Here is a 113,913-nt window from a genome sequence, read left to right as displayed (position 1 = left end):
GGACTCGGCATGGTGGAAGTCGGAGTGCGCGCCGGTCAGGGAGAGCCGCCGCGCCCGCCCGCCGCGGTAGCGCCACCCCGCGTCGACGTTGACGATGCGATGGTCGAGTACGTCCAGTGCGTACGGCTCGTCGACCGTCAGCAAAGGGGTGGAGTGCTGCGGCACAGGCGCGCTGCCCACACCGGAGTGACCGATACCGGGGGCCGCCTCCGCCCGCAGGTGCCAGAACCCGGTGGCGCGGTCCCACCGGGAGTGGGTCAGGGTGAGCGGCCCGCGCAGGGGAGCGGCGGGCCGCCCGGCGCGCGGGAACAGCGCGGGGAACATCTCGTCGAAGCTGTCGCGCGGCGCCGCCATCTGGAAGACGAGGGCACTGTCCACCGTGAAGGGCCGCAGCGGATCCACCGCGGTGCTCCAGCTGAGCACCCGCGGCCCGCGGGGCGGGTCGGCGGCCCACTGCACCGCCTCGCAGAGGAACCGCCCGCCGAAGGAGTGCCCGACCAGATGCAGGTACTGGCCGTGGCGGTTGGCCAGCACGGCGGGGTCACGGGGGTCGGCCCGCTTCTTGTCCAGATAGCCGAGAAGATGCCCGATGACGTGCGCGGCGTGCCCGGTTCCCGGCGCGCTCATCGCGTGGGCGCGGTCGCGGATGCGGCGGTAACCGGCCAGGGACGGCAGGCTGGAGGAAGGCCAGCAGACGACGACGCACCAGGGCCGGTAGCCGCCGGACAGACCGGCGTACGCCTCGGGCCGGGCCGCGGCCAGCTCCCTGGCCTGCCGCAGCAGCCGGCCCGCGCTGCGGACGGCGCTGTCGGGCTCGGTCTGCCAGCCGTGCACGTAGACGTAGATGTCGGTCGCCCGGTCGGGGACGCGGAGCACGCGACCGAGGTGTTCGGAGAGCCGGTCGGGACGGACGGGGGCGTCGGAACCGGGTGCGCAGAGCCGTCCCTGTTCGTCGAGCCGGACGACGGTCGTGGAGACGGGTGCGCTGTCGCGGACCTTCCCGGACGACGTGCGCCGCTTCAACGGCTTCGCCGTCACAGGGAGATCTCCAGCCTGCTGTCGATGCCGCAGTACAGCGAGTAGGCCAGCGCCAGCGGATTGTGGAAGCGGTCGGTGTACTCGCGGGCGAGCGCCATCGCGATCTCACCGGCCGTACTGTCGCCGCCGAGATAGTGGTCCAGGAAGGCGAAGGCGTACTCGGAGGCGAAGAGTTGAGGTATCTCGATCTGCGGCCCGAGGACCCCGTCCGCCCCCAGGTTCACCAGCACCCCGCCGAGGTGCTTGAGCCCCGGCCCCGGCGCGGTCTGACCGGTGTGGCAGGCGTTGAGCAGGACGAAGGGGTGGAAGACCGCGTCGGCGGAGCCCCGGTGCCGACGGCGTTTGCGCATGACCAGGTCGGCGTCAATGGGCCGGTCGTCGGAGAGCCGGACCGCGAGGTGCGGGTGGGGCGACCCGTTGTCGACGAAGGCGCCGTGGCACCAGAAGTACATGACGTCGTCGTTGAGCAGAGGAGCGGCGAGATCTTCGAGAAGGGTCTCGGACTCGGTGCGTATGACCAGGTGGGACCGCTCCTCCAGCAGCTTGCGGACGTCGGCGGCCCGGCCGACGTTGTCGAGCGTGGAGTCCGTGTTGAGACTCGTCGCGGGAAGCTGCCGACCGAGGGCGGCTGCCGGGGCGGCGGCCGGATAGGCCGACGCGCCCGTCTGCTCGATCTGATGCCGGTAGCCGAGGAAGCCGTGCCGCGGATCGGCGCCGGCGGGCAGCTCCACGGCGAGCATCGGCCAGGGCAGGTGCAGGTCCGAGTCGAAGGTGATGCGCAGCCCTTCCTCACCGGCGAGCACGCCGAGCAGGAAGGCCCGGAAGGTGGACATCTGCTCGTCCGTGCCCGAGAGCAACGCTTCGAGGAGATGCTGTCCTTCGTCGGCGAGATCGTCCGTCAGCTGCTGCGAGGGTTTGGCGTGGGCGGACAGGTCGACCGTGTCGCTGAACGGATGGCCGCCCAGCGGCATCCCGTCGGCGTCGCACGGCTGGTGGTGCACCAGCCGGTCGCGCCAGACCGTGCGCAGCCGCGCCGCCTTCTGCAGGATGTCGTCGGCGGTGACGGTGAGATAGGCGTGCGCTGTTCCGTTCTTCGGGGTGCGCTGCCCGGGGATGATGGCGGATATGTGCAGCAGCGCGCCGTGCTGACGGAGCATCACGACCAGGTCGAGCGGTTCCTTCGTACGGGCCGGGCTCTCCGGACGACGCTGACGCGGCGGAAGCGCAGTGAAGTCGAGCGAGGGATTCTGGATCACGTCCGCCACGAGCTCTTTGGACACCTGCTCAGTTCCTCCTGGGTCCGGGGGCCTCACCGACAAGAGAAGGGGTGCCGGCCACGACGTCGATGCTGGTCTCCAAGTCCTGGAGGACGACGCCGACATCGCGGTCGTACACGGTGAACCGCAGGCGGTGCGCGCCCGGTTCCGGCGCCGTGAACTCGAAGACGGCGGGCTCTACTCCGGTGACGTACTCGGCGAGGGGCGGCTCGACGGTGGCGGCGGAGCGGGTCGCGGCGACGAGGAGGAGTGGGGGGAGCTGCGGGGCCTCGGACGCGGGAGACGTGTCGTGCTGCCCGGACCGCTCGATGCGGACCTCGACGCGTACGGTCTCTCCCGCCCGCACCTCGTCGTCGAGGAGCCGCAGCCGCAGCGCCCAAGTGGGCAGCAGCGCGGTCATCCGCCGACGGAGGTCGTGGGCCCGGGGGTGGTCGGGGCCGAGCAGCCGCTCCACGTCGTCGAGCAGATCATCCCCGGCGGCGGAGGCGCCCTGTACGTCACCCGCGGCGGCCCGCGCGAAGACCGCGCCGGTGCGGCTGTCGAGGGTGGCTGGGTGCCCCTCGCCGAGGATCTGCTCCCGGCCGGAGGCGACCGCTTCGAACAGCGCGATGGCGCGTTCGTGGTCGCCCGCGTCGCTGTACGCCTGTGCGAGGGCGTCGATGGCGGTGGGATGAGTACGGTCCTGCAGCCGGTTCCAGTACGTCACCACGGTCGGCAAGGCGTCCTGGCCTTGCCGGTGGGCGGCCGCGACGCCGGCCGACGTGTCCGGATGGCCCGGGCCCGGGTTGCGGGAGCGGTCGGCGATGACGGCTTCGAAGAGGTTGATCGCACGATGGCTGTCGCCGGCCCGCAGCCAGGCGTAGGCCAGGCGTTCGCGGCAGGCGAGGGTCTTCGCGTGGTCGGCTCCGAACACCCGGACGTGATCGGCGAGGAGTGCCTCGCTCAGGGCGATCACGTGCTCGGCGGAGCGGACGGGGAGGGAGGCGAGGGCCAGGGCGCCGCGGCTGTACAGGGTGTCACTGTGATCCGGCCCCAGCACGCGGGACCGGTCGGCGACGAGCTCCCGGTAGAGCTGAACGGCGCGGGTGTGTTCGCCCGCGTAGCGGCAGGCGTACGCCAGGTCGTCCCGGCCGGCCAGGGTTGTGGGGTGGTCGGGGCCCTGGACGCGGATGCGGTCGGCGACCAGCGCCTCCACCTCCCGCAGTGCGGTCGTGGGGTGACCGGCCGCTTGCCACGCGAAGACAAGGCCGTTGCGACAGGACAGGGTGTCGATGTGCTCCGGTCCCTGCACGCGCCTCAGGTCTGAGAGCGCCGCCTCGAACAGGGAGATGGCGCGCGGGTAATCCCCAGCCCCTTTGACTGCCCAGGCGAGCCACCGCCTGGTGTTGAGGGTGTCCGGATGATCGGCGCCGAGCACCCTTGCCCGATCCGCGGCCAACGCCTCGTACAGTGCGACCGCGGAGCCGTGAGCACCGGAATAGCCGTGGACGTCGGCGAGGTTCTCGCGCCTGCCGAAGGTGAGGGGATGGTCCGGGCCGTGCACCCGGACGCTGTCGGCGACGAGCTCTCCGTAGAGCTGTACGGCGCGGGCGTGTTCGCCCGCGCCGTGGCAGGCGTAGGCGAGGCCGGCCCGACTGGCGAGGGTCGCGGGGTGGTCGGCGCCCTGGATGCGGGTGCGGTCGGCGACCAGCGCTTCCGCGTCCCGCAGTGCCGCCGTGTGCTGTTCCGCCAGTTGGCGTGCGAAGCCGAGAGCACGGCGGCAGGCCAGGGTATCGAGGTGCTCCGGGCCGCAGATGCGTACGTAGTCCGCCAAGAGCTGCTCGTACAGGGCGATCGCACGTCGATGGCCCCCGGCCGCCCGGACAGCACCGGCGAAGTCATCGCGGGCGGCGAGCACCTGCGGGTGCTCCGGACCTTGCACCCGGACGCGGTCGGCGACGAGCTGTTCGTAGAGGGACATGGCGCGTTGGTGGTCCCCGGCACGCAGGCAGCTGTGAGCGGCGTAGGACCGGCCGGCCAGCGTTGCCCTGTGGTGAGGGCCCTGAATCCGGGTGCGGTCGGCGACGAGCGCGTCGAACTCCTCCTGGGCTTCGCGGAACCGCCGTTCGGCCAGTCGGGCGCCTGCCAGAAGCTCCCGATTGAGCAGCGTGCTCCAGTGTTCCGGGCCCTGCACGCGTTGCTGGTCGTGCCGTAGTTGTTCGTAGAGCTGCACGCCACGGGTGTACTGCCTGGCCGCGCAGACCGCACGCCCCAATTCACGGCGCCGCGCGAAGCTGGCGGGGTGTTCCGGGCCGCGCAGCCGCACCGTGTCGACGACGAGTTCTTCGCAGAGGCGGATGTCACGTGCGTGCTCGCCCGCGTCGCGGCAGGCGTAGGCCAGGTTGACCCGGCTGATCAGGGTGGCGGGGTGGTCGGCGCCTTGGATGCGGGTGCGGTCGGCGACGACTTCTTCCATGTCCCGGACCGCGGCCGCGTATTCGCCCGCCCGTTGCCGTGTGAAGCCGAGCTCGTTGCGACAGGCCAAGGTGGAGAGGTGGGTCGGCCCGCAGACACGTACGTAGTCGTCGAGCAGTTGCTGGTAGAGGGCGGTGGCGTGCCGGTACTCCCCGGCGCTCCGGACGGCGTCGGCCAGACTCCTGCGGGTGGCGAGTACGTCCGGGTGGTCCGGGCCCAGCACCGCGGCGCGCTCCGCGGCAACCTCTCTGAGCAGGGCCGCGGCCCGGCGGTAGTCGCCCTCGACATTCCAGGCGAGAGCGAGGAAGTACCGGGTCGCGAGGACCTCCGGGTGGCGCGGGCCGTGGATGCGGGCGCGGTCCAGGACGAGTTGCTCGTACATCTCGATCGCCCGTCGGTACGACCCCGCGTGGCGGCACGTCAGGGCCAGCCAGGACCGGATGTTCAGCACGTCGAGGTGGTCGGGGCCGTACAGCCGGATGTGGTCGGCGAGCAGGTCCTCGAAGTCGCGCACAGCCTCTGCCGGACCACCGGCGTGGTTGCGGGCGGACGCGACGCTGATGCGGGCGCCGAGGGTGTCGGGATGATCCGGCCCCTGGATGCGGGTGCGGTCCTCGACGAGGGCGGCGAACTCCGCGACCGCGACGGTGTACTGCTGTGCCAGACGCCGGATGACCGCCAGTTGCTCCCGGCTGTCGAGGGTGGCGGGGTGCTCGGGGCCCAGCTGCTCGATGGAGTCCGCGACGACGGGCTCGCACCAGGCGAGCGCCCGCGCGTGATCACCGGCGGCACGGTAGGCGTACGCCACGTTGTCGCGGGCCTTGAGCGTGGCCGGGTGCCGACGGCCCCGGGTCCGGGTGTGCCGCGACACCAAGGCCGTGAAGAGCCGGACCGCGCGGGCGTGCTCGCCGGCCGCGGAACAGGCGAAGGCGAGGTTCTCCCGGCAGTCCAGGGTCGCCGGATGGGACGGACCCTGGACGCGGACCCGGTCCGCCAGCGCGGACTCGTAGAGGCTGATGGCGCGCCGGTGGTCACCCATGGCCCGGCAAGCCCCCGCCAGGCCCTCGCGGGCGTCGAGCGTCGCGGGGTGGTCGGCGCCCTGGACGCGCGAGCGGTCCGTGACGAGGTCACTCAGCTCCCGTACGGCGGCAGCCGGGTCCCCGGCGCTCTGGTGTGCGTACGCGAGATCGGCCCGGCTGTCGAAGGTGTCGGGGTGATCACCCCCCTGGATCCGGGTGCGGTCCGCCACGATGGCCGCGAAGCCGTCCACGGCCGCGCGGCGGTCCCGGGCCACCCGCTGGGCGTGCGCCAGCCAGCCCCGGCTGGTGAGCGTGTCCGGATGATCGGCTCCGAGGACTCGCGTGCGGTCCGCGATCGCCGCCTCGTACAACGCTATGGCGCGTGCGTAGTCGCCCGCGGTACGACGGGCGTAGGCGAGGCTGTTGCGGCTGGTGAGCGTCGACGGATCATCGGCCCCGAAGAGCCGCGTCCGGTCGGTGACGACGGCCTCGTACTCCTGGACAGCGGCTTGGTGGGCACCGGCCATCTGGCGCGCGTAGGCGAGACCGTCGCGGCTGTCGAGCGTGTCGCGGTGCTCCGGTCCGAGGGCACGGGCCCGGTCCGCCGCGACGGCCTCGAACTCCCGGACCGCCGTCTGATGCTCGCCCGCCTTCCGCAGCGCGTGCGCGTACGTGTGACGACTGGCCAGCGTGGTCGGATGGTCGGGCCCGAACACCCGCCCGCGATCGGCGATCAGCGCGCGGCACAACTCCACGGCCCGGTGCGGGTCACCGTCCCTGCTCTGCGCGTCGGCGAGGGCGTCGCGGCTGTCGAGGGTGGCCGGATGGTCGTTCCCGTGGAGCAGGACGTGCCCGTCGACGACGGCTTCCAGCAGGGGGACGGCGAGCACTTTCTGGTCGCGCGCGACGAGTTCTTCCGCCGCCCGCGCGTACAGCCGCACGGAGGCTTCCTCCGGCCGTACGCCGACGGGGCGGGTGGCGGCCAACGCCTGGATGTGGGGCAGCAGTTCCTGCCAGCGGGCCTGCACCTCGCGCTCGGCGCGCGGTCCGTCCGGCAGGGCCCGGACCATGACGGCCTCGGCCCAGGCGCGGCCCGCGCGGCCTGCTGTCCGCGGAGAGGAACCGTCCGCCAGGGCGGGCGTACGCAGCACGGTCTGTACGAGCCTGTGCACCGTGACGGTCTGCCCGGTGAGCGTGATCATGTTGTAGTCGGCGAGCAGACGCAGGGCGGCGTCGATGCGGGGGGAGCCACCGGGCGGCGCCACTCCCAGGTCACCCAGCGCATCACTAAGCGCATCGCCGAGCACATCGCTGAGCGCGGAGAGCGCGTCGCGCGGCACCGCCTCGGGCGCGTACCAGGCCAGGGTGTGCAGCAGGGTGACCGCCGACGGATCGGTCCGGTCGACGGCGCGCAGGGTGGTCCGCCAGATGCGGGCGATCGTACGAGTGGCGTCGCCGGTCGCCGCGGTGGCGTCGAGCACCGTAGCGGGAGATTCCCGCAGCAGGGCGCGGTAGGCGGCGAACGACGTACCGGTCTGCCGCAGATAGGCGCCGGCCTGCGCCAAGGCCAGGGGTAAGTGCCCTAACTCACCCGCGAGTTCGGCGGCCTGCCGCCGCTCCTCCTGCGTCGGATCGACCGGTACCTGACCGTGCGCCCGGTGGGCCAGCGCGAGGCCGCACAGCAGGTTCACCGACGACTCGGAGGCCAGGACGTCGAGGGGCAGCGGCTGCGCGCTGGTGTGCCAGCCGTCGGCGCGGCGACTGGTGACGAGCTGGTGCCCGTGCCCGTGCAGCCGGCCGAGGTAGGGGTTGAGATCGGCGGGCGCCTCGGCGTTGTCGAAGATCAGGAGCCAGCCGCTGTGCGCCTGCAGCCACAGCAGCGCCCACTCCGTCTGCTGCTTGGGCAGGGCGGTGAGCGCCCAGCCCGGATGCAGGAAGACGGCGAGGTCGGCGAGGGCGGCATCGACCTGTTCGCGGCTGTCGGCGCCGATCCACCAGATGACGTTGTAGCCGTGCCGATGCGTCAGCGCGTAACGCAGCGCGAGAGCGGTCTTCCCGACGCCGCCGAGACCGTGCAGGGTCTGCGGCTGGGTGATGACGCCTTCACCCATGCCGAGGGACCGCCGGATGCTCACCAGGTCGTCGGACCGGCCGACGAACACGTCGGTCGTGCTCTGCGGCAGATTGTCCATCCCCGCCGGGGGAGCGATGGAGAGGGCGGCGGCCACGGCGTGGGGCGGAACGCCTGTGCGCTCCTCGGTGTGCGGGTTGCCGCTGACGTCGGCGGGCGCGTGCGCACGGCGCAGTTCCAGGGCATCCGGTTCGGACTGCTCGGTGGCTTCCGAACGGTGCAGCCGCTCCGCCGCGATCACCTCGGCCTCCCACCCGCCTTCACGTGGGAGGCGGATCCTGGGAGCCCCCCAACTTCCCTGGTAGGCATCGTAGTTCAGGTCGAGAGGCACTGTCATGCGGACGGCTCGGCGACTGCGCCGTCGTAGTGCCGTCACATGCGCCGTGACGGCCACCGGAGTCAGTGGAACTCCGCCCTCCAGGTGCCGTCGGCGGTGGCGGGCGGGGTGAGGTCCATCTCGCCGTCGACACCGTCGTAGGCGCCGGTGCCGCCGGTGACGAGACCCGTGACGAGGGCGTGGTCATCCGTGGGGTCGCCTGACACCGCACGAGACGCCTGAAAGCCGATCTTCCCCTTGCCCTCGATCTCGATGATCCCGGAGCAGTACGCGGTGACCGCACGCCCCCCGGCCATTTCCTTGGCGCAGGTCTCAAAAGCCCCACCGACGGTCGCACCGGCACGGTCCTTGACGGTGAACCGAGAGGCGATGACGGCGCGCGCGTCGTCGTCGGCGTCAGAGGAAGGGATCTGGGCGTCGTGTGGTTCCTGCGTGAGAAAGAGAGTAGGAATCGGCTCTCTCTCGTCCCCCTGCCCTTGCGCAACCCCGGCGGGCCCCAGGGCGACGTAGGTGCACGTGGCGGCGACAAGAGCGAGCCCGCCGCCCGCCGCCCAGACTCGAACCAAGGACTCCTCCAAAGCTTTCGCACAGACGCACAGACGCACAGACGCGCTGATCCGCTGATGCAGGGGGAGTCAAATTAACAAGAGCCGGGCCGATGACCGTAATCAACACCGCTTCCCTGGCGGCGAATTGAGAAAGCAAGATTATAAGACTGCGGCCAATGCGCGATGGGCGATGCGCGATACGCGATACGTGCGGGCTAATCAACCGGCGAGCTGCTCCACCAGCAGGAACCCGCCGATGACGATCATCATGGCACCGGAGGCCCGGGTCACCACCCGCGCGGCGGACGGCCGGGCCTTCAGCACGGTCCGCGCCAGCACGCCGACACCGAGGTAGACGACGGCGCAGGCGGTCATGTGGAGCGTGCCGAGCAGCCCGGTCTGCGCGGCGACGGGCCAATCGCCGGCGGAGTCGATGAACTGCGGGAACAGCGCGAAGTACAGCAGTAGGGCCTTCGGGTTGAGTCCGCTGGTCCCGGCCCCCTTGAGGGCGACCTGCCACGCCGAGGACGCGCCCTCACCAGGGGCCGCCCCCGCACCCGCCCCCGCGCCCGTATCCGCCGCCGGAGCGACGGGCGCCCTGACGACCCCCCACCCCAGCCACACCAGATACCCGGCCCCGGCGACGGTGAGCGCGGTGAGGACGGTAGCCGAACTGGCCACGATCACCACGAGCCCGGCGACGGCGAGGAGGGTGTACCCCGCGTATCCGGCTATGAGCCCGGCGACCGCGGGAACGACGGACCGGTCCCGAAGCCCCGCGGTGATGGCGTACGCCCAGTCCGCGCCCGGCGTGAAGATCAGCAGCAGATCCACCGCGAGAAAGGCCGCCACCGTCGCCGTATCCATATACCTGTGTCCCGTTCCCTCAAAGCTTCTGACTCCAAGAGGGAGATTAGGCGCGAAGCCCCCAAAAGTGTTCCCGCATTTACCCGGTATGCGGCCGTTCCGGGGGAGAATCTCCCCATGGACGCCATGGACAGGAAAATTCTTACCGAGCTACAGCTGGACGGCCGCCTCACGGTCACGGAGCTGGCGGCGCGGGTGAAACTGAGCGTCTCGCCCTGCCACCGCCGCCTGCGGGACCTCGAACGCGCGGGCGCGATCCGCGGTTACCGCGCGGTGGTCGACCCCGCGGCCGTCGGCCTGGACTTCGAGGCCCTGGTCTTCGCCACGCTGCGCTGGGAGGACCGGGACACGGTGGAGACGTTCGAGGAGGCGGTGGCTGCGGTCCCGCACGTGATCCAGGCGCAACGCCTGTTCGGCGAACCGGACTACCTCCTACGCGTGGCCACGGCTGACCTCACGACGTACCAACAGCTCTACGACCAGCAACTCGCGAAACTCCCAGGAGTCCAACGCCTGACCTCGACCCTGGTCATGAAGAACGTGGTCCACGACCGGCCTCTGCCCGAACAGCCGACCCCAGGCCCGGCCCGGGGGAGGGAGGGGCGTCGCCGCTAGCGGCGGCAGACGAGGATGTCACCGAGACAGTGGATCTCGAACGCTCCATGCCGGGCGATGTGTGCGCCCAGGATGGCCCGGGCCCGCTCGATCGTGGCTGCGAAGGGTACGTCGTGCTGGTCCGCCCATGCCTGGTAGGAGGCCATGTGAGCGACCACGGGGTCGGGGTTCCGGACGGTGACGGTGCCGGGCAGGTCGATCGCCTCGACACGGCTGAATCGGAGCCGTTCACTCGCCGGATGGTGTGCGTGTCTGCGAGGACGACGGGGCGGGCCCGCCGCCACGTCGGAGCCCTTCGAAGAGGCCGAGCACGGCCTGACTGTCAGAGGTGCGCAGTACCGTCCTGGCATGACAGCCAGAATCGATCTGACCCTTGATTGCACGGACGCACTGCTCCTTGCCGAGTTCTGGAAGACAGCCCTGGGGTATGTCGACGAGCCGCCGCCCGCCCCCTTCAACTCCCGCGAGGAGTGGCTCGCGCAGTTCGACCTCCCGGATGGCGAGACCGTGGACGACGCCGCGTGGCTGTGCGATCCCGATGGCGTCGGCCCCCGGCTCTCCATTCTCAAGGTCCCTGAACCGAAAGCCGCGAAGAACCGTCTGCACATCGACATCCGGGTTCAGGGGCATGGCAGTTCCGATGAGCGGTGGGCACGGATCAAGGCGGAGGCCGAGCGCCTGCTGAAGGCGGGCGGCCACGTCCTCAGTGAGTCCGCCGGGCACCACATCGTGATGGCCGACCCGGAGGGCAACGAGTTCTGCGTCGCTGCGGCCGCGGCCTGAGGACTGAGCGGCAGACGCCGCCGTGGGGTTGGACGGAGGAGGAGCTCGCCGACCCGCGGACTACCTGTACTCGACCGTCACCTACCCCTGAGCCGGAATCAGGCCTATGCACACGACGAAGCCCCGCCGCTCTCGCCGTGGAGAGTGACGGGGCTTCGCTGCGCGATTTACGCGATTTAGATGTCGAAGTAGAGCTCGAACTCGTGCGGGTGCGGCCGCAGCTGGATCGGGGCGATCTCGTTCGTGCGCTTGTAGTCGATCCACGTCTCGATCAGGTCGGACGTGAAGACGCCGCCGGCCTGGAGGTACTCGTTGTCCGCCTCGAGGGCGTCGAGGACCGCGGGGAGGGAGGTCGGGACCTGGGCGACGCCCGCGTGCTCCTCGGGGGCGAGCTCGTAGAGGTCCTTGTCGATCGGCTCCGGGGGCTCGATCTTGTTCTTGACGCCGTCGAGGCCCGCGAGGAGCAGCGCCGAGAAGGCGAGGTACGGGTTCGAGGACGGGTCCGGCGCGCGGAACTCGACGCGCTTGGCCTTCGGGTTCGAGCCCGTGATCGGGATACGCATGGCCGCGGAGCGGTTGCGCTGCGAGTAGACCATGTTGACCGGGGCCTCGAAGCCCGGGACCAGGCGGTGGTACGAGTTCACCGTGGGGTTGGTGAACGCCAACAGCGACGGGGCGTGCTTGAGGATGCCGCCGATGTAGTAGCGCGCGGTGTCCGACAGGCCCGCGTAGCCCTGCTCGTCGTAGAAGAGCGGGTCGCCACCGGCCCACAGGGACTGGTGGACGTGCATGCCCGAGCCGTTGTCGCCGAAGATCGGCTTCGGCATGAACGTCGCGGTCTTCTCGTTGCGCCAGGCGACGTTCTTCACGATGTACTTGAAGAGCATCAGATCGTCGGCCGCGGCGAGCAGCGTGTTGAACTTGTAGTTGATCTCCGCCTGGCCGGCCGTGCCGACCTCGTGGTGCTGGCGCTCGACCTGGAGGCCGTTCTTGTCCAGCTCGAGGGAGATCTCCGCGCGGAGGTCCGCGAAGTGGTCGACCGGCGGGGCCGGGAAGTAACCACCCTTGTAGCGGACCTTGTAGCCGCGGTTGTTCTCGACGGCGCCCGTGTTCCAGGCACCCGCCTCGGAGTCGATGTGGTAGAAGCTCTCGTTCGCCGACGTCTGGAAGCGGACGTTGTCGAAGACGTAGAACTCGGCCTCCGGGCCGAAGTACGCCGTGTCGGCGATGCCGGTCGAGGCCAGGTACGCCTCGGCCTTCTTCGCGACGTTGCGCGGGTCACGGCTGTACTGCTCGCCCGTGATCGGGTCGTGGATGAAGAAGTTGATGTTGACGGTCTTGTCGCGGCGGAACGGGTCCACGCGAGCCGTCGACAGGTCGGCGCGGAGCGCCATGTCGGACTCGTGGATGGCCTGGAAGCCGCGGATCGACGAACCGTCGAAGGCCAGCTCCTCGTCCGGGTCGAACGCCGCCGCCGGGATCGTGAAGTGCTGCATCACACCGGGCAGGTCGCAGAATCGGACATCGACGAACTTCACGTCCTCGTCCGCGATGTACTTCTTTGCGTCGTCGGCGTTCTGGAACAACATCCAACTCCTCCTACTCCCGCCCGAGGCGGGACGGGGTTGCAGCTCGTTGTGCGGCCGGTGCGGTGGCACACGCTGGGACCCGACCATAAGGACGGGGGATTTCTCAAGCGTGACCCATTTGTTTCGTCGAAGTTAACCGAGCCGGGTGTGGCATGCACCCGTTGCCGCCCCTTGTCCCACCCCGGCCGCCCCTGGGGGACAAGCCGCGCAGTACCTTGGACGGGTGGACAAGAGGCAAGCAATCGGATCGTGGCTGTCCGGCCCCCGCGCCGCCGCCGAGGACGCCGGAGTCGACTTCGGATACCGGGGCCAGCAGTTGGGGCTTCCCGAGGAAGGGCCGGGATCGATCGCACGCCCCGGGCGCCGGATGGGCGGCATCGCCGTGGACTGGGGCCTGTGCATGGTGATCGCATACGGTCTGTTCGCGGGCGGTGACCAGCAGGCCATGGGCAACTGGGCCCTCGGGATCTTCTTCGTCATGAGCGTGCTGACCATCGGTACGGTCGGCTGCACCCCGGGCAAGGCCCTCTTCCGGCTCCGCGTCATCTCGGAGAGCGGCGGCCGCCTCGCCCCCGGCTGGGTCCTGGTCCGCAGCATCCTGCTGTGCCTCGTCATCCCCGCCCTGATCTGGGACCGCGACGGCCGCGGCCTCCACGACCGCCTCTCCCGCTCCGTGCAGGTGCGGGTTTAGAAGTAATTCCGCTACGACGGTGAGGGCCCCGGAACCGACCGGTTCCGGGGCCCTCACCGTGACCCGGTTCATCGCGCGCCATGTCCGGGTGCAACAGGAGTCAGCATCGGAGCTCCACGGATTTGCGAGCAGCGACGTAATAGCGCTCCTGCTCGAAGCTGTACGACCAGTAGAGGACGTCGAATTTGCCTCCGCTGATGCCGTCCGCCCTCCACTCCTTCGCCTTGCTCGCCCACTGCCACATCCAGTGGTAGCCGCCATAGTCGCCCCTGACGGCCACCATGCCGCGGTACGGCTCCCTCGGGGTCGGTTGCGCGCCTGCCCAGTAGAGGCCGTACCAGTCATTGCCTGTGCTCTGTACGCCTTCGTAGCCGAAGGCCACGGTGTGGCCGCGACACGTGGCGTAGGGGAACTGGTTCTGCTCCTTCGTCGCCGCCGGACCGGTGGCCGCGGGCCGCGTGGCGGTCGAATCCGCCGCCGCGGCAATTACGGCGGGCGCCTGCACGCTCCCCAGCAGGATCAGCGTCGCGACCGCAGTGAGTGCGGCTCTGCGCATTTTCCCTCCTTCCGGTCAGAGTGAATTCCTGCGTACCGTCGCCATCAGTACCGACGGTACGAGAATTGCAATTCACCCCGACTCTTGTCGTCCTCCCTCCTTTTCCCGCCGTCTGTACGGCCAATGGTGAAGCGCGGCAATGGCACTCGATTCAGCGAGCGCGGGAATGATTCAACGAACTCGGCCGACGTCGAACGTCCTCCGGCGCACAACCGGGTACTGGAGGTGGCTGCGGAGGCGACCCGGACGCGCAGCAACGGCGAGGCCCCGCCTTCTCCCGTCCGTAGAGATGACGGGAGAAGGCGGGGCCTGGGGCCCAGAGGCCTGGGTCCGGAGTTTTCAGCGCGACGACTTGGGCGGGCGAACGCCCTTCATACCTTTCGGCATCGGACCCTTTGGCAGCGGCATGTTCGACATGAGGTCGCCCATCGCGCGCAGGCGGTCGTTCGTCGCCGTCACCTGCGGGCCCGTGAGGACGCGGGGGAGCTTCAGGAGCGTCGTGCGGAGCTTCTTGAGGGAGACCGTGCCCTCCGTCGTGCCGACGATGACGTCGTGGACCGGGACGTCCGCCACGATGCGGGCCATCTTCCGCTTCTCGGCGGCCAGCAGGCCCTTCACGCGGTTCGGGTTGCCCTCGGCGACCAGGACGATGCCGGCCTTGCCGACGGTGCGGTGCACCACGTCCTGGCTGCGGTTCATCGCGATCGCGGGGGTCGTCGTCCAGCCGCGGCCGATCTTGTCGAGCACCGCGGCCGCCGCGCCGGGCTGGCCCTCCATCTGACCGAAGGCGGCCCGCTCGGCCCTGCGTCCGAAGACGATCGCCATCGCGAGGAAGGCGAGCAGGAAGCCGAGGATGCCCAGGTAGATCGGGTGCCCGACCCAGAAGCCGATTGCGAGGAAGACACCAAAGGTGACGATTCCCACAGCCGCGATGATGAGGCCGATTTTGGAGTCGGCCCGCCGGGTCATCTTGTAGGTCAGAGCGATCTGCTTGAGTCGCCCTGGCTCCGCGGCCGCATCCGCCGCGGTGGATTCCTTCCTCGCCATGCGATGAGTCTACGTGGCCCCGGCGGCGGCTACGACGTGCGGGTTGCCGTCCCGGCCTCTTCGAGCACCCGCAGCGCCTCGACCCGGTCCTTCGCACGGCGCCGATCCTCCAGGACGGACGTCCAGGCGTTGCGCCGTGCCGTGCGCTGGCCGCCGCTCATCAGCAGTGACTCGACGGCCCGCAGGGCGTCGGCGACGGACGGAATCGGGGTGGCGCGGACGGGCGTGGCGGTCGTGCGGACCTGCGTGGCGCGGACGGGCGCGGCCTGCATGATGGGGCCCTCCTGGAGAGCGGCTCGAGACGGGGGGAGCGGCTATGGGTCAGGCAGTGCGTACGGCTAGGGGTCAGGCAGTGCGTACGGCTATGGGTAGGGCTGTACGTGCGGTAGTACCAGGGTCACTGATTGGTGTTACCAGGGCGTGACCGGGCGGTCAAACGCCGATGAAACGTTGACGCGCGGCCCCAAAACGCTGACGCGGCCCATACGGTCCCCTTCACCTGCGGGGATCGTACGGGCCGCGTCATTACGGCCACTACTGGGTGGTAGGAGCTTGTGCGCCGATTCACACAGTGGGCGGCTGCGCGGCATGTGCCCGCGTCACGGCGCCGACGGCGCCGACCGTCACACCGCCTGCGACGCCACGTACGCACCGCGCTTCTCGATCGCCATCTGGTACAGGCGTCCGGCGCGGTACGAGGAGCGGACGAGCGGGCCCGACATGACACCGGAGAAGCCGATCTGCTCGGCCTCCTCCTTCAGCTCCACGAACTCGGCGGGCTTCACCCAGCGCTCGACGGGGTGGTGCCGCGGGGTGGGGCGCAGGTACTGGGTGATCGTGACGAGCTCCGTGCCCGCCTCGTGCAGCTGGCGCAGCGCCTCGCTGACCTCTTCGCGGGTCTCGCCCATGCCGAGGATCAGGTTGGACTTGGTGACCAGACCGGCCTCGCGGGCCTTGGTGATCACCTCGAGGGAGCGCTCGTACCGGAAGCCGGGGCGGATCCGCTTGAAGATGCGCGGCACCGTCTCGACGTTGTGCCCGAGGACCTCGGGCTCGGACGAGAAGACCTCGGCCAGCTGGTCGGGGTCGGCGTTGAAGTCCGGGATGAGCAGCTCGACCTTGGTGTAGCCCTCGGCGCGCTCCGCCGTCATCGCGTGGATCTGGCGGACCGTCTCCGCGTAGAGCCAGGCCCCGCCGTCCTCCAGGTCGTCGCGGGCGACGCCGGTGATCGTGGCGTAGTTCAGGTCCATCGTGACGACGGACTCGCCGACGCGGCGCGGCTCGTCGCGGTCGAGGGCCTGCGGCTTGCCGGTGTCGATCTGGCAGAAGTCGCAGCGCCGGGTGCACTGGTCACCACCGATGAGGAACGTGGCCTCGCGGTCTTCCCAGCACTCGTAGATGTTCGGACAGCCTGCCTCCTGGCAGACCGTGTGCAGGCCCTCGGTCTTCACGAGCTTCTGCAGGGCGTTGTACTCGGGGCCCATTTTCGCCCGGGTCTTGATCCACTCGGGCTTGCGCTCGATGGGGGTCTGGGCGTTCCGGACCTCCAGGCGCAGCATCTTGCGTCCGTCGGGTGCGACTGCGGACACATCGGCTCCCTGTAGCTTCGATTCTTCGGCGCACACCAGGGTACGCCCGTGATGTCGTTGGGCTTACTTCTGGCCAACCTCTGGCCAAGGGGGTGCATTCCCCAAGGCCGGTATCGACCTGTGCCGACCTAGGCGGAGGCGGGCTCCGCGGCGGACGCCACGGCGGGCTCCACCGCTCGCTCCACCTCACGCGGCTTCAGCTCCGCGTTCTCCAGTACGTCGCGCAGCTGCCGCTCCGCGACGGGCAGCACATCGGCGATGGTGATCTCGCGGTCCAGCTCGTACGAGAGGGACGTCACGCCCGCGTCGCGGATGCCGCACGGGATGATCCGGTCGAACCAGGTGTTGTCCGGGTTCACGTTCAGGGCGAAGCCGTGCATCGTCACGCCCTTGGCGACGCGGATGCCGATCGCGGCGATCTTGCGGTCCTCGCGGCGCTGGCCCGCGTTCGAGGGGGCGTACTCGGGACCGTTGAACCGCGCGTCGAACTCGTCGTCCCGCAGCCGCGGGTCGAAGTCGAGGGAGAGACCGCCGAGCGCGGGGCGCTGCTCCACCGGGTCGCCGAGGACCCAGACGCCGCTGCGGCCCTCGATGCGCGTGGTCTCCAGGCCGAACTCCGCGCAGGTGCGGATGAGCGCCTCCTCCAGGCGGCGTACGTGCGCCACGACGTCCACCGGGCGCGGCAGCTTCTGGATCGGGTAGCCCACCAGCTGGCCGGGGCCGTGCCAGGTGATCTTGCCGCCGCGGTCCACGTCGACGACGGGGGTGCCGTCGAGGGGGCGCTCGCTGTCCGCGGTGCGGCGGCCCGCCGTGTAGACCGGCGGGTGCTCCAGGAGGAGACAGGTGTCGGGGACCTCGTCGGCGAAGCGGGCGGCGTGCACGCGGCGCTGCTCGTCCCAGGCCTCTTGGTACTCCACGGAGTCCGGGCCGAAGCCCAGCCGGACGAACCGAAACTCACTCACGGCAGGTGCCTCCCTGAACGTTCACCGTGCACATATCGCGCCCCTGCCACTGTACGGGCCCCCTCCGGCGGCAACCTCGGCCCGGGTTCCTCACACGATCGGATGAAAGGCCCCGCAAGGTGCGTACACGGGCTGCCACGGCCGCTACATTCACGCCGTTCACGAGGCCATAAGGGCTGCTCAAGGCAGGCCCGAAAGGCAGGAGACCGCACAGCCGATGACGGAACGACCCCCGCAGCGCACCCCGAACCGCCAGCTAGCCGCGCTCATCTCGGAAGCCGGATTCTCCAATGCGGGCCTCGCCCGCCGCGTCGACCAGCTGGGCCTCGAGCACGGCCTGGACCTGCGCTACGACAAGACGTCCGTGACCCGCTGGCTCCGCGGCCAGCAGCCCAGAGGCACCACACCGGCCCTGATCGCCGAGGTCTTCACCAGGAGGCTGGGGCGCCGGCTCTCCGCCCAGGACCTCGGGCTCGACGCGTGTGCCCCGGTCTACGCGGGACTGGAATTCGCCGCGACCCCCGAGGAGGCCGTCGACATCGTCGGCGGGCTGTGGCGCAAGGACTCCGGGAGCCACGCGGAGCTGCGGAAGATCGCGTTCACCCCGGCCGGACTCGTGGTGCCGAGCCGGGACTGGCTGATCGGCCGCGCCGACGAACGCGTCGGCCACGGCGACGCCGTCCACCCGCCCCACACCCGCGTCCCCGTGCAGGGCCGCCCCGTCGTGCCCCGGCAGCGGCAGGGTTCCGAGCGCGGCCCCGGCCTGCGGGTCAGCAACGGGGACATCGCGGCGCTGCGCTCCGTGGGCGAGCTGTTCCGCGCCCTCGACCACGCGTACGGCGGCGGGCACGCCCGGCAGGCCCTCGTCCGCTATCTGGAGCACGAGGCCGAGCCGATGCTCCGCGGGGTCTACGGAGAGCAGGCCGGACGCAGGCTCTTCGGAGCCGCCGCCGACCTCACCCGCCTCGCGGGCTGGACCTCGTACGACATCGCGGCCCACGGCCTCGCCCAGCGGTACTACGTCCAGGCGCTCCGCCTCGCGCAGGCGGCGGGCGACCGGGCGTACGGCTCGTACGTCCTGGTCACGATGAGCCGACAGGCCGTCTACCTCGGCCATGGGCGCGAGGCCGTGCAGCTCGCGCGGGTGGCCCAGCAGGGCGTCGGCTCCGCGGCGCCGCACGTCGTGCAGTCGCTGCTGTACGCCGCGGAGGCGCGGGGCCACGGAGTGCTCGGCGAGGTGCGGGCCTGCACGGCAGCGCTCGTGCGGGCCGAACGGTCCCTGGAGGCGGCGCGGCCCGGCGACGACGTGCCGCACTGGGCGCGCTTCTTCGACGAGGCGCAGCTCGCGGACGACTTCGGGCACAGCTACCGCGACCTCCAGCAGTACCGCGCCGCGGCCCAGCACGCCGAGCGCTCGCTCCAGCTGCGCGCCCCCGCCTTCGCGCGCAGCAGGCTCTTCTGCCGGGTGGTGCTCGCCACCGCGCGGCTCGGCCTCGGCGAGCTGGAGACGGCCTGTCAGCTGGGCTCCGAGGCGGCGCAGGCGGCGGGCGAGATGCGGTCCGCGCGGGCGTACGAATACGTGCGCGAGTTCGAGCGCCGCCTGGAGCCGTACCGGGACGCGGCGCCCGTGCGCGGGTACCGCGACAGGGTCGCGGCACTCGGCTGAGGGCGCGCCCCGCCGAGGTCGCTCACTCCAGGCGCGCGACCTCGGCGGGGCTCACCGCCTCGTCCCACGTGACCAGGTCGTCCAGGTCGCCCCGCAGGCTCGCCTGCTCCGTGCCGATGGAGCGCAGGGGGAGGGGGATCGAGGCCGCGACGGACCCCACCCGCTCCCCGTCGGCGTACAGCGGTCCAGCGGCAGCGTGTGGTCGAAGCTGTGATCCGCGTCGCGGTACGGCGCGCCGTCCCGCGCGCCGACCTGAATGCAGCGGCGTACCGCCCAAGTGGGAATCGGTGGTGGGATCGATGCCGGATCAGGCGGCCGCGGGCAAGGTCTCCGCGGTGTACGACGGTGTGATGCCGAAGTCCGTGAGCACGGCGTGGGCCGCGCGCCGTCCCGAGTGCAGGGCGCCCTGGACCGTGCTGGTGCCGCGGTGGTCCCCGCAGACGTAGAGGCCGGAGAGCAGCCGTACGGGACGCCGGATGTCGTGCGGCGGCGACATCGCGGGCACGGCCTCACGGGTGTGGTGGACGGCGAGGCGTTCCCAGCGGTCGGTCGGCGTGCCGTACAGCGCGGCGAGGTGGGTGCGGACGGCGGACTCCTCCGGCGGCGGGCCGAGGACGGTCGAGGAGACCAGGACGCGGCCGACGGGTGCGCGCGACGGGTCGACCTGGCTGATGACCGCGGTGTGCGCGACCGGGCCCGCGCGGTCCGCGTCCAGGAGCAGCGCGGGCCCGTCGAGCGGCGGTTCGGGCGCGGCGTGGTGGACGACGGACACCTCGTGGAAGGGCGGTACGCGCAGGCCGGGAAGGAGTTCGGCGGCAGCGCGCGCGTCGGTGGCGAGGAGGACGGCGCGGCACGTGAACTCGCCGTGCTCCGCGGTCCCCACGGAGCTCGTGGAGACCGAGGTGACACGGACGCCGGTGCGGACGACGCCGGGCGGCAGGGCGGCCGCGAGGTGTTCGGGCAGGGCTTCGGCGCCGCCCTCGGGCAGGCAGAGGCGGCCGCGTGCGAAGGCGTGCAGGGCCAGGTCCGCGCACCGGCTCGACGTGGTCAGGCCGGGGTCGCAGAGGAGCGCGGAGAGGAGGGGGCGCAGGAAACCCTCGATGGTGCGGGAGGGCAGCCCGCGGGCCGAGAGCGCGTCGGCCGCGGGGAGTTCGGGGCGGGCGAGGAGGCGGTCGACGGGCGTCGCGGCGATCCGGGCCAGGGCGGAGCCGAGCCGTGCCTGGTCGAGCGGCGTGCCGAGGGGGGTGGAGCGGGTGGAACGCGGGGAGGAGCGAGGGGTGGAGCCCGGGGGCGTGCCGGAGGCGCTCCGCGTGGGAGTGCGGGCGGCCAGCGGCGCGAGGGGGGCGCTCGCCAGGGCGCGCGCCGTGGTGAGTGCGCCCCTCGCGCTCCGTGCGGGCAGGCGCTCGGCCGCCCGGTGGTGGCGGCCGTCGCTGTGCACGAGGATGCCCGGCGCGAAGGGGCGCAGCACGAGCGAGTCGAGCCCCGGGGTGCGGCGCAGTTCCGGATACGAGGTGGTGAGGAGCTGCCCGATTCTGTCGAGCCGGAACCCGTCGACCTTCTCCGTCGACATCCGGCCGCCGACGCACGGGGCGGCCTCCAGGACGACGGTCGTCACACCGGCGCTGGTCAGCCGGTGCGCTGCCGAGAGGCCCGCGGCCCCGGCTCCCACGATGACGACGTCCGCATGGTGCGCATGCTCTGGCACGTGCCCCTCCCGAGGTCGCGCGGCTGATGGGGTGCTGATGCCCCCAACAGGGCTCCGGAATACCCGCGTCGGTCACGAGGGTAGGAGCGGTTCCGGTCAGCGGCAGTCGCGCATGCACCGGGCACGGTCGCACGCAGGTCGCACGATTCTCAGGCTCTCACCTCACCGCAGGGCCGCCCTGATCGCCTCGTCGATGCCGGGGTACGCGAACGAGAAGCCCGAGCCCAGGAGCTGGGTCGGCAGCACGCGCTGGCTGCCGAGGACGTCCCCCGCCATCTCGCCGAGCACCAGGCGCAGTGCGGGCGCGGGCGCGGGCAGGAGTGCGGGACGGCGCAGCACGCGTCCCATCGCGGCCGTGATCTCGCGGTTGGTGCGCGGATCGGGCGCCGTCAGGTTGAAGGGCCCGGACAGCGTCTCCGTGTCGATGAGGTGCCGCAGCGCGGCCACCTCGTCGTGCAGCGAGATGTAGCTCCAGTACTGCCTGCCGTTGCCCAGGCGGCCGCCGAGCCCCGCCTTGAAGAGCGGGAACATACGGCCCCAGGCGCCGCCCTCGCGGCCGATCACCAGGCCGTTGCGGGCCAGGACCGTACGGATGCCGGCGTCCCGCGCGGCGGCCGCCGAGTCCTCCCACTCCACGCACAGCTCGGGCAGGAACCCGTGCCCCGCGGGGGCGCTCTCGTCGACCGCGCGCGGGCCGGTGTCTCCGTAGTAGCCGATGGCGCTGGAGTTCACGAACACCCGCGGCGGCTCGTCGAGCGACGCCACGGCGGCGGCGAGCGCCTTGGTGCCGAGCACCCTGCTGTCCCGCAGCTCCCGCTTGTAGGCGTCCGTCCAGCGGTGGTCGCCGATGCCCGCACCGGCGAGATTGACCACGGCGGTGCACCCCGCGAGCCCAGCCGTGTCGACGTACCCCTTCTTGGGGTCCCAGCGCACCTCGTCCTTGCCGCGTGGCGCCCTGCGCACCAGGCGCACCACCTCGTGCCCGTCGGCGGCGAGGGAGCGGGTGAGCGCCGTACCGATGAGCCCGGAGGCGCCGGCCACGGCGACGCGCGACTGTGTGGTGTCCATGACTCCCATCCTGCCCCGTGGAACGGGGAACGCGCCTGCGCCGCCGAGACGGGCCGGGCGCGCACCCCGCCCGCCGTACAGTGGCGCCATGCCGGACATGCACATACGTACCGCACGGCCCGAGGACGACGACGCGCTCGCCCGTCTCGACCGCGCCACCTGGTCCACGCTCCACGCGGTCCAGCCCCGTCCCCAGCCGCCCTACGACCCCTTCTTCAACGACCGGTTCGGCCCCCGCGACCACCTGGTCGCCGAGGTGGACGGGCGCATCGTCGGCTATGTGAAGCTCGGCTACCCCACCCCCCTGCTCGCCAACGCGCACGTGCGCCAGATCCAGGGCTTCCTCGTCGCCGAGGAGGTCCGCGGCCACGGCGTCGGCAGGCGGCTGATCCGGGCGGCCATGGACGAGGCCCGCCGCCAGGGCGCGGTCCGCATCACCCTGCGCGTGCTCGGCCACAACACTCCGGCCCGCAAGCTGTACGAGGCGGAGGGCTTCGTCATCGAGGGCGTACTGCCCGGCGAGTTCCTCCTCGACGGCGCGTACGTCGACGACGTCCTCATGGGGCGACCCCTCTGAACTGCCACGGGTAGGCACGGCCCACAGGGGGTACGGCACCCGACGGACCGGCCCGGCGTGCGGGGGTGCCGTACGCGTAGGAGCGTGAAGAAATGATCAGGGCCGAGGCCAGACGGCGCGAGGCGGACCAGCGCGACTGGCTGTTGCGCGGTACGCCACCCCCGCCCTGGGTGCGCTGGCCCCCACCGCTGCTCCTGCTGGCGATCACCCTCGTCCAGCTGCTCACCCCGAGGACCCTGGACCTCAGCTTCCTGATCGCGGCCGTCCCGCCGCTCGCCGCCCTGTCGTACGGGCCCGCCCTGACCGCCCTCGTCGGCGCCGTCGTCCTCGCGCTGCTCTCCCTGCCGGTCTTCGACCTCGGCCACCCGGGCAACAGCGACCAGCTGACCATCAGCTTCATCGCGCTGCTCAGCGTGCTCTTCGCCTGGGTGCGCAGCCGCCGCGAGGCACAGCTCGTCACGGTCCGCACGGTCGCGGAGGCGGCCCAGCTCGCGGTCCTGCCGCCGCTGGCGGAGCAGATCGGCAGGGTGCGGTGCGCGGGCCTCTACGAGGCGGCGCAGCACGAGACGCTGGTCGGCGGCGACTTCTTCGACGTACGCAGAGGACCTTCCGGAGTGCGTGCCCTCATCGGTGACGTGCAGGGGCACGGGCTCGCGGCGGTCGGCACGGTCGCCGCGTTGCTCGGGGCGTTCCGCGAGGCGGTCCTCGACCGGGCGGACCTGGAGGGGGTCGCCGCCCAGCTGGACCGCAGGCTCGTCGTCGACTCGGCGGGGCAGGAGCACACGGAGCTGTTCGCCACGGCGGTGCTGCTGGAGTTCCCCGACGACGCCTCCGTGGTCCGTGTCGTGTCCTGCGGGCACCCGCAGCCCCTGCTGCTGCGCGGCACCGAGGTCACCGAGCTGGACGTGCCGTCCGGGGCGCCGCTCGGCCTCGGCATCGCCGGGCTCGCCCCGCCCGAGGGCCTCACGGTGCCGCTGCTCGACGGTGACCTGCTGCTCGGCCTGACCGACGGGGTGTGTGAGGCGCGGGACGCGTCCGGCACGTTCTATCCGCTGGTCGAGCGCCTGACCGGGATGCTCGAGGCGGACACGGACCCCCGGGAGCCGGGAGGGCTCGCGGAGCGCGTGTGGGCGGACGTGCTCGACTACGCGGGGCGGGTCCGGGACGACGTGACGCTGATGGTGTTCGCACCGGGGCCGCTCGCGAAGGCGGATCCGGGGCCGGACCGCTCGTAGTCGAGCCCCGCCTCAGCCCGCCTCAGCCCGCTCCGCCCGCTCAGCCCGCTCCGCCCGCTCCGCCCGTGAGTCCCCGCAGGCACCGCACCGCGAGGTCCGCGGGGGAGTCCGGGCCCGTGACGTCCGCGTCCGTCTCCGCCCAGGTCTCCAGGGCGATGCGGATCGCGTCCGTCGCCGCCGCGGCGGCCAGGCGGACGTCGAGGGGCCGCGCGCCCGCGCCCATGAGCTCCGCCACGACCGGACGCAGTCTGTCCTCGGACTCCTGGTTGACGCGGTACCAGACCGCCCGCAGCGCCGGGTCGCCCGCGGCCGCGCGGAGCAGCCCGCGGGCCTGTCGCAGCCCGTCGGCCGCCGCCTCGTCCGGCACGGCGAGCGCTTCGGAGATCGCGCCTCGCAGGGCGTCGGGGAGCGGCGCGTCAGGATCGGCCCCGGCGAGGAGCGCGCGCCAGCGGTCACCGCCGACGGCGAGCAGCGGGCCCACCGCGTCCTGTTTGGTGCGGAAGTAGCGGTAGAACGTGCGCAGCGCGACCCCGGCCCGGACCGCGATGGCCTCGGCCGTGGTGGCGTCGGTCCCGTGCGTGGTGAAGAGCTCGGCCGCGGCGCGGGCGATCTCCAGCTGGGTCGCCAGCCTGCGGCGCTCCGTGAGGGAGAGGGGTGGGGTGCGGTTCACCCGGGAAGCCTACGTCGAGTACGCCAGGCCTGCACGTCACGACAATGTGGCACAACGTGCCATCCGGGCGTACGGTGAACGCCGGACAGCGCGACACGCCGCGCATCACCCCCTGAGAGACTCGGAGACCGCCATGACCGCCATGACCACCACCGCCACGCAGACCCTGAACCGCTACGAAGGCCGCCGCGCCCTGGTCACCGGCGGCGGCTCCGGCATCGGCCAGGCGACCGTGCTGCGCATGCTCGCCGAGGGCGGCCGCGTCGTCGCCGCCGACGTCAGCGAGGACGGGCTGCGGGACACCGTGGCCAAGGCGGGCGCCGACGCGGAGCGCCTCACCACCCTCGTCGTGAACATCGCGGACGAGGCCTCGGTCCGCGCGGGCGTCGCCGCGGCCACCGACGCGCTCGGCGGCCTCGACGTCCTCGTGAACGCCGCGGGCATCCTGCGCTCCTCGCACACCCACGAGACCACCCTCGACGCCTTCAGCCAGGTCATAGCCGTCAACCTCACCGGCACGTTCCTGATGATCCGCGAGGCGATCCCGGCGCTCCTGGGCGGCAACGGCCCCGCCGTCGTCAACTTCAGCTCGACGTCCGCGGTGTTCGCCCACCCGTACATGGCGGCGTACGCGGCGAGCAAGGGCGGCATCCAGTCCATGACGCACGCCCTCGCCGCCGAGTACGGCAAGCAGGGCATCCGGTTCACCGCCGTGCAGCCCGGCTCCATCTCCTCCGGAATGACCGACGGCTCCGGCGCCAGCAGGCAGAGCGTCGGCCCCGGCCTGCCCGCCGACGCCGACATGAGCCTGTTCGTGAAGCTCGCGCCCGCCCTCGGTCAGGGCTTCGCGGGCCCCGAAACCGTCGCCTCCGTCGTCGCCATGCTCGCCTCGGACGACGGCCGCTTCATCACCGGCACCGAGGTCCGCGTCGACGGCGGCACCCACTTCTGAACCACCGGCCGTCAGGGGGCCCGCAGCAGCCTGTTGATGGTCGGCGCGATGTCCGCGAGGTCGAGCACGAAGTCCGCGAAGCCCGTATCCACGGCGGCCTTGGGCATGCCGCGGAACTCGGCGGACGCCGGGTCCTGCACGATGACCGTGCCGCCCCCGGCCTTGACCTCCGCCACGCCCAGGGCTCCGTCGCTGTCGGCTCCGGTGAGCACGCAGGCGATGACCCGCGGCCCGTACGCCCGCACCGCCGACTCGAAGAGCGGGTCGGCCGCCGGACGCGCGAAGTTGACCGGGCCCGCCTTGCTCAGGGAGAGCTCCTTCGGGTTCCGCACACAGAGATGGTGGTCGGGCGGCGCGATGTACACCGTCCCGGCCCGCAGGCTCTCCCCGTCCTCCGCCAGTTTGACGTCGAGCGGGGTCGCGCGGGACAGGATCGAGGCGATCGGGCTCTCGCGGGACCGCCGCAGGTGCTGGGCCGCGAGGACGGGCACCGGAAGGGTCCCCCTCAGCCCGCCCAGAACGGCCTTGAGGGCACCGATGCCTCCGGCCGACGCGGCGACGAGCACGACTTCTGCCCGCTCAGGGGCCTGACTCTGTGGGCTTCCGGACACCCCGGCAGCCTATCCCCGTCAGTCCTCCATGAAGCGGTCCCAGAGCTTCGGATAGCGCTGCGCCATCACCGACTCGTTCTCGAAGTCGATCGGCGTCCCCTCCGGTTCGGCCGGGGCGGGGGCGACGCCGAGCTCCGGCGCGACGACGCCGGTGAGCTGTTCATAGGCCTCGTCCGCCGCGTAGCCGAGCTCCTCGCCGTCGCCGTCGAGCTCCTCGTCGAAGTCGTCGAGGAGGTCGGCGAGCGCGTCCGGGTCGTGCACCGCCCCCTCGAAGACCTCCCGCCCCTGGCCGATCAGCCAGCACCGGAAGTAGTCGAAGGCGTCGTCGCTCGCGCCGCCGAGCAGCACCCAGGCCGCGCCCCACAGGTCCCAGCGGTACGCGCGGTTGTAGCGGGCCTCGAAGTGACGGGCGAAGTCGAGGACCGAGTCCGGGTCGGACTGCAGCAGTCTCTCGACGAGCAGCTCGGCGTGGTCCTCGGGGTCGCCGCCGGCGGCCTCGCGGGTGCTGTCCACGATCTCCCAGAACTCCGTCTCGTCCATCACGGGTCCAGCATCGGTCCTGCGGGGTGGGGGCGCACGCGGAGTGCGCCGGAATGCGGCTGTCTCGTTATGCGTGCACATGCCCGTGGAAAAGGCGACAGGGGTTGTCGGCTTTCGGTGGAAGCCTCAAGGACATGGAGACCACGCAGAACCTGACCGGAAAGATCGCCCTCGTCGCGGGCGCCACCCGTGGCGCGGGCCGCGCCATGGCGGTGGAGCTCGGCCGCGCCGGAGCCACCGTCTACGTCACGGGCCGCACCACCCGCGCGCACACCAGCGAGACCGGCCGCAGCACCGAGACCATCGAGGAGACCGCCGAACTCGTCGCCGCCGCGGGCGGCCACGGCATCGCCGTCCCCACCGACCACCTGGAGGCGGACCAGGTGGCCGCCCTGGTCGAACGGATCGACCGGGAGCAGGGCCGCCTGGACATCCTCGTCAACGACATCTGGGGCGGTGACGTCCACGTCGAGTGGGACAAGAAGATGTGGGAGCACGACCTCGACAAGGGGCTGCGCATCCTGCGCCTCGGCATCGAGACCCACATCATCACCAGTCACCACGCGCTGCCGCTGCTCACCAGGAACCCCGGCGGCCTCCTCGTCGAGGTCACCGACGGCACCGCCGAGTACAACGGTCCCAACTACCGCAAGCCCTTCTTCTACGACCTCGCCAAGGCGGCCCCGCTGCGCATGGCCCGGGACCTCGCCGAGGAGCTGACGGAGTACGGCTGCACCGCGCTCTGCCTCACCCCGGGCTGGCTGCGCTCCGAGGCGATGCTCGACACCTACTTCAAGGTGACCGAGGACGACTGGCTGGCGGGCACCGAGCAGAACCCGCACTTCGCGATCTCCGAGACCCCGACGTTCGTGGGCCGCGCGCTCGTCGCCCTCGCCGGTGACCCGGACGTGGCCCGCCACAACGGGACGTCGCTCTCCAGCGGCGGCCTCGCCGAGGAGTACGGCTTCACGGACGTGGACGGCTCGGCGCCGGACGCCTGGCGCTACCTCACGGAGGTCGACCAGGAGAGCAGGACCGCGGACGTCACCGGCTACCGGTAGAGCGCGGCCGCCCGCGCGGCGGCCTCCGCGAAGCGTGCGCGCAGACCCGGCGGCCCGAGGACCTCCGCCTCCGGGCCGAGCGACAGGAGCTGCGCGTACGCCACGTCCTCGTTCTCGACGGGCAGCGTGACCGTCACCCGACCCGCCGCGTCCGGCTCGCCCGCCGTCCCCATCGCCTCCCGTGCGACGGCGCGGTCGGTGGCGTAAGGCAGCTGACGTACGCCCGCCTCCGAGAGCCGCACCACGGCCTCGGAGCGCAGGATCGCCCGCGCGAACTGCTCGGCCCGCTCCTCCCAGAACCCCGGCAGGTCGAACTCCTCGTCCCGCGCGAACCGCTCCTCGCCCGCCACGACCGCGGTGAACCGGTCGATGCGGTACACGCGGTACACCCCCGATTCGGGCACCCGCGCACACAAATACCAGACACCGGCCTTCAGGACGAGCCCGTACGGCTCCAACTCCCGCTCCACCTCGGTGTCCTGGCGGCAGTAGCGGGCGGTCACGCGCCGGTCGTCCCACACCGCGTCCGCCACGGCGGGCAGCAGCTCGGGGGCGGGCGTCTCCCTGAACCAGCCGGGCGCGTCCAGATGGAACCGCTGCGACGCGTTCTGCGAGGCGTCCCGCAGCGACGGCATCAGCGCCGCCGACACCTTCAGACGGGCCGCCGACGCCGCGTCCGCGAGTCCCATCTCCCGCAGCGCGCCCGGCACCCCGGACAGGAACAGCGCCTCCGCCTCGCTGCGGCCGAGCCCCGTGAGACGGGTGCGGTAGCCGCCGATCAGCCGGTAGCCGCCGGTGCGGCCCCGGTCGGCGTAGACGGGAACGCCCGCCTCCGACAGCGCCTGCGCGTCGCGCGTGATCGTCCGCTCGGAGACCTCCAGCTCGGCGGCCAGTTCGGCGGCGGTCATGGAGGGCCTGGCCTGGAGCAGCAGGACCATCTTGATGAGACGGGCGGCGCGCATGGCTCCATGATGCCGCCGCCGCGCGCATACGGGTGCGGCCCCCACCGTCAGGCAGGGGCCGCACCCGTATGTCGAGCCGGAGGGCTACAGGCCGTACTTGGCCCGCGCCTCCTTCACCGCGGAGGCAGGCACCTCGCCGCGGCGGGCGAGCTGCGCCAGCGCGGCGACGACGATCGACTCCGCGTCGATGCCGAAGTGACGGCGGGCGGCGTCACGCGTGTCGGACAGGCCGAAGCCGTCCGCACCGAGCGACGAGTAGTCCTGCTCGACCCACTGCGCGATCTGGTCGGGGACCTGACGCATGTAGTCGGAGACGGCGAGGACCGGGCCCTGGGCGCCCTCGAGCACCGTACGGATGTACGGGACGCGCTCCTCGCCGCGCAGGATGGCCTCGTCGGCCTCCAGCGCGTCGCGGCGCAGCTCCGTCCACGAGGTCGCGGACCACACGTCGGCGGCCACGCCCCACTCCTCGGCGAGCATCTTCTGCGCGGCGAGGGTCCAGTGGATGGCCGTACCCGAACCGAGCAGCTGGATGCGCGAGGCGTTGGCCGCGGGGGAGAGCCCCGCGGACTCCGCCGTGTTGAAGCGGTACAGGCCCTTGACGATGCCCTCGTCGACACCCGCGGGCTTCGCGGGCTGCGGCATGGGCTCGTTGTAGACGGTGAGGTAGTAGAAGACGTTCTGGTCTTCGCCCTCGTGGGCCTCGCCGTACATGCGGCGCAGACCCTCCTTGACGATCGCGGCGATCTCGTACGCGAACGCCGGGTCGTACGACAGGGCGGCCGGGTTGGTCGCGGCGATCACCGGCGAGTGACCGTCCGCGTGCTGGAGACCCTCACCCGTCAGCGTCGTGCGGCCCGCGGTGGCGCCGACGAGGAAGCCGCGGCCGAGCTGGTCGCCGAGCTGCCACATCTGGTCGGCCGTGCGCTGCCAGCCGAACATCGAGTAGAAGATGTAGAACGGGATCATCGCTTCGCCGTGCGTGGCGTACGCGGTGGACGCGGCGATGAAGTCCGCCATCGAACCGGCCTCGGTGATCCCCTCGTTGAGGATCTGGCCGTCCTTGGCTTCCTTGTAGTACATCAGCTGGTCGCGGTCGACCGGCTCGTACGTCTGGCCCTTCGGCGAGTAGATGCCGAGCGACGGGAAGAGCGACTCCATGCCGAAGGTGCGCGCCTCGTCGGGGACGATCGGCACCCAGCGCTTGCCGGTCTGCTTGTCGCGTACGAGGTCCTTGACCAGGCGTACGAACGCCATGGTCGTCGCCACCGACTGCGAGCCCGAGCCCTTGTCGAAGGAGGCGAAGGTCTTGTCCGCGGCGGCGGGCAGCGGGGCGAGCGGCTGCGTGCGGCGGGCCGGGGCCGGACCGCCGAGCGCGGCACGGCGCTCCTGGAGGTAGCGGACCTCGGGGGAGTCGGCGCCGGGGTGGCCGTAGGGCACCTGGCCGTCGACGAAGTCGCTGTCCGGGATCGGCAGACCGAGCAGGTCGCGCATGTCCTTGAACTCGTCCACCGTCAGCTTCTTCATCTGGTGGTTGGCGTTCTTGGACTCGAAGCCCTTGCCGAGGGTGAAGCCCTTGACCGTCTGCGCGAGGATCACGGTCGGCGCGCCCTTGTGGGTGAGCGCCGCGCGGTAGGCCGCGTAGACCTTGCGGGCCTCGTGGCCGCCGCGCGAGAGGTGGAAGCACTCGCTGATCTTGTCGTCGCTGAGCAGCTTCGCCATCTCGGCGAGCGCGGGCTCGGCACCGAAGAAGTGCTCACGGATGTAGGCGGCGTCGCGCGTCGCGTACGTCTGGAACTGCGCGTCCGGCACCTCGCGGAGGCGGCGGACCAGGGCGCCGGTGGTGTCGAGCTGGAAGAGCTCGTCCCAGGCGTTGCCCCACATGATCTTGATGACGTTCCAGCCGGCGCCGCGGAACTGGGCCTCCAGCTCCTGGACCACGCGGAAGTTGGCGCGGACCGGGCCGTCGAGGCGCTGCAGGTTGCAGTTGATGACGTACGTGAGGTTGTCGAGACCCTCACGCGCGGCCAGTGCGAGGGCCGCCGTCGACTCGGGCTCGTCCATCTCGCCGTCACCGAGGAACGCCCACACGTGCGAGGCGGAGACGTCCTTGATGCCGCGGTTGGTGAGGTACCGGTTGAAGCGCGCCTGGTAGATGGCGGAGAGCGGGCCCAGACCCATGGAGACGGTCGGGAACTCCCACAGCCAGGGCAGACGGCGCGGGTGCGGGTAGGAGGGCAGGCCGTTGCCGCCCGCCTCCTGCCGGAAGTTGTCGAGCTGCGCCTCGTTCAGGCGGCCGTCGAGGAAGGCGCGGGCGTAGATGCCGGGGGAGGCGTGGCCCTGGATGTACAGCTGGTCGCCGGAACCGTCCCCCTCCTTGCCCTTGAAGAAGTGGTTGAAGCCGGTCTCGTACAGCCAGGCCGCGGACGCGAAGGTCGCGATGTGGCCGCCGACACCGTGCTTGGAGCCGCGCGTGACCATGGCGGCCGCGTTCCAGCGGTTCCACGCAGTGATCTTGCGCTCCATCTCCTCGTCGCCGTCGACTGCCGGCTCGGCGGAGGTGGGGATGGTGTTGACGTAGTCGGTCTCAAGCAGCTTGGGCAGCGCCAGGCCCGCGCCCTCGGCGCGCTCCAGCGTGCGGCGCATGAGGTATGCGGCACGATGCGGCCCGGCCGCCTCGGTGACGGCGTCCAGGGAGGCCTGCCATTCGGCGGTCTCCTCGGGGTCGCGGTCCGGGAGCTGGTCGAGCTCGCTCGGCTGGATTGCGGAGGGGTCGGTCATGTCGCCGCCTTCCTGAGTCGGAGGGGGTCCCCTGTTCGGTAAGGGGTGGGGGTGCCCGGTTCTTGGCAGGACAGGGCGTGAAGCTCTGGTGAGAGCCCGTCGGAGACTGTAACTCCGTGATCGATGATCGATCAAAGGGTTGAAGCGGAAAACCTCTCCACACCGAGAAAGTAGGCATCCGGTGCCAGCAAAGCGGGCACGCGGTGCCTTCGATTTGAAGGGTTTACGCAGGTGAGAGCACGTTTGCAGTCAAGGCGCCACGGATGAGCGTGGGTGTCACGGACGCGGTGCGCACCCGAGGACGTGGGACTTGACCAGGTCCGCGATGGCCGGGTCACGGCGCCGGAAGGCGGAGACCAGGGCCTCGTGCTCCTCCGCGTACGACTGCTGGACCGTGCCGAGCCAGCGGATGGAGAGCGCCGTGAAGACCTCGATGCCGAGGCCCTCCCAGGTGTGCAGCAGCACGGAGTTGTCCGCGGCGCGCACCAGCTCGCGGTGGAAACCCACGGTGTGCCGCACCTGGGCGGTGCCGTCGGAGGCCCTGTCCGCTTCGTACAGGGCCGCGACATGGGGCTCCAGGGCCGAGCAGTCCTCGGCGAGCCGTCCGGCCGCCAGCTCGGCGGCGATGGCTTCCAGGCCCGCACGGACCGGGTAGCTCTCCTCCAGGTCGGCGGCGGTCAAGTTGCGTACGCGTACACCCTTGTTGGGCGCCGACTCGATGAGCCGGAGCGTCTCCAGCTCGCGCAGCGCCTCACGGACGGGGGTCTGGGAGACCTCGAGCTCCACCGCGATCCGGCGCTCCACGATGCGCTCGCCCGGCTTCCAGCGCCCGCTGACGATCCCCTCCACGATGTGCTCGCGGATCTGTTCGCGCAGCGAGTGAACAACGGGCGCGGTCATGTGGGCTCCTCCGGCGGGGCAGCGCCCCAGGGCGTTGTGACCCCTAGACAATACGGCGACGCCCCCGTCCGGAAACCTCCGAACGGGGGCGTACGCGCTGATGAGACGAGTCTTACAGCCGCGGGGGCCGCAGGACTACAGGCCGAGCTCGACCTCGAACTCGCCGGCCTCCAGGATCGCCTTGACCGCGGTCAGGTAGCGGGCGGCGTCCGCGCCGTCCACCAGACGGTGGTCGTAGGAGAGCGACAGGTACGTCATGTCCCGCACCGCGATGGTCTCGCCCAGGTCGGGGTGGTTGATGACGACCGGGCGCTTGACCGTGGCACCGATGCCGAGGATGGCGGCCTGGTTCGGCGGCACGATGACCGTGTCGAACAGGGCGCCGCGCGAACCGGTGTTGGAGATCGTGAAGGTGGCGCCGGACATGTCGTCCGGGGTGAGGCCACCGCCACGGGCCTTGCCGGCCAGCTCCGCGGTCTTCTTCGAGATACCGGCGATGTTGAGGTCGCCCGCACCCTTGATGACCGGGGTCATCAGACCCTTCTCGGCGTCCACGGCGATGCCGATGTTCTCCGAGTCGAAGTACGTGATCGTGCCTTCGTCCTCGTTGATCCGGGCGTTGATGACCGGGTGGGCCTTCAGCGCCTGGGCGGCGGCCTTGACGAAGAACGGCATCGGCGAGAGCTTGACGCCCTCGCGGGCCGCGAAGGAGTCCTTCGCCTTGGCGCGCAGCTTCATCAGCTTGGTGATGTCGACCTCGACGACCGAGGTCAGCTGGGCCTGCGAGTGCAGGGCCTTCATCATGTTGTCGCCGATGACCTTGCGCATGCGGGTCATCTTGACCGTCTGGCCGCGGAGCGGCGAGACCTCGAGGGCCGGGGCCTTCGAAGCGGCGGCCGGGGCGGCGGCGGCCGGGGCCGGGGCCGACTTCTTGGCCTCGGCGGCGGCGATGACGTCCTGCTTGCGGATGCGGCCGCCGACACCGGAACCGGTGACCTCGGAGAGGTTCACACCGTTCTCGGTGGCGAGCTTGCGCACCAGCGGCGTCACGTACGCACCGTCGTCGGCCGGGGTGGCCTGCGCCGGGGCGGCGGGCGCGGCCGGAGCCGACTGGGCCGGGGCGGCGGGCTGAGCCGGCGCCGGGGCGGCAGCGGCGGGCTTGGCCGGAGCCGCGGGGGCGGCGGCCGGGGCGGCCGGGGCGGCCGGAGCCGCGGGCTGCGCGGGGGCGGCCGGGGCCGGAGCCGGGGCCTCCTCCTTGGCCGGGGCGGCCGGGGCCGGGGCCTCGGCCTGCGCCGGAGCGGCACCGGGCGCACCGATGACGGCGAGCTTGGCGCCGACCTCGGCGGTCTCGTCCTCACCGACGACGATCTCGAGCAGCACGCCCGCGACCGGCGAGGGGATCTCGGTGTCGACCTTGTCCGTCGAGACCTCGAGGAGGGGCTCGTCGGCCGCGACCTCCTCGCCGACCTCCTTCAGCCAGCGGGTGACGGTGCCCTCGGTGACGGACTCGCCGAGCGCGGGCAGGGTGACATCGGTGCCCTCGGCGGAACCGCCGGACGGGGCGGGGGCGGCGGGCGCCTCGGCCTGGGCCGGGGCCTCCTCCTGCTGCGGGGCCTCCTCCTGCGCGGGGGCGGCCGGGGCCTCCTCCTGCGCCGGAGCGGCCGAGCCGCCCGCGTCGCCGGAGCCGTCGTCGATGACGGCGAGCTCGGCGCCGACCTCGACGGTCTCGTCCTCGGCGACCTTGATGGATGCCAGGATGCCGGCGGCCGGGGAGGGGATCTCGGTGTCGACCTTGTCGGTCGACACCTCGAGCAGCGGCTCGTCGGCCTCGACGCGCTCGCCCTCGGCCTTCAGCCAACGGGTGACAGTGCCCTCGGTGACGCTCTCGCCGAGCGCCGGAAGGGATACGGAAACCGCCATGGTTTCAGTTGCTCCTTACAGAATTGCGGAAGTCTGGTCGTCTCGTCGCGCCCGAATGACCGAGGGTCAGTCGTGGGAGTGCAGCGGCTTGCCCGCCAGGGCCAGGTGGGCCTCGCCGAGCGCCTCGTTCTGGGTCGGGTGGGCGTGGATGAGCTGGGCCACCTCGGCCGGCAGCGCTTCCCAGTTGTAGATCAGCTGGGCTTCGCCGACCTGCTCGCCCATGCGGTCGCCGACCATGTGGACGCCGACCACGGCACCGTCCTTGACCTGGACGAGCTTGATCTCGCCCGCGGTCTTGAGGATCTTGCTCTTGCCGTTGCCCGCGAGGTTGTACTTGAGGGCGACGACCTTGTCCGCGCCGTAGATCTCCTTGGCCTTGGCCTCGGTGATGCCCACGGAGGCGACCTCGGGGTGGCAGTACGTCACCCGGGGCACGCCGTCGTAGTCGACCGGGACGGTCTTGAGACCGGCCAGGCGCTCCGCCACCAGCATGCCCTCGGCGAAGCCGACGTGCGCGAGCTGGAGGGTCGGCACCAGGTCGCCCACGGCCGAAATGGTGGGCACGTTGGTCTGCATGTACTCGTCGACGAGGACGTAGCCACGGTCCATGGCGACGCCCTGCTCCTCGTAACCGAGGCCCTGCGAGACCGGGCCGCGGCCGATGGCGACCAGGAGGACCTCGGCCTCGAAGGTCTTGCCGTCGGCGAGGGTCACGCGGACGCCGTCCTGCGTGTACTCGGCCTTGTCGAAGAAGGTGCCGAGGTTGAACTTGATGCCGCGCTTGCGGAACGCGCGCTCAAGAAGCTTGGAGCTGTTCTCGTCCTCGACGGGCACGAGGTGCTTGAGGCCCTCGATGACCGTGACGTCGGCCCCGAAGGACTTCCACGCCGAGGCGAACTCGACGCCGATGACGCCGCCGCCCAGGATGATCGCGGACTTCGGCACGCGGTCCAGGGTCAGGCCGTGGTCCGAGGAGATGATGCGGTTGCCGTCGATCTCCAGGCCCGGCAGCGACTTCGGCACGGAGCCGGTCGCGAGGAGGACGTGGCGGCCCTGGACACGCTGGCCGTTCACGTCGACCGAGGTCGGGGAGGAGAGCTTGCCCTCGCCCTCGATGTACGTCACCTTGCGGGAGGCCACGAGGCCCTGGAGGCCCTTGTAGAGCCCCGAGATCACGTCGTCCTTGTACTTGTGGACGGCCGCCATGTCGATGCCCTCGAAGGTGGCCTTCACGCCGAACTGGTCGGCCTCGCGCGCCTGGTCGGCGATCTCGCCGGCGTGCAGCAGCGCCTTCGTGGGGATGCAGCCGTTGTGCAGGCAGGTGCCGCCGAGCTTGTTCTTCTCGATCAGTGCGACGTCCAGGCCCAGCTGCGCTCCGCGCAGGGCCGCGGCGTAACCGCCGCTACCGCCGCCGAGAATCACTAGGTCGAAAACGGTGCTGGCGTCGTTCGCCACGTCACGTCCTCCATGCATGTGCGCCGTACGCCGGACCCCTTTGCGCGGGGGACGACCGGTCGGTCGGCTGGTATTCGGCCGCTCTTGTTTCGGCCCTTTGGTGGGGGCCCTGTCCTGCCGAGAACCCATCTTCGCACTTGTCGGCGGGAGACGGGACGCCGGGCCAGGCTGTGAGACGTCGGATCGACCGTCTTCAGGGCCATCTCTTGCGTACGAACGTACGGATTTCGTTCAGGGCGAAATCACCGAGGGCCCCGGACACCAGACGGGTCCGGGGCCCTCGGTTCGTACGCGATCAGCCCAGGTCGCCCGAGGCGGTGTGCTCGGCGAGCCGGACCAGGGTGCGGACGGCGGAGCCGGTGCCGCCCTTGGGGGTGTAGCCGAACGGGGCGCCCTCGTGGAAGGCCGGGCCCGCGATGTCGAGGTGGGCCCAGGCGATGCCCTCGCCGACGAACTCCTTCAGGAAGAGACCGGCGACCAGGCCGCCGCCCATCCGCTCGCCCATGTTGGCGATGTCGGCGGTGGGGGAGTCCATGCCCTTGCGCAGGTCGGCGGGGAGCGGCATCGGCCAGGACGGCTCGCCGACCTCCTCGGCGATCTCGTGGATCGAGGTGCGGAAGGCGTCGTCGTTGGCCATGATGCCGAAGGTGCGGTTGCCGAGCGCCATCATCATGGCGCCGGTCAGCGTCGCCACGTCGACGATCGCGTCGGGCTGGTCCTCGGAGGCCTTGGCGATGGCGTCGGCCAGGACGAGACGGCCCTCGGCGTCGGTGTTGAGGACCTCGACGGTCTTGCCGCTGTACATCCGCAGGACGTCGCCGGGGCGGGTCGCGGAGCCGGACGGCATGTTCTCGGCGAGCGCCAGCCAGCCGGTGACGTTCACCTCGAGGCCGAGGCGAGCGGCGGCGACGACGGCGGCGAAGACCGCGGCGGCACCGGCCATGTCGCACTTCATGGTCTCGTTGTGACCGGCGGGCTTCAGCGAGATGCCGCCCGAGTCGTACGTGATGCCCTTGCCGACGAAGGCGAGGTGCTTCGTGTTCTTGCCTGCCTTGGAGCTCGTGTACGAGAGCTTCACCAGGCGCGGCGGGGCGTCGGAGCCGACGCCGACGCCGAGGATGCCGCCGAAGCCGCCCTTGGCGAGGGCCTTCTCGTCGAACACCTGGACCTTGATGCCGTGCTCCTTGGCCGCGGCCTGGGCGACGGCGGCGAACGCCTCGGGGTTGAGGTCGTTCGGCGGGGTGTTCACCAGGTCGCGGGCGCGGTTCAGCTCCTCGGCGACGGCGATGGCGCGCTCGACGGCGGCCTTGTACGCCTTGTCGCGGGGCTTGCCGCCGAGCAGGGCGACCTCGGCGAGGGGCGCCTTGGCGTCCTTGCCGTTCTTCTTCGTGGCCTTGGCGTCGGCGATGCTCTTGTACGCGTCGAACGAGTAGGCGCCGAGCAGGGCGCCCTCGGCCAGCGCGCCGGCGTCCGCGGCGTCCTCGACGGGCAGCGCGAACGCGGCCTTCTTCGAGCCGGTCAGGGCGCGCGCGGCAGCACCGGCGGCGCGGCGCAGGGCGTCCGTGCCGTACGTCTCGTCCTTCTCCGGGACCTCGCCGAGACCGACCGCGACGACGACCGGGGCCTTGAAGCCGGACGGCGCGGGAAGCTTCGTCACCTCACCCTCGCCGCCCGAGGCGCCGAGGGTCTCCAGGACGGACGCGAGCTTGCCGTCGTACGCCTTGTCCACGGCCTCGGCGCCGGGGGCGATGACCAGGCCCCCCTTGGATCCAGCGCCCTTGGCGACACCGACGACGATCGCGTCGGCACGCAGGCCGGTCGCGGCGGCGGTGCTGAGAGTCAGAGCAGTCACGGTGGTGAGGTCCTCTTTCAGTGAGTTTCGTCGGGCTGTGGGGTGGTGAGCCCGTCGCGAGCCTACGCCCGTGAGCGCTGCGGTGCGCCTCACTGTGTGTGTTCGGCGCGGTGTGAGCCCGGGGGGAGGGGGCGTCAGCCCAGGGCGAGTACGACCAGCGCGCCGGTCGCCGCCGTCTCCGCGAGGCCGCCGAAGACGTCGCCGGTGACCCCGCCGAACCGCCGTACGCAGTGCCGGAGCAGCAACTCCGCGGCGCCGAGCGCGAGGACGACGGCCGCCGCGCCCCGCACGGCACCGGCCGTGCCGAAGAGCAGACCGGCGGCCGCGGCGGCGGCCACGACGAGGACGGCGACCCCTGCCGCACGGGCGCGCGGGACCACTCCGGCGACGGCGGCGCCGAGCCCCTCGGGGCGGGCCGGGGGCACGCCGTCGCGGGCGGCCAGGGTGAGGGCGAGGCGTGCGGCGGTCGCCGAGACGACGGCGGCGAAGGCGCCGCGGGCCCACGACTGCTCGTACAGCTGGAAGAGCACGGCGACCTGCGCGAGCAGCACGAAGAGCAGCGTGATGACGCCGAAGGGCCCGATGTCGGACTGCTTCATGATGCGCAGCGCGTCGTCGGCGGGTTTGGCGCTGCCGAGGCCGTCGGCGGTGTCGGCGAGACCGTCGAGGTGCAGGCCGCGGGTGAGGGCGGCGGGGACCGCCGCGGTCGCGGTGGCGGCGAGGAGGGGGCCCGCGCCGAGAGCCGTCAGGACGCCGCCGACACCCGCCGCGCAGACGCCGACGACCAGTCCCGCGAGGGGCGCGCACTGCATGCCGGAGCGGGCGGCTCCGCGGTCCCAGCGGGTGACGCGGACGGGCAGTGCGGTGAGGGTGCCGAAGGCGAAACGCATGCCGTCGGCGGGGGAGGTTCTGGACACCGCGGAAGGCTACCCCGCGGGAACGTGCCGGCCTGCGGATCACTCTTCCGGGACGGAGGATGGGCGCATGGACGTCTGGCGGGCCGCATGAACGACTGGTGGTACCGGAACGTCGTCGAGCCGGGAAAGCTGCCGCTGCTGCTCGCGCTGCTCTCGTTCGTCGGGTCGTTCCTGGTCACCAGGACCATCACGCGGCTGATCAGGGCGGGCAAGGGACCGTTCAGGAACATCAGCACGGGCGACGTGCACATCCACCACGTCGTGCCGGGCATCTTCCTCATGCTGGTCGGCGGGTTCTGGGCGGTGGCCGCGGGGCGGCACGGCGTGGGGCCGCTGTACGCCGCCGTCATCTTCGGGATCGGCGCCGGGCTCGTGCTCGACGAGTTCGCGCTGATCCTCCACCTCGACGACGTGTACTGGAGCGAGCAGGGCCGCAAGAGCGTGGAGGTCGTGATGCTCACGGCCGCCCTGGTGGTGCTCGTGCTCACCGGCTTCACACCGTTCGGGGTGAACGACCTGACGCCGATGGAGCGGCACAACAGGGCGCTGCTCGCGCTGAACGTCGGCATCAACTGCGCCTTCTCCCTCATCGCGCTCCTCAAGGGCAAGCTGCGCACGGCCCTGATCGGCATGGTCGTCCCGTTCGTGGCGCTGGTCGGCGCGATCCGCCTCGCCCGGCCCGGGTCGGCGTGGGCGCGGCGCTTCTACCGCAACCGGCACCGGACACGCGCGCGTGCGGGGCTGCGGGCGTTCCGGCACGACCGCCGCTGGGCGGGGCCGCGCCGCAGGATTCAGGACTGGATCGGCGGCTTCACGTCGGACCGGCTGCCGCCGCCCCGGTGACGCGGCGCGGAGACCGCGCACAGCACGAGCACGGCGGCGATGGCGGCCAGGTGCTCCTTGCCCGCGAGGTTGTCCTTGAACAGCACCTCGACGACCATCAGGGCGGTGACCAGGGCGGCCGTGAAGTACGCGCGGTAGCGCCAGCACACGAGGACGGCGAGGCCGACGACTGCGGCCGACGGTCCCGTGTCGACGACGTGCGCGTCGGACGCGGGCAGACCGATCGGGTTCGCCGCGCCCAGTTCGATGCCCACGCGCGCGTAGAGCGTCCCGGCGAGGGTGGCCACGTACGCGATGAGGAGCGTGCGCCACCAGCCGAGGCAGATCTCCGCGATCCCGAAGACGAGCAGGATCTGCACCAGCGCGCCCCACACGGGCAGGTCGAGCGCGGGCACGAAGAGGGAGAGCGGGGTGCGGATGAGGGCGAGGGGGAGCGGGTCCTCCGCGCGAACGCAGCCGATGTTCTGGACGAACTGGTAGCCCCAGGACTGGTTCTGCACGTACTGGAGGAGCGCGGTGAGGCAGACCGCCGCCAGCGTCATGGGCACGGCCCGCCACGTTCGGGCGGCGAGCGCCCCGCGCACGGTGGAGAGGAGTGCTCCCCACTCGGCGCGGGCGCGGCGGGCCAGGGTGCTCATCGTCTCGACTCCAGATGTTTGCGGTGCAGCCACTTCGGCAGCCCCGGCGCCTCGAGGAAGCCCTCCGCGCGACCGGAGGCCACGCCGATGCGCAGCAGGTCGACGCTCTTCTCGAAGAGAAGGAAGCGGGGTTCCCAGATCGGCCGGTACTTGGCGTTGGCGCGGTAGAGGGACTCGATCTGCCACCACCGGGAGAAGAAGCTGAGCAGCGACCGCCACAGGCGAAGGACCGGGCCCGCGCCGAGCCGCGAGCCACGTTCGAAGACCGACCTGAACATCGCGAAGTTGAGCGACACCTGAGTGATCTTGATCTCGGGGGCGCGCTGCAGGAGTTCGATGACCATGAACTCCATCAGGCCGTTCTCCGCGTCGCGGTCACGCCGCATCAGGTCGAGGGAGAGCCCGTGCGGCCCCCACGGCACGAAGGAGAGCAGCGCTCGCAGCACGCCGTCGCCGTCCGTGCATTCGAGCATCACGCAGCGGCCGTCCGCCGGGTCGCCGAGCCGTCCGAGGGCCATGGAGAAGCCGCGCTCGGTGGCGCCGTCGCGCCAGTCGTCGGCGCGTTCGAGGAGCGTCGCCATCTCGTCGGCGGGGATGTCCTCGTGGCGGCGGATGCGGACCGTGTAACCGGCGCGCTTCACGCGGTTGTAGGCCTGCCGGACGGTGCGCATGGCCCGCCCCTCCAACGTGAACTCCTTGATCTCCACGATGGCTTCGTCGCCCAGCTCCAGGGCGTCGAGGCCGTGCCGGGCGTAGATCGTGCCCGCTTCCTCGCTCGCGCCCATCACGGCGGGGATCCAGCCGTGTTCGCGGGCCTCGGTCAGCCAGGGCTCGATCGCGCCGGGCCAGGCCTCGGGGTCGCCGATGGGGTCGCCGGAGGCCAGGGAGACACCGCCGACGACGCGGTAGGCGACGGCCGCCTTGCCGGTGGGGGACCACACGACGCTCTTCTCGCGGCGCAGCGAGAAGTAGCCGAGGGAGTCGCGGTCGCCGTGCCGGTCGAGCAGTGCGCGCAGCTTCTCCTCGTCGTCCTCGGTGAGCGGGTCGACGACCCGGCGGGAGCGGAACGCGGCGTACAGCACGGCGCAGAGCAGCAGCGCGCTCAGGATGTTGATGGCGACGTCGACCCAGCCGGGTGTGGCGATGCCCTCGAAGCGCTGGTCGTCGGCGGCCAGCGAGACCAGGCGCATGGTGCCGTAGCGCCAGCGGTCGAGGAACGTCGAGCGGTGGTCGTCGTGGGCGGTGTTGGTGACGGTGACGAGCAGCGCGGCGATCAGCGAGGTCACCAGGAGCCCACCGGCCGCGACGGCCGATGCCAGCTTCGGGTTGGAGCGGTCGCCCCTGGCGTAGAACTCGCGGCGGCCGACGACGAGCGCGGCGACGAAGGCGGCGGTCAGGGTCAGGGAGATCCAGTTCTGCGCGTACGCGCGGATCTCCGGGAAGAGCATCGCGAAGGCGAAGAGCAGCAGGAAGAGCCCGCCGAGCACGAGGTTGAGGATCCATGCGGCGCGCTTGCGGCGCCGCATGGTGATCGCGAGGAACAGCGTGAACGCGCCCGACGCGAAGCCGGCGGTCAGCATGTACGGCGTGAAGTAGTTCGCCGTGTTGTGCTGGCGCAGGTCCTGGCCGAAGGAGACCCAGACCGCGCTCAGGAAGTTGATGAACGTGACGGCCCGGAGGTACCAGACGGCGAACCCCGCGGCGCGGCGCTGTATGACGGTGCGTGATTTCTGTCGCCCGGCGACGACCTGCTCATCTCCCATGAAAAGGGATCATATGGGCCGCGGGCCAATGGAGATGATCCGGCGGGTTCTGTCCTGTTCGCTCCCGCCGGACGACTCGGTCGTGCCCTACCCCTCCGCGAGCGCCTCCGCCGCCGCTTCGGCCGTCTCCGGCTTCCGCTCCGGCAGCTCCGCCGCCAGCGCGGCCGCGGCCTGCACCAGCGGCAGGGCGAGCAGCGCGCCCGCGCCCTCGCCGACCTTCACGCCGTGCGAGAGCAGCGGCTCCAGCGCCATCCGGTCGAGCGCCTTGGTCTGCGCGGGCTCACCGCTGTCGTGCCCCGCCAGCCACCAGTCCGGCGCCCGGAAGGCGACCCGCTGGGCCACCAGTGCGGCCGCCGAAGCGACGACGCCGTCCAGGATCACCGGCGTACGCCGTACCGCGCACTGCAGCAGGAACCCCGTCATCGCCGCGACGTCCGCGCCGCCCACCGCGGCGAGCAGCTCCAACTGGTCGCCGAGTACGGGCCTGGCCCGCCGCAGCGCGTCCCGTACGACCGCGCACTTGCGCATCCACGCCAGGTCGTCGATGGGTTCGCCGCCCCGCCCGGTCACCACCGACGCGTCGGTCCCGCACAGCGCGGCGACCAGCGTCGCGGCGGGCGTCGTGCCGCCCACGCTCACATCGCCGAGGACCACCAGGTCGGTGCCCGAGTCCGCCTCCTCGTCGGCGACGGCCATGCCCGCACGCAGCGCCTGCTCCGCCTCCTCGGCGGTCAGCGCGTCCTCGATGTCGATCCGGCCGGAACCGCGCCGCACCCGGTGCCCCGCCACCTCGGCGGGCAGCTCCTCCGGGGCGCAGTCCAGGGACATGTCGACGACGCGGACCGGCACCTCCAGGCGGCGCGCGAGGACGGCCGCCGGGGTCTCACCGGCCAGCACGGACCGTACGAGCCGGGCGGCGCTCCCCGCGGGCCGCGCCGAGACACCCAGCTCGGAGACGCCGTGGTCACCCGCGAAGAGGACCACGCGCGGCCGCTCGACCGGCCGCACCGGGACCGAGGACTGGGCCGCCGCGAGCCACTCGCCGAGTTCGTCGAGACGGCCCAGCGAGCCGGGTGGCACGGGCTGCCGCTCCCGGCGTTCCTCGGCGTCGCGGCGCACCCCGCCGTCGGGCCGCTCGATCAGGTCGGTGAAGTCGTCGAGATTCAGCGAGCTCATTCGCCGAACAGTACCGGGAGCGGGGTGGATGTCGCTCGAACGGCCCTGCGAGCCACGTCGGGCGGGGCATCACCGCATGACAGCACCGCAAACGCGGGAATGGTCCCTTACGCACCTTTACTTTCCCGTTTGTCCCGGCTTCCTCCAGGAGTGCGACCATGACCACGGATGCCGTCGCCCGACGAGTCGCCGCCCGGCGCTCCGGCTACCTCGCCGAACTTGCCCAGGGCACCGAGCGGTTCCACGAGCCCCGCCGCACCGACTGCCCCTGGTGCGGCTCCGAGCGCCTGCGGGCACGGCTGCGCACCGCCGACCTGGTCCAGCACAAGCCGGGCAGGTTCAGACTCGACCGGTGCGGCGACTGCGGCCACTCCTTCCAGAACCCCCGGCTCACCCCCGAAGGCCTCGCCTTCTACTGCAGGGACGCCCGCGAGGCACCCGTGCTGCCCCGCCTCTCCGGCGCCCGCATCCGCGCCCGCGCCCACGTCCGGGCCCGCGCGCTCGGCGCCCTCGACGAGCCCGAGTGCTGGCTGGACGTCGGCACCGGTACGGCGCACTTCCCGGCCCTGGCCAGGCACGTCCTGCCGTACACCGCCTTCGACGGCCTCGACACGGGCGCCGGCGTCCTGGAGGGGCTGCGGCGCGGCCGCATCGAGGAGGGCCACCGCGGCTCCCTCACCACGCTCGCGGGCCCCCTCGCGGGCCGCTACGACGCGCTCAGCATGTTCCACACCCTCCAGCACGCCCCCGACCCGCGCGCGGAGCTCAGAGCCGCGCGCACCGTGCTGCGCCCCGGCGGCCACCTGATGATCGAGACCCCCGACCCCCAGTGCCGCTACGCCAAGCTGCTCGGCAAGTGGTGGGCCTCCTACGGCCAGCCGCGCCACCTGCACCTCGTGCCACTCGCCAACCTCCGCGTGGAGCTGGAGAAGCTCGGCTTCACGGTCGTCGGCGTCGAACGCCGCGCACCGCACGTACCGCTCGACCTCGCCTCGGCCGTCGCGCTGTTCGTCAACGGCCGCATCCCCGGCCCCGACGTGCCGTGGCGCGCCAAGGCCGTCTCCCCGCTCCGGCTGAGACTGCGCCGAGCCGCCTGGTGGGCGACCGTGCCGCTGCTGCTCCTCGCCCGCGCCCTCGACACGCTCCTGAGCCCCCTGCTCACCCGCACCGGCTTCTCCAACACCTACCGGGTCATCGCGCGCAGGGGCGCTCAGGAGGTGCGGGAGGGTCAGCCCCGCAGCGCCAGCGCCTGACCCGCCACCACGAGCAGCACGTGTTCGCACTCGGCGGCGAACAGGGTGTTCAGGCGGCCCAGTTCGTCGCGGTAGCGGCGGCCCGACGCGGTCGCGGGGACGATCCCGGAGCCGACCTCGTTCGACACGGCGGCCACCGTGCGCCGGGTCGCCCGCACCGCCTCCGCGAGTTCGACGACCCGCCGCCGCAGCTCCCGCTCCCCGCCGCTCGCCCACTCGTCGTCGTCCCACGCCTTCACCTCGTCCATGACGTGGGTCAGCCACAGCGAAAGACAGTCGACGAGCAGCGGGGGACCGTCCTCGGCGAGCAGCGGTACGAGGTCGCAGGTCTCCGTCGTACGCCACGAGCCGGGGCGGCGTTCACGGTGCACGCTCACCCGCCGCGCCCACTCGGTGTCACCGTTCCTGGTCCCGCCCGTCGCCACGTACAGCACCTCGGGAAAGGCCTCGAGGCGCCGCTCGGCCTCCACCGACTTGCCCGACCGCGCCCCGCCGAGGACCAGCGTCCGGCGCGGCACGTCCGGTACGTCCTCGTAGGCGCCGATCACGAGCGTCGACCCGTCCGGCACGGCACGCGCCCCGGCGGCCGCCAGACGGCGCGTCAGCTCCGGACCCGGCGGCGCCTCGTGGCCGATGTGCACCGCGATCACGTCGGTGGTGGGCCCGACGGCACCGGCCGCCCGCAGCCGGGCGAGACCGTCCGGGCGCCCCAGGACATCGGCGACGACCATCTCGTACGGGGACCGCTTGCCGTGCGCCTGCACGCCCCCGTTCCCCTGCACGCCCCCGTTCCCTTCACCGAGCCCGGCGGGCGCCCCGCCCGGCGGCAGGTACAGCAGCCGCTCGCCGTCAGGACCCGTCACCTCGTACCCGGACCCCGGCGCGTCCAGCGCCACCGCCCGCACCCGGTGCCCGGTCAGCAGCGCGAGCTCCCGCCCGTCGGCGACCCGCCCCGGCTGCGGCAGCCCCGCAGGCACCTCGACGGCGGGCCCGTCGTGCGGATGCGAGAGGAGCACCTGGCGCACCCCGCCCAGCGAGTGCCCGGCACGGGCGGCCGCGAAGGCGGCACCGGGGGTGAGGTCGAGCAGCAGGACGCCGTCCACGAGGAGCGCGGTGGCGGCGCGCGCCGCGGGACCGAGCGCGGTCGCGCACGGCGCACAGGGGCAGTCGGGGAGCGGCAGTCCGCCGGGGGCGCCGGTGCCGAGCAGAGTCAGTTCCACACGAAGATCCTCCCGCGTCACGTCCAGTGCCGCGCGCCCGGCCCAGGGCCTGTCCGGCGGATCCGGGCGCGGACGCGGGGTCTGGCACGCCCATCTGCGGCGTTGTCGTCGGTTGCCAACGCTCCGCGTTGACGCCCTCCTCCGCCTTGCAGCTGGACGCGCCAGACCCCGCTCACCTGCACCGCAAGGGTGGAATGCCACCCTCACGCGCCCTGATCCGCCGGACAGGCCCTAGGCTGCAAACGGATTCAAGCGGTTCACACACCGCTACGGGACCTTCGGGAGGCTGACATGGCGGCATGGACGTGGCGGTTCGAGAAGGCGGACGGGACGGAGGTCCAGCCCGCGGTGCAGCCCGAGGAGTTCACCACACAGGGCGACGCCGAGTCCTGGGTCGGTGAGTACTGGAAGGCGCTGGCCGAGGGCGGCGCCGACCAGGTGACCCTCTTCGAGGACACGCGGGAGATCTACGGGCCGATGAGCCTGCACATGGAGGGCGCCGAGGAGTCCGAGGACGCCTCCGCCTGACGGGCGGCACGCGTACGACGGGGGGCGGCTGCCCCCCGCCGTACGCGCGGCCGCTGCGGCTAGATCTCTCCGAGGGTGACGTCGGCGGTCTTCTCGTCCCCGTCCCGCACGTATGTGACCTTCGTCTTCTGGCCCGGCTTGTCCGAAGCGAGCGCTTCGGAGAGCGAGTTGATGGTGCTGATCCCGTCGTCGCCGAGCCGGGTGATGATGTCCCCGGCAGCCAGGCCCGCCTTCGCCGCGGGGCCGCCCTCGGGCGCCTCGACGACGGCCACGCCCGCGGGCCGGTAGTCGTCGCCGAGGACCGTGCGGCCCGTGATGCCGAGCGCCGCCCGGCCCGAGTCGGTGACCTTGCCGCTCCTGACGATCTGGTCGGCGACGGTCTTCACCATCGACGACGGGATCGCGAAGCCGATGCCGGGCGCCGCACTGTCACCCATCTGAGGGTCGCTCGCGGCGAGCGTGGGGATGCCGATGACCTTCCCGTCGAGGTCGACGAGCGCGCCGCCGCTGTTGCCCGGGTTGATCGCCGCGGAGGTCTGCACCATGTTGGCGATCGTCGCCCCGGTCCCGCCGCCCGAACGGCCCTCGCTGACGGTGCGCCCGGTCGCCGAGACGATGCCCTGGGTGACGCTGGAGGACAGGCCGAGCGGGGAGCCCATGGCCAGCACGATCTGCCCGACCTCGGCCTTGGTGGAGTCGCCGAACTCGGCGGCCTTCAGCCCGTCCGGTACGTCGCTCAGCTTGATGACGGCCAGGTCCTGCTCCGGGTAGGAGGCGACCAGGTCGGCGGTGAGCGCCTGCTCGCCGGTCGCCGTCGTCACCTTGAAGCGCTTCTCCTTGCCCACGACATGGGCGTTGGTGACGATGTGCCCCTTGTCGTCGTACACGACCCCGGACCCCAGGCCCTCGGAGGCGTCGATCTGGACGACGGACGGCAGGACGTCCTTGATCACCTTCTGGTAGTCGTCCTGCAGATCGCTCGCGGCGGCCGGTGCGGCCTGTGTGGTGGACCTGCCGGAGTCGCTGGAACCGGAGGAGGAACATCCGCCCACGAGGACGAGAGCGGCGAGGGCGGCGACGCACGCCACGGAGGCGGCGGGGTTACGGGAGACATCAGGCTTACGGGAGGCAGTCATGCCCCGAGTGTCGGATTTGTCGTCCGGGGCCGCCCTGAATTAGGGGGCCGAACAGGCGTCGTCCCTCAGCCCCCTCGGCCTGCCGCGGCCCCCTCGCCCCGCTAGTCCCGCACTCCGCAAAGATGCAGCAGCGCGGCAACCCGCCGGTACGGATCGGTGCGCCCCGCCCGCTCCTCCGCGGCCAGCAGCGTCTCCAGCTCCCACTCCGGGGGCAGCGCCGCACCGTCGGCCACGGTGTCCGTGAAGACCCGCACGCCGTACCAGGCCTGGAGCGGCGCCGCGATCCCCGCCAACGCGGAGGTCAGCACGTCGAGCCGGTCCGCGCGGGCGTCGATCCCGAGCCGGTTGCGGTACGTCGCGGAGTCGAACGCGGCGAGCGCCCCCGACCAGTCCCCGGCGAGCCCCGGCCGCATGGCCAGCGCCTCCGCGTTGCGCACCAGCAGCGAGAGCAGCCCGCCGGGCGCCAGCATCCGGGCGAGCCCGGCGAGGAGCGCGTCGGGCTCCTCCACGTACATCAGTACGCCGTGGCAGAGCACGACGTCGAAGCTGCCGGGCAGGAAGTGCACCCCGGTCTGGTGCCCGTCGCCCTCGACGATCCGCACCCGCCCCTGGATGCCCTCGGGCTCGTCGGCGAGCGCCGCGCGGGCCGCCGCGATCATGGCGGAGTCCTGCTCGACGCCCGTCACCTTGTGACCGGCACGGGCGAGCCGCAGCGCCTGCGTGCCCTGGCCCATGCCGACGTCGAGCACGCGGAGCCGCTGCCCCACGGGGAAGCGCCCGATTATCTGCTCGTCGAGCTGGCGCGCCACCAGCTCCTGGCGAACGGCGTTGCGCAGGCCGCCCAGCTTCTCCAGCCAGGCGCCGGCCCCGCCGGTGAATCCGCTCAGGGCCGCTCTCCGCGCTTGACCTGAGGCTTCGGCAGACGCAGCCGGCGCATCTGGAGCGTACGCATCAGGCCGTAGGCGACGGCGCCCTTCTTGTTCTCGTCCGGGAAGCGCTCGTTCAGGCGCTTCTTGAGGCGGAACACGATGACGACCGAGTCGACGATGATCAGGACGATCACGAAGAGCCAGGCAAGCAGCGCGACATTCTGCAGCTGAGGCACCTGGACGATGCTCAGGACGAGAATGATCACCGCGAGGGGCAGGAAGAACTCGGCGACGCAGAAACGCGAGTCCACGAAGTCGCGCGCGAACTTGCGCACGGGACCCTTGTCACGAGCGGGCAGGAACCGCTCGTCGCCGCTCGCCATCGCCTCGCGCTGCTTCGCCATCTGCGTGCGGCGCTCGTCGCGCTGCCGCTTGGCGGCCTCCTTGCGCGTCGTCGGCGTGTTGGTCACGCTGCGGCGCTGGGACTGGGCCATGGCGCGCTTGGGGGTCGGGCGGCCCTTGGGGGCCTGCGGGTCACGGGGCTGGTTGGAGTCGGTCACCGGCGCCTGGACAGCCGGGGCCTTCTCTTCCTTGGATCGGCTACGGAACACAAAATCCAAGGGTACGGGGTGCGGGGACATGGACGTCCGCCCGGAGGGGAACGATCCGGCAACGCCGGGCGTCTTGATTACGTGCCCAATGGGACGTAGCAGGCGGTAAGCGCCCGGTCCGGCGCCTGCCTCTCGCTCTTCCCGGGGTCGGCTCACAGGGGTGCACCTACTCCTTACGCCGGAGCGGTGCCGGACGCAGTCGTCCTTGGGGATGAGCGCATCGGCACGCGAACAGTGCGGTAATGGATGCAGGGCCCGTACTGTGGTTCTGAGCAGGTACCTGGAGCTGGAAGTCCGTCAGAAGGGGGCGCGCGAAGCCCATGAGCGGTGTCATGAAGCGTATGGGGATGATCTTCCGCGCGAAGGCGAACAAGGCCCTCGACAGGGCCGAGGACCCGCGCGAGACCCTCGATTACTCGTACCAGAAGCAGCTGGAGCTGTTGCAGAAGGTGCGCCGCGGCGTCGCCGACGTGGCGACCTCCCGCAAGCGTCTCGAACTGCAGCTGACCCAGCTCCAGAAGCAGTCCTCGACCCTGGAGGACCAGGGCCGCAAGGCGCTGGCGCTCGGCCGTGAGGACCTGGCCCGCGAGGCCCTGTCCCGCCGTGCGGCGCTCCAGCAGCAGGTGACGGACCTGGAGACGCAGCACCAGACCCTCCAGGGCGAGGAGGAGAAGCTCACCCTCGCGGCGCAGCGGCTTCAGGCCAAGGTCGACGCCTTCCGCACCAAGAAGGAGACGATCAAGGCCACGTACACCGCGGCCCAGGCGCAGACCCGCATCGGCGAGGCCTTCTCCGGCATCTCCGAGGAGATGGGCGACGTCGGCATGGCGATCCAGCGCGCCGAGGACAAGACCGCGCAGCTCCAGGCGCGGGCCGGTGCGATCGACGAACTGCTCGCCTCCGGGGCGCTCGACGACTCCTCCGGACTGGCCAAGGACGACATCCAGTCCGAGCTGGACCGGCTCTCCGGTGGTACAGATGTAGAGCTGGAGCTGCAGCGCATGAAGGCGGAACTCGCCGGAGGCTCCAGCGGTGGGCAGCAGGCGATCGAGGGTGGCAAGGGCCAGTCCCAGCCGCACTCGCAGCAGCCCCAGGACACCCCGCGCTTGGACAAGCAGTAGCCCTACGCACGTCCTGAGGAGGACGACATGATCGTACGGATCATGGGGGAGGGGCAGGTGAAGCTGGCGGACAGCCACTTCGCCGAACTCAACAAGCTGGACGACGAGCTGCTCGAAGAGATGGAGAGCGGCGACGAGCCCGGCTTCCGCCGTACGCTCCACGCCCTCCTGGACAAGGTCCGAGAACTCGGCACGCCCCTTCCGGACGACGCCCTGGAACCCTCGGAACTGATCCTCCCGTCTGCGGACGCAACCCTCCCCGAGGTCAAGGACATGCTCTCGGACGACGGCTTGATCCCAGGCTGACGTGACGCGGGGGCGCAGCCCCTGAGGGCGCGGGGCTGTGACATGTGCGGCTCCGCCGCGCGGGCGCGCCGAGCCCCCACCGGCCCGAGGCCAACGCACAACGCAACAACCCCGATCCGCCCGAGGCCCCCGGCCGGCCCCCGTAACGTTAAGCGCGTGACCACTCTCGTACGAGGCCGCGGCTGGGCCCGAACGCACCCCCTCGCCGTGGACGCCGCGCTAGCCACCGCCGTCCTCGTCTGCATGGTCGTCGGCTCCTTCGCCGAGCCGAACGGAGAGCACGGCCCCACCTGGGGCACCCGCACCCCCGACGCCCCCAGCCTCATTCTGATGACGCTCGGCGCGCTCGCCCTGGTCTTCCGCCGCCGCGCCCCCTGGTGCGTACTCGCCGCGACCTGCGCGGCCGCCATCGTCGAGCTGCTCACCGGCCAGCCCCGCGCGCCCGTCGTGATGTGCGCGGTCATCGCGCTGTTCACCGTCGCCGCCCGCACGGACCGTTCCACGACCTGGCGGATCGGCCTGGTCACGATGGTGGGTCTCACCGGCATCGCGATGCTCTCGGGCGACCCCCTGCCCTGGTACGCGCAGGAAAACCTCGGCATCTTCGCCTGGACCGGCATGGCCGCCACCGCGGGCGACGCCGTGCGCAGCCGCCGCGCCTTCGTCGACGCCATAAGGGAGCGCGCGGAGCGTGCGGAACGTACGAGGGAGGAAGAGGCCCGGCGCCGCGTGGCCGAGGAACGGCTGCGGATCGCCCGCGACCTGCACGACGTGGTCGCCCACCACATCGCCCTGGTCAACGTGCAGGCAGGCGTCGCGGCGCACGTCATGGACCGGCGGCCCGACCAGGCCAAGGAAGCCCTCTCGCACGTACGGGACGCCAGCCGCTCCGCCCTCAACGAACTCCGCGCCACCGTCGGCCTGTTGCGGCAGACCGGCGACCCGGAGGCGCCCACCGAGCCGGCCCCCGGCCTGCACCGCCTCGACGAACTCGTCGAGACGTTCCGCAACGCGGGCCTGCCCGTGGAGGTCGCCCTCGGCCAAGTCGGCCTCGACCTCGCGGCCGCCGTCGACCTCGCCGCGTTCCGGATCATCCAGGAGGCCCTGACCAATGTGCAGAAGCACGCGGGGCAGGACGCCAAGGCCGAGGTGAGCGTCGTCCGCGTCGGCCCGAACGTCGAGGTCACCGTCATCGACGACGGTCCCGGCCACGCCAAGGGCGACGGACCCAACACCGACGGCGGCGGCCACGGCCTGCTCGGCATGCGCGAACGCGTCACCGCGCTCGGCGGCAGCTGCTCCGCGGGGCCCCGCTACGGAGGCGGCTTCCGCGTCCATGCGATCCTGCCCGTCACCACGGCAAAGGGAGGGACCGCGTGACGATCCGCGTACTGCTCGCCGACGACCAGGCGCTGCTGCGCAGCGCGTTCAAGGTGCTCGTCGACTCGGAGTCCGACATGGAGGTGGTCGGCGAGGCGTCCGACGGGGCGGAGGCGGTCGAACTCGCCAAGTCGGAGCGGGCCGACGTGGTCCTGATGGACATCCGGATGCCCGGCACCGACGGACTCGCCGCCACCCGCATGATCAGCGCGGACCCCTCACTCGCCCACGTCCGCGTGGTGATGCTGACGACCTTCGAGGTCGACGAGTACGTGGTGCAGTCGCTGCGCGCGGGTGCCTCGGGGTTCCTCGGCAAGGGGGCGGAGCCCGACGAACTGCTCGGCGCCATCCGCGTCGCGGCGGCGGGCGAGGCGCTGCTTTCGCCGGTGGCCACCAAAGGGCTGATCGCCAAGTTCCTCGCGCAGGGCGACGGTCAGGACGGTGACGGCCGCGCGCGCGGCGAGCGGCTCGACGCGCTCACCGGACGCGAGCGCGAGGTCCTCGTACAGGTCGCGGGCGGCCACTCGAACGACGAGATCGCCGAGCGCCTCGAAGTCAGCCCGCTCACCGTGAAGACCCACGTGAACCGCGCGATGGCGAAGCTCGGCGCACGCGACCGGGCCCAACTCGTCGTCATTGCGTACGAATCGGGCCTGGTGCGTCCACGGGTGGAGTGACGCGTGGGGCGGCGTACTGCGGGCGCAGTATGCGTGGCATACGAAATGGTCCTCTGAGCGGGGCGTCGCGTACCGGCCGTGGCTGAGAGTGTGAGGGACGGGCGAAGCTTGCCGCAGGCACCCACTTTCCGGGCCCGGCCCCGCCCGCCTCCCCCCGCCGCGCATGCCACAGAGAGAGACCACCATGTCCTGGCTTTCCAGGTTCAGCCTTGCCCAACGGGCACTCATAGGGCTGATGTCGATCATCGCGATCGTCTTCGGCGCCATCGCGATACCGCAGCTCAAGCAGCAGCTGCTGCCCTCCATCGAACTGCCCATGGTGTCCGTGCTCGCCCCGTACCAGGGTGCGTCTCCCGATGTGGTCGAGAAGCAGGTCGTCGAGCCGCTCGAGAACACCATCGACGCGGTCGACGGCATCACCGGCGTCACCTCCACGGCGAGCGAGGGCAACGCCGTGATCATGGCCTCGTTCGACTACGGCAGCGGCTCCAAGCAGCTCGTCGCCGACGTCCAGCAGGCCGTGAACCGCGCCCGCGCCGAACTCCCCGACGACGTCGACCCGCAGGTCGTCGCGGGCTCCACCGACGACATCCCCACCGTCGTCCTCTCCGTCACCTCCGACAAGGACCAGCAGGCCCTCGCCGACCAGTTGGACCGCACCGTCGTGCCGTCCCTCAAGGACATCGACGGCGTCGGCCAGGTCACCGTCGACGGCGTGCGCGACCTCCAGGTCGACGTCACCCCCGACGACCGCAGGCTGGCGAAGGCGGGGCTGACCCCGGCCGCACTCGGCAAGGCGCTCCAGGCGGGCGGCGCCACCCTGCCCGCGGGCTCCTTCGACGAGGGCGGCAAGAACCGCACCGTGCAGGTCGGCGGCGGCTACACCTCGCTGCGGCAGATCGAGGACCTGCGCGTCACGCCCGAGGCCACGCCCGGTGAGCGGCCCGGCAAGCCGGTGCGCCTCGGCGACGTCGCCACGGTCGAGCAGCGGCCGTCCACCGCGACGTCCATCACGCGCACCGATGGCGAGCCGAGCCTCGCGGTCGCCGTCACCATGGACCACGACGGCAGCGCCGTCGCCATCTCCGACGCGGTCCAGGACAAGCTGCCCGGCCTGCGCGAGGACCTCGGCTCCGGCGCGACCCTGACGGTCGCGAGCGACCAGGGCCCGGCCGTCGCCAAGTCCATCGAGGGCCTCACCACGGAGGGCGCGCTCGGCCTGGTCTTCGCGGTCGTCATCATCCTGGTCTTCCTGGCGTCGGTCCGCTCGACGCTGGTCACCGCGGTCTCCATCCCGCTCTCGGTCGTCCTCGCCCTGATCGTCCTGTGGACTCGCGACCTCTCCCTCAACATGCTCACGCTCGGCGCGCTGACCATCGCGATCGGCCGCGTCGTCGACGACTCGATCGTGGTCCTGGAGAACATCAAGCGCCACCTCGGCTACGGCGAGGAGCGCGAGCAGGCGATCCTGAAGGCGGTCCGTGAGGTGGCGGGCGCGGTCACGTCCTCCACCCTCACCACGGTCGCGGTGTTCCTCCCCATCGGCCTCGTCGGCGGCATGGTGGGCGAGCTCTTCGGCTCGTTCTCGCTGACGGTCACGGCGGCGCTCCTCGCCTCCCTGCTCGTCTCGCTCACCGTCGTGCCGGTCCTCTCGTACTGGTTCCTGCGCGCCCCGAAGGCGATCCAGGGCGTCGACCCGGAGGAGGCCCGCCGCAAGGCCGAGGAGAAGGAGAGCCGCAGCAGGCTCCAGCGGATGTACGTCCCCGTCCTGCGCTTCGCGACGCGCCGCCGCCTCACCAGCCTCGGCATCGCGCTCGTCATCCTGGTCGGCACGTTCGGCATGGCGCCGCTCCTGAAGACGAACTTCTTCGACCAGGGCGAGCAGGAAGTCCTGACCATCAAGCAGGAGCTGAAGCCCGGCACGAGCCTGTCGGCGTCGGACGCAGCGGCGAAGAAGGTCGAGAAGATGCTCTCCGGCATCGACGAGATCAAGGACTACCAGGTCACGGTCGGCTCCTCCGGCTTCATGGCGGCCTTCGGCGGCGGCACGGACACGAACCAGGCGTCGTACACCCTCACGCTCAAGGACAAGTCCTCCTACGACACGACGCAGGACCTCGTCGAGAAGGAGCTCGGCAAGCTCTCCGGGATCGGCAGGACCACCGTCTCCGCCGGTGACGGCTTCGGCAACCAGGATCTGAGCGTCGTGGTGAAGGCCGCCGACGCGAAGGTGCTGCGCGAGGCGTCCGACGACGTACGGGACGAGGTCGCGAAGCTCGACGACGTCACCGACGTCCAGAGCGACCTGGCGCAGAGCGTCCCGCGCATCTCGGTCAAGGGCACCGCCAAGGCGGCCGCGGCCGGGTTCGACGAGACGACCCTCGGCCAGGCCGTCGCCCAGTCGGTACGCGGCACCACCAGCGGCAAGGCGATCCTCGACGACACCGAGCGCGATGTCGTGATCAAGTCGTCGAAACCGGCGAAGACCCTCGACGAGCTGCGGAAACTGACCCTGCGCCCCGGCGTGCGGCTCGGCGACATCGCCGACGTCCGACTGGTCGACGGGCCGGTCTCGATGACCCGCATCGACGGTGCCCGCGCGGCGACGATCACGGCGAAGCCGACCGGCGACAACACGGGTGCGGTCAGCGCGGACCTCACGAAGAAGCTCGACGCGCTGAAGCTTCCCGACGGTGCGACGGCCTCGATCGGCGGCGTCTCCGAGGACCAGGACGAGGCGTTCGCCAAGCTGGGCCTGGCCATGCTGGCAGCCGTCGCGATCGTCTTCATGCTCCTGGTCGCGACGTTCCGCTCGCTGGTCCAGCCGCTGATCCTGCTGGTCTCCATCCCGTTCGCGGCGACGGGCGCGATCGGCCTCCTGGTCGCCACGGACACACCGATGGGCGTCCCGGCGATGATCGGCATGCTGATGCTCATCGGCATCGTCGTCACGAACGCGATCGTGCTGATCGACCTCATCAACCAGTACCGCGGACAGGGCTACGGCACGGTCGAGGCGGTCATCGAAGGCGGCCGCCACCGACTCCGCCCGATCCTGATGACGGCCCTGGCGACCATCTTCGCCCTGCTCCCGATGGCCCTGGGCATCACGGGCGAGGGCGGCTTCATAGCCCAGCCGCTGGCGGTGGTCGTCATCGGCGGCCTCATCACCTCGACCCTCCTCACCCTCCTCCTGGTCCCGACGCTCTACGCGATGGTGGAACTCCGCAAGGACCGCAGGCGCGCGAAGCGCGAGGCGAGGCGGACGAAGAAGTCCGAGTCCGAGGCCCGGCCCCACACCCCGGAGCCGTCCCAGCCCTGACACCCGGCACGAACCCGGAAGGGGCGCCCCTCGTCACGACGAGGGGCGCCCCTTCCGGGTTGATCACGACAGCCGCCCTACGGCAGCGCCAGCATCCGCTCCAGCGCCAGTTTCGCGAACTGCTCGGTCTCCCGGTCCACCTCGATCCGGTTGACGAGCTTGCCGTCCGCGAGGGACTCCAGCGTCCAGACCAGGTGCGGCAGGTCGATGCGGTTCATGGTCGAGCAGAAGCAGACCGTCTTGTCGAGGAAGACGATCTCCTTGTCCTCCGCGGCGAAACGGTTCGCCAGGCGGCGTACGAGATTCAGCTCGGTCCCGATCGCCCACTTGGAACCGGCGGGAGCCGCCTCCAGGGTCTGGATGATGTGCTCCGTGGAGCCCACGTAGTCCGCCGCGGCGACGACCTCGTGCTTGCACTCCGGGTGCACCAGCACGTTCACGCCGGGGATGCGCGCGCGGACGTCCTCCACGCTCTCCAGCGAGAAGCGCCCGTGCACCGAGCAGTGCCCGCGCCACAGGATCATCTTCGCGTCGCGCAGCTGCTCCGCGGTCAGGCCGCCGCCCGGCTTGTGCGGGTTGTAGACGACGCAGTCGTCGAGCGAGAAGCCCATGTCGCGCACGGCGGTGTTCCGGCCCAGGTGCTGGTCCGGCAGGAAGAGCACCTTCGTCGAACCGGGCTCCCCCTGCCCGTACGCCCACTCAAGGGCGCGCTTGGCATTCGACGACGTACAGATCGTGCCGCCGTGCTTGCCCGTGAACGCCTTGATGTCGGCCGACGAGTTCATGTACGAGACGGGCACGACCTGCTCGGCGACGCCGGCCTCGGTCAGCACGTCCCAGCACTCGGCGACCTGCTCGGCGGTGGCCATGTCGGCCATCGAGCAGCCCGCGGCCAGGTCGGGCAGTACGACCTTCTGGTCGTCCGTCGTCAGGATGTCCGCGGACTCGGCCATGAAGTGCACACCGCAGAAGACGATGTACTCGGCGTCCGGCCGCGCGGCCGCGTCACGCGCCAGCTTGAAGGAGTCACCGGTGACGTCAGCGAACTGGATCACCTCGTCGCGCTGGTAGTGGTGGCCCAGCACGAAGACCTTGCCCCCGAGCCTCTCCTTGGCGGCGCGGGCGCGCTCCACCAGGTCCGGGTCGGAGGGGGACGGCAGATCGCCGGGGCACTCCACGCCGCGCTCGCTCCTGGGGTCGGCCTCGCGGCCGAGGAGCAGCAGGGCGAGGGGCGTGGGCTGTACATCGAGGGTCACGCTGTCCGCGGGGGACTGGGCGGTGGTCACAACACGCACCCTTTCTGACTCTGCAGACGATCCTTTTCGTCTAATTGACGTTATCTATCATAACCGCTTCGTGTCACTTTGACGATGGCCATAGTGTCGATGTGACGCATTCGCCGTCCGGCGGCCCGCTGTTCCTCGCCGTGCCATGTGCGAGCATGAAGGGGTAAGACGTAAGCGCTCGGCCCGGAATGAATCCGCGGCCCCGCCGGTTGCAACCGTCGGCAAGCAGTCTCCGTACAACCCGGGAGAGAAGCAGATGTCCGTATCGGACGAGACCACCACCGTGAACGACGGCATCCTCCTGTCGGACGCCGCCGCGGGCAAGGTGAAGGGCCTGCTGGAGCAGGAGGGCCGGGACGACCTGGCGCTGCGCGTCGCCGTTCAGCCCGGCGGCTGCTCGGGCCTTCGCTACCAGCTGTTCTTCGACGAGCGCACGCTCGACGGCGACGTCGTCAAGGACTTCGACGGCGTGAAGGTCGTCACGGACCGGATGAGCGCTCCCTACCTGGGCGGCGCCTCCATCGACTTCGTGGACACCATCGAGAAGCAGGGCTTCACGATCGACAACCCGAACGCCACGGGCTCCTGCGCCTGCGGCGACTCCTTCAGCTGAGGCTGCGAGGCACCCACGTCGAAGGCGGCGGCCCCCTGAGTTCCCAGGGGGCCGCCGCCTTCGTGTGTGCTGCTCGCGGTGTGTGCTGCTCGCGGTGTGTGCCGCGTTACTTCCGCCGGACCGTGTCGCCCGCCGAGTCCACGACCTCGCGGTCGCCCAGCGGCTTGTCCAGGGTGACCTTCTTCTTGAGGTCCTTGGCCATCATGATGCAGACGTCACCGGTCTTGCCGGTCTCCTTGACCGCGACCTTCACGCGGTCGCCGTCCTCCTGCGCCGACGCGGCGTACTCACTGCAGGCGCTGCCCCAGAAGTGCACGGTCAGCGACTTCCCGTCGGCGCTGTAGGACGTGAGGCGCGTCTTGTCCGTACCGGTACCACCCTGATCGCTGCCGTCACCCTTGTCGCCCGGCTGCTTCGTGGGCGTCGGGGTGCCCGGCGTGCTCGGCGACGTCAGGTACTCGGGCGCGACCGCCGGGTGCGTCACCGTGAACGTGTCCTGCGCGCCCTGCGGCTTCACGTCGAACAGCCAGGACGGTACGAGGGTCTGCTTGCCGTCCACGAAGTGCGTCGCGAGGCCGAACGTGGCGCCGCTGACGGAGACCGGCTGCGGCTTCGCCGCCTCGGACGACGGCTTGCAGGGGGCCTGCTTCGGGCCGCTGCCGCCCTCGTTCTTCGTCTCGTCGTCGGCGTGCGGCACCGGAGTCGCGCAGCCGCCGATGCCGACGCGGCCGCCGCCGCCCGCCGCGTTCAGCTGGTCCAGGGTCTTCTGGGCACTGATGACGGGGTACTTCGCCCCCTTCTCCGGCGCCTTCAACTGGCCGCTGCCGCCGACCACTTCGCCGCCCGCGCCGACCTGGATGCCGGTCGACCAGCCGTACGTCGGCAGGCCGTCCACCTTCGGGTCGGCGTTCACCACCCGTACGGCACCCATCAGCTGGGTCGCGTCCAGCTTCGCGTCGTCCTGCCCGAGGGCCTTCAGGACGGGCGCCGCGGCGTCCTTGGCCGCCTGCTCGCCGACCGCGTCGCCCGTCTCGCCGTTCGGTGCGACGGAGCTCTTGGAACAGGGCTTGCCGCGGGAGCAGTTGTCGGTGCCGCCCGTGCCGTGCCCCGCGTAGGTCCAGGTGCCGGGCGCCTCCTTGTTCACCTGCAGCGAGGGCCCGGAACCGTCGTTGGAGTGCCCCACCTTCCAGGTGCCGTCCTGCGACGTCGGCGTCCCCTCCACACCCAGGGCCTTCGCGAGCTTGCTCACCTCGGCCGCGGTGACCTCACCGCGTGCGTGGTACACCGAGGCCGACTCCGGTCCTTCGGGCAGCTTGGTGGTCGCCCTGTAGCGCGCGCCGTTCGGGTCGGGCTCGCCGGGCGCGATGCCGGGGGAGTCGCCGGTGCCGCCGGTGCCGCTCTTGCTGTCGCCCTGCCGGTCGGCGGCCGGATAGCCGTCCAGGGCGAGGGGCGGCGGATTGCCGCCGTCCCCCGCGGGTGCCCCGTCACCGCCGCCGTTGCCGCCACCGCCGGACGCGGACGCCGCGAAGTACGCCCCACCGCCGCCGACCAGCAGCACGGTGGCCGCGACCGAGGCGACGGCCAGGCGGGACCGCCGCCGCTGCGGCTCGGACGCCTCTTGATCGGATCGCTCGGTGCTCACCGCATCGCTCCTTCGACTGCACTGCTGTCCCGGACATCCCACGGGTGACTGCCACCGGTGGGCTTCGTCGTATCCCAGTTCCCCTTTACGGGGGACGGCGATGGGACGCAGGAGGGGAGCGCACGGTTCCCTTCGGCACGCGCCGGGACCCTGCGATCAGTCTCCCTCAGTCTCCGTACTCCGACATTTCGCCGATCAGGCGCGCGGAGGAGGGCGGGACGCTGATGCCGTGGATCAGCGAGGGCGGCACGGGGGCGGCCGCGGCCGCGGCGGGCACCGCCCAGTGCGGCACCATGCGGGCGCAGTCGCCGCGCAGCGACTCCATGCTCTCGGCGCCCTCGGTGGCCGTGGCGCGACGCTTCAGGACGACATCCTTCGGGATAACGGTCATAACGGCACCGTATGCATCCGGACGCTCACGAAAAAAGCCCTACTATCGGGTAGTTTTGGCACTTCAGGCGGGGTGCCTCGACCCGGTAGCGTGAACTGTCAATCCTCGCCTCTCCTCCACAGGAGCATCCAGCCGTGCGTATCGCAGTCACCGGCTCCATCGCCACCGACCACCTGATGACCTTCCCCGGCCGCTTCGCCGACCAGCTGGTCGCCGATCAGCTGCACACGGTCTCCCTCTCCTTCCTCGTCGACGCCCTCGACGTGCGCAGGGGCGGTGTCGCCGCCAACATCACCTTCGGCATGGGGCAGCTCGGCACCCGCCCGATCCTGGTCGGCGCCGCCGGCTCCGACTTCGACGAGTACCGCGCCTGGCTCGACCGGCACGGCGTGGACACGGCCTCGGTCCGCATCTCCGAGACGCTGCACACCGCGCGCTTCGTCTGCACCACGGACGCCGACCACAACCAGATCGGCTCCTTCTACACGGGCGCGATGAGCGAGGCCCGCCTCATCGAACTGAAGACCGTCGCGGACCGCGTGGGCGGCCTCGACCTCGTCTCGATCGGCGCCGACGACCCCGAGGCGATGCTCCGCCACACCGAGGAGTGCCGCTCCCGCGGCATCCCGTTCGCCGCGGACTTCTCGCAGCAGATCGCGCGGATGGAGGGCGAGGAGATCCGCACGCTCCTCGACGGGGCGACGTACCTCTTCTCCAACGAGTACGAGAAGGGGCTCATCGAGTCCAAGACCGGCTGGACCGACGCCGAGATCCTCTCGCGGGTCGGCCACCGCGTGACGACCCTCGGCGCGAACGGCGTCCGCATAGAGGCCGTCGGCAAGGACCCGGTCGAGGTCGGCGTCCCGGAGGAGGAGGCGAAGGTCGAGCCGACCGGCGTCGGCGACGCGTTCCGCGCGGGCTTCCTCTCGGGCCTCGCCTGGGGCGTCTCCCACGAGCGCGCGGCGCAGGTCGGCTGCATGCTCGCGACCCTGGTCATCGAGACCGTCGGCACGCAGGAGTACGAGCTGCGCCGCAGCAACTTCATGGACCGCTTCACCAAGGCGTACGGCGACGAGGCCGCCGCCGAGGTCGAGCCCCACCTGGCCTAGGGGCCCAACGCTCAGCCGGTCACGAGCTCCGGCGGACCACGTACGCGACACCGCGGTCCGCCGGCCGCTCGCCCACGTACTCCTGCTCCCGCGTCCAGCACCAGGCGGGGATGTCCACGGCCGCGACCTCGTCGTCGGCGAGGACGGTGACGGTGCCGCCCACCCGTACCCGCCCGATCGCCTTGGCCAGCTCGATCACCGGCAGCGGGCAGCTCATCCCCAGCGCGTCGACGGTCACGGCCTCCGCGTCCCCGGCCCCGCCCCCGACCGGCGCGCCCAGGGTCTCCCGCACCCCCCGCACGACCCCGGGCAGCACCTCCAGGAACCGCTCGACCTCCGCCTCCTCGGCCCCGAACGGCAGCGACACCCGTACGTTCCCCTCGCTGACCACCCCCATGGCGCGCAGCACATGGCTCGGCGTCAGCGTCGAGCTGGTGCACGAGGACCCGGACGACACGGAGAAACCGGCCCGGTCCAGCTCGTGCAGCACCGTCTCCCCGTCGACATAGAGACAGGAGAAGGTGACGAGGTGCGGCAGGCGCCGCACCGGATCGCCCACCACCTCCACGTCCGGCACCAGCCCCGGCACCCGCGCCCTGATCCGCTCCGTCAGCTCCCGCAGCCGTACCCCCTCCGCGTCCGCCTCGGCCCGCACCGCCCGCAACGAGGCGGCCGCCGCCACGATCGCCGGAATGTTCTCGAAGCCGACGGCACGCCCGGACTCCCGCTCGTCGACGGGCCCTTGCACGGCGAAGCGCACTCCCTTCCGCACGACGAGAAGCCCGACTCCTGCCGGACCGCCCCATTTGTGGGCACTCCCGGTCAGCAGCGACCAGTCCCCGTCGACACGCCCCCAGGGCAGCGACTGCGCCGCGTCCACCAGGAGCGGCACCCCGGCGGCCCGGCACACCTCCGCGACCCGGGCGACCGGCTGCACCGTGCCGACCTCGTGGTTGGCGGACTGCAGACAGGCGAGCGCGGTGTCGTCCCGGAGCGCCGCGGCGTACGCCTCCGGGTCCACCGCCCCGGCCCGGCCCACCCCGACTTCCGTCACCGCCCCGCCGTCGGCCTCATGGGCCTCGGCCGAATGGAGTACCGACGAATGTTCGACGGCCGACACGATCAGGTGGCGTCCGGCGCGCCGCCGCCCGGCCAGCGCCCCGGCCATCCCGGAGTGCACGGCACGGGTTCCCGAGGAGGTGAAGACGAGCTCGTCGGGCCGGCACCCCACGGCCTCGGCGGCCGCCTCCCGCGCGGCATCAAGCAGCAGCCGCGCCCGCCGCCCCTCGCGGTAGAGCCGCGCCGGATCGGCCCACCCCTCGTCCAGCGACGCGTGCAGCGCCTGCCGTGCAACGGGATGAAGAGGAGCGGAGGAAGCAACATCGAAGTAGGCCACACCCCCACGCTAAGACGTCCGGTCAGGGGGGAGCGCCCCGCAGGGGCCGCTCCCCAGGGGCGCGGGGAACTGCGCGCTCAGCCACCGGCCACCCGCACCCCCGGACCAGCAGATTCCGCCGAGCTCGGAGGCGTCCCGACCCTCCGTCAGAAAGCGGCCGAGGGAGCCTGGTCCCACCCTTCGGAGTGACCCGCGGCGCGTTAGGCACCCTCCCCGCGCGACCCCAAATAGCGTCCAGTAGGGTTTGGTCCGCATAAACATCCAAACCCCTGCCCGCCGCAGGGCGGCGACCGACCAGCGTGGAGGCCGCAGCCGACCGCGCGGGCGAGACTCTCGGGAAGGCGCTACGTGAGTCCCAACGGCTCCGACCGCTCGTCGCGGCGCCCGATGCGGCGGAAGCTGCCGCAGGTGCTGACTGCGGGCCTGATCCTGGCGACCGCCACCGGTTGCACATACAAGGATTTCCCCCGCCTTGGAATGCCCACCCCGGTAACGGAAGAGGCTCCGCGGATTCTCTCCCTCTGGCAGGGCTCGTGGGCGGCAGCGCTCGCCACGGGCGTGCTGGTATGGGGCCTGATCCTGTGGAGCGTCATCTTCCACCGGCGCAGCCGCACCAAGGTGGAAGTACCGTCGCAGACGCGTTACAACATGCCCATCGAGGCGCTGTACACGGTGGTTCCGCTCATCATCGTGTCGGTCCTCTTCTACTTCACGGCACGTGACGAGTCGAAGCTCCTCAAGCTCGAAGACAAGCCGGCCCACACGGTCAACGTGGTCGGCTATCAGTGGAGCTGGGGCTTCAACTACATCGAGGACGTGCCCGGTTCCGACAAGGGCGACGCCAAGACGTCCAAGGACCTGGACGCCATTCCGGACCGTTTCCGCAAGGACTTCCCGGCCAACGCCGGCGGTGTCTACGAAGTCGGTACGCCCGGCGAGCGGAACCCCCAGAACGGCAACCCCGGGCCGACCCTCTGGCTCCCCAAGGGCGAGAAGGTCCGTTTCGTTCTGACTTCGCGTGACGTCATCCACTCCTTCTGGGTGGTGCCGTTCCTCATGAAGCAGGACGTCATCCCGGGTCACACCAACGCCTTCGAGGTGACTCCCAACAAGGAGGGCACCTTCATGGGCAAGTGCGCCGAGCTCTGCGGCGTCGACCACTCCCGGATGCTCTTCAACGTCAAGGTCGTCTCTCCCGAGCGCTACAAGCAGCACCTCGAGGACCTCGTGAAGAAGAACCAGACCGGTTACATCCCGGCCGGCATCGAGCAGACGGGCCATGAGAAGAACCGGGAGACGAACAACCTGTGAGCATCCTCAACGAACCCCAGGGTGCCGCGGCAGCAGACTCGTACGAGGACGAGCTGCCGGTCAGGCGCAAGCAGCCGGGAAACGTCGTGATCAAGTGGCTGACCACCACTGACCACAAGACGATCGGCACGCTCTATCTGGTCACGTCGTTCGCGTTCTTCTGCATCGGCGGCGTCATGGCGCTCTTCATGCGCGCCGAACTGGCCCGTCCCGGCACGCAGATCATGTCGAACGAGCAGTTCAACCAGGCGTTCACGATGCACGGCACGATCATGCTGCTGATGTTCGCGACGCCGCTGTTCGCCGGTTTCGCGAACTGGATCATGCCGCTCCAGATCGGTGCTCCCGATGTGGCCTTCCCGCGGCTGAACATGTTCGCCTACTGGCTGTACCTGTTCGGCTCGCTGATCGCGGTCGGCGGGTTCCTCACCCCGCAGGGTGCGGCCGACTTCGGCTGGTTCGCGTACAGCCCGCTGTCGGACGCGGTCCGCTCGCCGGGCATCGGCGCGGACATGTGGATCATGGGTCTGGCGTTCTCCGGCTTCGGTACGATCCTCGGCTCGGTCAACTTCATCACCACGATCATCTGCATGCGCGCTCCGGGCATGACGATGTTCCGCATGCCGATCTTCGTGTGGAACGTGCTGCTGACCGCGGTGCTCGTCCTGCTGGCCTTCCCGGTCCTGGCCGCCGCGCTGTTCGCCCTGGAGGCGGACCGTAAATTCGGCGCCCACATCTTCGACGCCTCAAACGGCGGCGCCTTGCTGTGGCAACACCTCTTCTGGTTCTTCGGCCATCCAGAGGTGTACATCATCGCCCTGCCATTCTTCGGAATCATTTCCGAAGTGATCCCGGTGTTCTCCCGCAAGCCGATGTTCGGCTACATGGGCCTCATCGGCGCGACGATCGCCATCGCGGGTCTGTCCGTGACCGTGTGGGCCCACCACATGTACGTCACCGGCGGCGTGCTGTTGCCGTTCTTCTCCTTCATGACGTTCCTGATCGCCGTGCCAACCGGTGTGAAGTTCTTCAACTGGATCGGCACGATGTGGAAGGGGTCACTGAGTTTCGAGACCCCGATGCTCTGGGCGGTCGGCTTCCTGATCACCTTCACCTTCGGTGGTCTGACGGGCGTCATCCTGGCCTCGCCGCCGATGGACTTCCACGTCTCGGACTCGTACTTCGTGGTGGCGCACTTCCACTACGTGGTGTTCGGCACCGTGGTGTTCGCGATGTTCTCCGGCTTCCACTTCTGGTGGCCGAAGTTCACCGGCAAGATGCTCGACGAGCGGCTCGGCAAGATCACCTTCTGGACGCTGTTCATCGGCTTCCACGGCACGTTCCTCGTCCAGCACTGGCTGGGTGCCGAGGGCATGCCGCGCCGGTACGCGGACTACCTGCACGCCGACGGCTTCACGGCCCTGAACACGATCTCGACGATCTGTTCGTTCCTGCTCGGCCTGTCGATCCTGCCGTTCTTCTACAACATCTGGAAGACCGCCAAGTACGGCAAGAAGGTCGAGGTCGACGACCCGTGGGGCTACGGCCGCTCGCTGGAGTGGGCGACGTCCTGCCCGCCCCCGCGGCACAACTTCCTCACCCTGCCGCGCATCCGCTCGGAATCGCCGGCGTTCGACCTGCATCACCCTGAGATCGCGGCGATCGGCCACCTCGAGAACGACGGACAGAAGGACACCGCGCTGTTCGGCGGCGACAAGGAGGCCGCGAAGTGAAGATCCAGGGCAAGATGTTCATCTGGCTGAGCGTCTTCGTCCTCGCCATGGCGATCGTCTATGGCGTGTGGTCGAAGGAGCCCGCCGGTACCACGGCGCTCTTCCTGGCCTTCGGCCTGTGCATCATGATCGGCTACTACCTGGCCTTCACGGCCCGGCGTGTCGACGCCTCCGCACAGGACAACAAGGAGGCCGACGTCGCGGACGAGGCCGGCGAGGTGGGCTTCTTCAGCCCGCACAGCTGGCAGCCGCTCTCCCTGGCCGTCGGTGGCGCGCTCGCCTTCATGGGCGTCGTCTTCGGCTGGTGGCTGCTGTACTTCTCGGCCCCGATCCTCCTGATCGGCCTGTGGGGCTGGGTGTTCGAGTACTACCGCGGCGAGAACCAGACCCAGTGAGTCGGTAGTCCTCCCGCATCCGAAGGGCCCCGGCACTCCGTAAGGAGCGCCGGGGCCCTTCGGCGTAACCGACATCCCACGGACGGGTCACTCGCCGCGCCGGACGTGATGAACCTTCATACCGTGTGTTTATGAGCCACTCTCCGCGAATTCGCACGGTACTGAGCTGCACGATGCTGGTGGCCGCACTCGGTGCGGGGGCCACGGCCTGCGGGAGCTCCGACCACCCGCTCTCGGCGAAGCCGTACGACGCGGCGGACCAGATCGCCTTCAACGGCCCGGTGGGCAGCACGAAGGCGGATCCGGACAAGCCCCTAGAGGTCACGGCTCAGGGCGAGGACGGGCGCATCACCGACGTGCTGGCCACCGACGCGATGGGGCGGTACGTGGCGGGCGAACTCTCGGCCGACGGCGCCCGGTGGCACAGCACCACGCCTCTTGCGGCAGGCGCCCACTACACCGTGCGGGTGAGTGCGGAGGACGACGAGGGGGCGCCGGGCCGCAAGGTCCTGACCTTCGACACCGACCTGCCTTCCAAGGAGAAGCGGCTCAAGGTCACTTTCGGCCCCGACGCGGGCAAGTACGGCGTCGGACAGCCCGTCACCGCCTCGCTCAGCAAGCCGGTGAAGGGCAAGGAGGCCAGAGCGGTCGTCGAGCGCGCCCTGAAGGTCCGCTCGGCGCCCGCCACCGAGGGCTCCTGGTACTGGGTGGACAGCGAGACGCTGCACTACCGCCCGAAGGAGTACTGGCCCGCCGGCGCGACCGTCAGCGTCTCCAGCAACCTGGAGGGCCTCAAGGTCAAGGACAAGCTGTGGGGCGGCGAGGCCAAGCCGCTCAAGCTGACCATCGGCGACCGCGTCGAGGCCGTGACGGACGCCGGATCGCACTACATGACGGTCTACCGCAACGGCGAGGAGATCAACTCCATGCCCGTGACCACGGGCAAGCCCGGCTACTCGACGCGCAACGGCGTCAAGGTGGTGCTGGGCAAGGAGTACTCCGTACGTATGACCAGTGCCAGCATCGGCGCATCGGACTTCTACGACAAGATGGTCTATTACGCGACACGGGTGACCGACTCGGGTGAGTATGTGCACGCCGCGCCCTGGTCGGTGGGTTCGCAGGGCGCCGCGAACACCAGCCACGGCTGCACCGGCATGAGCACCGGGAACGCCGCCTGGTTCTACGAGACGGTCCGGCAGGGCGACCTCGTGACGGTCATCAACAGCTACGGCGAGGACATGCCGGCGTTCGGCAACGGACTCGGCGACTGGAACCTGAGCTGGAAGAAGTGGCGCAAGGGCAGCGCGCTGCTCTCCGGGGCCAAGGAGGGCCCCGCGGCGGCCGACGCGGCCAGGCTGCGGCCGCACGTCTGACGGACCGGCAGAGAGGCTGTCAGAGACGCACGAGAGGGGCCCGCGCCGTGGCGTGGGCCCCTCTCGGTGAATCAGGTGCGCCGCTCGTGAACCGCTGGAGCGCCGCTCAGGCCTCGACGGCCGTCCTGCCGCGCAGCAGCCCGGCCAGCGCGCTCGCGAACTCCACCGGGTCGACCGGCAGGGTCACCGCGGCCTCCGCCCGGCTCCAGGTGGCGAGCCAGGCGTCCTGCGGGCGCCCCATCAGGAGCAGCACGGGCGGCGACTGGAAGACCTCGTCCTTGATCTGACGGCAGACACCCATGCCGCCGGGCGCCGACTCGCCGTCGAGGACGCAGACGTCGATGCCGCCCCGGTCGAGCTCCTTGATGACCGCGTGCGGCGTCGCGCACTCGATGAACTGGACCTGGGGAACGTCCGTGGCCGGCCTGCGGCCCGTGGCCAACCTGACTTGCTCGCGGGTGCTCGCGTTGTCGCTGTAGACCAGCACCGTGGCGGTCGGCTGCATTGTTCCTCCGATACGTCGAGCTGTTGCGTCGAGCTGAGCTGTGCCGTCATGGGATCGGGAACCGATGCGCGGATGCTACTCCTCCCGACACCCCGTCAACAGCGCTTCGGACAGGCCTCCGATGGGCCATCCGGGCAGGACACACCCCGTAGACACTCCGAACGGCACCCCCCGGGGTGAGGGCGGGATAAGCGACCGACATAATGTCGGTCGTGGCGACAGCAACGACAGTAGATACCGGGCACGCGCACCCGCCGGTCAATCGACCGAACCTCACCAGCGTCGGAACCATCATCTGGTTGAGTTCCGAGCTGATGTTCTTCGCGGCCCTCTTCGCGATGTACTTCACCCTGCGATCGGTGACAGGTCCTGATCACTGGAAGGAAATGGCCTCGGCCCTTAACTTCCCGTTCTCGGCGACGAACACCACGATCCTGGTGCTCTCCTCCCTCACGTGTCAGCTGGGCGTGTTCGCAGCTGAACGCGGGGATGTGAAGAAGCTCCGGATGTGGTTCATCGTCACCTTCATCATGGGTGCGATCTTCATCGGCGGTCAGGTGTACGAATACACCGAGCTGGTCAAGCACGAGGGCCTCTCGCTCTCGTCCGACCCCTACGGCTCGGTCTTCTACCTGACCACCGGCTTCCACGGACTGCATGTGACAGGCGGCCTCATCGCCTTCCTGCTGGTCCTCGGCCGCACCTACGCGGCCAGGAGGTTCACCCACGAACAGGCGACCGCAGCCATCGTCGTGTCCTACTACTGGCACTTCGTCGATGTGGTCTGGATCGGCCTCTTCGCCACGATCTACATGATCAAGTAAGCGGAGGTCGCTCACGCGACGCAATCCGAAACATTCCAGAAGCATCGACGCAGAAGATCCTGACACCGGGGTAATCCGTGAAAAAGCTCTCCGCACGACGACGCCATCCGCTGGCGGCGGTCGTCGTCCTACTCCTCGCGCTGGCGGCCACCGGGGGGCTGTACGCCGCGTTCGCGCCGGCGGACAAGGCGCAGGCCGATGACACCGCCCAGTCCCTCGCCATCGACGAGGGCAAGAAGCTCTACGCCGTGGGCTGCTCCAGCTGCCACGGAACCGGCGGTCAGGGCTCCTCCGACGGTCCGAGCCTGGTGGGCGTGGGCGCCGCCGCTGTCGACTTCCAGGTCGGCACCGGCCGTATGCCGCTCCAGCAGCCGGGTGCCCAGGCGCCCAAGAAGAAGGTCATCTACAACCAGGCCCAGATCGACCAGCTGGCGGCGTACATCTCGTCGCTGGGTGCCGGTCCCTCGGTCCCGACCGAGAAGCAGTACAGCCCGGACGGGGCGGACATCGCCAAGGGTGGCGAGCTGTTCCGCACCAACTGCGCCCAGTGCCACAACTTCACCGGTGAAGGTGGCGCGCTGACGCACGGCAAGTTCGCGCCGTCGCTCGAAGGTGTCTCTCCGAAGCACCTCTACGAGGCCATGCAGACCGGCCCGCAGAACATGCCGTCCTTCCCCGACACGACGATGCCGGAGAAGAACAAGAAGGACATCATCGCGTACCTCGACGCGGTCAACGGTGAGAAGACCGAGAGCCCTGGCGGTCTCAAGCTGGGTGGTCTGGGTCCGGTCAGTGAAGGCCTCTTCGGCTGGATCTTCGGTCTCGGCTCGCTGATCGCGGTCGCCGTGTGGGTCGCCGCTCGGACCGCAAAGGCCAAGAAGTCATGAGTAGCCAAGAGATTCCAGAAGAGAACCTGCCCAGCAAGCAGGAGACCGAGCACGGCTCGGTGGCGACCACGGAAGAGAACCCGTTCGCCGACCCGGGGCTGCCGCCCCACGAGCACCGCGTCCAGGACATCGACGAGCGGGCCGCCCGGCGGTCCGAGCGTGCCGTGGCCTTCATGTTCACGCTGTCGATGATCGCGACGGTCGGCTTCATCGCCTCGTACGTGGCGATCCCCGCCGACAAGAGCGTCTTCATCTGGCCGATCGGTCACATCAGCGGCCTGAACTTCGCCCTGGGCACCACCCTCGGCGTGGCGCTGTTCTGCATCGGCGCGGGCGCGGTCCACTGGGCCCGCACCCTGATGTCCGACGTCGAGATGACCGACGAGCGGCACGAGATCGCGGCTGAGCCCGAGGTCCGCGCCAAGGTCATGGCGGACTTCAAGCAGGGTGCCGAGGAGTCGGGCTTCGGTCGGCGCAAGCTGATCCGGAACACGATGTTCGGCGCGCTGGCCCTGGTCCCGCTCTCCGGTGTCGTCCTGCTGCGCGACCTCGGGCCGCTGCCCGAGGACAAGCTCCGGCACACCAAGTGGGCCAAGGGCAAGATGCTCGTGAACATGAACACCCACGAGCCGCTGCGGCCCGCGGACGTGGCGGTCGGTTCGCTGACCTTCGCCATGCCCGAGGGCATGTCCGAGCACGACCACGACTTCCAGACCCAGATCGCCAAGGCCGCCCTGATGATCGTCCGGATCCAGCCGGAGAACATCAAGGACAAGCGCGAGCTGGAGTGGTCGCACGAGGGCATCGTGGCGTACTCCAAGATCTGCACCCACGTGGGCTGCCCGATCTCCCTGTACGAGCAGCAGACGCACCACGTCCTCTGCCCGTGCCACCAGTCCACCTTCGATCTCTCCGACGGTGCCCGAGTGATCTTCGGCCCGGCCGGCCACGCCCTGCCGCAGCTGCGCATCGGCGTGAACGAAAAGGGCTACCTCGAGGCGCTCGGCGACTTCGAAGAGCCCGTCGGTCCTGCCTTCTGGGAGCGCGGATGAGCACCACCACGACATCATCGAACGACAACCGCCAGAAGGCGCCCGCCGGTGAGCGGGTAGCGGACTGGGCCGACGGCCGGCTGGGGATCTACTCCCTCGCCAAGGCCAACATGCGCAAGATCTTCCCGGACCACTGGTCCTTCATGCTCGGTGAGATCTGCCTGTACAGCTTCATCATCATCATCCTCACGGGTGTGTACCTGACCCTGTTCTTCCACCCGTCGATGAACGAGGTGGAGTACCACGGCAGCTACATCCCGATGCAGGGACAGTTGATGTCGGAGGCGTTCAACTCGACCATGCACATCTCCTTCGATGTGCGCGGTGGTCTGCTGATCCGGCAGATCCACCACTGGGCGGCGCTGATCTTCCTCGCCGGCATGTTCGTGCACATGATGCGCGTCTTCTTCACGGGTGCGTTCCGCAAGCCCCGCGAGGTCAACTGGGTCTTCGGCTTCCTGCTGTTCGTCCTCGGCATGTTCACCGGTTTCACCGGTTACTCGCTCCCGGACGACCTGCTCTCAGGCACCGGTGTCCGCTTCATGCAGGGCGCCATCCTGTCGATGCCGATCGTCGGCACGTACCTGTCGATGTTCCTGTTCGGCGGCGAGTTCCCCGGCGGCGACTTCGTGGCCCGGTTCTACTCGGTCCACATCCTGCTGCTGCCGGGCATCATGCTCGGCCTCGTGGTGGCGCACCTGATCCTGGTCTTCTACCACAAGCACACGCAGTTCGCGGGCCCCGGCAAGAGCAACAAGAACGTCGTCGGCATGCCGCTGCTGCCGGTCTACATGGCCAAGGCCGGAGGCTTCTTCTTCCTGGTCTTCGGTGTCATCGCGGTCATCGCGGCGATCGCCTCGATCAACCCGATCTGGGCCATCGGTCCCTACCGGCCGGACCAGGTGTCCACCGGTGCCCAGCCCGACTGGTACATGGGCTTCGCCGAGGGTCTGATCCGTGTGATGCCGGGCTGGGAGATCAACCTCTGGGGCCACACGCTCGCCCTGGGCGTGTTCATCCCGCTGGTCGTGGTCTTCCCGCTGGTCCTCGTGGCCATCGCGGTCTACCCGTTCATCGAGTCCTGGGTCACCGGCGACAAGCGCGAGCACCACATCCTGGACCGCCCGCGCAACGCCCCGACCCGTACGGCCTTCGGTGTCGCGTGGATCACGGCGTACATGGTCATGCTGGTCGGCGGTGGCAACGACCTGTGGGCCACGCACTTCCACCTGTCGCTGAACGCGATCACCTGGTTCGTCCGGATCGCCTTCTTCGCCGGACCGGTCATCGCCTTCATCGTGACCAAGCGGATCTGCCTGGGTCTGCAGCGGCGCGACAAGGACAAGGTGCTGCACGGCCGCGAGTCGGGTCTCATCAAGCGGCTGCCGCACGGTGAGTTCATCGAGGTCCACGAGCCGCTCAGCAAGGAGCAGCTGCACACGCTCACCGCGCACGAGCAGTACAAGCCGGTCGAGCTCGGTCCGTCGGTCGACGAGAACGGTGTCGAGCGCAAGCTGTCCGGTTCGCAGAAGCTCCGGGCGAAGCTCTCCAAGGGCTACTACGGGGAAGAGGGTCAGATCCCCAAGCCCACCGCCGACGAGTACAAGGAGATCACGAGCGGCCACGGCCACCACTGATCAGCTGACGCTCTGAAGCACTGACCACCTGGTCGCCACGGCAAGAGCCCCGTCCATTGCATGGACGGGGCTCTTTGCCGTCCTGGCGGCTGGATAGGGTGGTCCCATCCCTACGTGTAGGGGTGTTTCCTACATACGCAGACGAAAAAAACCAGGAGCGGCTATGAACGCTGTGACCCCCGCAGGAGGCGACACCGCGGCGGACCGTTCCTGGCCCGACGTACTGAACGGCCTGCTCGACGGCCGCGACCAGAGCGCCGACGACACGGCGTGGGCCATGGACCGCATCATGCGCGGTGAGGCCACCGACGCCCAGATCGCGGGCTTCGTGGTCGCGCTGCGGGCCAAGGGCGAGACCGTCGAGGAGATCTCCGGTCTGGTACGCGCCATGTACGCGCACGCCAACGTCATCGACGTGCCGGGCCCGAGCGTCGACATCGTCGGCACCGGCGGCGACGGCGCCAAGACCGTCAACATCTCGACCATGTCCGCGATCGTCGTCGCGGGCACCGGCGCGAAGGTCGTCAAGCACGGCAACCGCGCCGCCTCCAGCGCGTCCGGCGCCTCCGACGTCCTGGAGAAGCTCGGCGTCAACCTGGACCTCACCCCCCAGCGGGTGGTCGAGGTCGCCGACGAGGCGGGCATCACCTTCTGCTTCGCCGTGAAGTTCCACCCCGCTTTGCGCCACGCGGGCGGCGCCCGCAGCCAGCTCGGCATCCGTACCGTCTTCAACCTCCTCGGCCCGCTCACCAACCCGGCGAAGGTGCGCGCCCAGGCGGTCGGTGTCGCCGACCCGCGGATGGCGCCCATCGTGGCCGGGGTCTTCGCCGAGCGGGGCAACTCGTCGCTGGTCTTCCGCGGCGACGACGGGCTCGACGAGCTGACGACGACCGCGACCTCGCGGATCTGGGTGGTGCGGGACGGTGCCGTGCGCGAGGAGGCGTTCGACCCGCGGGACGTCGGGATCGACCTGGTGCCCGTCGAGGCGCTGCGGGGCGCCGACGCCTCGTACAACGCGGAGGTCGCGCTGCGGCTCCTGGACGGGGAGACCGGGCCGGTGCGGGACGCGGTGCTGCTGAACTCGGCGGCGGCGCTGGTCGCCCTCGCACCCACCGGTCAGCCCCTCGTGGAGCAGATCGGCGCCGGTATGGCGAAGGCGGCGCGGGCGATCGACTCGGGGGCCGCGAAGCGGGCCCTGGAGCGCTGGGTGGCCGCCAGCAACCGCTGAGGATGTGACGCACGGCGCAGTCCGGAATCTGGACTGCGCCTTGCGCTCCGAAGATCGTGTGGCAGGATGCTGCACAGGTCATGAGTGACAGCGACTACGGCCCCGGCCCGCTGTCCGGCAACCCTCCGTCCGTGGCGGGGTGCCCCGGGTGAAGACCAGGCCGTACGCAGCGAGGCGTATGGCAAGCGCGGACCCCTGGACATCGGTGAATGTCACAGCCCTGGGGTCCTGGTCCTCAAGGGAGCAGTCTCGTGAGCAAGCGAATGTGCTAGGGCCTTCGGCCCCTTTCCGCGCACCCTTCTTCTCTTCATCACTGCACCGCCGCATGGATCGAGCGCGGCCGTCGTCGCAGTGAACTCACTTGTCTCTTACGGGAGTTCGCCATGTCTGTTTCCAGTGTCGCCGTCGACCCGTCCGTCTGTGCCCCGCTCGCCGTCCTCGGCCGTGACGTCACCGTCCCGCTGGTCACCGGCGGCGAGGTGAGCTACGCGGCGCTCGACTACGCGGCGAGCGCGCCGGCGCTGCAGCGCGTCTGGGACGACGTGGCCGCCTACGCCCCGTACTACGGCAGCGTGCACCGCGGCGCCGGGTACCTCTCGCAGCTGTCGACCGACCTCTTCGAGAACTCCCGGAAGACCGTCGCCGAGTTCCTCGGCTGCCGCGAGGGCGACCAGGTCGTCTTCACCCGCTCCACCACCGACTCCCTGAACCTCCTCGCCTCCGCCCTGCCCGCCGACTGCCAGGTCTTCGTCTTCGAGACCGAGCACCACGCCTCGCTGCTGCCGTGGCGGGACGCGCGGGTGACGTACCTCAACGCGCCGCGCACCCCCGAGGAGGCCGTACACACCCTGGAGCGCGCCCTCGCCGACCGCGACCCCTACGGCCCCGCCCTCGTCTGCGTCACCGGCGCCTCCAACGTCACCGGCGAGCTGTGGCCGGTGCGCGAGCTGGCCGCCGCCGCCCACGCGCACGGCGCCCGCATCGTCCTCGACGCCGCGCAGCTCGCGCCCCACCACCCCGTCTCCATCGCCGAGTTGGACGTCGACTGGGTCGCGTTCTCCGGGCACAAGCTGTACGCGCCGTTCGGCTCCGGGGTCCTCGCGGGCCGCTCCGACTGGCTGCGCGACGCCGAGCCCTACCTCGCGGGCGGCGGCGCCTCGCGGAAGGTGGCGCGACGTGCCGACGGAGGCGTGGACGTGGAGTGGCACGACACCGCCGCCCGCCACGAGGCCGGATCCCCGAACGTCATCGGCGTCTACTCCATCGCCTCCGCCTGCAAGGCGCTCACCGACGCGGGCTTCGACGAGCTCGTCGCCCGCGAGCAGCACCTCATCAAGGAGGTCCGCGAGGGCCTCGCCGAGGTGCCGCAGGTGCGGATCCTCTCCCTCTTCGGCGACGACGCGCCGCGCGTGGGCGTCATCTCCTTCGTTGTGGACGGCTGGAACAGCTCGCACTTCGCCGCCGCGCTCTCCGCCGAGTACGGCATCGGCGTACGCGACGGCCTGTTCTGCGCCCACCCGCTGGTGCGCACCCTCCTCGACAGCGAGCCCGACGAGCCCGGCGAGTGCGGCGCCCCCGAGGCCGCGCCCGGCGAGAAGTCGCTGAACGCGATCCGCGTGAGCTTCGGCGCGGGCACCCCCGACGAGCACGTCGAGCGTTTCGTGCGCGCCGTCAAGGAACTGGTGGCGGACGGTGCGCGCTGGAGCTACCGCACAGAGGACGGGCGTTGCGTGCCGGACACCGGCGCCGCCGCATGAGTGGGCAGGCGTGAGCCGAGCCGGATCATTCGCAGGGCCCGCTCCGTCGCGTCGGTGAGGAACTCGCCGCCCCTGCCGAGCGCCTCGGTCATCGACATCGGGGCGGGCAGGATCGAGCTGTAGGCGTCGACGCCGACGGAGCGCACGGTGTGCGCGCCGTCCCCGATCGTGCCCGCGAGCACCAGGACGGGCCTGCCCGACAGCTTGGCGCGGCGGGCCACCTCGGCCGGGACCTTGCCGCGCGGCGTCTGGTGGTCGAGGGCGCCCTCCGCGGTGATGACGAGGTCGGCGCGGGCGAGCCGTGCGTCGAGGTCGATCCGGTCGAGCAGGACGTCGAAGCGGGGGAGCAGGGCGGCGCCGAGAGCGGCGAGCCCGGCGCCGAGTCCGCCCGACGCGCCCGTGCCGGGTCCCTCGAAGAGGTCGGCGCGCACGTGGAGGTCCCGCGTGAGGAGGTGGGCCCAGTGCTCAAGGGCGGCGGCCAGCCGCTCGACCTGGAGGGGCGTCGCGCCCTTCTGGGGCCCGAAGACGCGGGCGACGCCGTGCTTGCCGCACAGGACGTTGTACGGGTTGCAGGCGACGCGGATCTCGGTGTCCGCGATGCGCGGATCGATGCCGCTCGGGTCGATGCGGTTCAGGCGCGTCAACTCCCGCCCGCCGCGCGGCAGTTCCCAGCCGTCGAGATCCAGGAGTCTGGCGCCCAGGGCTTGCAGGGCGCCCGCGCCGCCGTCCGAGGTGCCCGAGTCGCCGCAGCCGACGAGGATGCGGCGGGCGCCCGTGTCGAGCGCCGCGCGGATCAGCTCGCCGACGCCGTACGTCGTGGTGGCACCCGGATCGCGCAGATCGCGGGGGACCAGCGAGAGACCGGCCACGGCCGCCATCTCGACGACCGCCGTGCCGTCGGGCAGCAGGGCGAAGTGGGTGCCGATGGGCTGGCCCACGGGGCCGGTCGCGGGCAGCGCGACGAGGCGGCCGCCGCTCGCGGAGGCCAGCGCGCGGGCCGTGCCCTCGCCGCCGTCCACCAGCGGGATCAGATCGGTCTCGGCGTGCGGGACGACACGGCGTACCCCCGCGGCGATGGCCTCGGCCGCGGAGCTCGCGGACAGCGACTCCTTGAAGCCGCTGGGGGCGATGGCGAAACGGGTCAGCACGGTGGTCTCCAGGTGGACGCGGAGGGTCAGCGGACGGGGACGCCGAGCAGCGGCCAGAGCGTCACGGCGAAGAGCAGGACCAGCGCGGCGGTCAGCGGCGCGAGGACCGCGGAGAGCCGCAGCAGGTCACGCGGGGTGTAGGTGGGGGTGTCCGGGATGTCGGCGAAGAGGGCGACGGGCTTCGCGGAGGCGGGCAGGGTGTGGCAGAACCCGGCCGCTGCCGTGGAGGCGAGCGCCGCGGCGACCGGGTTGACGCCCGCGCCGACAGCCGCCGCCACGACCAGCGGGACCAGGACGGAGGAACGGGCCGAACGTGACTGCAGGACGAGGTGCGCGGCCGTGCTGACCGCGACGACCACGGCGAGGAACAGCCACGCGGGAAGGTCCAGGGGCAGCCCGGACACCAGCCACCGCGCCGCCCCGGAGTCGGCGAGCGCGACCCCCATCGCCATCGTCGCCGCCATGAACAGGAGCAGCGCCCAAGGCACCGTCCTGAGGGCGTCCTTGAGGCCGACGGTGCCGAGCGCGGGTGAGGCGGCCACGACCGCTCCGATCAGCGCGACGACGGCGGGCGGCACCTGGTGGAGCGGCTCGCTGCACCACAGGGCGACGACGGTGGCGAGGAGCAGGGCGCAGCGCGTCTCGGCGGGCTCCCAGGGGCCGGTGACGGGCTGTTCGCTGTGTGCCTGGAGCTGGTCGAGGGTGATGCGGACCGGGCCTTCGCGGTCGGCGCGCCGGGTGGTCGTCAACAGGACGGCCTCCGCCGCCAGATGGGATGAAGTCATGGCGAGCGGCAACCCGAGCAGCAGCCACTGCGCGAAGCCGATCCGGTCACCGGTCGCCTCCCACAGGACCGACACCGTGATCAGATGTGCCCCCGCACCGATCAGAGTCGCGACCGCGGACAGCAGGATCACGGTCGGAAAGAGCAGTGCGAGCATCACGACCAGTCGCTTCCGGTCGGCGAGGACCTTGGCGAGCGCGACGAAGACGGGCAGCGCGAGCGCGGCGCGCCCCGAGGTCGCCGGCACCGCGAAGGCGGTCACGACCAGCGCCGCCGTCGTCAGATGCGTCAACTGCCGTACGCTGCCCGCCCCGCTGACCAGGAACGCCGCGGCCCGCCCCGCCAGCCCGCTGCGCGCCACGGCCGCGGCCAGCACGAAGGCGCAGATCAGCAGCCACACCGTCTCGTCGCCGAGGGTGCCGAACAGGGTGTCGCTGCTGATCACGCCGGTCGCGGTGAGGGCGAGGCCCGCGCCGAGCGCGATGTACGTGTCGTCGACCGGTGTGCCGATCCAGGCGCAGGTCGCCAGCGCGAAGACGGCAAGGGTGAGCCGGGCGTCGCCGCCGAGGCCCGGGAAGTTCCCGGGGACCGCGAGCAGGGCGCAGATGCTGAGCGCCGCGCAGAGGGTCACGGCTTGCCGCAGGTTCAGGGTCACGCCGTTCAGCGTGGTGCCGGGCCGTGAGCCTTCGATGAGGCGCAGATGAAGGAAAGTTCACCCGAACCGGTGGTCACCTCGCGCCGGTGGTCACTCCGGCAGCCGGTACCCCATCCCGCGCACCGTCTCGACCCGCTCCGACCCCAGCTTCTTGCGCAGCGCCCGCACGTATACGTCCACGATGTTGGACCCGGGGTCGAAGTCGTACCCCCACACGTGCGAAAGGATCTGCTCCCGAGAGAGCACCTGCCCCGGATGGCGCAGGAACAGCTCCAGGAGTACGAACTCACGCGCCGTCAGGTCCACCGTGCGCCCCGCCGAACGCGCCCTGCGCGTCCGCAGGTCCAGCGTGACCTCACCGCTGCGCAGCACCGTCACCTCGGGCGCCCCGGCCGCCGTGCGCAGCCGCAGCCGCACCCGGGCAAGCAGCTCCTCGAAACGGAACGGCTTGGTCATCCAGTCGTCCGCGCCGCCCTCCAGACCCGCCACCGTGTCCCGCACCGAGTCCCGCGCGGTCAGCACGATGACGGGCGTGGTCACCCGGGCCTCGCGCAGCTGCCGCAGGACCGTGAAGCCGTCCTTGCCCGGCAGGCCGATGTCCAGCACGATCAGGTCGAAGCCGCCGGTCAGGGCGTAGTCGTAGGCGCTCTCGCCGTCGGCGACCACGGTGGTCGTGAAGCCGTTGGCGCGCAGACCCTTCTCGACGAAGGACGCGATGCGCTCCTCGTCCTCGACGATCAGTATCCGGTGCACTGCCGCTCCGCCCCTTCCTGCTGCCCCTCGGGGAGTACGAGTACGAAGGTGGCGCCGCCGCCGTCCGTGGGGCGCAGCTCGACGCCGCCCCCGTGGCTCTCCGCGATGGCCTTGACGATGGCGAGACCGAGGCCCGCCCCGGTGGCCCGGGAGCCGCGCCGTGCGGTGCCGCGCCGGAACCGCTCGAAGATGACCCCGGTGTCCTGCGGCTGTACGCCGGGCCCGCTGTCGGCGACGTACAACTCGATGCGTCCCGCGCACCGCCGTGAGCCGATGCCGATCCGCTGCCCGGGGGCGGTGTGCTGGACGGCGTTCTGCGCCAGCTGCACCATCGCCTGGGTGATGCGCTGCGGGTCGAGCCCCGCCTCGGCGTCGGCGACCTCGGCGAGCCGCCAGGCACGGTCGCCCAGCGCCCGCGCCTTGACGAAGACGTCCGCGGTCAGCTCGGCGAGCTGCACGGGCTCCGGGGTGACGAAGTCGGGCCGCTCGGCCTTGGCGAGGAGCAGCAGGTCCTCGACGATGCGGCTCATCCGGTCGAGCTCCTCCGTCACGATGCGGACGGTCTCCTCGCGTTCGCCGGGACCGTCGCCCATCAGCTCCAGATGGCCGCGCACGATGGTGATGGGCGTGCGCAGCTCGTGCCCCGCGTCGTCGACGAACTCGCGCTGTGCGGCGAACGCCCGCTCCAGCCGGTCAAGCATGCCGTTGAACGTCTCGGCGAGCGCCGCGATGTCGTCCCTGCCCTGGACCGGGATGCGCCGCGTCAGGTCCTGCTCGGTGAGCTGCGCGGCGGTCGTGCGCACCAGACGCACCGGTCTGAGGATGCGGCCCGCGACCGCCCAGCCGATGCCCGTCGTCATCAGGAGCGCGACGCCGGAGATGGCGAGCAGCATGGTGAACACGTCACCGGCCTTGGCCTGTTCGCCCGCGGGGTGGAACGCCACGACGAACGCGGCGGCCGGACGGCCGGTGCCCGCCCCGATCTCCACCTTCGCCCAGCGGATCTCGCCCAGCTCGCGGTGGACCGTGCCGGTCGCGTCGGGTGAGGCGAAGACGGTACGCAGCGCGTGGGGGTCCTCGGCCAGCGGGTGGTCGATCCGGGCCTCGCGCGACTGCTCCTTCTTGGCGGGCACCGTGCCGGGGCGGCCGACCAGGCCGAGGAGTTCCTCGTCGGGATCGGCGTACTGCCGGGAGAGGAAGAGCCGCAGGAGCGGGTCGGGGTCGGTGAACCTCTCGCCCGTGTGGGGATCGACGCCCTCGCGCGCGAGGTTGGTGAACTCCGCGGTCTCCTGGGCGAGGAGCGCGTCGATGCGGTGGTCGACGTCGCGGAGCAGGACCGAGCGGGTGGTGGCCGCGACCGCCGTGAGCGCGACCGTCATCACGACGAGCAGCCACAGCAGGATGCGGACCCGGGCCGTTATCCAGCGGTGCCGGGGTTCAGCCGTCGTCGCCGGGGCCGTCGTCGTCCTGGTCGCCCCGGCCGCCGCTGCCGTCGTCGTTGTCGTCGGCGGCGTCTTCGTCGCTGGTTCCGTGATTTCCGCTGTTTCCGCTGTCATCGTTCGAGGGATTCTCACTCACCGGCGGCGGGGACACTTTCTCGTCACTCGGGGCGGGCCGTGGAGGGGCCGGCTTCGAGGACGGCGAGTCGCTTTCCAGCTCCACCTTGGGCGGGGCCTTGGGCTGCTCGGGGCTGTCCGTCAGGAGGTAGCTGGTCGTGGCGATGCCGAGCGGGATCGCGACGACTGCGGCCAGGGCGGCCATGCGGTGGGAGAAGACCATGCCTGCGAGGGTGCGCGACGCACCGCACCGCACGGATGAGGCGCGGATGAAGAAATCCTCATGCGGAGGAGATCCTCATGCGCGGGAGATCCTCATGAGGCATTGCTCAGGAGTCGAGGCCGATCGCGAAGGCTGCTTCGAGGTCGTGCTGCGAGTACGTACGGAAGGCGACGTGCGTGTCCGTGCCCTCGACGCCGGGGATCTTGCTGATCCGGCCGGGGATGACGTCCGCGAGGTCGTCATGGCGGGGCACGCGCACCATCGCGATCAGGTCGTACGTACCGGTCACGGAGAAGACCTCACTGACCGAGTCGAGCGCGGCGATCGACTCGGCGATCTCCGGAATCCGGTCCACGCTGGTCTTGATGAGCACGATCGCGGTGATCACGGCTGGCTGTCTCCCTCGGTGGCCGGTGCGCTGCCTTTCCCATGCACTCTAGTCCTCCGCAGACTCCACCCCCACGCGAAGAGGAAGCCGAGCGAGAAGCCCACGAGGTGCGCCAGATAGGCCACTCCCGTGCCCTTGCCGCCCTGCCCCGCCGCCAGCCACTGCAGCGCCACCCAGAACGGCAGCACCACCCACGCGGGAAAGCGCAGCGGCAGGAAGAAGAGGAACGGGAAGAGGCTGGTGACGCGCGCCTCAGGGAAGAGATAGAGGAAGGCGCCGAGGACGGCGGAGATCGCCCCGGACGCCCCGACGAGCGTCTGGTCGGAGCCCGCGTGGGCTGCGGCGTAGGCGAGCAGCGCGAAGTAGCCGCAGCAGACGTAGAAGAACGCGTACAGGAGGCGCCCCATGCGTTCCTCGACCATGACCCCGAACACGTACAGGAACAGCATGTTGCCGAGCAGATGCAGCCAGCTCCCGTGCACGAACAGAGCGGTGAACGGGCCGAGGGCGGCGTCGGGGACGCCCTTGAAGAGCTCGACGGGGACGACGCCCCACCGCTCGAAGTAGGCCTGCTGCGCGGCGAGCAGTTCGTTGCCCCTGCCGTACGAGGGGTTGAACCCGGACACCGGCGAGATCACGAAGATCACACAGCAGACGGCGATCAGTCCGTACGTCACCGTGGCGGACTGGCCCCTGAGCAGCCGGGCCGCCTTCGTACCCCATGTGGCGATCATGAACAGAGCATGACGTAACGGGCGCTTCCCGCACAGACCGCCATGCCGCTGTGGAGGCCGCCGCGTGGTGCCCCTTACAGGCCTTAGGGTTACGGGCAATACGCACCAAGGACACCGAGGGAAAGCAGCCACGATGACGGTCCCCCTGCCGACGGACACCACCCGGTGGCGCTGCACGCTGTGCGGCAATCTCACGCGTTTCGACGTGACCCGCAGCTCGAAGGTCGTCGAGTATGTCCATCTCGACCTGGCCGGAGAGTCGAACGTCGAGGAACGCGAGGTGGTCAGTGAGACCATCGAGTCGGTGCGCTGCCGCTGGTGCAACGCGGTGGATCAGGTGGAACTCGTGGACAGGCCGGGCACCGACTCCTGAGGGAGCGGGGCCCGCACAGCTAGTGGGGTGACGGATGGTGGAGAGCGCAGGCGGGGAGCCGGACGACGGCGCCGCTGAGGTGCTCGACCGTCCGCTGCCCGACGGTGTGCGGCGGCGGGTCGTCCAGATCGTCTCGGACGGCTTCGGCGGCCTCACCCTGGCCGAATTGCCCGCGCAGCTGCGGCAGTACGCGCGGTTCACGCCGACCCGGCGCGCGAAGTTCGCGGCCAACGCCATGGCGGCCGCGGTGGAGAACGACACCCTCTTCCGGCAGCGCATCGGCGAACGCCTCAGGGAGGTCCAGCCCGAGCTCGCCGGCGCCCTGGACGCGGGCTCGCCGCCCCCCGCCGCCGACCCCCTGGACGTGGCCGCCGCGGCCTACGTGCTGCGGCCCACCGGCTGGGTGAAGCTGGTCACCGCCGCGGGCGAGGAGGCCCAGCGGGCCGACGCCGAACGCGTCGACGACGAGACCAGGGCCGAGCTGGAGCGGCTGCGCGAAGAGCTCGTCGCGGCCCGCGGCCAGACCAAGGCGGAGACCGAGCGGCTGCGCGCCGAGCTCGAATCGGCCCGCAGGGAAGCCGAATCGATGCACCGCAAGCTGCGCGGCGCGCTCAGCGACGTCAAGCGCGGCGAGGCCGCCCTGCGCAAGGCCGCGGCGGAGGCCGAGGCCGTGCGCGCCGAGGGGCAGGCGCAGGTGTCCGCCGCCGAGAGCGAGACGCGGCGGCTCAAGGCGCGGCTCGGCGAGACCGAGGCGGCCCTCGAGGCCAGCCGCAGGGCCGCGCGCGAGGGGCGCAGCGTCGAGGACATGCGGGTGCGCCTGCTGCTCGACACGGTCCTCGACGCGGCGCAGGGGCTGCGGCGCGAGCTCGCCCTGCCGCCCGTCTCCGTGCGGCCCGCGGAGACCGTGGACGCCGTCGAGCCGGGGCGGATGTCGCCCAAGGACATCGCCGCCCGCGCGCTCTCCGAGAACGACCCGGCGATCCTGGACCAGCTCCTCGCGCTGCCCCAGGCCCACCTGGTGGTGGACGGCTACAACGTCACCAAGACCGGCTATCCGACCATGCCGTTGGAGAAGCAGCGGCTGCGGCTGCTCGGTTCGCTCTCGCAGCTCGCCCTGCAGTCGGGCGCCGAGGTCACCTGCGTCTTCGACGGCGCGGAGCTGGCCGCGCCCGTGCTGCTCGCGCCGCCGCGCGGGGTGCGGGTGCTGTTCTCCAAGCCAGGCGTCACGGCTGACGAGTTGATCCGTCAGCTGGTGCGGGCGGAGCCGCCGGGGCGGCCCGTGGTGGTCGTCTCGACCGACCGCGAGGTGGCCGACGGGATCGCGAAGGCGGGGGCGCGGCCGGTGGCTTCGGCGGTCCTCCTGAAGAGGCTTTCGCGCGGCTGAGGGCGAGGCTTTCGGTGGGCTAAGCGGCACTCGGTAACTCCTGTGCCCTATGCCCGAATTGAGGCGTCCCTCACGCGACGTAGCGTCAGAAGATCATCACTGACCGTGCGTCATGAGTAAAGAATGAACTCCAGAAACGATTTTTTGTCAGTGTGATTTGAACTGATCACAAGAAGGTCACTAATGTCACCTCGAACCTCCGCTCGGTTGATCACCCATCCGGGGTGACGGCGGCGGTACCCGCCCACCGGGTCTCGGTAGGCGGCTGGAGGAAGAAGGAGCCGCCTTCGTGGCGTCCCACCGTCGACCCAAGCAGCCGAGCCGCACCCGCGTGACCGTGCTCACCGCAACCGCCGCCGCTGCCGTGGCCCTCACCTCGCAGGGCGCCGCCCAGGCCGCGCCGAAGCCGAGCAAGGACGAGGTCAAGTCCAAGGTCGACAAGCTCTACGAAGACGCGGAGCGGGCCACCGACAAGTACAACGGGGCCAAGGAGAAGCAGGAGAAGCTCGAGAAGCAGATCGGCGACCTCCAGGACAAGGTCGCCCGCGGCCAGGAGGAGCTCAACGACCTGCGCGACGGCCTCGGTTCGATGGCCAGCGCCCAGTACCGCTCCGGCGGCATCGACCCCTCCCTGCAGCTCTTCCTCTCCTCCGACCCGGACGACTACCTCGACAAGGCGTCCACCCTCGACCAGCTGAGCAGCCAGCAGGTCGACGGGCTCAAGAAGATCCAGAAGAAGCAGCGGGACCTCGCGCAGCAGCGCAAGGAGGCCGCCGGCAAGCTGGACGACCTCGCCGACACCCGCACGGAGCTCGGCAAGAAGAAGAAGGAAGTCCAGGGCAAGCTCGGCGAGGCGCAGAAGCTCCTCAACACGCTGACCGCCAAGGAGAAGGCGGCGCTGGACGCCAAGGAGCAGAAGCGCGCGAGCCGCGCCGCCGACAAGCGCGTGGACCTCGGCGACGAGACCCCGGCGTCCGGTCGCGGCGCCGCCGCCATGGCCGCCGCCGCCACCCAGATCGGCAAGCCCTACGTCTCCGGTGGCACGGGACCGAACTCCTACGACTGCTCCGGCCTCACCCAGTGGGGGTTCGCGCAGGCCGGCGTGCACATCTCCCGGACCACGTACACCCAGCAGAACGACGGTACGAGGATCGGCCGCAGCGAGCTCAAGCCCGGCGACCTGGTGTTCTTCAACAACCTCGCGCACGTCGGCTTCTACGCGGGCAACGGCCAGGTGCTGCACGCCCCGCACCCCGGCGCCTCCGTGCGCTACGAGTCGATTTCCTACCTCGGCACCTTCCAGTTCGGCGTCCGCGTCTGACGACCCACCGTTGACGCCCGCCGTCAACGAATTGCCGACACCGTCCGAACGGGCGAATTCCGGCAACTCCCGCTGACCCCACGCCCCGTTGATGACCTGCGTCTGAAGCGGGGCGTCGGGCTGTCCGCGCCCCTTCCGTACCCGTTCGGGTCTTTGGCCGTCCGTTCGCGCACGGCTACTGTCGGCGCGCATTCCCCGGGACGGCCCGGGGTTCGTCAGCGGAAGGGAGAGCGGCGTCCCGTGGGGTTCCATCGCCGTCCCGCACAGCCCGGCCCCGCCCGGAGCACGCGCGTGACCGTCCTTTCAGCGGCAGCGGCCACCGCGGCGGCGGCCCTCGCTGCCGCGCCCGCAGGTGCCGCGCCGCAGGACAAGCCGTCCGACACGCGCGCCAAGGTGGACCGGCTCTACGAAGAGGCCGAGCACGCGACCGAGTCGTACAACAAGGCCGACGAGCGCGCCGACAAGCTGCGGGGGCAGGTCGCCCGCGTCAAGGACAGCGTCGCGCGCGGCCAGGAGCGCATCAACCGGATGCGCGGCGCCCTCGGCGCCCTCGCCGGAGCGCAGTACCGCGCCGGTGGCATCGACCCCGCACTGGCCCTCATGCTCTCCTCCGACCCGGACGGCTACCTGGAGCGGGCCTCGGTCCTCGACCGCGTCAGCGCCCGCCAGGCCGGCGAACTGGCCGACCTCCAGCGGGCGCAGCGCACCCTCGCGCAGCAGCGCGCCGAGGCGGGCCGCAAACTCGCCGAGCTGGAGAAGAGCCGCACCACCGTCGCCCGTCACAAGCGCACCGTCGAACACAAGCTCGCCAAGGCCAGGCAGCTGCTCAACTCGCTGTCCGGCAAGGACCGCGCGGCGTACGACAGGTCCTCGCGGTCCGGCGGGCGCGAAGGTCTGCCGGAACTGGGCGGCGCCCCGTCGTCCTCGCGCGCCGCCGCCGCGATCGCCGCCGCCAGGTCCGCGATCGGCAGGCCTTACGTGTGGGGCGCCAACGGGCCCTCCGGATTCGACTGTTCCGGCCTGATGCAGTGGTCGTACGCCCAGGCCGGGGTGGGCCTGCCGCGCACCTCGCAGGCCCAGCGGTACGCGGGGCGCCAGGTGTCCCTGTCCGAGGCGCAGCCCGGTGACCTGGTCGCCTACCGCGACGACGCCAGCCACATCGGGATGTACATGGGCAACGGCCAGGTGGTGCACGCCCCCTACCCCGGAGCGCCGGTCCGCTACGACCCCGTCGGCATGATGCCGGTCTCGTCCGTGACGCGGATCTGACGGGCGGCCCGCCGCACACGACCCGTACGATCGGGAAGGTGGCAGGTCACGGACGTGGGTCATGGTTGGTGGCGCTGTGCTGCGCCCTCTGTCTCGTCGTGCTCACCGGATGCGGCGGCCGCGACCCCGTCCCGGACGCGGCCGCGGGCGAGGTGCGCAAGGTCCTCGACCGGCGGGCGGCGGCCGTCCTCGACGGGAACGAGAGGGCGTACGACGGGACCGAGCGCCCCGCGAAGGGCGCCGAGGACCTCTTCGGGCGCCTGCGCGCCGTCCCGCTGGACTCCTGGGACTACCGGCTGACCGCCCTTGACCGCGACGGTGCCAGGGCCACGGCGAGCGCCGAACTCCACTACCGCATCAAGGGCTACGACCGCGCGCCGGTCACCGCCGAGCGCACGCTCACGCTCAGGCGCACCGGCGGGCAGTGGTACGTCACCGACGAGCGGCCCGCGAAGAAGACCGGCGAACAGCTCTGGGACCAGGGGCGCGTGACCGCCGAGCGCGGCGAGCGCAGCCTCGTACTCGGCGTCGGGCAGAGCGCCGCCGACCTGCGCGCCCACCGCGAGCTCGCCGACCGGGCGGTGCCCGCGGTGCGGGACGCCTGGCCGGGGAAGTGGCCGGGGCGGATCGTCGTCCTCGTGCCCCGGTCGCTGGACGGCATGGCGGGGCTCCTCGGGGCGCCCGCGTCCGGCTACCGCGGGATCGCCGCGGTCACCACCGGCGAGACGGGCGGGTCGGGAAAGGCCCCCGCCGACCGGATCATCGTCAACCCGGAGGCGTACGGCGTGCTCGGCGACTTCGGCAAGCGGGTCGTCCTCACCCACGAGGCGACGCACGTCGCGACCCGCACGGAGACCTCCGAGGCGACCCCGCTCTGGCTCTCCGAGGGCTTCGCCGACTGGGTGGGCTACCGCGGCACCGGACGCACCGCCGCACAGGCCGCCCCCGAGCTGCGCCGCGCGGTGCAGCGCAGCCACCTGCCCGCCGCGCTCCCCGAGGACGAGGACTTCGGCTTCGGCGGGGACGCCACGAAGCTCGCGGGGGCGTACGAGGGCGCGTGGCTGGCCTGCCGGATGATCGCCGAGCAGTGGGGCGAGCGTAAGCTCACGGACTTCTACGAGGCGGTGGGCGCCCACGAGGGGCGTGACGGCGCGGTCGAGGGCTCGCTGCGGGGCGTCCTGGACACCACGCCCGAGGACTTCACGGCGCGCTGGCGTACGTATCTGCGCGCGGAGCTTGGCTGATCTGCTCCGGCACCGGGCGCGACGCGGCCCCGCGCGGCGCGGACACCGTCCGGCGCCACAGGTTCCGGCAGGCAAGCACGGTCGCCGCGACCAGCAGGCCGTTGCGTACGAGGAGCAGGACCAGGCCCAGCGGATCACCGGCCACCACGTGCGAGAACCAGACGGGGAACTCCAGGAACGTCACGAACGTGGCCACGAGCACCAGCCGCGCCGGCACCACCATGGGACTCGCACGGAACGCCAGGCACACGGCGGCCGTCCCGACCAGCCACAGCATGTACTGCGGGCTGATCACCCGGCTCGTCGTGGTGAAGAGCAGCACCGCCACGAACGCCGCGTCCGCGGGGGTACTCGCCGCCCGGGCCCGGGCCCGCAGCCGCCACACCAGCAACCAGCAGAAGGCGGCCACCGACAGCCCCTGGGCGACGGTGCTCACCAGCGGCACGTACGGCCCCAGGAATTCCACCGAGCCGTAATTGAGCCGCACCTCGCCCTGCCAGCCGAAGTGGCGCGCGAGGTGGAAGACGAGGGCGCCCAGCGACTCCACCTCGGTGCCGCGGTCGCGCTGGAAGGTGAGGAAGGCCAGGGCGCCCGGCATCGTCACGAGGAACGCCAGGGCGAGCACAAGGGCCGTACCCGCGGCCGCGACCCACGACCGCCGCGTCGCCCGCCCGCGCGGCGCGCCGACGAGCAGCAGCACCGGCCACCCCTTGAGCAGCGCGCCGAACCCCGCGAGCGCCCCCATCGTGCGCGGCTGCCGCGCCCCTGCGAGCAGCCCGGCGACCGCGACGGCGGCAACCATCACGTCGTACCGCGCGTACGAGGTGGGCCCGAGCAGGGCCACGCCGATCACCCACACCCAGGCACCCCGCAACGACTTCCCGGGCCGCTGACCGGCGTACACGAGCAGTGCACACACCGCCGCATCGCACAGCAGACACAGCACGAAGAAGGCGGGCGCGTATCCGAGGAAAGGCAGCAGGGCCGGGGAGAGGACCGCGAGGGCGGCGCCGGGCGGGTACTGCCAGGTGACGTCGTCGAGGGGGAAGGTACCGGTGCGCAGAATCTCGTACCAGCCCTGGTAGATGACGGACACGTCGCTGGTCACGTCGGGTCCGGGGGCCGTGAGCACGTGCAGGACGAAGAGCATGAGGAGGCCCCTGGTCAGCCCCCAGACGGTCAGGATGCGTGCCATGAGCGCCTCGCCCCTTTTCACATACTTCATTGTGATTCGAGGGGTCATGATGCCGGGCGGGGTGGGGGCGGGCGAAGAGGCGGGGCCGTCAACTTTCGGTACTGTCGTGCGCGATGCACAAGACCCTGATCGTCACGAACGACTTCCCGCCCAGGCCCGGTGGCATCCAGGCGTTCCTGCACAACATGGCGCTGCGCCTGGACCCCGAACGCCTCGTCGTCTACGCCTCCACGTGGAAGCGGGGCCGCGAGGGCGCGGAGGCGACGGCCGCGTTCGACGCCGAGCAGCCCTTCCAGGTCGTACGCGACTCCACGACGATGCTGCTGCCGACCCCGCGCGTCACCCGCCGCGCGGTGTCGCTCCTGCGTGAACACGGCTGTACGTCGGTGTGGTTCGGGGCGGCGGCGCCGCTCGGGCTCATGGCGCCCGCGCTGCGCAAGGCGGGGGCGACGCGGCTGGTCGCGACGACGCACGGCCACGAGGCGGGCTGGGCGCAGCTTCCGGCCTCCCGCCAACTCCTCCGCCGGATCGGCGATTCGACGGACACGATCACCTATCTCGGCGAGTACACGCGCTCGCGGATCGCGGCGGCGCTGAGCCCTGCGGCGGCGGGCCGTATGGTCCAACTTCCGCCCGGCGTCGACGAGAAGACGTTCCACCCGGGGTCGGGCGGTGACGCGGTGCGGGCGCGGCTCGGCCTCACAGACCGGCCCGTGGTGGTGTGCGTGTCGCGGCTCGTGCCGCGCAAGGGCCAGGACACGTTGATCCTCGCCATGCCGAGGATTCTCTCCGCGGAGCCGGACGCGGTGCTGCTGATCGTCGGGGGCGGGCCGTACGAGAAGGACCTGCGTCGGCTGGCGGCGGAGACGGGGGTCGCGGACTCCGTCCGCTTCACGGGGGCCGTGCCCTGGTCGGAACTGCCCGCGCACTACGGCGCGGGCGACGTCTTCGCCATGCCCTGCCGGACCCGGCGCGGGGGCCTGGACGTCGAGGGCCTCGGCATCGTCTACCTGGAGGCGTCCGCGACGGGCCTTCCCGTTGTCGCGGGGGACTCGGGCGGGGCGCCGGATGCGGTGCGGGACGGGGAGACGGGGTGGGTCGTGCGGGGTGCCGCGCCCGAGGAGGCGGCGGACCGGATCGTCGCCCTGCTCGGCGACGCGGAGCTTCGCTCCCGGATGGGGGAGCAGGGGCGGGCGTGGGTGGAGGAGCGGTGGCGCTGGGACACGCTGGCGGAAAACCTGAAGTCGCTCCTGTAGCGCAGGACGTCCTGGCCGGTGCGGGCCGCTCGCGCAGTTCCCCGCGCCCCTGAAAACCCGCCTGCGCCCCTGCCCGGGGGAGCTTGCTGTGTGGCTGGCGGCCGGTGGGGGTTGCTCGCGCAGTTCCCCGCGCCGCTGAAAGGCGGCTTTGCCGCCTCGCAGGGTGCGGCGGGGAGGGGCGGGGCGTAGCCCCTGCCCCAGGGGCGCGGGGAACTGCGCGAGCAACCACGGCGTGGCGGGCGGCGCCGACGGCGGGGCGCCCCCACGGCGCGTGGGCGAAACCGCCAACGCTACCCGCGGTAAATCGCCTCGATTTCGTCCGCGTAGTCCTTGGCCACCACGTTCCTCTTCAGCTTCAGCGACGGAGTCAAGTGCCCCGACTCCTCCGTGAACTGGGAGCCGATGACCCGGAACTTACGGACGGACTCCGCCTTGGAGACCGCCGCGTTGCCGTCGTCCACCGCGCTCTGGATCGCCGCGAGGAGATCCGCGTCGTCGCGGAGGGAGGCCGCGGAGGAGTCGGCGGGCTTACCGTGCTCCGCCGCCCAGCGGCCGAGGAACTCGTCGTCGACGGTCACCAGCGCGCCCACGAACGGACGGCCGTCGCCGACGACCATGCACTCGGCGACCAGCGCGTGCGCGCGGATGCGGTCCTCGATGACGGCGGGCGCGACGTTCTTGCCGCCGGCCGTGACGATGATCTCCTTCTTGCGCCCGGTGATCCGCAGATACCCGTCCTCGTCGAGCGTGCCGATGTCACCCGTGTGGAACCAGCCGTCCGCCAGGGCCTCTTCCGTCGCGCCCTCGTTGTTCCAGTAGTGCGAGAACAGGTGCTCGCCGTGGAGCAGGACCTCGCCGTCGTCCGCTATCCGCACGACCGAGCCGGGCAGCGGCTGGCCGACCGTGCCGATCTTCTGGCGGTCCCACGGGTTGAAGGCCGTGGCCGCGCAGGACTCCGTGAGGCCGTAGCCCTCCAAGACCGTGAAGCCGATGCCGCGGAAGAAGTGGCCCAGGCGCTCGCCGAGCGGGGCGCCGCCGGAGATCGCGTACTCGCCACGCCCGCCGAGGACCGCGCGCAGCTTGCTGAAGACCAGCTTGTCGAAGAGCGCGTGCTTGAGGCGCAGGCCCAGCGACGGGCCCGACGACGTGTCCAGCGCGCGGCTGTACGCGATCGCCGTGTCCGCCGCCTTGTCGAAGATCTTGCCCTTGCCGTCGGCCTGCGCCTTCGCGCGCGCCGAGTTGTAGACCTTCTCGAAGACGCGCGGCACACCGAGGACCATCGTCGGCCGGAAGGAGGCCAGCTCGTCCGTGAGGTTCTTGACGTCGGGCGCGTGGCCGAGCTTGATCGGCGCCATCAGCGCGGCGACCTCGACCAGGCGTCCGAACACGTGGGCGACGGGGAGGAAGAGGAGGACCGAACACTCGCCCGTACGGAACAGCGGCTTCAGTCGCTCCACCACGTTGCCGCACTCCGCGAAGAAGCTGCGGTGGGTGAGGACACAGCCCTTGGGGCGGCCCGTCGTGCCCGAGGTGTAGACGATCGTGGCCGGATCGTCGGCCTTCGCGGCGCCGCTGCGCTCGTCGACGGTCGCGTCCGGCACCTCCGCGCCGGCGCCGTGCAGCTCCTCGATGCCGCCCGCGTCGATCTGCCAGACGTGCTTCAGGGCGGGCAGCGCCTCGTGCACCGACGCGACGGCCGCGGCGTGCGCGTCGAGCTCGACGACGCAGGCCACGGCGCCGGAGTCCCCGAGGATCCACTGGATCTGCTCGGCGGAGCTCGTCTCGTACACGGGGACGGTGACCGCGCCGGCGCTCCAGATGGCGAAGTCGAGGAGCGTCCACTCGTACCGGGTGCGGGACATCAGGCCGACGCGGTCGCCGGGACGCACTCCGGCGGCGATCAGGCCTTTGGCGGTGGCGCGCACGTCGGCGAGGAAGGCCTTGGCCGTGACGTCCTGCCAGCGTCCTTCGACCTTGCGGCCGATGACGGCGACGTCGGGGTGCTGCGCGGCATTTCTACGGACGATGTCGGTCAGATTGCCGTCCGCAGGGACCTCGTACAGGGCCGGAAGGCTGAACTCGCGCAAGACTGCTGCTCCTACATAGGGCGCCGGCGCCACGACGTTGTGTGCTGCGACGGTGCGGTCCAAGATCGGGCAGGTGCTCAGTCGAGTGGGGGGCTGAGCACTACTGGACTGCCCGGACGTTACCCATCGGTATGGCTGGTTCGGTAGGGGGGCGGGCCCAGATGTTCGGTGCGTCACACGTCGTCGTGGTCTGAATCGCACAGTACGCCACCGTCTTCCCGACTCGGAAGTAACCGCAGGTCCGGCCGCTGGACCGGGCCTCTACCGCCCTCGGGACGACCGTCCTAGGGTGATCGGCATGCCAGCTTTCCGGGTCAACGTGGTCAGTGACGTGCACGGCAACACCGAGGCGCTCGCGCGTGCGGGGGACGGCGCGGACGCGCTGGTCTGCCTCGGCGACCTCGTGCTCTTCCTCGACTACGCCGACCACTCGCGCGGCATCTTCCCCGACCTGTTCGGCGCCGAGAACGCGTCCATGCTGGTGGAGCTGCGTACCGCACGCCGTTTTGACGACGCCAGGGAATTCGGCCGAAAACTGTGGGCGACGGTCGACAGCGACCGGGCCGCGGTGATCGAGCGCGCCGTCCGCAAGCAGTACGCCGAGATGTTCGCCGTCCTGCCCACCCCGACCTACGCCACCTACGGCAACGTCGACATCCCCTCCCTGTGGCCCGAGTACGCCGGACCGGGCACCACCGTCCTCGACGGCGAGCGCGTCGAGATCGGCGGCCGCGTCTTCGGCTTCGTCGGCGGCGGCCTGCGCACCCCGATGCGTACGCCCTACGAGATCTCCGACGAGGAGTACGCCGCCAAGATCGAGGCCGTCGGCGAGGTCGACGTCCTGTGCACCCACATCCCGCCGGACGTACCCGAGCTCCTCTACGACACCGTGGCGCGCCGCTTCGAGCGGGGCAGCCGGGCCCTGCTCGACGCGATCCACCGGACCCGCCCCAAGTACGCCCTCTTCGGCCACGTCCACCAGCCGCTGGTCCGGCGCAGGCGCGTCGGCGCGACGGAGTGCGTGAACGTCGGGCACTTCGCCGGGACGTCCAGGCCCTGGGCCCTGGAGTGGTGACCTCGCCGCGCGCGGTAGCCTTCACGCGGTACACACCACCCCATCCCGGACGACCGCATCTGGAGGAGCCACAGCGATGGCGGAACACACCAGCTCGAGCATCACGATCGAGGCGGCACCGGCCGAGGTCATGGGAGTGATCGCCGACTTCGCTCGCTACCCGGACTGGACGGGTGAGGTGAAGGAGGCCCAGGTGCTCGCCACCGACGAGCGGGGCCGCGCCGAGCAGGTCCGCCTCGTCATGGACGCGGGCGCGATCAAGGACGACCAGACGCTGGGCTACACGTGGACCGGCGACGACGAGGTCAGCTGGACCCTCGTGAAGTCCCAGATGCTCCGCTCCCTGGACGGCTCCTACCTGCTCCGCCCCACCGCCTCCGGCACCGAGGTCACCTACCGCCTCACCGTCGACGTCAAGATCCCCATGCTCGGCATGATCAAGCGCAAGGCAGAAAAGGTCATCATCGACCGAGCCCTGGCAGGCCTGAAGAAGCGAGTCGAGTCGAAGGAAGCCTAGGGGCCTCAGGGAAAGCGGGGCGCAGCCCCTGCTTTCAGGGGCGCTGGGAACTGCGCGACCAGCCACGACCAACCGGCAGCCGCGAACGAAGCAGCCCCCTACGGCGAGTGGGCGCCCCCCGCCCCGGCGCCCCCGCCCCGGCGCCCCGCGCCTGACGTACCGTTCACCCCCATGCGCACCCTCCTCCTCACCGGCCCCGGCGGCTCCGGACGTACCACCGTCGCCGCCGCCACCGCGCTCGCCGCGGCGCGGGCCGGCCACCGGACCCTGGTGATCTCCGCCGACCGCGCCGACACCCTCGGCACGGCACTCGGCGAGGCACTCCGCCCCCAGGCCGCGCATCCCGCGCTCACCACCCTCCGCCTCGCCCCCGACGACCGCTTCCGCGACGACCTGCTCGCCCTGCAGGAACGTGCCGCCTCCGCCCTCGACCTGCTCGGTGCCGAGCGGCTCGACGGAGAGGAGCTGACCCCGCTGCCCGGCGCGGAGGAGCTGGCCCTCCTGCGGGCCCTGCGCGACGCCGCCCGCGACGGCACGTACGACACCGTGGTCGTCGACCTGCCGCCCACCCCGAAGGCCCTCGCGACCCTCGCCCTGCCCGAGCAGCTCCGCCGCTACCTGCGCCGACTGCTCCCGCCCGAGCGCCAGGCGGCCCGCGCCCTGCGCCCCATGCTCGGCCGCCTCGCCGGTGTCCCCATGCCCGCCGCCTGGCTGTACGAGACCGCGGCCGACAGGGAGGACGAACTCGCCGCCGTCCAGCGCGTGATCGAGGCCCCCGGCACCACCGTCCGCCTGGTCGCCGAACCCGGCCCCGCGGGCGCCGACGCCGTCCGTACCGCCGCCACCGGCCTCGCCCTGCACGGCCTGCGCACCGACCTCCTCGTCGCCAACCGGATCCTGCCGGACGCGAGCCCCGACACCTGGCTCGCCGGGCTCGGCGCCCAGCAGCACAAGACGCTCGACGCGTGGGAGTCGACGTACGACCACGTCGTCAGGGTCCCGCACCTCGGCCGCGACCCCCGCGGCACCGACGACCTCCAAGCCCTCGGCCTGACCGCGCCCGCAGCGGCCCCCGCCCCCGCCGCCTGGCCCGTCACCGAAGCCCCCGAGGACGACGGGAGCCACACGTACGTATGGCACATCCCGCTCCCCTCCGTCACCCGCGAGGAGCTCGGCCTGGTCCGGCGCGGCGACGAGCTCGTCGTCACCGCGGGCCCCTACCGCCGCATCGTCACCCTGCCGTCCGCGCTGCGCCGCTGCACCGTTGCGGGAGCCGGGCTGCGCGAGGGCGAGCTCAGGGTGCGTTTCGCGCCCGACCCGGACCTGTGGCCGCGAGAGCGGTGAACGCCGTACCTCCATTCGGGTAACGTCGAGTGGCATGAGCGATGCCACCGGGCGCGAAGCCCCGGAAGCCCCGGAACCCCAGGAAAGTCACGCCGACGCCTGGGAGCGGGCGTGCGCCGAGGACCTCGCCGCGGAGAAGGCCCGCCGCCGCGCGCAGTACGGGCCGCCGCCCGGCTCCGCGGCCGAGGAGTTGCGCAAGCTCTTCGACGCCGTCTCGGACAAGCTCTCCGGACTCCAGGCGCCGCTGCTCGGCGCGGTCGCGCAGGGCGCCGTCGAGCAGACGCTCCGGCAGGTCGCCAAGGAGGCGAAGGCGGTCGTCGAGCCGGTCGTCGAACGCAACCCCGACGTCTTCGACCACCTCGCCGCGGCGGGCTCCGAGCTGCTCGCCGCCTACCGCTCGGCGGTCGAGGGCCAGGAGAGCCGGTGGACCCGCGGCGACGGCCCGGACGACGGCACGGACGACGTCACGAAGGACGACGCACCCGGCAAGGACCGCCGTGACGGGGGCTCCTCCGCGGGCGAACACATCGATCTGGACTGATCCCCCTCGGGTACGGTGGGCCGTAGCGGGGCTCGATCGAACTGAGGGATTCATGGGACTCACCATCGGCGTCGACATCGGCGGCACCAAGATCGCGGCCGGAGTGGTCGACGAGGACGGCAACATCCTCTCGACCTTCAAGGTGCCGACCCCTGGTACTTCCGAGGCCATCGTCGACGCGATCGCCTCCGCCGTGGCGGGCGCACGGGCCGGGCACGACATCGTCGGCGTCGGCATCGGCGCCGCCGGGTACGTCAACCGGCAGCGCTCCACGGTCTACTTCGCGCCGAACATCGACTGGCGCCAGGAACCGCTCAAGGAAGAGGTCGAGAAGCGCGTCGGCCTGCCCGTGGTCGTGGAGAACGACGCGAACGCGGCGGCCTGGGGCGAGTACCGCTTCGGCGGCGGCAAGGGTCACCGCAACGTCATCTGCATCACGCTCGGCACCGGCCTCGGCGGCGGCATCATCATCGGCAACAAGCTGCGCCGCGGTCACTTCGGCGTCGCCGCCGAGTTCGGCCACATCCGGATGGTGCCGGACGGCCTGCTCTGCGGCTGCGGCAGCCAGGGCTGCTGGGAGCAGTACGCCTCGGGACGCGCCCTCGTGCGGTACGCGAAGCAGCGCGCCAACGCCACCCCCGAGAACGCCGAGTACCTGCTCTCGCTGGGCGACGGCACCCCCGAGGGCGTCGAGGGCAAGCACATCTCGATGGCCGCGCGGCAGGGCGACGCCGTCGCCATCGACTCCTACCGCGAGCTGGCCCGCTGGGCGGGCGCGGGCCTCGCCGACCTGGCGTCGCTCTTCGACCCGTCGGCGTTCATCGTCGGCGGCGGCCTCTCGGACGAGGGCGAACTGGTCCTCGACCCGATCCGCAAGTCCTTCAAGCGATGGCTCGTCGGCGCGGCCTGGCGCCCCGAGGCCCAGGTCATCGCCGCCCAGCTGGGCAACAAGGCGGGCATGGTCGGCGCGGCGGACCTGGCGCGGGAACCCGACCCGGTCATGTGACATCGGTACGGCACGTGTGGCGGCGCCCGTCGCGTCCCTTCGGGGAGCGGCGGGCGCTGTCGTATCTTGATCGCCATGGTCAGCGAACCGCTCCCCAACTCCCGCACCGAACCCGACGGTTCGGCCGTCATCCGGGTGCTCAGCTACAACATCCGTTCGATGCGCGACGACACCGCCGCGCTCGCCCGCACCATCTCCGCCTGCGCCCCCGACCTCGTCCTGATCCAGGAGGCCCCGCGGTTCTTCCGCTGGCGCAAGAAGCTGGCCCGCCTCGCGCGCGCGGCCGACCTGGTGATCCTCTCCGGCGGCGGCTCCGCGGCAGGACCCGCGCTGCTCTGCTCGCTGCGCGCCACCGTCGAGCGCACCGAGGACGTACTGCTCCCGCTCACCCCCGGCCTGCACCGGCGCGGCTTCGCGACCGCCGTCGTCCGCTTCGGCGGCGCCAGGCTCGGCGTCCTGAGCTGCCACCTGAGCCTCCAGGCCGACGAGCGGTACGACCAGGGCGGGATGCTGCTCGACCGGCTCGCGGGGATAGGCGTGGACCACGCGGTCGCGGGCGGCGACCTCAACGAGCGGCCCGGCGGCCGGACGTTCCGCAAGCTCGCCGCCGGACTCCAGGACTGCTGGACGGCCAGGCCGTGGGGCGGCGAGAACACCTCCACGCCGGACGACCCGCACCAGCGCATCGACGCGCTCTTCGCGACCTCCGGCATCGAAGTCCTCGGCTGCGGCGTGCCGTTGGACCTGCCCGGGGTGAGCGGGGACGACCTGAGGGCGGCCACGGACCACCTGCCGGTCCTGGCCGCCCTCAGAATCCCCGCGGTGACGTCCTGAGCCACTAAGGGCGCTGCTTCACCTTGTCGGTGATCGCCCAGCTGTCGAGGTACGAGAGCTGGGTGTACGTCTTCGGGTCCGTGTCGTCACCCGTGGTGCGCGTGTCACGAAAGCCCAGGAACGCGTACGTCTTCGGGTCGAAGATGAAGTGACCGCCGAACGACGGGCCCTGCTGCGTCGGGTCGTCGTAGGTGATGGCCACCCCCGTGCGGCCCTTGGCGTCCTGCTGGTTGGGGACCGCCTTCACCCCGGGCACCATGCCCAGCGCCTCGTACGCGGCCGGGCGCAGGCCCTTCGGCATCACCGGGACCAGCTTCAGGAGACCGGCGAGGCTGAAGTGGATGTCCGTCCACTCCTGGTCGGTGACCTCGTCCAGGGAGTCGTTCCTGTCGTTCGGCCCCGACTTGTGCAGCAGCGACAGGATCAGCTTCTCCGGGTCGGTCGGCAGCTTCCTCAAGGTGCCCCAGTCCTGCGGAGGCCACATCCCCTCGTTCTCCTTGAGCGGCTCCGACCACCAGCCCTTGCCGATCTCCATCACCCAGGAGCGCCTGGAGCCGTCCACGGAACGCCAGTTCTCGTCGACATGCCGCTCGACCCGGCCCGTGTCCTTCTCGGTCTCCTCGATGATCTCCTTCGTGTAGATGTACTGGTCGTCGCGCGGGGCGACGGTCCTCTCGTGCTTGCGCTCGTAGGCGGCGGCGCCGTTGAGCACGGCCCGGGCGCTGACGTTGCGCATCGACGGCGCGCTGTCGCCGGGCGGCTTGGCGCGGACCTCGTCGTCGCCTCCGGTGTTCACCGCGACCAGCACGGTGCCCGCGACGGCGGCCGCGACGGTCCCGGCGACGGCGACGCGCAGCACGGGGCGGCGCCGGAGGGGGCGTACCGGCGCGGCCGGTTCGTCGTTCATCGCGGCGAACAGGCGCACCCGCGCGCGGTGGCGGGTGTCGTCGTCCAGCGGGGGAGCCCCCGCGTCCCAGTCGCGCAGTTCATCGAGCTCATTCATGGGCGTGTGCCTCCTGGAAAGCTGTCGGATCGGATCCGCCCAGTGCTTCGCGCAATGTGCTGCGGGCCCGGTGCAGCCTCGATCTGACGGTGCCGACGGGCACACCCAACGCCTGCGCCGCCTCTTCGTAGTTGAGGTCGGCCCACGCCACGAGCAGCACCACGTCGCGGTGCCTGGCCGAGAGCCCGGCCAGGGCCGCGGCCAGGTCGCCGCGGAGCCCCTCGGCGCCCGCGCGGGCGACCGCGAGGTCGGCGACCGGCTCGTCGTGCGGCACCGGCGCGGGCACCCTGGCCAGCGCCTTGAAGCGGCGGGCCTCGGCCCTGCGGTGCCGGCCGACGAGGTTGGTCGCGATGCCGAACAGCCAGGGGCGGGCGTCGGCCCGCGCCAGGTCGTAGCGGTGGCGCTCCTTGAAGGCGGTGGTGAAGGTGTCGGACATCAGGTCTTCCGCCGCCTCGGGGCCGAGCCGGCGGGCCGCGTACCGGTACACGGCGTCGGCATGCCGGTCGAAGAGGGCGGCGAACTGCTCGGGCTCATCCCGGGACCGCTCGATGGACCAGGCGTCGCTCTTCTCGCAGGGGCGCTGCCCCGTGCGAAGGGGGCCGCCGGGGTCGACGGTCATCGGGGCTCCTTTCGTTCGTCTGAACGCCGTGAAGGCTTGGGCTCGTTCGGTGGTTCACCTCTCCTTCGCCGCTCGGGCCGATCGGGTTCCACCGGGGTGCGCGACATGCGTGAGGGCCCGCCCGGAGAGGTTCCGGACGGGCCCCGAAGGCTGTGGGTGAGGTGAGGGCTCAGACGACCGCGCCGCGTCCCGGGTCGTCGTCCTCCTCGTCGTCCCCGCTGTTCATCCGCATCACCAGCGTGGCGAATCCGCCCAGGAAGCCGCCGATGCCGAGCGTGGTCAGCCACCACGTCATCTGCCAGCCGAACAGCACGGCAAGCAGGACGAGCAGCGGGCCGCCGAGCACGGCGAGCCAGGCGAACTTGGCCGTCACGTCGGCGTCGGGCAGCGGCGGCGGCTCGGGCGGCACGAAGTGGCCCTCGTCGTCCGCGTCGAAGTCCTTCTCGGAGGGCTCCGGCGTGCTGTAGTCGCGCGGGCCGCCGGTGCCGGAGCCGACGCCGGGCGCGAAGGAGACGGAGCTGCCGAGCGGCTTGTCGGGGCCGCTCTTGCCCGGTCTCGACTTGTCGATGCCGGACTTGCCGTCCGTCGTCACGTCCGGGTCGCCCGCCGGGCCGTTCGTCTCCGTCTCCAGGAGCGCCAGGTCCTCGATGGACTTGAACGGCTTGGCGCCCGGCGGATCCGCGGGCTCCTCGCCGTACCCCGCGACGATTGCCCGCCAGGCGGCGTCCTCGTCCAGGGGCACGCCGTCCGCGGGTGTCCCGTCCACGGGGGTGCCGTCCGCGGGCACCTTGCTCTTCTCGGGCTCGCGGCTGTCCTCGCGGTCCGCCTCGTGCTCAGCCACCGGTGGCCGTCCCTTCCTTACCGACGCTGGGGGCGAGCCGGGCGATGAACGCGTAACTCTCCTCGAAGATCCGGTCCGCATCGTGGTCCAACGTCGCGACGTGGTAGCTCTGTTCCAGCAGGATCTCCGCGACGTCCGTGGAGGAGACGCGGCTGAGGATCCGGGCCGAGTCGGCGGGCGGCACCACGTGGTCGCGCGGGCTGTGCAGCACCACCAGCGGCTGGGTCACCTGCGGCAGTTCGGCGTCGACCACGCGGAAGAAGCGGCGCAGGGAGTGCGCGGCGTGCAGCGGGATCCGGTGGTACCCGACCTCTTCCGAGCCGGGCTTCGCGATGTCGCTGACGATGCCCTTCGTGCTCGGCACGAGGTGCCGGGCGACGGGCAGCGCGTGCGCCGCGAGGCCGTGCACCTTGTTCCCCGGGTTGACCAGGACGAGACCGGCGACCGCGTCCCCGTGCTTCGCCGCCAGGCGCAGCGCGAGCGCCCCGCCCATCGAGAGCCCGAAGACGAAGACCCGCTCGCACCGCTCGAGGAGCGACCGCAGCTCGCGGTCCACCTCCGCGTACCAGTCCTGCCAGCCCGTGACCTGCATGTCCTCCCAGCGTGTGCCGTGGCCGGGCAGCAGCGGCAGCGAGACGGTGAGGCCGCGCTCCGCGAGGTACTCGGCCCAGGGGCGCAGCGACTGCGGGGATCCGGTGAAGCCGTGGCAGAGGAGGACGCCGACCTCGCCGCCTTCGCGGCGGTACGGCTCGGCTCCGGGGAGGACCGGCACTTCGGTCTCCTTCGTGAGAGGTGGGAGTACTTCACCGTACGCGACCGGACTGACACCGACCAGGGTCGTCGGGCCCATTGGCCGTACCCCGGGTTAAGGTCTGATCCACAGACACAGGAGGCACTCGGTTTGATCTACGGCGCAATGAAGGTTGCCATCGGAGGGCCGCTGAAGCTCGGCTTCAGGCCCTGGGTGGAGGGCCTTGAGAACGTCCCCGCCGAGGGCCCAGCGATTCTCGCGAGCAACCACCTCTCGTTCTCGGACTCCTTCTTCCTTCCCGCGGTCCTCGACCGCAAGGTCACCTTCATCGCCAAGGCGGAGTACTTCACCTCGCCCGGCGTGAAGGGCAAGCTCACCGCGGCCTTCTTCAAGGGCGTGGGCCAGCTGCCCGTGGACCGCTCCGGCGGCCGCGGCGCGGGCGAGGCGGCCATCAAGAGCGGCATCGAGGTCCTGGAGCGCGGCGAGCTCTTCGGCATCTACCCCGAGGGCACGCGGTCGCCCGACGGGCGCCTCTATCGGGGCAAGCCCGGCGGCCTCGCGCGCGTGGCGCTCGCCACCGGCGCGCCCGTGCTCCCCGTCGCGATGATCGACACCGAGAAGATCCAGCCGCCCGGCAAGGTCATGCCCAAGCTGATGCGTCCCGGCATCCGCATCGGCAAGCCCCTCGACTTCACGCGCTACCAGGGCATGGAGCAGGACCGCTTCGTGCTGCGCGCGCTGACCGACGAGGTCATGTACGAGATCATGAAGCTCTCCGGCCAGGAGTACGTCGACATCTACGCGACGGCCGCGAAGCGCCAGATCACCGAGGCGGCGAAGGCCGCCAAGACGGCGGACAAGGGCGACAAGGAACGGGCCGGCTCCTAGCCGCGTCCGTTCAGGGGTGGGCACACGGGCGGCGGTGGGGGACATGGCCAAGCGCGAGAAAGTCATGAGGATGTCGGTCGAGCAGCCGCTGTGGCGCGCGCTCACCGCCTACCGCGTCCTGACGATGCTGTACGCGATCGGGCTCTTCGTGGCGGCGCACGAGAAGCTCGACCGCCCCTGGCTGGCCGTCGCCTACTACGCGGTGCTCGCCCCCTGGACCCTGGCGACCCTGCCCCGCGTCGCGAACGCGGCGAGCTGCACCCGGCGGTTCCTCTTCGCGGACCTGACCGTCGCGATCGTCGGCATCCTCCTCACCCCGCTCGCCGACTCGCAGCAGCGCATCGTCGACGGCTCCCCGACGCTGCCCTCCATATGGACCGCGGGCTCCGTGCTCGCGTTCGCCATCAAGGGCGGCTGGCGCTGGGCGGCATCGGCGTCCCTCCTGGTGGGCGTCGCCAACGTGGTGCAGCGCGGCGCGTTCAGCCGCGACACCCTGCACAACGTCCTGCTGGTCTGCATCGCCTCCATCGCCATCGGCTACGTCGTGGAGCTGGCCCGCGCCTCCGAGCGCACCCTGGCCCGCGCCCTGGAGATAGAGGCCGCGACCCGCGAACGCGAGCGGCTCGCCCGCGACATCCACGACAGCGTCCTCCAGGTCCTCGCCATGGTGCAGCGGCGCGGCACCGCCATCGGCGGCGAGGCCGCGGAGCTCGGCCGCCTCGCGGGCGAGCAGGAGGTCGCCCTGCGCACCCTGGTCGCCGGTGGCATGGTGCCCGCCTCGCACGCGTCGGAGGACATCGCGCAGGGCGCCGTCGTCCGCGCCGTCGAGGTGCCGGACGACGAGCCGGACGACGCGGCACCCTGCGATCTGCGCCCACTCCTCGCCTCGCACGCGGGGTCGAAGGTCACGCTGTCCGAGCCCGGGGCGCCGGTGCTCCTCGTGCCGGGGGCGGCGAGGGAGCTGGCGGCCGCCGTCGGTGCGGCCCTGGACAATGTCCGCAGGCACGCCGGTGCGCAGGCCCGCGCGTGGATCCTGGTCGAGGAAGAGCCGGGCGAGGTGATCGTCACCGTCAGGGACGACGGTCCGGGGATTCCGGAGGGGCGGCTCGTGGAGGCGGAGGGGGAGGGGCGCCTCGGGGTGGCCCTGTCCATTCGCGGGCGGCTGCGGGACATCGGGGGAACGGCCGAGCTGATCTCGGTGCCGGGCCAGGGCACGGAAGTGGAACTGAGAGTGCCGCGCGTACAGGCGCGGGACACACGGGGGAAGGCGGGAAAGGCGAGATGAGCGAGCAGCAGCGACAGGAACCGGCCACCGGGGCCACGGGTCCCGGCGGGGCCGGGCGGGTGGCGGACCCGATCAAGGTCATGGTCGTCGACGACCACCCCATGTGGCGCGACGCCGTGGCCCGTGACCTGGCGGAAGCCGGTCTCGACGTGGTCGCGACGGCGGGCGACGGCGAGCAGGCGGTGCGCCGCGCGCAGGCCGCCGCCCCCGACGTCCTGGTCCTCGACCTGAACCTCCCGCTCAAGCCGGGCGTGCAGGTCTGCAAGGAGCTCGTCGCCGCCAACCCGGCGCTGCGCGTCCTGGTCCTCTCGGCGAGCGGCGAGCACGCCGACGTCCTGGAGGCGGTCAAGTCCGGCGCCACCGGCTACCTGCTGAAGTCGGCGTCCACCGAGGAGCTGATCGACGCGGTGCGCCGTACGGCGGTCGGCGACGCGGTCTTCACGCCGGGCCTCGCGGGCCTGGTCCTCGGCGAGTACCGCCGCCTGGCCACCGAGCCCGTGGCCGGCACCCCGGAGGACCCGAAGGCCCCGCGGCTCACCGACCGCGAGACGGAGGTCCTGCGCCTGGTCGCCAAGGGCCTCAGCTACAAGCAGATCGCCGAGCGCCTGGTCATCTCGCACCGCACCGTGCAGAACCACGTACAGAACACCCTGGGCAAGCTCCAGCTGCACAACAGGGTCGAGCTCGTGCGGTACGCGATAGAGCGAGGCATCGACAGCGCCTGACCCTCGTACGGGTGAACGTGCATGATCAACTCCCCAGCATGGCAAGGGAATTGACCGTCCGCACCGTGCCGCAGTGACCTGGATCACCATTAGCGTGACTCGCATCAGGTCACTGAGGCGAAGGGACTGCTCCTATGGGGGCCAAGAAAATCGGCGTACTGACCGGTGGTGGCGACTGCCCCGGGCTCAACGCAGTGATCCGCGGCGTCGTCCGCAAGGGCGTGCAGGAGTACGACTACGACTTCATCGGCTTCCGGGACGGCTGGCGCGGTCCGCTGGAAGGCGACACCGTCCCGCTCGACATCCCCGCGGTCCGCGGCATCCTGCCGCGCGGCGGCACCATCCTCGGCTCGTCGCGCACCAACCCGTTCAAGGCGGAGAACGGGGTGCGCCGCATCAAGGAGAACCTCGCCAAGTACGAGGTGGACTCCCTCATCGCGATCGGCGGCGAGGACACCCTCGGCGTCGCCGCGCGGCTCACCGACGAGTACGGCGTCCCGGTCGTCGGGGTCCCCAAGACCATCGACAACGACCTCTCCGCCACCGACTACACCTTCGGCTTCGACACCGCCGTCGGCATCGCCACCGAGGCGATCGACCGTCTGCACACCACCGCCGAATCGCACATGCGCGTCCTCGTCGTGGAGGTCATGGGCCGCCACGCGGGCTGGATCGCCCTGCACTCGGGGCTCGCGGGCGGCGCGAACGTCATCCTCATCCCGGAGCAGCGCTTCGACGTCGACCAGGTCTGCGCCTGGGTGACCTCGCGTTTCAAGGCGTCGTACGCCCCCATCGTCGTCGTCGCCGAAGGGGCGATGCCCAAGGACGGCGAGATGGTCCTCAAGGACGGCACGCAGGACTCCTTCGGGCACGTCAGGCTCTCCGGGGTCGGCGAGTGGCTGGCCAAGGAGATCGAGGGGCGCACCGGCAAGGAGGCGCGCACCACCGTCCTGGGGCACGTGCAGCGCGGCGGCACCCCGAGCGCCTTCGACCGCTGGCTCGCCACGCGGTTCGGGCTGCACGCGATCGAGGCCGTGCGGGACGGCGACTTCGGGAAGATGGTCGCGCTGCGCGGCACGGACGTCGTGCGGGTGCCCATCGCCGAGGCCACGGCCCGCCTGAAGACGGTGGACCCGGCGCTGTACGAAGAGGTCGGGGTGTTCTTCGGCTGATCCGGAACCCGGCCGATCCGGGCCCTCCTGGGACGGCGCCCGCTCCGGGTGCCGTCCTGGGAGGTGCTCCCTAGACTGGCGGCCATGGAGATCCTCGCGTTCGGCGTGCAGTCCGACGAGAAGCCGCTGATCGAGAAGGCCTTCCAGGGACACCACGACGTCCGCTGTGTCGACGTCTTCCTCAACGAGGACACCGCCCCCATCGCCGCGGGCTACGAGATCGTCTCCTCCAGCGTCAACGCCACGCTCAACAACCGCGTCCTGCAGACCCTCGCCGCAGGGGGGACGCAGATGATCGCGCAGCGGTCCACCGGGTTCAACAACATCGACCTGCTGGTCGCCGAGCGCCTCGGCCTGACCGTCGCCCGCGTCTCGTACTACTCGCCCTACTCCGTGGCCGAGTTCGCCTGGACCCTCGCGATGGCCGTCAACCGCCGCATCGTCCGCGCCAGCAACCGCACCCGCGACTTCGACTTCCGCCTCGACGGCCTGATGGGCCGCGACCTGCGGGGCCGCACGGTCGGCGTGCTCGGCACCGGCAAGATCGGCGAGGCGTTCACCCGCATCGCGCACGGCTTCGGCATGCGCCTGCTCGGCTGGGACGTCGCCGAGAACCCCGCCTGCGTCGAACTCGGCATGAAGTACGTGGACAAGGCCGAACTCCTCGCCGAGGCCGACCTCGTCAGCCTCCACGTACCGCTGCTCCCGTCCACGCAGCACCTCATCGGCGCCGAGGCGCTGCGGACGATGAAGGACGACGCGATCCTGGTGAACTCCAGCCGCGGCGGCCTGATCGACACCGAGGCCCTGGTCTGCGAGCTGCGCGCGGGACGCTTCACCGGGGTGGGCCTGGACGTGTACGAGGCGGAGGCGGGCCTCTTCTTCCTCGACAAGTCCCTGGAGGTCGTCGCCGACGACACCCTGGCCCGCCTCGTCACCTTCCCCAACGTCGTGGTCACCTCCCACCAGGCGTACTACACGGTGGACGCCGTCGGCCAGATCATCGACACCACGGTGCGCAACGTCCTGGACTACCTGGCGGGCCGCCGCTCCGACAACGTCCTCGTCCCGGCACCGGACAAGAGCTGACCGAGCAGTTCCCGCACGATCCCGGCGCCACGCAGCGTAAGCACCGACTCCGGGTGGAACTGCACGCCCGCGAAGGACTCCCCGCGCACCGCGTGCACCTCACCGCTCGCCGTATCCCTGCTGACCTCGACGCCGTGCGCGGCGAGCTCCACCGCCGCGTCGTCGTCGCAGCGCGCCACGAAGCTGTTGTAGAACCCGACGGTCTCGGTACGCCCGAACAGGTCGATGCCCGTCTGCGCGCCCTGGTACGGCACCTCCTTCCGCACGATCTCCAGACCCAGCTCGGCCGCGATCAGCTCGTGCCCGAGGCAGACGCCGAACACGCCGTGCCCGTGGGTACGGATCACGTTCGCCGCCAGCGAGCGCAGGAACCGCATCTTCGGGTCGGCCAGGTCGGACGGGTCACCAGGACCCGGGCCGAGGACCACGGGCCCCTCGTGCGCGAGCACGGCCTCACGCAGCCCCTCCTCGTCGTACCGCCGCACCGACACCTCCAGGCCGCACGAGCGCAGGACGTGCGCGAGCATCGCCGTGAACGTGTCCTCGCCGTCCACGACGAGCGCGTGCCCGGCCAGCTCGTCCGCGCGCTCCTGCATCCGCAGCCAGAACGGCGCGAGCGCCGCGCGCCGCCCGTCGAGCGCCGCCCGCACCCGGGGATCGTCGGCGAGCGCGGGCCGCGCGTCCTCCTCGCGGGGGCGCCCCGGGCGTACGCCGAGCGCGGCGAGCACACCCGCGGCCTTCGCGTGCGTCTCGGCGACCTCGCTCATCGGGTCGGAGCCGCGCACCAGCGTGGCGCCCACCGGCACCCGCAGCCGCCCTGCCGGGGAGATGTCGGCGGTGCGGATGAGGATGGGGGAGTCCAGCGTCTGCGCGCCGCCCGCGTCCCTGCCGATGAGGGCGAGGGCGCCCGCGTAGTACCCGCGGCCGCCCGCTTCGTGGCGCTCGATGACACGGCAGGCGTTCTGCACGGGCGACCCGGTGACGGTCGCCGCGAACATCGTCTCCTTCAGGACCTCCCGCACGTCCAGCGACGACTTGCCCCGCAGCTCGTACTCGGTGTGCGCGAGATGGGCCATCTCCTTCAGGCGAGGCCCGATCACCACTCCGCCCATGTCGCCGACCGTGCACATCATCTTGAGTTCCTCGTCGACGACCATCGAGAGCTCCTCGATCTCCTTGCCGTCGGAGAGGAAGGCCAGCAGGCCGTCGGCGGTGGGGCCCTCGGCGGGGTAGCGGTAGGTGCCGCTGATCGGGTTCATGACGACGGTCCCGCCGGACATCCGCACATGCACCTCGGGGCTCGCCCCGACGAGCGTCCGGTCCCCGGTGTGCACGACGTACGTCCAGTACGCGCCCCGCTCGCCGACGAGCAGCCGCCGGAAGAGCGCGAGGGCGTCCGCACGTCCGAACCCCGGGATCTCACCCTCGTACGTCCGACGGATGACGAAGTTGGCGCCCTCGCCCCGCCCGATCTCCTCGCGCAGGACCCGCTCCACGATGTCCGCGTACGCAGTGTCGTCCACGTCGAAGGCCCCGCCCTCGACCCGCACGTCGTGCGCGGGCAGCGCCGCGAGGGCGTCGGCGAGCGGCACCTCGTACCGCTCCTCGGGCGTCAGGACGGTCAGCGGCGTGCCGTCGTCACGGACATCGAAGCCGCGCTCCCTGATCTGCCGGAACGGCACGAGGGCGAGCCCTTCGGGGATGTCCGCGAGCCGCTCGTACGTGCCCGTCGGGCCGGTCAGGACCTCGACCGTGTCGTGGTCGAGGCCCGGGGTGCGGCGGCGCAGCAGGGCGAAGGGGCGATCGTCGGACAGGAGGTCGGTCAGCTGCTGTGTCGGCTGCTGTGTTGGCTGCTGTGTTGGCTGCATGGGGCTGTTCCTTCTCACTCGGAGAGGAACGGCCCGCTCCCGGCGAAGGCCGGAAAACACTGAAGGCCGCCCCTCGGGCGGCCTTCGCGAGTCTGTGTGCGCGCAGAGTCAGTGGGTCGCCGGATGAGCGGGCCACCACCAGTTACGAGTCGTCGTCTGCGCGTGCATGTCCCGCACCCTAGCGCATCATCAGGAGATCGAGACTCTCGTCGAGGTACGCGCCGAGCTCCGCGTCGGACGGCACGACCGAGGGCACCGCGTGGCCGAGCTGGGTGTGGCCCAGATAGACGCTGTACGCGAGGAGACCGCGCCGACGCGCCTCCGCCGGGGGGAAGCCGAGGTCGGCGAAGAGCCCGGCCACGTACGCCACCCGGCGCTCGGTGACCTTCCGCAGGGCCGCGGCGACCTGCGGATGCCCGGCGGTCGCCAGCAGGGACACCTCGAGAGGGCCGGAGGCGGCGGCGGTGATCGCCTCGGCGAAGAGCAGCCGGATCCGCTCGCGGGGGTCGGGCTCGGCCTCCACGTGGCTGATCATCCCCTCCGTGTGGAGTTCGGCCCAGCGGTCGAGGGCGGCCTCGACGAGCGCGTCGCGGTTCGCGAAGTGCCAGTAGAAGCTGCCCTTGGTGGTGCGGAGGCGGACGGCGAGCGGCTCCACGGCGACGGCCGCGAGACCGCCCTCGCCGATCGCCGTCAGGGCGGCGTCCGCCCAGTCGTCGGCGGTCAGCCGGGGCTTCACCGGGGACTTCTTCTGCTGCCGTTGCGCCATGTCCATACGCTACCGTACGGTCGACCGTACGCCAGCGTATGGAGGTACGTCGTGGGAATCGTGCGCAACAAACACGAGCGGGTCGTCGGAGCTCCGGCGGAGGTCGTCGGAGCCCTGCTCGACCGCCTGTCCGCCGAGGACGACCCGGTCTTCCCCGTCCCGGCCTGGGCGCCGATGGCCTTCGACCGCCCGCTGGGTGTGGGCGCGACGGGCGGCCACGGCCCGATCCGGTACTCGGTGACGGAGTACGAACCGGGCCGCCGCGTCCGCTTCGCCTTCACCCCGCCGGGCGACGGCTTCCACGAGATGACGGTCGAGCCGCGCGGCGACGGACGCTGCCTCGTGCGGCACGTCCTTGAAATGCGGCAGTCCGGCATGGACCGCCTGCTGTGGCCCACGGCCGTGCGGCCCGTGCACGACACGATGCTCGAAGAGCTCTTCGACAACATCGAGCGAGCGGCGGCCGGCGGCTGCGCCGACCCCGTCCGCTGGTCACCCCGGATCCGGCTGCTCAACCGGCTCTGGTGGCCCAGGCCCGAGACGGTTGAGGTGCCCCGGGAGGCCCGCCTGCTCCGGGCCTCCGTGGAACGGCCCGGCTACCGGGACGCGTACCGCATGGAGCTGCGCCCCGGCCTGCCGCGCGACCCCACCGCGTGGACCGGCGTCCTGCGCGACGCCTTCCCCGTCGTCGCCCGCGAGGGCGGCGAACTGCTGATGGACGTGAACACGGCAGGCCTCACGGCGCGCGCCTCGATCCTGGTGGACGAGCGGCACGTCACGCTCAGCACGGCCGTCCGCGCGGACACCGTGCGCTCCCGGCTCTACTGGGGCGTCGTGAAGAGGGTCCACCCCTTCATGGCCCGCACGATGCTCCGCCGCGTGCACCGGAGGCTCGCCCTCGCGGCACCGACCGCCGCCGAGCGGGCGACGGGAACCGGTCACTCCGCCGTGTCTGCTCCGTCTCACTTCGTGAGCGGGTGAATGGACGGCGCGCATCACCCCGTAGTGTTGACGAGGTGACCGTGAACGCTAAGACCACCGCTGTCGGTGGCAACACCTGGCGAAACCTGCCCGCGGCGCAGCAGCCCGAGTACCCCGATGCCGAGGCTCTGCGCGATGTGATCGCGGACCTCGAGTCGTATCCGCCGCTCGTCTTCGCGGGCGAGTGCGACCAGCTGCGCGCCCGACTGGCCTCTGTCGCCAAGGGAGAGGCGTTCCTCCTCCAGGGCGGCGACTGCGCCGAGGCCTTCGACGCCGTGTCCGCCGATCACATCCGGAACAAGCTGAAGACGCTGCTCCAGATGGGCGCCGTCCTCACGTACGCGGCGTCCGTGCCCGTCGTGAAGGTCGGCCGCATCGCGGGGCAGTACTCGAAGCCGCGCTCCAAGCCGACCGAGACCCGTGACGGCGTGACGCTCCCGACCTACCGGGGCGACTCCGTCAACGGATTCGACTTCACCGAAGAGGCCCGGATCCCGGACCCCGAGCGCCTGAAGCGGATGTACAACGCGTCCGCCTCGACGCTCAACCTGGTGCGCGCCTTCACCACCGGCGGTTACGCCGACCTGCACCAGGTGCATGCCTGGAACCAGGACTTCGTGAAGTCGTCCCCCTCCGGCCAGCGGTACGAGCAGCTGGCCCGCGAGATCGACAACGCGCTGAACTTCATGAAGGCCTGCGGCACGGACCCGGAGGAGTTCAAGACCGTCGAGTTCTACGCCTCGCACGAGGCGCTGCTCCTCGACTACGAATCGGCGCTGACCCGCACCGACTCCCGCACCGGCCGTCTCTACGACACTTCGGGCCACATGGTCTGGATCGGTGAGCGCACCCGCCAACTGGACCACGCGCACATCGAGTTCGCCGCCCAGGTGCGCAACCCCATCGGCGTCAAGCTCGGCCCGACCACGACGGCCGAGGAGGCGCTGCAGTACATCGAGCGCCTCGACCCCGACCGCGAGCCCGGCCGGCTGACCTTCATCGTCCGCATGGGCGCCGACAAGGTCCGCGACAAGCTGCCCGAGCTCGTCGAGAAGGTCACCGCGTCCGGCGCGACCGTCGCCTGGATCACCGACCCGATGCACGGCAACACCTACGAGGCGGCATCGGGCCACAAGACCCGCCGCTTCGACGACGTGCTCGACGAGGTCAAGGGCTTCTTCGAGGTCCACAAGGCCCTCGGCACCCACCCGGGCGGCATCCACGTCGAGCTCACCGGTGACGACGTCACCGAGTGCGTGGGCGGCGGCGACGAGATCTTCGTCGACGACCTGCACCAGCGCTACGAGACGGCCTGCGACCCGCGGCTCAACCGCAGTCAGTCCCTCGACCTGGCGTTCCTGGTGGCGGAGATGTACCGCGACCAGTAGTTCTCCCGTCCGTACGCGCGCGTGGGGCGCGGATCCATGTGATCCGCGCCCCACCGGCGTATCCGGGGCTTTTGTGTGCAGGACGTCGCGGGTAAGGTTAGGTTAGCCTCACCGATCAATCGGGACGGCGCTACCGATGAGTCCTGCCCGGGAGGTGAAACCGCGTGTACGTCTGCAACTGCTTCGGGGTCACCGAGGCGCAGGTGAAGAAGCACGCGGCGGACGGTGCCTGCACCCCCCGCCAGATAGCGTCGGCCTGCAAGGCGGGCACGGACTGTGGTTCGTGCGTACGCCGCATCCAGGCGCTGCTCGGCCGGGGCGCTTGCCCCCGCCGTGACCTCGTGGACCAGGGGGAACCGGCTGTGGCGCTGGCTCCCGAGGCGGAACTTCCCGAGGCGGCCTAGCCCGTCGGCTGCTCGGTTCAGCCCTCCGGCTGCTCGATGAGCTGCGCGATGTACAGCGCCTCACCCAGCTTCTCGACGAGCTCGAGCTGTGTGTCGAGATAGTCGATGTGGTGCTCCTCGTCCGCGAGGATCGACTCGAAGATATTTGCGGACGTGATGTCGCCCTTGGCGCGCATCACCTCGATCCCGCGCCTCAGGCGGTCGATCGCCTCCACCTCGACCTGCCGGTCGGCCTGGAACATCTCGGTGACCGTCTGGCCCACGCGTACGTGGAAGAGCCGCTGGTAGTTGGGCAGACCGTCGAGGAACAGGATCCGGTCGGTCAGCACCTCCGCATGCTTCATCTCGTCGAACGACTCGGCACGGGTGTACTTCGCGAGCTTCGTCCAGCCGAAGTTTTCCTGCATCTTGGCGTGGAGAAAGTACTGATTGATCGCCGTGAGTTCGGCGGTCAGCTGCTCGTTGAGAAATTCAATGACCTCGGGGTCGCCCTGCATCGCAGAGGCTCCTTCCGCACGAGTGACTGGGCAGGTAGCGCGCATCCTTGCACCGGTGTTCGGAGGGCGTCCAGTAAGTGCACGCTTAGTAGGAGTTGCCCCGATCGGTGCCACCCGGGCTCCGGCTGGTCACGTCCACCGCCCCGGGTCTGTCAGGATGGAGCCATGGGTCAGCCGGCGGAACGCGCATCTCGACAGGCAGCGGAGCCGGAGCTTCCGCCGGGTCAGCGGCTGCAGCGGGGCTGGCCGGTCACGCACTACGGACCGGTGCCGAAGTTCCGGCCCGAGCGCTGGGAGTTCAGGGTCTTCGGGGCCACGGCGGACGGCGAGAAGCACTGCTGGTCGCACGAGGAGTTCTCCGCGCTGCCCTACGACAGCGTTGTCGCCGATCTGCACTGCGTGACGAAGTTCAGCATGCTGGGCGCGGAGTGGGGCGGGCTCCCGGCCCGCAAGCTCCTGGAGATCGTGCCGCCCGCGGCCAACGCCACCCACGTCATGGTCTGGGCCGAGTACGGCTTCAGCTCCAACATGCGGATGGCGGACTTCGCCTCCGACCGCTCGATCCTCGCCACGCACAAAGGCGGCGAACTGCTCACCGCGGAACACGGTTTCCCGCTCCGCCTCGTGGTGCCGCACCTGTACGCCTGGAAGGGCCCCAAGTGGGTCCGCGGCGTCGAGTACATGACGGCGGACCGCCGCGGCTTCTGGGAGGAGCGCGGCTACCACAACCTGGGCGACCCCTGGCTGGAACAGCGCTACTCGTACCAGGAAGAGCCCGGGGACGGCCCCGAGCTCTGAGCAGTTCCCGCTGGAGCGGCTAGACGCTCCGCAGCTCCTTCAGGCGCGCCACGTCCGCCGCGTGGCCCTCCTTGCCGCCGGGTGTCTCGATGACCAGGGGGACGCCCTCGGTGGCGGGGTGGAGCATCAGTTCCCGGAAGGGCTCCTCGCCGATGTGGCCGGTTCCGATGTTCTCGTGACGGTCCTTGTGGGCGCCGACGACGTCCTTGGAGTCGTTGGCGTGCACGAGCTTCAGGCGGCCCTCGCCGACGGTGTCGACGAGGAGGTCGAGGGTCTGCTTCATGCCGCTCGGGCCCGTCAGGTCGTGGCCCGCCGCGAAGATGTGGCAGGTGTCCAGGCAGATGCCGAGCTTGGGGTGCGAGTCGAGCGCCTCGAAGTACGGGCCGAAGTCCCACGTGCGGGAGCAGAGCGAGGCGCCCTGGCCCGCCGTCGACTCCAGGAGCAGGAACGGGTCGTCGTCATGCGTCAGCTCGTCGAGGAGCGGCAGCATGCGCTCGCGCACCTGTTCCAGGGCGACGGCGCGCTCCCGGCCGCCGGTCGCGGACCCGGTGTGCACGACGACGCCGAGCGCGCCGATCTCACGCGCCCTGCGCAGCGAGTGGCGCAGGGAGTCCACGGACTTGTCGACGGTCGCCTCGGTGTGCGAGCCGAAGTTGATCAGGTACGGCGCGTGGACGTACGCGGGGATCCTCTCGGCGGCGCAGGCCGCGCGGAACTCCTCGTCCTGCTTCGGGTTGCCGGGCGGGGTGGCCCAGCCGCGCGGGTTGGCGACGAAGACCTGGACGGCCTCGGCGCCGAGGTCCCTGGCGTACGAGAGGCCGACGGAGGCGAGTCCGCCGGCCACCGGGACGTGACCGCCCACGGGGTTGCGGGACGTGGTGCTGGGGGAGATGTTGCTGCTCACGCCATCAAGGGTGGCACGCGCCCGGGGGTGCCCCGTCCGGGGGCCCGGGCGCGGGGCTCGGCGTGCGGGACTCGACGCGCGGGTTCAGCGGATCGTGATGGTGATCGTCGAGTTCTTGGGCGCCGTGTCGCCGCCGTCCACCGACTGCTTCTTCACCGTGTCCCCGAAGATCCCCAGCAGCCCGCGGTCCTCGTCCACCTCGAAGCCCGCACCCTCCAGCTCCTCCTTGGCCTCGTCGACGCTCATCCCGGTGACGTCGGGGACCTCGACCATCGGCGGACCCTTGGAGATCGTCAGCTCGACCGTGTCGCCCTCGGCGATCGTCTCGTCCGCTTCGGGCGACTGCTTGGCGACGTCGCCCTTGTCCTCGTCGGAGTTGACCCGCGACGGGGCGATCCCGACCTTGAGCCCGGCGTCCTCCAGATCGGCCCTCGCGTCGTCCTCGGACTCGCCGGTCACGTCGGGGACCTCGACCGGGCGGCCCTTGCTGACGACCAGGGCGACGGCCGAGCCCGCCTTGCGGGTGAAGCCGGACCGCGGGTCCGTGCTGATCACGGAGCCCTTGTCGATGGACTCGTCGAACTTCTTGGTGACCATGCCCGGTGCGAGTCCGGAGTTCTTGAGCTCCTTCTCCGCCTTGGCCAGCGGGATGTTCTCGAGGTCAGGGACCTTCACGGTCTCCGGGCCCAGGGAGATGGTCAGCGTCACCCCGTCGTTCTGCCGGATGCGGTCGCCGGACGCGGGGTCGGTCTTCATGACCGTGCCGCGCTTGTCCGTGTCGCTGTAGGTGCGCTTGATGTCCTTCACGTCGAGCCCGGCGTCGTCGAGCCGCTGCTTCGCCTGCGCCTCGGTCTTCGCGAGGAGCGGCGGGACCTCCGTGAACTGGCCCGAGTTGATGTACCAGACGCCGGTGCCGATGCCGAGGACGAGCAGGACGCCGGCTATGACCACGAGCGTGCGGCGGCGTGGGTCGAACCGCCTGCGGGAGCTCCGGGCGGGGGCGGGCGGAGCGGGTGGTCCCGGCGGCGGGGTCGCCAGGACGCTGGTGCGGTTCAACGCGTCCTCGCCGCTCCGCTCACCCTCGGCGGGCAGCGGGAGCTGGACGGAGCGTGCCGCGCGCGGGATCACGCTCGTACGGTCCTCGGAGCCGTCGTGGTCCGCCGGGTGCGCCTGCGGGGGCACCGCGTCGAGCTGCTCCTCGGTCAGGGCGGCACGCGCCTCCCTGGCCTGGGCGAGCAGCGCCACCGCGTCGTACGGACGGACGTCGGGATGGCGCGCCGTGGCCGAGGCGACCAGCTCGTCGAGCGCGAACGCGAGCCCGGGGACGGCCGCCGACGGGGGCGGCACGTCCTCGTTGAGGTGCTGGTAGAGGACCTGGGCGGGGGAGTCCCCGGAGTGCGGCTTGGCGCCGGTCAGCATTTCGTAGAGCACGACCCCGCACGCGTACACGTCCACGCGGGTGTCCGCCGTGCCGTGCTCGATCTGCTCGGGGGCGAGGTAGGAGACGGTGCCGAGGACCGTGCCCGTCGTGTTCGTGACGGTGTCCACCGCGCGGACCAGCCCGAAGTCGGCGACCTTCACACGGCCGTCGTCCCCTATGAGGACGTTCTCCGGCTTCATGTCGCGGTGCACGAAGCCCGCGCGGTGCGCGGCGCCGAGCGCGGCGAGGACCGGCTCCAGGATGTCGAGCGCCGCCCGCGGCTGCAGGGCCCCGCGCTCGCGCAGCACGTCGCGCAGGGTGCAGCCCGCGATGTACTCCATCGCCAGATAGACGTACGACCCGTCCGTGCCCTGGTCGAAAACGCCGACCACGTTCGGATGGGAGAGGCGGGCCACCGACTTGGCCTCGCGGATGAAGCGGTCGACGAAGGAGGCGTCCGCCGCCAG

The 113,913-nt window shown here is 71.2% G+C and carries 104 protein-coding genes and 1 riboswitch (2 of these 105 running past the window's edge); of the genes, 49 read left to right on the top strand and 55 right to left on the bottom strand.

Annotated features, from left to right (window positions below; all coding sequences use genetic code 11):
- The 5 genes from NOO62_RS11725 to NOO62_RS11705 form a co-directional block, all read right to left on the bottom strand.
- Positions 1-1,038: the 5' portion of a hypothetical protein gene (locus tag NOO62_RS11725; RefSeq protein ID WP_268770826.1), read on the bottom strand. 39 nt of this gene lie to the left of the window's left edge; the window shows 1,038 of its 1,077 coding nt (coding positions 1-1,038); it begins with the start codon at positions 1,036-1,038; its stop codon lies beyond the left edge, outside the window.
- Entirely contained in the window at positions 1,035-2,318 is a 1,284-nt protein-coding gene (locus NOO62_RS11720; RefSeq protein WP_268770825.1) for a CHAT domain-containing protein, read from the bottom strand. The genes NOO62_RS11725 and NOO62_RS11720 overlap by 4 nt, the downstream gene beginning before the upstream one ends.
- Before the next feature lie 4 nt (positions 2,319-2,322).
- A complete protein-coding gene (fxsT, locus tag NOO62_RS11715) occupies positions 2,323-8,160 on the bottom strand; it encodes an FxSxx-COOH system tetratricopeptide repeat protein (RefSeq protein WP_268770824.1) in 5,838 nt (1,945 codons plus the stop codon).
- A gap of 158 nt (positions 8,161-8,318) precedes the next feature.
- Positions 8,319-8,822, bottom strand: a complete 504-nt coding sequence (locus tag NOO62_RS11710; protein WP_268770823.1) for a hypothetical protein — start codon at positions 8,820-8,822, stop codon at positions 8,319-8,321.
- 201 nt (positions 8,823-9,023) lie between these two features.
- Entirely contained in the window at positions 9,024-9,671 is a 648-nt protein-coding gene (locus NOO62_RS11705) for a LysE family translocator (protein WP_268770822.1), read from the bottom strand.
- Positions 9,672-9,788: 117 nt separating this feature from the next.
- Here NOO62_RS11705 and NOO62_RS11700 point away from each other — a divergent pair, with 117 nt between their 5' ends.
- Complete coding sequence (locus tag NOO62_RS11700) at positions 9,789-10,286, top strand: Lrp/AsnC family transcriptional regulator (RefSeq protein WP_268770821.1); 498 nt, start codon at positions 9,789-9,791, stop codon at positions 10,284-10,286.
- Here NOO62_RS11700 and NOO62_RS11695 read toward each other — a convergent pair.
- A complete protein-coding gene (locus tag NOO62_RS11695; protein WP_268770820.1) occupies positions 10,283-10,432 on the bottom strand; it encodes a hypothetical protein in 150 nt (49 codons plus the stop codon). The genes NOO62_RS11700 and NOO62_RS11695 overlap by 4 nt on opposite strands.
- Positions 10,433-10,634: 202 nt before the next feature.
- Between NOO62_RS11695 and NOO62_RS11690 the strand changes: the two genes are divergently transcribed.
- Positions 10,635-11,069 (top strand): VOC family protein, encoded by a 435-nt coding sequence (locus tag NOO62_RS11690; RefSeq protein ID WP_268770819.1) that lies wholly within the window; start codon positions 10,635-10,637, stop codon positions 11,067-11,069.
- 176 nt (positions 11,070-11,245) lie between these two features.
- On the opposite strand, the gene glnA is transcribed toward NOO62_RS11690, so the two are convergent.
- Positions 11,246-12,655: a type I glutamate--ammonia ligase gene (gene glnA, locus NOO62_RS11685; protein WP_268775574.1), complete on the bottom strand. Its 1,410-nt coding sequence runs from the start codon at positions 12,653-12,655 to the stop codon at positions 11,246-11,248.
- 226 nt (positions 12,656-12,881) lie between these two features.
- On the opposite strand from glnA, the gene NOO62_RS11680 reads away from it, so the two are divergent.
- Positions 12,882-13,349, top strand: a complete 468-nt coding sequence (locus NOO62_RS11680) for an RDD family protein (RefSeq protein ID WP_268770818.1) — start codon at positions 12,882-12,884, stop codon at positions 13,347-13,349.
- Between the two features lie 100 nt (positions 13,350-13,449).
- On the opposite strand, the gene NOO62_RS11675 is transcribed toward NOO62_RS11680, so the two are convergent.
- The 5 genes from NOO62_RS11675 to lipB form a co-directional block, all read right to left on the bottom strand.
- Positions 13,450-13,905 carry a hypothetical protein gene (locus NOO62_RS11675; protein WP_268770817.1) on the bottom strand — a complete coding sequence of 152 codons (456 nt, stop codon included), beginning with the start codon at positions 13,903-13,905 and terminating at the stop codon, positions 13,450-13,452.
- Positions 13,906-14,244: 339 nt separating this feature from the next.
- Positions 14,245-14,952 carry a DUF4191 domain-containing protein gene (locus NOO62_RS11670; RefSeq protein WP_268770816.1) on the bottom strand — a complete coding sequence of 236 codons (708 nt, stop codon included), beginning with the start codon at positions 14,950-14,952 and terminating at the stop codon, positions 14,245-14,247.
- A 29-nt stretch (positions 14,953-14,981) separates the two neighbouring features.
- Positions 14,982-15,224: a hypothetical protein gene (locus NOO62_RS11665; protein ID WP_268770815.1), complete on the bottom strand. Its 243-nt coding sequence runs from the start codon at positions 15,222-15,224 to the stop codon at positions 14,982-14,984.
- 351 nt (positions 15,225-15,575) lie between these two features.
- Complete coding sequence (locus NOO62_RS11660) at positions 15,576-16,541, bottom strand: lipoyl synthase (RefSeq protein ID WP_150219043.1); 966 nt, start codon at positions 16,539-16,541, stop codon at positions 15,576-15,578.
- A gap of 128 nt (positions 16,542-16,669) precedes the next feature.
- On the bottom strand, positions 16,670-17,503 hold the full coding sequence (lipB, locus tag NOO62_RS11655; RefSeq protein ID WP_268770814.1) for a lipoyl(octanoyl) transferase LipB: 834 nt from the start codon (positions 17,501-17,503) through the stop codon (positions 16,670-16,672).
- 217 nt (positions 17,504-17,720) lie between these two features.
- Here lipB and NOO62_RS11650 point away from each other — a divergent pair, with 217 nt between their 5' ends.
- Positions 17,721-19,169 carry a regulator gene (locus NOO62_RS11650; protein ID WP_268770813.1) on the top strand — a complete coding sequence of 483 codons (1,449 nt, stop codon included), beginning with the start codon at positions 17,721-17,723 and terminating at the stop codon, positions 19,167-19,169.
- Positions 19,170-19,191: 22 nt separating this feature from the next.
- Here NOO62_RS11650 and NOO62_RS11645 read toward each other — a convergent pair whose 3' ends face one another.
- The 3 genes from NOO62_RS11645 to NOO62_RS11635 all read right to left on the bottom strand — a co-directional run bounded on the left by NOO62_RS11645 (position 19,192) and on the right by NOO62_RS11635 (position 21,942).
- Positions 19,192-19,329, bottom strand: coding sequence for a hypothetical protein (locus NOO62_RS11645; RefSeq protein WP_268770812.1), 138 nt, complete (start codon positions 19,327-19,329; stop codon positions 19,192-19,194).
- A gap of 147 nt (positions 19,330-19,476) precedes the next feature.
- Positions 19,477-20,874: an NAD(P)/FAD-dependent oxidoreductase gene (locus NOO62_RS11640; protein ID WP_268770811.1), complete on the bottom strand. Its 1,398-nt coding sequence runs from the start codon at positions 20,872-20,874 to the stop codon at positions 19,477-19,479.
- Positions 20,875-21,036: 162 nt separating this feature from the next.
- On the bottom strand, positions 21,037-21,942 hold the full coding sequence (locus NOO62_RS11635) for a TIGR01777 family oxidoreductase (RefSeq protein WP_268770810.1): 906 nt from the start codon (positions 21,940-21,942) through the stop codon (positions 21,037-21,039).
- Positions 21,943-22,030: 88 nt separating this feature from the next.
- On the opposite strand from NOO62_RS11635, the gene NOO62_RS11630 reads away from it, so the two are divergent.
- Positions 22,031-22,519: a GNAT family N-acetyltransferase gene (locus NOO62_RS11630; RefSeq protein WP_268770809.1), complete on the top strand. Its 489-nt coding sequence runs from the start codon at positions 22,031-22,033 to the stop codon at positions 22,517-22,519.
- A 92-nt stretch (positions 22,520-22,611) separates the two neighbouring features.
- The gene (locus NOO62_RS11625) at positions 22,612-23,754 is read left to right on the top strand and encodes a PP2C family protein-serine/threonine phosphatase (RefSeq protein ID WP_268770808.1); all 1,143 of its coding nucleotides are present in this window, start codon (positions 22,612-22,614) and stop codon (positions 23,752-23,754) included.
- A 40-nt stretch (positions 23,755-23,794) separates the two neighbouring features.
- Here the strand turns inward: NOO62_RS11625 and NOO62_RS11620 are convergent, their stop codons facing one another.
- Positions 23,795-24,424, bottom strand: a complete 630-nt coding sequence (locus NOO62_RS11620; RefSeq protein ID WP_268770807.1) for a TetR family transcriptional regulator — start codon at positions 24,422-24,424, stop codon at positions 23,795-23,797.
- A 133-nt stretch (positions 24,425-24,557) separates the two neighbouring features.
- On the opposite strand from NOO62_RS11620, the gene NOO62_RS11615 reads away from it, so the two are divergent.
- Entirely contained in the window at positions 24,558-25,376 is an 819-nt protein-coding gene (locus NOO62_RS11615) for an SDR family NAD(P)-dependent oxidoreductase (protein WP_268770806.1), read from the top strand.
- Between the two features lie 11 nt (positions 25,377-25,387).
- Here NOO62_RS11615 and NOO62_RS11610 read toward each other — a convergent pair whose 3' ends face one another.
- Together NOO62_RS11610 and NOO62_RS11605 are read right to left on the bottom strand one after the other, a co-directional pair.
- The gene (locus NOO62_RS11610) at positions 25,388-25,987 is read right to left on the bottom strand and encodes a chemotaxis protein CheB (RefSeq protein WP_268770805.1); all 600 of its coding nucleotides are present in this window, start codon (positions 25,985-25,987) and stop codon (positions 25,388-25,390) included.
- Positions 25,988-26,005: 18 nt separating this feature from the next.
- Positions 26,006-26,527 (bottom strand): DUF4240 domain-containing protein, encoded by a 522-nt coding sequence (locus NOO62_RS11605; RefSeq protein WP_268775572.1) that lies wholly within the window; start codon positions 26,525-26,527, stop codon positions 26,006-26,008.
- Between the two features lie 134 nt (positions 26,528-26,661).
- On the opposite strand from NOO62_RS11605, the gene NOO62_RS11600 reads away from it, so the two are divergent.
- A complete protein-coding gene (locus tag NOO62_RS11600; protein WP_268770804.1) occupies positions 26,662-27,588 on the top strand; it encodes an SDR family oxidoreductase in 927 nt (308 codons plus the stop codon).
- On the opposite strand, the gene NOO62_RS11595 is transcribed toward NOO62_RS11600, so the two are convergent.
- From NOO62_RS11595 to NOO62_RS11565, 7 genes are all read right to left on the bottom strand, one after another.
- A complete protein-coding gene (locus tag NOO62_RS11595) occupies positions 27,579-28,550 on the bottom strand; it encodes a helix-turn-helix transcriptional regulator (RefSeq protein WP_268770803.1) in 972 nt (323 codons plus the stop codon). The genes NOO62_RS11600 and NOO62_RS11595 overlap by 10 nt on opposite strands.
- 84 nt (positions 28,551-28,634) lie before the next feature.
- Positions 28,635-31,331, bottom strand: coding sequence for a pyruvate dehydrogenase (acetyl-transferring), homodimeric type (gene aceE / locus NOO62_RS11590; RefSeq protein ID WP_268770802.1), 2,697 nt, complete (start codon positions 31,329-31,331; stop codon positions 28,635-28,637).
- A 276-nt stretch (positions 31,332-31,607) separates the two neighbouring features.
- Positions 31,608-32,231: a GntR family transcriptional regulator gene (locus NOO62_RS11585; RefSeq protein WP_268770801.1), complete on the bottom strand. Its 624-nt coding sequence runs from the start codon at positions 32,229-32,231 to the stop codon at positions 31,608-31,610.
- Between the two features lie 135 nt (positions 32,232-32,366).
- Positions 32,367-34,151, bottom strand: a complete 1,785-nt coding sequence (gene sucB / locus NOO62_RS11580) for a 2-oxoglutarate dehydrogenase, E2 component, dihydrolipoamide succinyltransferase (protein ID WP_268770800.1) — start codon at positions 34,149-34,151, stop codon at positions 32,367-32,369.
- Between the two features lie 66 nt (positions 34,152-34,217).
- Entirely contained in the window at positions 34,218-35,606 is a 1,389-nt protein-coding gene (lpdA, locus tag NOO62_RS11575) for a dihydrolipoyl dehydrogenase (RefSeq protein ID WP_161237254.1), read from the bottom strand.
- Between the two features lie 295 nt (positions 35,607-35,901).
- Positions 35,902-37,458, bottom strand: a complete 1,557-nt coding sequence (locus NOO62_RS11570; RefSeq protein WP_268770799.1) for a leucyl aminopeptidase — start codon at positions 37,456-37,458, stop codon at positions 35,902-35,904.
- Between the two features lie 134 nt (positions 37,459-37,592).
- Positions 37,593-38,348, bottom strand: a complete 756-nt coding sequence (locus tag NOO62_RS11565; protein ID WP_268775571.1) for an adenosylcobinamide-GDP ribazoletransferase — start codon at positions 38,346-38,348, stop codon at positions 37,593-37,595.
- A gap of 114 nt (positions 38,349-38,462) precedes the next feature.
- On the opposite strand from NOO62_RS11565, the gene NOO62_RS11560 reads away from it, so the two are divergent.
- The gene (locus tag NOO62_RS11560; RefSeq protein WP_268770798.1) at positions 38,463-39,218 is read left to right on the top strand and encodes a hypothetical protein; all 756 of its coding nucleotides are present in this window, start codon (positions 38,463-38,465) and stop codon (positions 39,216-39,218) included.
- Here the strand turns inward: NOO62_RS11560 and NOO62_RS11555 are convergent.
- The 3 genes from NOO62_RS11555 to cobT form a co-directional block, all read right to left on the bottom strand.
- On the bottom strand, positions 39,167-39,856 hold the full coding sequence (locus tag NOO62_RS11555) for a hypothetical protein (protein WP_268770797.1): 690 nt from the start codon (positions 39,854-39,856) through the stop codon (positions 39,167-39,169). The genes NOO62_RS11560 and NOO62_RS11555 overlap by 52 nt on opposite strands.
- The gene (locus tag NOO62_RS11550) at positions 39,853-41,619 is read right to left on the bottom strand and encodes a phosphatidylglycerol lysyltransferase domain-containing protein (protein WP_268770796.1); all 1,767 of its coding nucleotides are present in this window, start codon (positions 41,617-41,619) and stop codon (positions 39,853-39,855) included. Before NOO62_RS11550 ends, NOO62_RS11555 begins: the two co-directional genes overlap by 4 nt.
- Positions 41,620-41,706: 87 nt before the next feature.
- Entirely contained in the window at positions 41,707-42,795 is a 1,089-nt protein-coding gene (cobT, locus tag NOO62_RS11545; RefSeq protein WP_268770795.1) for a nicotinate-nucleotide--dimethylbenzimidazole phosphoribosyltransferase, read from the bottom strand.
- A 158-nt stretch (positions 42,796-42,953) separates the two neighbouring features.
- Between cobT and NOO62_RS11540 the strand changes: the two genes are divergently transcribed.
- Complete coding sequence (locus tag NOO62_RS11540; protein WP_268770794.1) at positions 42,954-44,048, top strand: class I SAM-dependent methyltransferase; 1,095 nt, start codon at positions 42,954-42,956, stop codon at positions 44,046-44,048.
- Here the strand turns inward: NOO62_RS11540 and NOO62_RS11535 are convergent.
- Positions 44,024-45,268: a bifunctional adenosylcobinamide kinase/adenosylcobinamide-phosphate guanylyltransferase gene (locus NOO62_RS11535; RefSeq protein WP_268770793.1), complete on the bottom strand. Its 1,245-nt coding sequence runs from the start codon at positions 45,266-45,268 to the stop codon at positions 44,024-44,026. The two genes, NOO62_RS11540 and NOO62_RS11535, sit on opposite strands and share 25 nt — an antisense overlap.
- Before the next feature lie 291 nt (positions 45,269-45,559).
- Here NOO62_RS11535 and NOO62_RS11530 point away from each other — a divergent pair, with 291 nt between their 5' ends.
- Positions 45,560-45,796: a hypothetical protein gene (locus NOO62_RS11530; protein ID WP_268770792.1), complete on the top strand. Its 237-nt coding sequence runs from the start codon at positions 45,560-45,562 to the stop codon at positions 45,794-45,796.
- 59 nt (positions 45,797-45,855) lie between these two features.
- Here NOO62_RS11530 and NOO62_RS11525 read toward each other — a convergent pair whose 3' ends face one another.
- The 3 genes from NOO62_RS11525 to NOO62_RS11515 all read right to left on the bottom strand — a co-directional run bounded on the left by NOO62_RS11525 (position 45,856) and on the right by NOO62_RS11515 (position 48,442).
- On the bottom strand, positions 45,856-46,932 hold the full coding sequence (locus NOO62_RS11525; RefSeq protein WP_268770791.1) for a S1C family serine protease: 1,077 nt from the start codon (positions 46,930-46,932) through the stop codon (positions 45,856-45,858).
- Between the two features lie 101 nt (positions 46,933-47,033).
- The gene (locus NOO62_RS11520) at positions 47,034-47,741 is read right to left on the bottom strand and encodes a class I SAM-dependent methyltransferase (RefSeq protein ID WP_268770790.1); all 708 of its coding nucleotides are present in this window, start codon (positions 47,739-47,741) and stop codon (positions 47,034-47,036) included.
- A gap of 74 nt (positions 47,742-47,815) precedes the next feature.
- Positions 47,816-48,442 (bottom strand): DUF3043 domain-containing protein, encoded by a 627-nt coding sequence (locus NOO62_RS11515; protein ID WP_268770789.1) that lies wholly within the window; start codon positions 48,440-48,442, stop codon positions 47,816-47,818.
- A gap of 290 nt (positions 48,443-48,732) precedes the next feature.
- Between NOO62_RS11515 and NOO62_RS11510 the strand changes: the two genes are divergently transcribed.
- The 5 genes from NOO62_RS11510 (at position 48,733) to NOO62_RS11490 (ending at position 55,218) form a co-directional block, all read left to right on the top strand.
- Positions 48,733-49,533 (top strand): PspA/IM30 family protein, encoded by an 801-nt coding sequence (locus tag NOO62_RS11510; RefSeq protein WP_268770788.1) that lies wholly within the window; start codon positions 48,733-48,735, stop codon positions 49,531-49,533.
- Positions 49,534-49,560: 27 nt separating this feature from the next.
- Entirely contained in the window at positions 49,561-49,839 is a 279-nt protein-coding gene (gene pspAA / locus NOO62_RS11505; protein ID WP_268770787.1) for a PspA-associated protein PspAA, read from the top strand.
- 156 nt (positions 49,840-49,995) lie between these two features.
- Positions 49,996-51,219 carry a sensor histidine kinase gene (locus NOO62_RS11500; protein WP_268770786.1) on the top strand — a complete coding sequence of 408 codons (1,224 nt, stop codon included), beginning with the start codon at positions 49,996-49,998 and terminating at the stop codon, positions 51,217-51,219.
- Complete coding sequence (locus tag NOO62_RS11495) at positions 51,216-51,896, top strand: response regulator (protein WP_268770785.1); 681 nt, start codon at positions 51,216-51,218, stop codon at positions 51,894-51,896. The genes NOO62_RS11500 and NOO62_RS11495 overlap by 4 nt, the downstream gene beginning before the upstream one ends.
- Positions 51,897-52,080: 184 nt before the next feature.
- A complete protein-coding gene (locus tag NOO62_RS11490; protein WP_268770784.1) occupies positions 52,081-55,218 on the top strand; it encodes an efflux RND transporter permease subunit in 3,138 nt (1,045 codons plus the stop codon).
- A gap of 77 nt (positions 55,219-55,295) precedes the next feature.
- Here NOO62_RS11490 and nadA read toward each other — a convergent pair whose 3' ends face one another.
- Positions 55,296-56,513: a quinolinate synthase NadA gene (gene nadA / locus NOO62_RS11485; RefSeq protein ID WP_414930804.1), complete on the bottom strand. Its 1,218-nt coding sequence runs from the start codon at positions 56,511-56,513 to the stop codon at positions 55,296-55,298.
- A 247-nt stretch (positions 56,514-56,760) separates the two neighbouring features.
- Between nadA and NOO62_RS11480 the strand changes: the two genes are divergently transcribed.
- Complete coding sequence (locus NOO62_RS11480) at positions 56,761-57,117, top strand: HesB/IscA family protein (protein ID WP_268770782.1); 357 nt, start codon at positions 56,761-56,763, stop codon at positions 57,115-57,117.
- A gap of 106 nt (positions 57,118-57,223) precedes the next feature.
- Here the strand turns inward: NOO62_RS11480 and NOO62_RS11475 are convergent, their stop codons facing one another.
- Together NOO62_RS11475 and NOO62_RS11470 are read right to left on the bottom strand one after the other, a co-directional pair.
- Positions 57,224-58,759 carry a hypothetical protein gene (locus NOO62_RS11475; protein ID WP_268770781.1) on the bottom strand — a complete coding sequence of 512 codons (1,536 nt, stop codon included), beginning with the start codon at positions 58,757-58,759 and terminating at the stop codon, positions 57,224-57,226.
- Between the two features lie 166 nt (positions 58,760-58,925).
- Complete coding sequence (locus NOO62_RS11470; protein WP_268775977.1) at positions 58,926-59,150, bottom strand: hypothetical protein; 225 nt, start codon at positions 59,148-59,150, stop codon at positions 58,926-58,928.
- A 134-nt stretch (positions 59,151-59,284) separates the two neighbouring features.
- Between NOO62_RS11470 and NOO62_RS11465 the strand changes: the two genes are divergently transcribed.
- Positions 59,285-60,259: a carbohydrate kinase family protein gene (locus tag NOO62_RS11465; RefSeq protein WP_268770780.1), complete on the top strand. Its 975-nt coding sequence runs from the start codon at positions 59,285-59,287 to the stop codon at positions 60,257-60,259.
- Between the two features lie 19 nt (positions 60,260-60,278).
- On the opposite strand, the gene NOO62_RS11460 is transcribed toward NOO62_RS11465, so the two are convergent.
- Complete coding sequence (locus NOO62_RS11460; protein WP_268770779.1) at positions 60,279-61,655, bottom strand: cysteine desulfurase/sulfurtransferase TusA family protein; 1,377 nt, start codon at positions 61,653-61,655, stop codon at positions 60,279-60,281.
- Positions 61,656-62,003: 348 nt separating this feature from the next.
- Here NOO62_RS11460 and coxB point away from each other — a divergent pair, with 348 nt between their 5' ends.
- The 4 genes from coxB (at position 62,004) to NOO62_RS11440 (ending at position 66,470) form a co-directional block, all read left to right on the top strand.
- The gene (coxB, locus tag NOO62_RS11455; RefSeq protein ID WP_268770778.1) at positions 62,004-62,966 is read left to right on the top strand and encodes a cytochrome c oxidase subunit II; all 963 of its coding nucleotides are present in this window, start codon (positions 62,004-62,006) and stop codon (positions 62,964-62,966) included.
- The gene (ctaD, locus tag NOO62_RS11450) at positions 62,963-64,699 is read left to right on the top strand and encodes a cytochrome c oxidase subunit I (RefSeq protein WP_268770777.1); all 1,737 of its coding nucleotides are present in this window, start codon (positions 62,963-62,965) and stop codon (positions 64,697-64,699) included. Before coxB ends, ctaD begins: the two co-directional genes overlap by 4 nt.
- A complete protein-coding gene (locus tag NOO62_RS11445) occupies positions 64,696-65,094 on the top strand; it encodes a cytochrome c oxidase subunit 4 (RefSeq protein ID WP_268770776.1) in 399 nt (132 codons plus the stop codon). The genes ctaD and NOO62_RS11445 overlap by 4 nt, the downstream gene beginning before the upstream one ends.
- A 131-nt stretch (positions 65,095-65,225) precedes the next feature.
- Positions 65,226-66,470: a L,D-transpeptidase gene (locus tag NOO62_RS11440; RefSeq protein WP_268770775.1), complete on the top strand. Its 1,245-nt coding sequence runs from the start codon at positions 65,226-65,228 to the stop codon at positions 66,468-66,470.
- A 106-nt stretch (positions 66,471-66,576) separates the two neighbouring features.
- Here NOO62_RS11440 and NOO62_RS11435 read toward each other — a convergent pair whose 3' ends face one another.
- Positions 66,577-66,975 carry a hypothetical protein gene (locus NOO62_RS11435; protein ID WP_268770774.1) on the bottom strand — a complete coding sequence of 133 codons (399 nt, stop codon included), beginning with the start codon at positions 66,973-66,975 and terminating at the stop codon, positions 66,577-66,579.
- A gap of 203 nt (positions 66,976-67,178) precedes the next feature.
- Here NOO62_RS11435 and NOO62_RS11430 point away from each other — a divergent pair, with 203 nt between their 5' ends.
- The 6 genes from NOO62_RS11430 to NOO62_RS11405 all read left to right on the top strand — a co-directional run bounded on the left by NOO62_RS11430 (position 67,179) and on the right by NOO62_RS11405 (position 74,360).
- Entirely contained in the window at positions 67,179-67,799 is a 621-nt protein-coding gene (locus NOO62_RS11430) for a heme-copper oxidase subunit III (RefSeq protein WP_055566234.1), read from the top strand.
- Positions 67,800-67,876: 77 nt separating this feature from the next.
- Complete coding sequence (locus tag NOO62_RS11425) at positions 67,877-68,686, top strand: c-type cytochrome (RefSeq protein ID WP_268770773.1); 810 nt, start codon at positions 67,877-67,879, stop codon at positions 68,684-68,686.
- Positions 68,683-69,738, top strand: a complete 1,056-nt coding sequence (locus tag NOO62_RS11420) for a ubiquinol-cytochrome c reductase iron-sulfur subunit (RefSeq protein ID WP_268770771.1) — start codon at positions 68,683-68,685, stop codon at positions 69,736-69,738. Before NOO62_RS11425 ends, NOO62_RS11420 begins: the two co-directional genes overlap by 4 nt.
- Positions 69,735-71,375: a cytochrome b gene (locus tag NOO62_RS11415; RefSeq protein WP_268770770.1), complete on the top strand. Its 1,641-nt coding sequence runs from the start codon at positions 69,735-69,737 to the stop codon at positions 71,373-71,375. Before NOO62_RS11420 ends, NOO62_RS11415 begins: the two co-directional genes overlap by 4 nt.
- Positions 71,376-71,538: 163 nt before the next feature.
- The gene (gene trpD, locus NOO62_RS11410; RefSeq protein ID WP_268770769.1) at positions 71,539-72,603 is read left to right on the top strand and encodes an anthranilate phosphoribosyltransferase; all 1,065 of its coding nucleotides are present in this window, start codon (positions 71,539-71,541) and stop codon (positions 72,601-72,603) included.
- A 76-nt stretch (positions 72,604-72,679) separates the two neighbouring features.
- Positions 72,680-72,797, top strand: a riboswitch (SAM riboswitch).
- Between the two features lie 189 nt (positions 72,798-72,986).
- Positions 72,987-74,360 carry an aminotransferase class V-fold PLP-dependent enzyme gene (locus NOO62_RS11405; RefSeq protein ID WP_268770768.1) on the top strand — a complete coding sequence of 458 codons (1,374 nt, stop codon included), beginning with the start codon at positions 72,987-72,989 and terminating at the stop codon, positions 74,358-74,360.
- Here NOO62_RS11405 and NOO62_RS11400 read toward each other — a convergent pair.
- From NOO62_RS11400 to NOO62_RS11370, 7 genes are all read right to left on the bottom strand, one after another.
- Positions 74,309-75,508 (bottom strand): glycerate kinase, encoded by a 1,200-nt coding sequence (locus NOO62_RS11400; protein WP_268770766.1) that lies wholly within the window; start codon positions 75,506-75,508, stop codon positions 74,309-74,311. The two genes, NOO62_RS11405 and NOO62_RS11400, sit on opposite strands and share 52 nt — an antisense overlap.
- Positions 75,509-75,534: 26 nt before the next feature.
- Positions 75,535-76,947: an SLC13 family permease gene (locus NOO62_RS11395; RefSeq protein ID WP_268770765.1), complete on the bottom strand. Its 1,413-nt coding sequence runs from the start codon at positions 76,945-76,947 to the stop codon at positions 75,535-75,537.
- Positions 76,948-77,037: 90 nt separating this feature from the next.
- Entirely contained in the window at positions 77,038-77,700 is a 663-nt protein-coding gene (locus tag NOO62_RS11390; protein ID WP_268770764.1) for a response regulator transcription factor, read from the bottom strand.
- Positions 77,685-79,256, bottom strand: coding sequence for an ATP-binding protein (locus tag NOO62_RS11385; protein ID WP_414930803.1), 1,572 nt, complete (start codon positions 79,254-79,256; stop codon positions 77,685-77,687). Before NOO62_RS11385 ends, NOO62_RS11390 begins: the two co-directional genes overlap by 16 nt.
- A complete protein-coding gene (locus NOO62_RS11380) occupies positions 79,138-79,479 on the bottom strand; it encodes a small secreted hydrophilic protein (protein ID WP_268770763.1) in 342 nt (113 codons plus the stop codon). Before NOO62_RS11380 ends, NOO62_RS11385 begins: the two co-directional genes overlap by 119 nt.
- Positions 79,480-79,585: 106 nt before the next feature.
- Entirely contained in the window at positions 79,586-79,867 is a 282-nt protein-coding gene (locus tag NOO62_RS11375) for an Lrp/AsnC family transcriptional regulator (RefSeq protein ID WP_055566223.1), read from the bottom strand.
- A complete protein-coding gene (locus tag NOO62_RS11370; RefSeq protein WP_268770762.1) occupies positions 79,864-80,601 on the bottom strand; it encodes a rhomboid family intramembrane serine protease in 738 nt (245 codons plus the stop codon). The genes NOO62_RS11375 and NOO62_RS11370 overlap by 4 nt, the downstream gene beginning before the upstream one ends.
- Positions 80,602-80,734: 133 nt before the next feature.
- On the opposite strand from NOO62_RS11370, the gene NOO62_RS11365 reads away from it, so the two are divergent.
- The 5 genes from NOO62_RS11365 to NOO62_RS11345 all read left to right on the top strand — a co-directional run bounded on the left by NOO62_RS11365 (position 80,735) and on the right by NOO62_RS11345 (position 86,192).
- Positions 80,735-80,974, top strand: a complete 240-nt coding sequence (locus tag NOO62_RS11365; protein ID WP_150166909.1) for a hypothetical protein — start codon at positions 80,735-80,737, stop codon at positions 80,972-80,974.
- 34 nt (positions 80,975-81,008) lie between these two features.
- Positions 81,009-82,358 (top strand): NYN domain-containing protein, encoded by a 1,350-nt coding sequence (locus NOO62_RS11360; RefSeq protein ID WP_268770760.1) that lies wholly within the window; start codon positions 81,009-81,011, stop codon positions 82,356-82,358.
- A 289-nt stretch (positions 82,359-82,647) separates the two neighbouring features.
- A complete protein-coding gene (locus NOO62_RS11355; RefSeq protein ID WP_268770759.1) occupies positions 82,648-83,679 on the top strand; it encodes a C40 family peptidase in 1,032 nt (343 codons plus the stop codon).
- 240 nt (positions 83,680-83,919) lie between these two features.
- Positions 83,920-84,948 (top strand): NlpC/P60 family protein, encoded by a 1,029-nt coding sequence (locus NOO62_RS11350; RefSeq protein WP_414930802.1) that lies wholly within the window; start codon positions 83,920-83,922, stop codon positions 84,946-84,948.
- A gap of 38 nt (positions 84,949-84,986) precedes the next feature.
- Entirely contained in the window at positions 84,987-86,192 is a 1,206-nt protein-coding gene (locus NOO62_RS11345; protein ID WP_268770757.1) for a hypothetical protein, read from the top strand.
- On the opposite strand, the gene NOO62_RS11340 is transcribed toward NOO62_RS11345, so the two are convergent.
- A complete protein-coding gene (locus tag NOO62_RS11340) occupies positions 86,149-87,387 on the bottom strand; it encodes a glycosyltransferase family 87 protein (protein WP_268770756.1) in 1,239 nt (412 codons plus the stop codon). The two genes, NOO62_RS11345 and NOO62_RS11340, sit on opposite strands and share 44 nt — an antisense overlap.
- 113 nt (positions 87,388-87,500) lie before the next feature.
- On the opposite strand from NOO62_RS11340, the gene NOO62_RS11335 reads away from it, so the two are divergent.
- Entirely contained in the window at positions 87,501-88,643 is a 1,143-nt protein-coding gene (locus tag NOO62_RS11335; RefSeq protein WP_268770755.1) for a glycosyltransferase family 4 protein, read from the top strand.
- A gap of 290 nt (positions 88,644-88,933) precedes the next feature.
- On the opposite strand, the gene NOO62_RS11330 is transcribed toward NOO62_RS11335, so the two are convergent.
- The gene (locus NOO62_RS11330) at positions 88,934-90,730 is read right to left on the bottom strand and encodes an AMP-dependent synthetase/ligase (protein ID WP_268770754.1); all 1,797 of its coding nucleotides are present in this window, start codon (positions 90,728-90,730) and stop codon (positions 88,934-88,936) included.
- Positions 90,731-91,049: 319 nt separating this feature from the next.
- On the opposite strand from NOO62_RS11330, the gene NOO62_RS11325 reads away from it, so the two are divergent.
- The 6 genes from NOO62_RS11325 to NOO62_RS11300 all read left to right on the top strand — a co-directional run bounded on the left by NOO62_RS11325 (position 91,050) and on the right by NOO62_RS11300 (position 96,047).
- Entirely contained in the window at positions 91,050-91,805 is a 756-nt protein-coding gene (locus NOO62_RS11325; protein ID WP_268775569.1) for a metallophosphoesterase family protein, read from the top strand.
- Positions 91,806-91,881: 76 nt separating this feature from the next.
- Positions 91,882-92,322, top strand: coding sequence for an SRPBCC family protein (locus NOO62_RS11320; protein ID WP_150219095.1), 441 nt, complete (start codon positions 91,882-91,884; stop codon positions 92,320-92,322).
- 171 nt (positions 92,323-92,493) lie between these two features.
- Complete coding sequence (locus NOO62_RS11315) at positions 92,494-93,666, top strand: ArsA family ATPase (protein WP_268770753.1); 1,173 nt, start codon at positions 92,494-92,496, stop codon at positions 93,664-93,666.
- 34 nt (positions 93,667-93,700) lie between these two features.
- Positions 93,701-94,207 carry a DUF5304 domain-containing protein gene (locus NOO62_RS11310; RefSeq protein ID WP_268770752.1) on the top strand — a complete coding sequence of 169 codons (507 nt, stop codon included), beginning with the start codon at positions 93,701-93,703 and terminating at the stop codon, positions 94,205-94,207.
- 52 nt (positions 94,208-94,259) lie between these two features.
- Complete coding sequence (locus NOO62_RS11305; protein ID WP_150219098.1) at positions 94,260-95,213, top strand: ROK family glucokinase; 954 nt, start codon at positions 94,260-94,262, stop codon at positions 95,211-95,213.
- A gap of 75 nt (positions 95,214-95,288) precedes the next feature.
- Positions 95,289-96,047, top strand: coding sequence for an endonuclease/exonuclease/phosphatase family protein (locus NOO62_RS11300; protein WP_268770751.1), 759 nt, complete (start codon positions 95,289-95,291; stop codon positions 96,045-96,047).
- A 4-nt stretch (positions 96,048-96,051) separates the two neighbouring features.
- Here NOO62_RS11300 and NOO62_RS11295 read toward each other — a convergent pair whose 3' ends face one another.
- The 4 genes from NOO62_RS11295 to NOO62_RS11280 all read right to left on the bottom strand — a co-directional run bounded on the left by NOO62_RS11295 (position 96,052) and on the right by NOO62_RS11280 (position 99,282).
- A complete protein-coding gene (locus NOO62_RS11295; RefSeq protein ID WP_268770750.1) occupies positions 96,052-97,050 on the bottom strand; it encodes a CU044_5270 family protein in 999 nt (332 codons plus the stop codon).
- Positions 97,043-97,669 (bottom strand): RNA polymerase sigma factor, encoded by a 627-nt coding sequence (locus NOO62_RS11290; RefSeq protein ID WP_268770749.1) that lies wholly within the window; start codon positions 97,667-97,669, stop codon positions 97,043-97,045. Before NOO62_RS11290 ends, NOO62_RS11295 begins: the two co-directional genes overlap by 8 nt.
- A 169-nt stretch (positions 97,670-97,838) precedes the next feature.
- Entirely contained in the window at positions 97,839-98,510 is a 672-nt protein-coding gene (locus tag NOO62_RS11285; RefSeq protein ID WP_268770748.1) for a hypothetical protein, read from the bottom strand.
- Positions 98,503-99,282, bottom strand: coding sequence for an alpha/beta hydrolase (locus NOO62_RS11280; protein WP_268770747.1), 780 nt, complete (start codon positions 99,280-99,282; stop codon positions 98,503-98,505). The genes NOO62_RS11285 and NOO62_RS11280 overlap by 8 nt, the downstream gene beginning before the upstream one ends.
- Before the next feature lie 132 nt (positions 99,283-99,414).
- Between NOO62_RS11280 and NOO62_RS11275 the strand changes: the two genes are divergently transcribed.
- The 5 genes from NOO62_RS11275 to NOO62_RS11255 all read left to right on the top strand — a co-directional run bounded on the left by NOO62_RS11275 (position 99,415) and on the right by NOO62_RS11255 (position 104,420).
- On the top strand, positions 99,415-100,149 hold the full coding sequence (locus tag NOO62_RS11275; protein ID WP_268775568.1) for a lysophospholipid acyltransferase family protein: 735 nt from the start codon (positions 99,415-99,417) through the stop codon (positions 100,147-100,149).
- 43 nt (positions 100,150-100,192) lie between these two features.
- On the top strand, positions 100,193-101,434 hold the full coding sequence (gene macS, locus NOO62_RS11270; RefSeq protein WP_268770746.1) for a MacS family sensor histidine kinase: 1,242 nt from the start codon (positions 100,193-100,195) through the stop codon (positions 101,432-101,434).
- Between the two features lie 80 nt (positions 101,435-101,514).
- Complete coding sequence (locus NOO62_RS11265) at positions 101,515-102,159, top strand: response regulator (protein WP_268775567.1); 645 nt, start codon at positions 101,515-101,517, stop codon at positions 102,157-102,159.
- Between the two features lie 134 nt (positions 102,160-102,293).
- On the top strand, positions 102,294-103,331 hold the full coding sequence (locus NOO62_RS11260; RefSeq protein ID WP_268770745.1) for a 6-phosphofructokinase: 1,038 nt from the start codon (positions 102,294-102,296) through the stop codon (positions 103,329-103,331).
- Positions 103,332-103,415: 84 nt separating this feature from the next.
- Entirely contained in the window at positions 103,416-104,420 is a 1,005-nt protein-coding gene (locus NOO62_RS11255; RefSeq protein WP_268770744.1) for a 2-hydroxyacid dehydrogenase, read from the top strand.
- On the opposite strand, the gene NOO62_RS11250 is transcribed toward NOO62_RS11255, so the two are convergent.
- Both NOO62_RS11250 and NOO62_RS11245 read right to left on the bottom strand, forming a co-directional pair.
- Positions 104,363-106,288 (bottom strand): anthranilate synthase family protein, encoded by a 1,926-nt coding sequence (locus NOO62_RS11250; RefSeq protein WP_268770743.1) that lies wholly within the window; start codon positions 106,286-106,288, stop codon positions 104,363-104,365. The two genes, NOO62_RS11255 and NOO62_RS11250, sit on opposite strands and share 58 nt — an antisense overlap.
- Positions 106,289-106,466: 178 nt before the next feature.
- Positions 106,467-107,060 (bottom strand): TetR/AcrR family transcriptional regulator, encoded by a 594-nt coding sequence (locus NOO62_RS11245; protein ID WP_268770742.1) that lies wholly within the window; start codon positions 107,058-107,060, stop codon positions 106,467-106,469.
- Between the two features lie 45 nt (positions 107,061-107,105).
- Here NOO62_RS11245 and NOO62_RS11240 point away from each other — a divergent pair, with 45 nt between their 5' ends.
- The 3 genes from NOO62_RS11240 (at position 107,106) to NOO62_RS11230 (ending at position 109,827) form a co-directional block, all read left to right on the top strand.
- Complete coding sequence (locus tag NOO62_RS11240) at positions 107,106-108,035, top strand: DUF2867 domain-containing protein (RefSeq protein WP_268770741.1); 930 nt, start codon at positions 107,106-107,108, stop codon at positions 108,033-108,035.
- Positions 108,036-108,070: 35 nt separating this feature from the next.
- Entirely contained in the window at positions 108,071-109,423 is a 1,353-nt protein-coding gene (locus NOO62_RS11235; protein WP_268770740.1) for a class II 3-deoxy-7-phosphoheptulonate synthase, read from the top strand.
- A 164-nt stretch (positions 109,424-109,587) separates the two neighbouring features.
- Positions 109,588-109,827, top strand: coding sequence for a bacterioferritin-associated ferredoxin (locus tag NOO62_RS11230; RefSeq protein WP_150166871.1), 240 nt, complete (start codon positions 109,588-109,590; stop codon positions 109,825-109,827).
- Between the two features lie 17 nt (positions 109,828-109,844).
- On the opposite strand, the gene bfr is transcribed toward NOO62_RS11230, so the two are convergent.
- Positions 109,845-110,324, bottom strand: a complete 480-nt coding sequence (gene bfr / locus NOO62_RS11225) for a bacterioferritin (protein ID WP_268770739.1) — start codon at positions 110,322-110,324, stop codon at positions 109,845-109,847.
- Between the two features lie 165 nt (positions 110,325-110,489).
- On the opposite strand from bfr, the gene NOO62_RS11220 reads away from it, so the two are divergent.
- Entirely contained in the window at positions 110,490-111,122 is a 633-nt protein-coding gene (locus NOO62_RS11220) for a sulfite oxidase-like oxidoreductase (protein WP_268770738.1), read from the top strand.
- A gap of 19 nt (positions 111,123-111,141) precedes the next feature.
- On the opposite strand, the gene NOO62_RS11215 is transcribed toward NOO62_RS11220, so the two are convergent.
- Both NOO62_RS11215 and pknB read right to left on the bottom strand, forming a co-directional pair.
- A complete protein-coding gene (locus tag NOO62_RS11215; protein WP_268770737.1) occupies positions 111,142-112,026 on the bottom strand; it encodes a deoxyribonuclease IV in 885 nt (294 codons plus the stop codon).
- A gap of 84 nt (positions 112,027-112,110) precedes the next feature.
- On the bottom strand, positions 112,111-113,913 hold the 3' portion of the coding sequence (gene pknB / locus NOO62_RS11210) for a Stk1 family PASTA domain-containing Ser/Thr kinase (protein WP_268770736.1). It continues 156 nt past the right edge of the window; only the last 1,803 of its 1,959 coding nucleotides appear in the window; its start codon lies off the right edge, out of view — the gene reads right to left on this strand; it ends in the stop codon at positions 112,111-112,113.

The organism is Streptomyces sp. Je 1-369, assembly GCF_026810505.1.
Lineage (GTDB): Bacteria > Actinomycetota > Actinomycetes > Streptomycetales > Streptomycetaceae > Streptomyces.
This window is presented reverse-complemented; position numbering and strand designations above follow the sequence as displayed.

What these genes read in the sequence shown, in the direction of transcription:
- NOO62_RS11705 (WP_268770822.1), bottom strand. Translation starts at nt 9,671, where the DNA reads ATGGATACGGCGACGGTGGCGGCCTTTCTCGCGGTGGATCTGCTGCTG.
- NOO62_RS11700 (WP_268770821.1), top strand. Translation starts at nt 9,789, where the DNA reads ATGGACGCCATGGACAGGAAAATTCTTACCGAGCTACAGCTGGACGGC.
- NOO62_RS11695 (WP_268770820.1), bottom strand. Translation starts at nt 10,432, where the DNA reads ATGGCCTCCTACCAGGCATGGGCGGACCAGCACGACGTACCCTTCGCA.
- NOO62_RS11690 (WP_268770819.1), top strand. Translation starts at nt 10,635, where the DNA reads ATGACAGCCAGAATCGATCTGACCCTTGATTGCACGGACGCACTGCTC.
- NOO62_RS11675 (WP_268770817.1), bottom strand. Translation starts at nt 13,905, where the DNA reads ATGCGCAGAGCCGCACTCACTGCGGTCGCGACGCTGATCCTGCTGGGG.
- NOO62_RS11670 (WP_268770816.1), bottom strand. Translation starts at nt 14,952, where the DNA reads ATGGCGAGGAAGGAATCCACCGCGGCGGATGCGGCCGCGGAGCCAGGG.
- NOO62_RS11665 (WP_268770815.1), bottom strand. Translation starts at nt 15,224, where the DNA reads ATGCAGGCCGCGCCCGTCCGCGCCACGCAGGTCCGCACGACCGCCACG.
- NOO62_RS11650 (WP_268770813.1), top strand. Translation starts at nt 17,721, where the DNA reads ATGACGGAACGACCCCCGCAGCGCACCCCGAACCGCCAGCTAGCCGCG.
- NOO62_RS11635 (WP_268770810.1), bottom strand. Translation starts at nt 21,942, where the DNA reads ATGGACACCACACAGTCGCGCGTCGCCGTGGCCGGCGCCTCCGGGCTC.
- NOO62_RS11630 (WP_268770809.1), top strand. Translation starts at nt 22,031, where the DNA reads ATGCCGGACATGCACATACGTACCGCACGGCCCGAGGACGACGACGCG.
- NOO62_RS11625 (WP_268770808.1), top strand. Translation starts at nt 22,612, where the DNA reads ATGATCAGGGCCGAGGCCAGACGGCGCGAGGCGGACCAGCGCGACTGG.
- NOO62_RS11615 (WP_268770806.1), top strand. Translation starts at nt 24,558, where the DNA reads ATGACCGCCATGACCACCACCGCCACGCAGACCCTGAACCGCTACGAA.
- NOO62_RS11605 (WP_268775572.1), bottom strand. Translation starts at nt 26,527, where the DNA reads ATGGACGAGACGGAGTTCTGGGAGATCGTGGACAGCACCCGCGAGGCC.
- NOO62_RS11600 (WP_268770804.1), top strand. Translation starts at nt 26,662, where the DNA reads ATGGAGACCACGCAGAACCTGACCGGAAAGATCGCCCTCGTCGCGGGC.
- NOO62_RS11595 (WP_268770803.1), bottom strand. Translation starts at nt 28,550, where the DNA reads ATGCGCGCCGCCCGTCTCATCAAGATGGTCCTGCTGCTCCAGGCCAGG.
- aceE (WP_268770802.1), bottom strand. Translation starts at nt 31,331, where the DNA reads ATGACCGACCCCTCCGCAATCCAGCCGAGCGAGCTCGACCAGCTCCCG.
- NOO62_RS11585 (WP_268770801.1), bottom strand. Translation starts at nt 32,231, where the DNA reads ATGACCGCGCCCGTTGTTCACTCGCTGCGCGAACAGATCCGCGAGCAC.
- sucB (WP_268770800.1), bottom strand. Translation starts at nt 34,151, where the DNA reads ATGGCGGTTTCCGTATCCCTTCCGGCGCTCGGCGAGAGCGTCACCGAG.
- NOO62_RS11565 (WP_268775571.1), bottom strand. Translation starts at nt 38,348, where the DNA reads ATGCGTTTCGCCTTCGGCACCCTCACCGCACTGCCCGTCCGCGTCACC.
- NOO62_RS11560 (WP_268770798.1), top strand. Translation starts at nt 38,463, where the DNA reads ATGAACGACTGGTGGTACCGGAACGTCGTCGAGCCGGGAAAGCTGCCG.
- NOO62_RS11555 (WP_268770797.1), bottom strand. Translation starts at nt 39,856, where the DNA reads ATGAGCACCCTGGCCCGCCGCGCCCGCGCCGAGTGGGGAGCACTCCTC.
- NOO62_RS11550 (WP_268770796.1), bottom strand. Translation starts at nt 41,619, where the DNA reads ATGGGAGATGAGCAGGTCGTCGCCGGGCGACAGAAATCACGCACCGTC.
- cobT (WP_268770795.1), bottom strand. Translation starts at nt 42,795, where the DNA reads ATGAGCTCGCTGAATCTCGACGACTTCACCGACCTGATCGAGCGGCCC.
- NOO62_RS11540 (WP_268770794.1), top strand. Translation starts at nt 42,954, where the DNA reads ATGACCACGGATGCCGTCGCCCGACGAGTCGCCGCCCGGCGCTCCGGC.
- NOO62_RS11530 (WP_268770792.1), top strand. Translation starts at nt 45,560, where the DNA reads ATGGCGGCATGGACGTGGCGGTTCGAGAAGGCGGACGGGACGGAGGTC.
- NOO62_RS11525 (WP_268770791.1), bottom strand. Translation starts at nt 46,932, where the DNA reads ATGACTGCCTCCCGTAAGCCTGATGTCTCCCGTAACCCCGCCGCCTCC.
- NOO62_RS11515 (WP_268770789.1), bottom strand. Translation starts at nt 48,442, where the DNA reads ATGTCCCCGCACCCCGTACCCTTGGATTTTGTGTTCCGTAGCCGATCC.
- NOO62_RS11510 (WP_268770788.1), top strand. Translation starts at nt 48,733, where the DNA reads ATGAGCGGTGTCATGAAGCGTATGGGGATGATCTTCCGCGCGAAGGCG.
- pspAA (WP_268770787.1), top strand. Translation starts at nt 49,561, where the DNA reads ATGATCGTACGGATCATGGGGGAGGGGCAGGTGAAGCTGGCGGACAGC.
- NOO62_RS11490 (WP_268770784.1), top strand. Translation starts at nt 52,081, where the DNA reads ATGTCCTGGCTTTCCAGGTTCAGCCTTGCCCAACGGGCACTCATAGGG.
- NOO62_RS11480 (WP_268770782.1), top strand. Translation starts at nt 56,761, where the DNA reads ATGTCCGTATCGGACGAGACCACCACCGTGAACGACGGCATCCTCCTG.
- NOO62_RS11470 (WP_268775977.1), bottom strand. Translation starts at nt 59,150, where the DNA reads ATGACCGTTATCCCGAAGGATGTCGTCCTGAAGCGTCGCGCCACGGCC.
- NOO62_RS11440 (WP_268770775.1), top strand. Translation starts at nt 65,226, where the DNA reads ATGAGCCACTCTCCGCGAATTCGCACGGTACTGAGCTGCACGATGCTG.
- NOO62_RS11435 (WP_268770774.1), bottom strand. Translation starts at nt 66,975, where the DNA reads ATGCAGCCGACCGCCACGGTGCTGGTCTACAGCGACAACGCGAGCACC.
- NOO62_RS11430 (WP_055566234.1), top strand. Translation starts at nt 67,179, where the DNA reads ATGTCGGTCGTGGCGACAGCAACGACAGTAGATACCGGGCACGCGCAC.
- NOO62_RS11420 (WP_268770771.1), top strand. Translation starts at nt 68,683, where the DNA reads ATGAGTAGCCAAGAGATTCCAGAAGAGAACCTGCCCAGCAAGCAGGAG.
- NOO62_RS11415 (WP_268770770.1), top strand. Translation starts at nt 69,735, where the DNA reads ATGAGCACCACCACGACATCATCGAACGACAACCGCCAGAAGGCGCCC.
- trpD (WP_268770769.1), top strand. Translation starts at nt 71,539, where the DNA reads ATGAACGCTGTGACCCCCGCAGGAGGCGACACCGCGGCGGACCGTTCC.
- NOO62_RS11405 (WP_268770768.1), top strand. Translation starts at nt 72,987, where the DNA reads ATGTCTGTTTCCAGTGTCGCCGTCGACCCGTCCGTCTGTGCCCCGCTC.
- NOO62_RS11385 (WP_414930803.1), bottom strand. Translation starts at nt 79,256, where the DNA reads ATGACAGCGGAAACAGCGGAAATCACGGAACCAGCGACGAAGACGCCG.
- NOO62_RS11380 (WP_268770763.1), bottom strand. Translation starts at nt 79,479, where the DNA reads ATGGTCTTCTCCCACCGCATGGCCGCCCTGGCCGCAGTCGTCGCGATC.
- NOO62_RS11370 (WP_268770762.1), bottom strand. Translation starts at nt 80,601, where the DNA reads ATGATCGCCACATGGGGTACGAAGGCGGCCCGGCTGCTCAGGGGCCAG.
- NOO62_RS11365 (WP_150166909.1), top strand. Translation starts at nt 80,735, where the DNA reads ATGACGGTCCCCCTGCCGACGGACACCACCCGGTGGCGCTGCACGCTG.
- NOO62_RS11360 (WP_268770760.1), top strand. Translation starts at nt 81,009, where the DNA reads ATGGTGGAGAGCGCAGGCGGGGAGCCGGACGACGGCGCCGCTGAGGTG.
- NOO62_RS11340 (WP_268770756.1), bottom strand. Translation starts at nt 87,387, where the DNA reads ATGGCACGCATCCTGACCGTCTGGGGGCTGACCAGGGGCCTCCTCATG.
- NOO62_RS11335 (WP_268770755.1), top strand. Translation starts at nt 87,501, where the DNA reads ATGCACAAGACCCTGATCGTCACGAACGACTTCCCGCCCAGGCCCGGT.
- NOO62_RS11320 (WP_150219095.1), top strand. Translation starts at nt 91,882, where the DNA reads ATGGCGGAACACACCAGCTCGAGCATCACGATCGAGGCGGCACCGGCC.
- NOO62_RS11315 (WP_268770753.1), top strand. Translation starts at nt 92,494, where the DNA reads ATGCGCACCCTCCTCCTCACCGGCCCCGGCGGCTCCGGACGTACCACC.
- NOO62_RS11310 (WP_268770752.1), top strand. Translation starts at nt 93,701, where the DNA reads ATGAGCGATGCCACCGGGCGCGAAGCCCCGGAAGCCCCGGAACCCCAG.
- NOO62_RS11305 (WP_150219098.1), top strand. Translation starts at nt 94,260, where the DNA reads ATGGGACTCACCATCGGCGTCGACATCGGCGGCACCAAGATCGCGGCC.
- NOO62_RS11300 (WP_268770751.1), top strand. Translation starts at nt 95,289, where the DNA reads ATGGTCAGCGAACCGCTCCCCAACTCCCGCACCGAACCCGACGGTTCG.
- NOO62_RS11295 (WP_268770750.1), bottom strand. Translation starts at nt 97,050, where the DNA reads ATGAATGAGCTCGATGAACTGCGCGACTGGGACGCGGGGGCTCCCCCG.
- NOO62_RS11290 (WP_268770749.1), bottom strand. Translation starts at nt 97,669, where the DNA reads ATGACCGTCGACCCCGGCGGCCCCCTTCGCACGGGGCAGCGCCCCTGC.
- macS (WP_268770746.1), top strand. Translation starts at nt 100,193, where the DNA reads ATGGCCAAGCGCGAGAAAGTCATGAGGATGTCGGTCGAGCAGCCGCTG.
- NOO62_RS11265 (WP_268775567.1), top strand. Translation starts at nt 101,515, where the DNA reads ATGGTCGTCGACGACCACCCCATGTGGCGCGACGCCGTGGCCCGTGAC.
- NOO62_RS11260 (WP_268770745.1), top strand. Translation starts at nt 102,294, where the DNA reads ATGGGGGCCAAGAAAATCGGCGTACTGACCGGTGGTGGCGACTGCCCC.
- NOO62_RS11255 (WP_268770744.1), top strand. Translation starts at nt 103,416, where the DNA reads ATGGAGATCCTCGCGTTCGGCGTGCAGTCCGACGAGAAGCCGCTGATC.
- NOO62_RS11250 (WP_268770743.1), bottom strand. Translation starts at nt 106,288, where the DNA reads ATGCAGCCAACACAGCAGCCAACACAGCAGCCGACACAGCAGCTGACC.
- NOO62_RS11245 (WP_268770742.1), bottom strand. Translation starts at nt 107,060, where the DNA reads ATGGACATGGCGCAACGGCAGCAGAAGAAGTCCCCGGTGAAGCCCCGG.
- bfr (WP_268770739.1), bottom strand. Translation starts at nt 110,324, where the DNA reads ATGCAGGGCGACCCCGAGGTCATTGAATTTCTCAACGAGCAGCTGACC.
- NOO62_RS11220 (WP_268770738.1), top strand. Translation starts at nt 110,490, where the DNA reads ATGGGTCAGCCGGCGGAACGCGCATCTCGACAGGCAGCGGAGCCGGAG.